The 114,762-nt window shown below is 65.2% G+C and carries 100 protein-coding genes, 2 tRNA genes and 4 pseudogenes; 46 read left to right on the top strand and 60 right to left on the bottom strand.

Features of this window, described 5'->3' with window-relative positions; translation table 11 throughout:
• Positions 1–126: 126 nt before the first annotated feature.
• The 20 genes and pseudogenes from QZM67_RS33220 to QZM67_RS33125 form a co-directional block, all read right to left on the bottom strand.
• Positions 127–351 (bottom strand): annotated as a pseudogene (locus tag QZM67_RS33220) (DUF3085 domain-containing protein); the annotation flags it as partial.
• 78 nt (positions 352–429) lie between these two features.
• A complete protein-coding gene (locus tag QZM67_RS33215; protein WP_034032936.1) occupies positions 430–1,233 on the bottom strand; it encodes a hypothetical protein in 804 nt (267 codons plus the stop codon).
• A gap of 282 nt (positions 1,234–1,515) precedes the next feature.
• Positions 1,516–1,794: a hypothetical protein gene (locus QZM67_RS33210; protein WP_034032937.1), complete on the bottom strand. Its 279-nt coding sequence runs from the start codon at positions 1,792–1,794 to the stop codon at positions 1,516–1,518.
• A gap of 97 nt (positions 1,795–1,891) precedes the next feature.
• Positions 1,892–2,629, bottom strand: a complete 738-nt coding sequence (locus tag QZM67_RS33205; RefSeq protein WP_034032938.1) for a hypothetical protein — start codon at positions 2,627–2,629, stop codon at positions 1,892–1,894.
• Positions 2,630–2,708: 79 nt separating this feature from the next.
• Positions 2,709–3,395, bottom strand: a complete 687-nt coding sequence (locus QZM67_RS33200) for a hypothetical protein (protein WP_034032939.1) — start codon at positions 3,393–3,395, stop codon at positions 2,709–2,711.
• Positions 3,396–3,541: 146 nt separating this feature from the next.
• Positions 3,542–3,934, bottom strand: a complete 393-nt coding sequence (locus QZM67_RS33195) for a hypothetical protein (protein ID WP_034032941.1) — start codon at positions 3,932–3,934, stop codon at positions 3,542–3,544.
• 21 nt (positions 3,935–3,955) lie between these two features.
• Positions 3,956–4,168, bottom strand: coding sequence for a hypothetical protein (locus tag QZM67_RS33190; protein ID WP_034032944.1), 213 nt, complete (start codon positions 4,166–4,168; stop codon positions 3,956–3,958).
• Between the two features lie 328 nt (positions 4,169–4,496).
• Positions 4,497–5,054 (bottom strand): hypothetical protein, encoded by a 558-nt coding sequence (locus tag QZM67_RS33185; RefSeq protein WP_034032945.1) that lies wholly within the window; start codon positions 5,052–5,054, stop codon positions 4,497–4,499.
• Positions 5,055–5,297: 243 nt separating this feature from the next.
• Positions 5,298–6,914 carry a DNA cytosine methyltransferase gene (locus tag QZM67_RS33180; protein WP_034032946.1) on the bottom strand — a complete coding sequence of 539 codons (1,617 nt, stop codon included), beginning with the start codon at positions 6,912–6,914 and terminating at the stop codon, positions 5,298–5,300.
• A 526-nt stretch (positions 6,915–7,440) separates the two neighbouring features.
• On the bottom strand, positions 7,441–9,453 hold the full coding sequence (locus QZM67_RS33175; RefSeq protein ID WP_034032947.1) for a DNA topoisomerase III: 2,013 nt from the start codon (positions 9,451–9,453) through the stop codon (positions 7,441–7,443).
• 273 nt (positions 9,454–9,726) lie between these two features.
• Entirely contained in the window at positions 9,727–10,179 is a 453-nt protein-coding gene (locus QZM67_RS33170) for a single-stranded DNA-binding protein (protein ID WP_058199404.1), read from the bottom strand.
• Between the two features lie 73 nt (positions 10,180–10,252).
• Positions 10,253–10,780 carry a DUF3158 family protein gene (locus QZM67_RS33165; protein ID WP_034030434.1) on the bottom strand — a complete coding sequence of 176 codons (528 nt, stop codon included), beginning with the start codon at positions 10,778–10,780 and terminating at the stop codon, positions 10,253–10,255.
• Positions 10,777–11,556, bottom strand: coding sequence for a PFL_4669 family integrating conjugative element protein (locus QZM67_RS33160; RefSeq protein WP_034030432.1), 780 nt, complete (start codon positions 11,554–11,556; stop codon positions 10,777–10,779). Before QZM67_RS33160 ends, QZM67_RS33165 begins: the two co-directional genes overlap by 4 nt.
• 448 nt (positions 11,557–12,004) lie before the next feature.
• On the bottom strand, positions 12,005–13,252 hold the full coding sequence (locus tag QZM67_RS33155) for an STY4528 family pathogenicity island replication protein (protein ID WP_034030430.1): 1,248 nt from the start codon (positions 13,250–13,252) through the stop codon (positions 12,005–12,007).
• A gap of 2 nt (positions 13,253–13,254) precedes the next feature.
• Positions 13,255–13,815: a DUF2857 domain-containing protein gene (locus tag QZM67_RS33150; protein WP_034030429.1), complete on the bottom strand. Its 561-nt coding sequence runs from the start codon at positions 13,813–13,815 to the stop codon at positions 13,255–13,257.
• A 15-nt stretch (positions 13,816–13,830) separates the two neighbouring features.
• A complete protein-coding gene (locus QZM67_RS33145) occupies positions 13,831–15,486 on the bottom strand; it encodes a ParB family protein (RefSeq protein WP_034030426.1) in 1,656 nt (551 codons plus the stop codon).
• Entirely contained in the window at positions 15,479–15,727 is a 249-nt protein-coding gene (locus QZM67_RS33140) for a hypothetical protein (RefSeq protein ID WP_034030424.1), read from the bottom strand. The genes QZM67_RS33145 and QZM67_RS33140 overlap by 8 nt, the downstream gene beginning before the upstream one ends.
• Positions 15,711–16,586 (bottom strand): ParA family protein, encoded by an 876-nt coding sequence (locus QZM67_RS33135; RefSeq protein ID WP_034030422.1) that lies wholly within the window; start codon positions 16,584–16,586, stop codon positions 15,711–15,713. The genes QZM67_RS33140 and QZM67_RS33135 overlap by 17 nt, the downstream gene beginning before the upstream one ends.
• Positions 16,587–16,628: 42 nt before the next feature.
• Positions 16,629–16,841, bottom strand: coding sequence for an AlpA family transcriptional regulator (locus QZM67_RS33130; protein WP_011347600.1), 213 nt, complete (start codon positions 16,839–16,841; stop codon positions 16,629–16,631).
• A 118-nt stretch (positions 16,842–16,959) separates the two neighbouring features.
• Positions 16,960–17,706: a hypothetical protein gene (locus tag QZM67_RS33125; RefSeq protein WP_034030533.1), complete on the bottom strand. Its 747-nt coding sequence runs from the start codon at positions 17,704–17,706 to the stop codon at positions 16,960–16,962.
• Between the two features lie 837 nt (positions 17,707–18,543).
• Here QZM67_RS33125 and QZM67_RS33120 point away from each other — a divergent pair.
• The 3 genes from QZM67_RS33120 (at position 18,544) to QZM67_RS33110 (ending at position 20,373) form a co-directional block, all read left to right on the top strand.
• Positions 18,544–18,619, top strand: a tRNA-Gly gene (locus QZM67_RS33120).
• A 100-nt stretch (positions 18,620–18,719) separates the two neighbouring features.
• Positions 18,720–18,793 (top strand) — tRNA-Cys (locus QZM67_RS33115).
• A gap of 329 nt (positions 18,794–19,122) precedes the next feature.
• Positions 19,123–20,373: a DUF1835 domain-containing protein gene (locus QZM67_RS33110; RefSeq protein ID WP_301809863.1), complete on the top strand. Its 1,251-nt coding sequence runs from the start codon at positions 19,123–19,125 to the stop codon at positions 20,371–20,373.
• Between the two features lie 346 nt (positions 20,374–20,719).
• On the opposite strand, the gene QZM67_RS33105 is transcribed toward QZM67_RS33110, so the two are convergent.
• Entirely contained in the window at positions 20,720–21,268 is a 549-nt protein-coding gene (locus QZM67_RS33105) for a GNAT family N-acetyltransferase (protein WP_301809860.1), read from the bottom strand.
• A 58-nt stretch (positions 21,269–21,326) separates the two neighbouring features.
• Positions 21,327–21,950: a helix-turn-helix domain-containing protein gene (locus tag QZM67_RS33100; protein WP_301809859.1), complete on the bottom strand. Its 624-nt coding sequence runs from the start codon at positions 21,948–21,950 to the stop codon at positions 21,327–21,329.
• Positions 21,951–22,098: 148 nt separating this feature from the next.
• On the opposite strand from QZM67_RS33100, the gene QZM67_RS33095 reads away from it, so the two are divergent.
• Entirely contained in the window at positions 22,099–22,335 is a 237-nt protein-coding gene (locus tag QZM67_RS33095; protein WP_043182015.1) for a ParD-like family protein, read from the top strand.
• Entirely contained in the window at positions 22,335–23,141 is an 807-nt protein-coding gene (gene map, locus QZM67_RS33090; RefSeq protein WP_301809856.1) for a type I methionyl aminopeptidase, read from the top strand. Before QZM67_RS33095 ends, map begins: the two co-directional genes overlap by 1 nt.
• 153 nt (positions 23,142–23,294) lie before the next feature.
• Here map and QZM67_RS33085 read toward each other — a convergent pair whose 3' ends face one another.
• Together QZM67_RS33085 and QZM67_RS33080 are read right to left on the bottom strand one after the other, a co-directional pair.
• Positions 23,295–23,798: a GAF domain-containing protein gene (locus QZM67_RS33085; protein WP_301809854.1), complete on the bottom strand. Its 504-nt coding sequence runs from the start codon at positions 23,796–23,798 to the stop codon at positions 23,295–23,297.
• 102 nt (positions 23,799–23,900) lie between these two features.
• Complete coding sequence (locus QZM67_RS33080) at positions 23,901–24,818, bottom strand: LysR family transcriptional regulator (protein ID WP_301809853.1); 918 nt, start codon at positions 24,816–24,818, stop codon at positions 23,901–23,903.
• Positions 24,819–24,927: 109 nt separating this feature from the next.
• On the opposite strand from QZM67_RS33080, the gene QZM67_RS33075 reads away from it, so the two are divergent.
• Positions 24,928–25,800, top strand: a complete 873-nt coding sequence (locus QZM67_RS33075; protein ID WP_043183104.1) for a pirin family protein — start codon at positions 24,928–24,930, stop codon at positions 25,798–25,800.
• Between the two features lie 130 nt (positions 25,801–25,930).
• The gene (locus QZM67_RS33070) at positions 25,931–26,422 is read left to right on the top strand and encodes a GNAT family N-acetyltransferase (RefSeq protein ID WP_301809850.1); all 492 of its coding nucleotides are present in this window, start codon (positions 25,931–25,933) and stop codon (positions 26,420–26,422) included.
• Positions 26,423–26,444: 22 nt separating this feature from the next.
• On the opposite strand, the gene QZM67_RS33065 is transcribed toward QZM67_RS33070, so the two are convergent.
• The 3 genes from QZM67_RS33065 to QZM67_RS33055 are packed head-to-tail and all read right to left on the bottom strand — an operon-like array spanning position 26,445 to position 28,419.
• Positions 26,445–27,314, bottom strand: a complete 870-nt coding sequence (locus QZM67_RS33065) for a cytochrome c oxidase assembly protein (protein WP_301809847.1) — start codon at positions 27,312–27,314, stop codon at positions 26,445–26,447.
• A 10-nt stretch (positions 27,315–27,324) separates the two neighbouring features.
• Complete coding sequence (locus QZM67_RS33060) at positions 27,325–27,771, bottom strand: copper chaperone PCu(A)C (RefSeq protein WP_011351435.1); 447 nt, start codon at positions 27,769–27,771, stop codon at positions 27,325–27,327.
• Positions 27,772–27,783: 12 nt separating this feature from the next.
• Positions 27,784–28,419, bottom strand: coding sequence for an SCO family protein (locus tag QZM67_RS33055; RefSeq protein WP_301809845.1), 636 nt, complete (start codon positions 28,417–28,419; stop codon positions 27,784–27,786).
• 598 nt (positions 28,420–29,017) lie between these two features.
• Here QZM67_RS33055 and otsB point away from each other — a divergent pair.
• Positions 29,018–29,770 (top strand): trehalose-phosphatase, encoded by a 753-nt coding sequence (otsB, locus tag QZM67_RS33050; protein WP_301809843.1) that lies wholly within the window; start codon positions 29,018–29,020, stop codon positions 29,768–29,770.
• Entirely contained in the window at positions 29,767–31,146 is a 1,380-nt protein-coding gene (gene otsA, locus QZM67_RS33045) for an alpha,alpha-trehalose-phosphate synthase (UDP-forming) (protein WP_301809841.1), read from the top strand. The genes otsB and otsA overlap by 4 nt, the downstream gene beginning before the upstream one ends.
• A 77-nt stretch (positions 31,147–31,223) precedes the next feature.
• On the opposite strand, the gene QZM67_RS33040 is transcribed toward otsA, so the two are convergent.
• A complete protein-coding gene (locus QZM67_RS33040) occupies positions 31,224–33,053 on the bottom strand; it encodes an ABC transporter ATP-binding protein (RefSeq protein WP_043182035.1) in 1,830 nt (609 codons plus the stop codon).
• A gap of 563 nt (positions 33,054–33,616) precedes the next feature.
• On the opposite strand from QZM67_RS33040, the gene QZM67_RS33035 reads away from it, so the two are divergent.
• The 3 genes from QZM67_RS33035 (at position 33,617) to QZM67_RS33025 (ending at position 36,229) form a co-directional block, all read left to right on the top strand.
• Entirely contained in the window at positions 33,617–34,681 is a 1,065-nt protein-coding gene (locus QZM67_RS33035; protein WP_043182037.1) for a glycosyltransferase family 4 protein, read from the top strand.
• A gap of 237 nt (positions 34,682–34,918) precedes the next feature.
• Complete coding sequence (locus QZM67_RS33030; protein ID WP_043182039.1) at positions 34,919–35,725, top strand: hypothetical protein; 807 nt, start codon at positions 34,919–34,921, stop codon at positions 35,723–35,725.
• Positions 35,726–35,764: 39 nt separating this feature from the next.
• On the top strand, positions 35,765–36,229 hold the full coding sequence (locus QZM67_RS33025; protein WP_301809837.1) for a DUF2214 family protein: 465 nt from the start codon (positions 35,765–35,767) through the stop codon (positions 36,227–36,229).
• 216 nt (positions 36,230–36,445) lie between these two features.
• Here the strand turns inward: QZM67_RS33025 and gudD are convergent, their stop codons facing one another.
• Positions 36,446–37,798, bottom strand: coding sequence for a glucarate dehydratase (gene gudD, locus QZM67_RS33020; protein ID WP_089450171.1), 1,353 nt, complete (start codon positions 37,796–37,798; stop codon positions 36,446–36,448).
• A gap of 358 nt (positions 37,799–38,156) precedes the next feature.
• Between gudD and QZM67_RS33015 the strand changes: the two genes are divergently transcribed.
• A complete protein-coding gene (locus tag QZM67_RS33015) occupies positions 38,157–38,918 on the top strand; it encodes a FadR/GntR family transcriptional regulator (protein WP_175025901.1) in 762 nt (253 codons plus the stop codon).
• Positions 38,919–39,056: 138 nt separating this feature from the next.
• Here the strand turns inward: QZM67_RS33015 and QZM67_RS33010 are convergent, their stop codons facing one another.
• The 3 genes from QZM67_RS33010 to pdxY form a co-directional block, all read right to left on the bottom strand.
• Positions 39,057–40,205, bottom strand: a complete 1,149-nt coding sequence (locus QZM67_RS33010; protein ID WP_301809833.1) for a branched-chain amino acid ABC transporter substrate-binding protein — start codon at positions 40,203–40,205, stop codon at positions 39,057–39,059.
• A 378-nt stretch (positions 40,206–40,583) separates the two neighbouring features.
• Positions 40,584–42,728: a phosphocholine-specific phospholipase C gene (locus tag QZM67_RS33005; RefSeq protein ID WP_205821076.1), complete on the bottom strand. Its 2,145-nt coding sequence runs from the start codon at positions 42,726–42,728 to the stop codon at positions 40,584–40,586.
• 286 nt (positions 42,729–43,014) lie between these two features.
• The gene (gene pdxY, locus QZM67_RS33000) at positions 43,015–43,875 is read right to left on the bottom strand and encodes a pyridoxal kinase PdxY (RefSeq protein ID WP_042977705.1); all 861 of its coding nucleotides are present in this window, start codon (positions 43,873–43,875) and stop codon (positions 43,015–43,017) included.
• 173 nt (positions 43,876–44,048) lie between these two features.
• Here pdxY and QZM67_RS32995 point away from each other — a divergent pair, with 173 nt between their 5' ends.
• Complete coding sequence (locus QZM67_RS32995) at positions 44,049–45,110, top strand: alpha/beta fold hydrolase (RefSeq protein ID WP_301809829.1); 1,062 nt, start codon at positions 44,049–44,051, stop codon at positions 45,108–45,110.
• A 21-nt stretch (positions 45,111–45,131) separates the two neighbouring features.
• On the opposite strand, the gene QZM67_RS32990 is transcribed toward QZM67_RS32995, so the two are convergent.
• The gene (locus QZM67_RS32990; protein ID WP_043182049.1) at positions 45,132–46,130 is read right to left on the bottom strand and encodes an LLM class flavin-dependent oxidoreductase; all 999 of its coding nucleotides are present in this window, start codon (positions 46,128–46,130) and stop codon (positions 45,132–45,134) included.
• Positions 46,131–46,769: 639 nt separating this feature from the next.
• Between QZM67_RS32990 and hpnI the strand changes: the two genes are divergently transcribed.
• The 16 genes from hpnI to QZM67_RS32910 all read left to right on the top strand — a co-directional run bounded on the left by hpnI (position 46,770) and on the right by QZM67_RS32910 (position 65,044).
• On the top strand, positions 46,770–47,945 hold the full coding sequence (gene hpnI / locus QZM67_RS32985) for a bacteriohopanetetrol glucosamine biosynthesis glycosyltransferase HpnI (RefSeq protein ID WP_301809826.1): 1,176 nt from the start codon (positions 46,770–46,772) through the stop codon (positions 47,943–47,945).
• Between the two features lie 158 nt (positions 47,946–48,103).
• Positions 48,104–49,525 carry a hopanoid biosynthesis associated radical SAM protein HpnJ gene (hpnJ, locus tag QZM67_RS32980; RefSeq protein ID WP_043182051.1) on the top strand — a complete coding sequence of 474 codons (1,422 nt, stop codon included), beginning with the start codon at positions 48,104–48,106 and terminating at the stop codon, positions 49,523–49,525.
• Between the two features lie 3 nt (positions 49,526–49,528).
• Positions 49,529–50,413, top strand: coding sequence for a hopanoid biosynthesis-associated protein HpnK (gene hpnK / locus QZM67_RS32975; protein WP_301809821.1), 885 nt, complete (start codon positions 49,529–49,531; stop codon positions 50,411–50,413).
• Positions 50,410–51,453: an HpnL family protein gene (locus QZM67_RS32970; RefSeq protein ID WP_301809818.1), complete on the top strand. Its 1,044-nt coding sequence runs from the start codon at positions 50,410–50,412 to the stop codon at positions 51,451–51,453. The genes hpnK and QZM67_RS32970 overlap by 4 nt, the downstream gene beginning before the upstream one ends.
• An 87-nt stretch (positions 51,454–51,540) precedes the next feature.
• Positions 51,541–52,098, top strand: a complete 558-nt coding sequence (locus tag QZM67_RS32965) for a lipoprotein (protein ID WP_043182057.1) — start codon at positions 51,541–51,543, stop codon at positions 52,096–52,098.
• 270 nt (positions 52,099–52,368) lie between these two features.
• A complete protein-coding gene (locus QZM67_RS32960; protein ID WP_043182060.1) occupies positions 52,369–53,058 on the top strand; it encodes an ABC transporter permease in 690 nt (229 codons plus the stop codon).
• Positions 53,055–53,768 carry an ABC transporter permease gene (locus QZM67_RS32955; RefSeq protein ID WP_043182061.1) on the top strand — a complete coding sequence of 238 codons (714 nt, stop codon included), beginning with the start codon at positions 53,055–53,057 and terminating at the stop codon, positions 53,766–53,768. The genes QZM67_RS32960 and QZM67_RS32955 overlap by 4 nt, the downstream gene beginning before the upstream one ends.
• Positions 53,769–53,788: 20 nt before the next feature.
• Complete coding sequence (locus tag QZM67_RS32950) at positions 53,789–54,589, top strand: ABC transporter ATP-binding protein (RefSeq protein ID WP_043182063.1); 801 nt, start codon at positions 53,789–53,791, stop codon at positions 54,587–54,589.
• A 22-nt stretch (positions 54,590–54,611) separates the two neighbouring features.
• On the top strand, positions 54,612–55,655 hold the full coding sequence (locus QZM67_RS32945) for a GlxA family transcriptional regulator (protein WP_205821073.1): 1,044 nt from the start codon (positions 54,612–54,614) through the stop codon (positions 55,653–55,655).
• Between the two features lie 1,030 nt (positions 55,656–56,685).
• Positions 56,686–57,918, top strand: a complete 1,233-nt coding sequence (locus tag QZM67_RS32940) for an aspartate aminotransferase family protein (protein ID WP_043182068.1) — start codon at positions 56,686–56,688, stop codon at positions 57,916–57,918.
• A gap of 30 nt (positions 57,919–57,948) precedes the next feature.
• Positions 57,949–59,001 carry an arginine/ornithine succinyltransferase subunit alpha gene (aruF, locus tag QZM67_RS32935; protein ID WP_301809815.1) on the top strand — a complete coding sequence of 351 codons (1,053 nt, stop codon included), beginning with the start codon at positions 57,949–57,951 and terminating at the stop codon, positions 58,999–59,001.
• On the top strand, positions 58,998–60,029 hold the full coding sequence (gene astA / locus QZM67_RS32930) for an arginine N-succinyltransferase (protein ID WP_043182073.1): 1,032 nt from the start codon (positions 58,998–59,000) through the stop codon (positions 60,027–60,029). Before aruF ends, astA begins: the two co-directional genes overlap by 4 nt.
• A 7-nt stretch (positions 60,030–60,036) precedes the next feature.
• Entirely contained in the window at positions 60,037–61,500 is a 1,464-nt protein-coding gene (gene astD / locus QZM67_RS32925) for a succinylglutamate-semialdehyde dehydrogenase (protein ID WP_301809813.1), read from the top strand.
• 14 nt (positions 61,501–61,514) lie between these two features.
• Positions 61,515–62,855, top strand: coding sequence for an N-succinylarginine dihydrolase (astB, locus tag QZM67_RS32920; RefSeq protein WP_089450180.1), 1,341 nt, complete (start codon positions 61,515–61,517; stop codon positions 62,853–62,855).
• A complete protein-coding gene (gene astE / locus QZM67_RS32915; RefSeq protein WP_175026430.1) occupies positions 62,839–63,894 on the top strand; it encodes a succinylglutamate desuccinylase in 1,056 nt (351 codons plus the stop codon). Before astB ends, astE begins: the two co-directional genes overlap by 17 nt.
• Positions 63,895–64,249: 355 nt before the next feature.
• Positions 64,250–65,044 (top strand): ABC transporter substrate-binding protein, encoded by a 795-nt coding sequence (locus QZM67_RS32910; RefSeq protein WP_043182082.1) that lies wholly within the window; start codon positions 64,250–64,252, stop codon positions 65,042–65,044.
• A gap of 95 nt (positions 65,045–65,139) precedes the next feature.
• On the opposite strand, the gene QZM67_RS32905 is transcribed toward QZM67_RS32910, so the two are convergent.
• Entirely contained in the window at positions 65,140–66,633 is a 1,494-nt protein-coding gene (locus QZM67_RS32905) for an HDOD domain-containing protein (RefSeq protein ID WP_043182084.1), read from the bottom strand.
• A gap of 27 nt (positions 66,634–66,660) precedes the next feature.
• The gene (gene cdpA, locus QZM67_RS32900; RefSeq protein WP_205821115.1) at positions 66,661–68,403 is read right to left on the bottom strand and encodes a bifunctional diguanylate cyclase/phosphodiesterase; all 1,743 of its coding nucleotides are present in this window, start codon (positions 68,401–68,403) and stop codon (positions 66,661–66,663) included.
• A 279-nt stretch (positions 68,404–68,682) separates the two neighbouring features.
• On the opposite strand from cdpA, the gene QZM67_RS32895 reads away from it, so the two are divergent.
• Complete coding sequence (locus QZM67_RS32895) at positions 68,683–69,234, top strand: peroxiredoxin (protein ID WP_301809812.1); 552 nt, start codon at positions 68,683–68,685, stop codon at positions 69,232–69,234.
• Between the two features lie 88 nt (positions 69,235–69,322).
• Here the strand turns inward: QZM67_RS32895 and QZM67_RS32890 are convergent, their stop codons facing one another.
• Positions 69,323–69,952, bottom strand: coding sequence for an NAD(P)H-binding protein (locus QZM67_RS32890; protein ID WP_301809811.1), 630 nt, complete (start codon positions 69,950–69,952; stop codon positions 69,323–69,325).
• Between the two features lie 251 nt (positions 69,953–70,203).
• Here QZM67_RS32890 and QZM67_RS32885 point away from each other — a divergent pair, with 251 nt between their 5' ends.
• A complete protein-coding gene (locus QZM67_RS32885; RefSeq protein WP_301809809.1) occupies positions 70,204–71,697 on the top strand; it encodes an NYN domain-containing protein in 1,494 nt (497 codons plus the stop codon).
• Positions 71,698–71,776: 79 nt separating this feature from the next.
• On the opposite strand, the gene QZM67_RS32880 is transcribed toward QZM67_RS32885, so the two are convergent.
• From QZM67_RS32880 to QZM67_RS32860, 5 genes are all read right to left on the bottom strand, one after another.
• Positions 71,777–72,160: a VOC family protein gene (locus tag QZM67_RS32880; protein ID WP_043182094.1), complete on the bottom strand. Its 384-nt coding sequence runs from the start codon at positions 72,158–72,160 to the stop codon at positions 71,777–71,779.
• A 111-nt stretch (positions 72,161–72,271) separates the two neighbouring features.
• Complete coding sequence (locus QZM67_RS32875) at positions 72,272–75,580, bottom strand: efflux RND transporter permease subunit (RefSeq protein WP_175026434.1); 3,309 nt, start codon at positions 75,578–75,580, stop codon at positions 72,272–72,274.
• Between the two features lie 3 nt (positions 75,581–75,583).
• A complete protein-coding gene (locus QZM67_RS32870) occupies positions 75,584–78,697 on the bottom strand; it encodes an MdtB/MuxB family multidrug efflux RND transporter permease subunit (protein ID WP_175026435.1) in 3,114 nt (1,037 codons plus the stop codon).
• Positions 78,698–78,712: 15 nt separating this feature from the next.
• Entirely contained in the window at positions 78,713–80,083 is a 1,371-nt protein-coding gene (locus tag QZM67_RS32865) for an MdtA/MuxA family multidrug efflux RND transporter periplasmic adaptor subunit (protein ID WP_301809805.1), read from the bottom strand.
• A gap of 253 nt (positions 80,084–80,336) precedes the next feature.
• On the bottom strand, positions 80,337–81,161 hold the full coding sequence (locus QZM67_RS32860) for an IclR family transcriptional regulator (RefSeq protein WP_175024396.1): 825 nt from the start codon (positions 81,159–81,161) through the stop codon (positions 80,337–80,339).
• A gap of 1,066 nt (positions 81,162–82,227) precedes the next feature.
• Between QZM67_RS32860 and QZM67_RS32855 the strand changes: the two genes are divergently transcribed.
• Positions 82,228–82,506 (top strand): HU family DNA-binding protein, encoded by a 279-nt coding sequence (locus QZM67_RS32855; RefSeq protein ID WP_301809802.1) that lies wholly within the window; start codon positions 82,228–82,230, stop codon positions 82,504–82,506.
• 303 nt (positions 82,507–82,809) lie between these two features.
• Complete coding sequence (locus tag QZM67_RS32850) at positions 82,810–83,238, top strand: hypothetical protein (RefSeq protein WP_301809800.1); 429 nt, start codon at positions 82,810–82,812, stop codon at positions 83,236–83,238.
• 491 nt (positions 83,239–83,729) lie between these two features.
• On the opposite strand, the gene QZM67_RS32845 is transcribed toward QZM67_RS32850, so the two are convergent.
• On the bottom strand, positions 83,730–84,269 hold the full coding sequence (locus QZM67_RS32845) for an aldehyde dehydrogenase family protein (RefSeq protein ID WP_301809798.1): 540 nt from the start codon (positions 84,267–84,269) through the stop codon (positions 83,730–83,732).
• A 43-nt stretch (positions 84,270–84,312) separates the two neighbouring features.
• On the opposite strand from QZM67_RS32845, the pseudogene QZM67_RS32840 reads away from it, so the two are divergent.
• Positions 84,313–84,951, top strand: a pseudogene (locus QZM67_RS32840) (class I adenylate-forming enzyme family protein); the annotation flags it as partial.
• Positions 84,952–85,033: 82 nt separating this feature from the next.
• On the opposite strand, the gene dmpG reads toward QZM67_RS32840, so the two are convergent.
• The 10 genes from dmpG to QZM67_RS32790 form a co-directional block, all read right to left on the bottom strand.
• Positions 85,034–86,092, bottom strand: coding sequence for a 4-hydroxy-2-oxovalerate aldolase (gene dmpG, locus QZM67_RS32835; protein WP_301809796.1), 1,059 nt, complete (start codon positions 86,090–86,092; stop codon positions 85,034–85,036).
• 10 nt (positions 86,093–86,102) lie between these two features.
• Positions 86,103–87,053 carry an acetaldehyde dehydrogenase (acetylating) gene (locus QZM67_RS32830; RefSeq protein WP_301809794.1) on the bottom strand — a complete coding sequence of 317 codons (951 nt, stop codon included), beginning with the start codon at positions 87,051–87,053 and terminating at the stop codon, positions 86,103–86,105.
• Between the two features lie 106 nt (positions 87,054–87,159).
• Positions 87,160–87,966: a toluene degradation hydratase TodJ gene (gene todJ, locus QZM67_RS32825; RefSeq protein WP_301809792.1), complete on the bottom strand. Its 807-nt coding sequence runs from the start codon at positions 87,964–87,966 to the stop codon at positions 87,160–87,162.
• A 118-nt stretch (positions 87,967–88,084) separates the two neighbouring features.
• A complete protein-coding gene (gene bphC / locus QZM67_RS32820; RefSeq protein ID WP_301809790.1) occupies positions 88,085–88,960 on the bottom strand; it encodes a biphenyl-2,3-diol 1,2-dioxygenase in 876 nt (291 codons plus the stop codon).
• Between the two features lie 15 nt (positions 88,961–88,975).
• Positions 88,976–89,803, bottom strand: a complete 828-nt coding sequence (gene bphB / locus QZM67_RS32815) for a cis-2,3-dihydrobiphenyl-2,3-diol dehydrogenase (protein WP_301809788.1) — start codon at positions 89,801–89,803, stop codon at positions 88,976–88,978.
• Positions 89,800–91,032, bottom strand: a complete 1,233-nt coding sequence (locus QZM67_RS32810; RefSeq protein ID WP_367620459.1) for an NAD(P)/FAD-dependent oxidoreductase — start codon at positions 91,030–91,032, stop codon at positions 89,800–89,802. The genes bphB and QZM67_RS32810 overlap by 4 nt, the downstream gene beginning before the upstream one ends.
• Positions 91,032–91,355, bottom strand: a complete 324-nt coding sequence (locus tag QZM67_RS32805) for a non-heme iron oxygenase ferredoxin subunit (RefSeq protein ID WP_301809785.1) — start codon at positions 91,353–91,355, stop codon at positions 91,032–91,034. Before QZM67_RS32805 ends, QZM67_RS32810 begins: the two co-directional genes overlap by 1 nt.
• A gap of 8 nt (positions 91,356–91,363) precedes the next feature.
• A complete protein-coding gene (locus QZM67_RS32800; protein ID WP_301809783.1) occupies positions 91,364–91,927 on the bottom strand; it encodes an aromatic-ring-hydroxylating dioxygenase subunit beta in 564 nt (187 codons plus the stop codon).
• Between the two features lie 109 nt (positions 91,928–92,036).
• Positions 92,037–93,389 carry an aromatic ring-hydroxylating dioxygenase subunit alpha gene (locus QZM67_RS32795; protein WP_301809780.1) on the bottom strand — a complete coding sequence of 451 codons (1,353 nt, stop codon included), beginning with the start codon at positions 93,387–93,389 and terminating at the stop codon, positions 92,037–92,039.
• An 85-nt stretch (positions 93,390–93,474) separates the two neighbouring features.
• Positions 93,475–94,305 (bottom strand): alpha/beta fold hydrolase, encoded by an 831-nt coding sequence (locus QZM67_RS32790; RefSeq protein ID WP_301809777.1) that lies wholly within the window; start codon positions 94,303–94,305, stop codon positions 93,475–93,477.
• A gap of 655 nt (positions 94,306–94,960) precedes the next feature.
• On the opposite strand from QZM67_RS32790, the gene QZM67_RS32785 reads away from it, so the two are divergent.
• Positions 94,961–96,736 carry a sigma-54-dependent Fis family transcriptional regulator gene (locus QZM67_RS32785; RefSeq protein ID WP_301809774.1) on the top strand — a complete coding sequence of 592 codons (1,776 nt, stop codon included), beginning with the start codon at positions 94,961–94,963 and terminating at the stop codon, positions 96,734–96,736.
• A 47-nt stretch (positions 96,737–96,783) separates the two neighbouring features.
• Here the strand turns inward: QZM67_RS32785 and QZM67_RS39995 are convergent, their stop codons facing one another.
• Both QZM67_RS39995 and QZM67_RS39990 read right to left on the bottom strand, forming a co-directional pair.
• A complete protein-coding gene (locus QZM67_RS39995; RefSeq protein WP_367620458.1) occupies positions 96,784–97,650 on the bottom strand; it encodes an OmpP1/FadL family transporter in 867 nt (288 codons plus the stop codon).
• A 6-nt stretch (positions 97,651–97,656) separates the two neighbouring features.
• Positions 97,657–98,304 carry a hypothetical protein gene (locus QZM67_RS39990; protein WP_367620457.1) on the bottom strand — a complete coding sequence of 216 codons (648 nt, stop codon included), beginning with the start codon at positions 98,302–98,304 and terminating at the stop codon, positions 97,657–97,659.
• A gap of 378 nt (positions 98,305–98,682) precedes the next feature.
• Here QZM67_RS39990 and QZM67_RS32775 point away from each other — a divergent pair, with 378 nt between their 5' ends.
• From QZM67_RS32775 to QZM67_RS32755, 5 genes and pseudogenes are all read left to right on the top strand, one after another.
• Entirely contained in the window at positions 98,683–99,402 is a 720-nt protein-coding gene (locus QZM67_RS32775) for a GntR family transcriptional regulator (RefSeq protein WP_301809771.1), read from the top strand.
• 197 nt (positions 99,403–99,599) lie between these two features.
• Complete coding sequence (locus tag QZM67_RS32770; protein WP_301809768.1) at positions 99,600–100,094, top strand: bacteriohemerythrin; 495 nt, start codon at positions 99,600–99,602, stop codon at positions 100,092–100,094.
• A gap of 75 nt (positions 100,095–100,169) precedes the next feature.
• Positions 100,170–100,328: pseudogene (locus QZM67_RS32765) on the top strand (diguanylate cyclase); the annotation flags it as partial.
• A gap of 371 nt (positions 100,329–100,699) precedes the next feature.
• The gene (locus QZM67_RS32760) at positions 100,700–101,752 is read left to right on the top strand and encodes an aromatic ring-hydroxylating dioxygenase subunit alpha (protein WP_301809765.1); all 1,053 of its coding nucleotides are present in this window, start codon (positions 100,700–100,702) and stop codon (positions 101,750–101,752) included.
• A 9-nt stretch (positions 101,753–101,761) separates the two neighbouring features.
• Positions 101,762–102,685 (top strand): annotated as a pseudogene (locus QZM67_RS32755) (alcohol dehydrogenase catalytic domain-containing protein); the annotation flags it as partial.
• A 102-nt stretch (positions 102,686–102,787) separates the two neighbouring features.
• Here QZM67_RS32755 and QZM67_RS32750 read toward each other — a convergent pair.
• The 3 genes from QZM67_RS32750 to QZM67_RS32740 all read right to left on the bottom strand — a co-directional run bounded on the left by QZM67_RS32750 (position 102,788) and on the right by QZM67_RS32740 (position 106,662).
• Positions 102,788–103,594: an IS5 family transposase gene (locus QZM67_RS32750; RefSeq protein ID WP_301809886.1), complete on the bottom strand. Its 807-nt coding sequence runs from the start codon at positions 103,592–103,594 to the stop codon at positions 102,788–102,790.
• A 120-nt stretch (positions 103,595–103,714) separates the two neighbouring features.
• On the bottom strand, positions 103,715–105,502 hold the full coding sequence (locus tag QZM67_RS32745; RefSeq protein WP_301809763.1) for a phage integrase family protein: 1,788 nt from the start codon (positions 105,500–105,502) through the stop codon (positions 103,715–103,717).
• Between the two features lie 266 nt (positions 105,503–105,768).
• Complete coding sequence (locus QZM67_RS32740) at positions 105,769–106,662, bottom strand: WYL domain-containing protein (protein WP_301809761.1); 894 nt, start codon at positions 106,660–106,662, stop codon at positions 105,769–105,771.
• A gap of 160 nt (positions 106,663–106,822) precedes the next feature.
• On the opposite strand from QZM67_RS32740, the gene QZM67_RS32735 reads away from it, so the two are divergent.
• The 5 genes from QZM67_RS32735 to QZM67_RS39985 are packed head-to-tail and all read left to right on the top strand — an operon-like array spanning position 106,823 to position 111,239.
• Positions 106,823–107,500, top strand: a complete 678-nt coding sequence (locus QZM67_RS32735) for a multiubiquitin domain-containing protein (protein WP_301809760.1) — start codon at positions 106,823–106,825, stop codon at positions 107,498–107,500.
• Positions 107,497–107,883, top strand: a complete 387-nt coding sequence (locus tag QZM67_RS32730) for an E2/UBC family protein (RefSeq protein WP_301809755.1) — start codon at positions 107,497–107,499, stop codon at positions 107,881–107,883. Before QZM67_RS32735 ends, QZM67_RS32730 begins: the two co-directional genes overlap by 4 nt.
• Complete coding sequence (locus QZM67_RS32725; RefSeq protein WP_301809753.1) at positions 107,880–109,202, top strand: ThiF family adenylyltransferase; 1,323 nt, start codon at positions 107,880–107,882, stop codon at positions 109,200–109,202. The genes QZM67_RS32730 and QZM67_RS32725 overlap by 4 nt, the downstream gene beginning before the upstream one ends.
• Complete coding sequence (locus QZM67_RS32720) at positions 109,199–110,719, top strand: hypothetical protein (protein WP_301809751.1); 1,521 nt, start codon at positions 109,199–109,201, stop codon at positions 110,717–110,719. The genes QZM67_RS32725 and QZM67_RS32720 overlap by 4 nt, the downstream gene beginning before the upstream one ends.
• Entirely contained in the window at positions 110,712–111,239 is a 528-nt protein-coding gene (locus tag QZM67_RS39985) for a DUF6527 family protein (protein ID WP_367620456.1), read from the top strand. The genes QZM67_RS32720 and QZM67_RS39985 overlap by 8 nt, the downstream gene beginning before the upstream one ends.
• A gap of 107 nt (positions 111,240–111,346) precedes the next feature.
• Here QZM67_RS39985 and QZM67_RS32715 read toward each other — a convergent pair whose 3' ends face one another.
• The 3 genes from QZM67_RS32715 to QZM67_RS32705 all read right to left on the bottom strand — a co-directional run bounded on the left by QZM67_RS32715 (position 111,347) and on the right by QZM67_RS32705 (position 114,585).
• Positions 111,347–111,553 (bottom strand): hypothetical protein, encoded by a 207-nt coding sequence (locus QZM67_RS32715; RefSeq protein ID WP_301809750.1) that lies wholly within the window; start codon positions 111,551–111,553, stop codon positions 111,347–111,349.
• A gap of 71 nt (positions 111,554–111,624) precedes the next feature.
• Positions 111,625–113,145 carry a hypothetical protein gene (locus tag QZM67_RS32710; protein WP_301809746.1) on the bottom strand — a complete coding sequence of 507 codons (1,521 nt, stop codon included), beginning with the start codon at positions 113,143–113,145 and terminating at the stop codon, positions 111,625–111,627.
• Between the two features lie 789 nt (positions 113,146–113,934).
• Positions 113,935–114,585, bottom strand: coding sequence for a hypothetical protein (locus QZM67_RS32705; protein WP_301809744.1), 651 nt, complete (start codon positions 114,583–114,585; stop codon positions 113,935–113,937).
• Positions 114,586–114,762: the final 177 nt, after the last annotated feature.

Below are 114,762 nucleotides of genomic sequence, written 5' to 3'. Positions count from 1 at the left end.
CGCCACACCAGAGCATTGACGAGCCATTCTGAAACGACAACGGGAGCTTCATCGCTCCCGTTTTACTTCGTCCCTCGAACATCATTTATGTTGCTCATTGCCCCATCGATTTACGTGCTCACGCTCACCCAGCTCGGCGCGCGCCAATTCCCACCAGTCGTCAAACGGGTCGGTATCCGGGTTGCAGCCGACGGCATAGGCCAGCAGCTTCACGCGGCCATCGGTACGGCGCTCTCCCTGCTCGGCGAGGAAGTACACGCCCTGGTCCTTGGCGAGGACGACGCGGCATTGGTTGGCAACGGCCTCGGCCAGCACGGGGCGCAGGTCGGAACCTTTGAATCGCAGTGACATGGTTGATCTCCTGAAGAAAAAGGCCCTCCACCCGAATGGATGGAAGGCCTATGGGGGCAAGTCGCCGGTAGGCTGCGATCAGCCGTAGCGCCGCTTGGTTGCCTTGGCGTCGATGACGCTCACGTCGATCAGGCGCCAGTGCCCGTCGTCGATAAGCCGCTCCAGCACTTCACCGAGCATGTCGAAATACACCTCGTCGTGCCGATCGACCAGTTCGCCGTCGCGGCGCAGTTCCACCGCGTAGGTGTCGCCGCCGCGGTCGTAGAGGATCGTCACCTGGCCCTCGAACTTCGCGGTCGAAACCATGAAGCTGATCGCCGGGGGTGTCTCGATGATCTTGGACGGCTTCGGATCGACCCAGGTGAAGTCGCGGGCACCCGCATCGACCAGCATGTGGGTGATGCGCCGGAACCCGTCGGGAGCCGGCATTTCCTCCAACTGCTGGATGAGCTGCCCCAGTTCCATGCACTGCGGCTCGGGGATGGGCAGCTTGGCAGGCGCGGAGCCGAGGATGTGCCTGGTGATGGTGTAGGGAACACCGTCCGCGGTCTTCTCGGTGATCACTTCCGGGGTGTCCGCGCGCAGGCCGTCGAAGCGGCGGCGGGCATACGGTTGGACATGCACCTTGGCGCCTTCGCTGGGAACGGTGGTCATCAGGTGGGGATCGAGCACCGCGAACTCGCTGGGCTTGAGCTTGACGACGATGGCGTCGTCGTTGGCCGCGACCACCTTGCCGTCGAAGGGCTTGGGATCGATGGCGAAGCCCAGCGTTGAGGACTGCGGCTGATCATCGAACACGCGGTACTTGAACGACCGCACGTTGCGGGGCACATGGCCTGCGACAAGCGAAGGCATCATGGATTTGATGAGGGAACGGTCCATGGGAATCTCCTTGAGGAAAAACAAGGGATTCCCCGCCCGCAAGGGAGAGGTCCCTTGTGGGTGGATGGACGCGGTGCGTCCGTGGGAAGAAACGACCAGCACGGCTTCCCGTGCTTGCAGCCTCGAAGGCCTCGGCTGCCTGGGCATGTGTCGGCAACGCCGACGAACATTGGGCAAGGATGGCCCTGGGCCGGGCTACCCGCTCACATGAAACGGCACTGCGCCGCACCCGGTTTCCTGCGCTGCGGACAAGAAAAAGCCCCTCGGAAGGGGCTTGGGGGGTCAGGCTTCGTACACGAAGTAGTGCTCGCGCTGACGCGGGAAGAAAACGTGCTTCCACGTGTCGCCGCTGGTGTTGCCACCGTCGAACACGACCATTTCGTAGTCGTCGATGTCGGTGTCAACCAGGTCGGCGCTGGCGATATGGCGCATGTGCAGCGTGCCACGCATGCGCTCGAATACCAGGATCTGGCCGATGGCGTCGTCCTGGCTCATGGCATTGACGCAGGCTCCGAGTTGGTGCTCGAAGTCGGGTACGCGCGAGATGAGATCGGGGAACATGAGGGTGCTCCTATGAAAATGGACCAGCCCGGCTCCTGGCGAGGAGTCGGGCCGGCTTGGGGGAGACAAAGAGGAAGGCCGGTGCGTGGCGAGGCTGCTAGGACTCGACCAGCGGCAGGCCCAGCAGCACGGGAGCGTCGGCGTCGAGGATCAGGATGCGAACATCGGCCTGGCCAGCCAGTTCAAGGATGTTCGCCAGGTCGTCCGGCATGCCTTTGTTGCGGTGCTCCTGCCGAAGCTGCTCTGCGCTGATGCCCTCGGCGTGCTCCAGGTTCTGGTCCGTCCAGGGCGTGGAGATCAGCTTGACGCCAATCGCCGGGCTGTACGGAACCCGGAACGCGATGAACAGAAAGGCCTCCGGCGTGGCGAGGTCAGCCAAGTTGGCGAGGTACTGGCCGGTTTCCTGGCTGATGTGTGCGGTGCTGATTTCCCAGCAACGGCTGTAATAGCCGGTCTCGAAACTCAGGCGCTGCACGACTTCCCGCGCGGCCTCGGCCGAATAGGCGTCGCCGACGTGAACGGGGCGGCCGTCGAAGTCGTCGCCATGGATGGCATAGACCACGCCACCGATCACGCCTTCGCTACTGACGCCTTCACCGGCATCGCATTCGGCCAGCACCTCGGCACTCACGGGTTCGGAGCCGTTACTGACCACCGCGAAATCGCTGGTGACGATGCAGGAGGATGAAACCAATGCCTCGTCGGAGAAGTGCTGCTGGCTCGCGTGGATGTTTCTCCAGACATGCGGGCTTCCGTCCTCGTAGCTGATGCACAGCGTGCGGACGATTTTCAGATTCCAGTAGCCACGGAGAAAGGGATTGGGTTTCTGGGACATGGGAACACTCCAGATTGAATAATGGAGCCAATTCCCGCCACCGGGAATTGGACCCGGTGGGTTGAAAGGGGAAAATGCGTCAGACGGCGCTGATCGTTGGCATCTGGGCCAGCCGTTCGGCGACGCGATGGCGCACAGTCAGGCGGAACTGTTCGTCGTTGATGCCTGCGAGCAGGTTGGCGACCTCCAGCGCGATCAACGCCGAGGCCTCTTCGATGTCGGCGGCCAGGATCGTCTTGCGCAGTTGGTCGCCGAGTTGGAGCGCCTGCGAGGACGTTCGGAAGACCTGGATCTCGCGGCTCAGGTAGCAGCCATCGCCGCCGAACTCGAACAACCTAGGCCTGCTGCAATACCAGCAGCCCTCGAACTGGATGGCGCTCAGGTGATGGCCGTCATCGAAGCAGGAGGAGATCAGAAGCAAGGCTTCCAGGTCGGCGCTGTCCTCGAACTTGTGGTGCTCGATCAGGTTCTCCAGCTCCCCGTCCTGCTCGGCACCGAAGTGCGCGGCCAGCCGTTCGAGCAGAGGCGGAATCGACAACTCTTCGTCGTCGGGCATGGGGATGCCGATTTGTGCGGCCAGGCCTTCCAGGCCGTCCAACACATCCGTCCAGCGCGGATCATTGGTCTCGGCGATTTGAGCGATGTAGGCCTGCCCGTTGCCGGGATGGTCTTCGTCCAGCGCGAAGGCGCCGAACAGCGCCTTGATGACGGGGGTGACACGCTCTAGCACGAGAACGCCCGTGCCTTCGTAGTAGTTGTTCGCCATGCTGGCTCCTTTCGAGAAGTGAGCGAAGCCAGTCCATGCGGACGATGGCATCCGCAGGGTGATGGAGAAGAAATTGAGGGACATGGCCTTGTGGGGGCATGTCCCTCTCGGGGGGAACGAAAAACAGCGGTGTGCCGGCGACCGGCTCACCAACCGCTGTAGTTCACGAGCAGGTCGGCGATGACCTTGCGGCGTTGCAGGTCGAGACCGTCGAAGTCCGACAGCCCGTGGAAGTGGCAGCGCTTGAGCATGGCACCGCCCTCACGCGCGTTGTAGAAGCTGACCATGGCGGACAGGAACATGCGTTCGCCGCTGCTCAGGACGCCGAGGGCGTCGTTGAGCTGCAGCATGTTGGGACGCAGATCCCACTTGCTCTTGGCCTGGTTCAGACCTTCACGGGTGCCGTCGCCGAACCACTCGGGGCCAGCAATCTCGACGCCGCGCTTCCATGCCTCGAAAAAGGCTTGGGGCGCGGCAGCGAAATGCTGTTCTTCCCGCATGATCTGATCGACGACTTCCCGCGGCAGTAGCTGGTTCATGACGTGATTCCTCCAGTTGGATCAGGGAATGGCGAGCTGGGACCAGCCGCCTCTTTCGAGGGCACGTTGACCCGCGGCATAGCTGCGGAAGTACTCGTGGGATTCCCGCGAAACGGGGCCTTCGGTGTCGCGCGTGCCGATGTAGTGGCCGGCGGCGCTTTGCAGGACTTCGAGCGGCAGGAACTTGCCGCAGTAGGTCAGGGCCAGTTGGCCGAAAGAGGCTTGCTGGGACATGGACGGGCTCCTTGGAAAAGCGGGGCCTCGTCCCTCACGGGATGGCAGCTCCCGCACGCGGTTGATAAAAAGCATCGACGTCACGCGGACGCGCGTCCGCAGACTTGATGCGATGCGGACTGGTGGGCAACGCGGGATAGACCCGCGGCAGCCTGGAACCCTGGCTGCTGGCATGTGCTGACGAATCAGCGAACATGCGGGCAGCTTCGTGCGCGGGCCGCGTCGTGTCAGTTGGAAAACGGCATTCGGCCCAGCCCCGATTGATGGGCGCCGGAAGAAAAAACCCCGCACGAGTGCGGGGCTGTCAGGAGGTTGTTTCGGCGCTGGGTCAGGCGGGCTTGTCGCCCAGGACATGCTGCTTCCACAGGTCGAATGCCTGCTCGGGCGGAAGCTCGGCGAGGATGACGATGGGCTGGGCCTGCCGGGTGCGCAGCGAAGCGAAGTACGCCTTGCGGTCGGCGATGGCCTTGAGCTTGATGCCCTTGATGAACAGCAGTTTGCCGTCCTTGATGAACAGCACCTTGTTGCCGATATCGCGGTTGAACGCGGCTCGCACTTTGCGTTCCGCGTGCGTGGCATCGGCCAGTTCATCGACCAGAAAGTCGAGCGTCATGTCGATGTAGTGAAGGTCTTCACCCTCCTGCCCGAGGTCGAGCGGCGCGGGGGGCAGGCCCTTGGCGAAGGCTTCAGCCTGCGCCAACAGCGCCGCCTTGCCGTTGAGCGCGTGGAGGAACGTCGAGCCGCCGTGGCCGTCGTTGCGGGCCTCGGCGATGGGAGTGCCGTCGAACACGACGGTGGCGGTGAAGCACAGCGTTTCCTCGCTGGCGAAGTCGGCCACCTTGAGGTTCTTCAGCGTGATGCGGTCTTGCTTGGTGATGTTGTCCATGGGAAGTCCTGAAATCGACCGGGTGGCGACATGCCCCTGACGGGACGTGGCGGCCATCCCGTGGGTTGGAGAAATGAGGCATCGATGCCCCGGTGGGCAGCGTTCGCCGGTGAGATGCCGAGGCGAACTGGCGGGTGGCGTGGGCGGAACCCACGGCAGCCTTGACACCCTAGCTGCTGGCTGCTGCCGAACCATCGGCAATGCAGGAGGGAGAATGGCGCGGCCCGCACGCTGCGTCGCCGATCAATCCGAAGCGGTCGATCCCGTCTTGTGCAGACACTGCACCAGGCGCTGGCCCAGCCATGCCATGCACGGGACGGCCATGGAGTTGCCGATTGCTTTGTAGCGTGGAGCATCCGCGGCGGGCTTGCCGCGGTACGGGATCAGCGTGTAGTCGTCTGGCATGCCTTGCAGCCGTTCGCACTCCACGGGCATCAATCGCCGCACCCGCCAGTGCGACCAATCGCCGGGGCCAGGGTCGTTCCAGTCGTAGTGGAAATGCGCCTCGAAGTCGGGAGCCAGCACATGGGGCTTGTCCGCGCCGCCGCCACTGGTGCGCAGTGCGGCCGCTACGCTGCCGCCCAGCTCGGCGACAAGGCCCTGCTCGCGGCCGCGCAGGGACACGCAGGCCACCATTGGTACACCGTAGCCCGGCTTGCCGCTGGACAGGACGGTGCAAGCCACCTGCCCATGGCCGGACTCGAAGCGCACTTCACCGCGGTTGTTCTGCGCGAAGGCGATGGCGGGCACGACGCCGGCGTTCGCATGGCTGGTGCGATGCCCGCCAGCGCGCAGCGTCGGCGTCAGGTCGAGGGTGGCATCGGCACCGCTGCCCTGGGCGGTGAAGGCGATGATCGGAACGCCCTTGCCGGTGCCGTCCTCGCTGCTGCCCTTGCCGTTGTTGGCGGTGTCGAGGGTGTGGGCGATGCTGCCGGCGACCGACTGCACCATGAACGTCTCGGTGCGGATGTCGTGCTTGGGGCCTGCGGCCATCAGGCATGCGGCCACATCGACGGGGCCGGTGCCGCCGCTGAACCCGAACGTCGTGGTGACCTTGCCGTAGGGCTGCTTCAGTCCTGCGAATCCTGCAAGTCCTGCGCATGCGCCTGCTGCTTCAGCACCCGGTCCAGCATCGTGGGCAGCTTCTTGCCACGGCGCGCGGCCCGCACAAGAATCCCCGAGCAGGCCTGCGCGCTCAAAAAGTACTTCTGCGGGATCGAGGTCATCTCCACCACTTGCCACAAGAAACACGCGCTTGCGGCGTTGGGCGACACCGAAATATTGAGCATCGAGCACGCGCCAGGCGATGCGGCGGTGGGGTCCAGACACACAACCAGCGTGCGCCCACCGATCCCCTGGCGGCTGGAGCGCACGGCTTTCTCCGGCCAGTGCCCCCAGGAAATGCCCGAAGGCATTGCTGCGGTCGTTGAGGACGCCGGGGACGTTTTCCCAGACGAGCGTGGCCGCCGGGCGGCGGTCTTGTTGGCGGGTTTGGTCGATGGCATTGGCAAGCTCCACATAGGCAAGGGAAAGGGCTCCGCGCGGATCATCCAGCCCGCGACGGCTACCTGCAACGCTGAACGACTGGCACGGCGTGCCGCCGACCAGGATGTCGGGCGCCGGCACGGTGCCGGCGCGCACCTGGCGGGCGATCGCGGTCATGTCGCCCAGGTTGGGCACGCGGGGGTAGCGGTGGGCGAGCACGGCGCTCGGGAACGGCTCGATCTCGGCGAACCACGCGGCTTCGAGGCCGAGGGGTTGCCAGGCGAGGCTCACGGCCTCGATGCCGCTGCACACGCTGCCGTACAGCAGTGGCGCGGCCTGGGGCGCACCGCGTGGGGTGCGAGGTTGCGGATTCATGTCGGGTCTCCTGTTCGTGTGGCACTGGACCGTGTGGCCGGGCCGGACGTTGATTGGCAGGAGAAAGGCGCCGAAGGCCTTGCGGCCTCCGGCTCGGGAGGACGGAACCACCCGTGGGCTGATTGGCAGGCCCGGTCGTCGCTAGAACCGTCTGCTGTCAGCAATCGCACCCGGCGCATGTCGTGGTTGGCGCCGGCATCTTCTGGCGCACATCCGCGCACAAAAGGAGCCCAGTTTTTCGCCGTTGGGCACGGCATCGAATACCGCTGACCACGAAGGGTCTCCGGGTGGCTCGCAGCCTGGCAAGCCATCGGGGGACCCTTCGCAGAGGCGGAAAAATGCAGATCAGCAGAACGCGCGGGAGGCGGTTCGCGGAGAAGCTACCTTCAGGTCCCGCGGCCGGGGACGGCCGGGCGGGACGCGCACACGGACAAGAGAAGGCGTTGCGCGCTGGGCGTCCCGCAGGGCGTGCGGGACATGGGCCACGCCGCCGATGGCGGGCACGGCTCTCGGGGAGCGGGGTCGGTCAGGAGCCCTTGCGGCCGCTGCTGCGCGGACGCGAGGCACCGCGCTTGGACGTGCCGGTTTCGACCTGCAGCGTGCCTTTGCAGTCGGGGTAGCGACTGCACGACCAGAAGGGGCCGGTCTTGCCGGTGCGCTGACGTGTCGGAGCGCCGCACTGCGGGCAAGCGGGTCCCTGGGGAACCTTGATGGACAGCGAGGTGCTGCCGTACTGCGCGATCAGTTGCGAAATCCATGCGGCCTGCTTGGCGATGAACACATCCAGGGTGAGCTGTCCGGCCTCGATCATGTCGAGCGCCTGCTCCCACACGGCGGTGGTTCCGGGGTCGGCAATCGCCGCGGGCACGGCGTCGATCAACGTGAATGCCGCGTCCGATGCACGGATGGAGCGTCCTTTCTTCACGATGTAGCCGCGGGCGATCAGCCCACTGATGATGTTGGCCCGTGTCGCCTCGGTGCCGATGCCGACCGTATCCTTGAGCTTCTGCTTCAGGCGCGGGTCCATCACCAGCTTGGCGACCCCCTTCATGGACTTGACCAGTTCGCCCTGCGTGTAGGGCTTGGGCGGCATCGTCTTGAGCGCCTTGATCTCCGCTTCGGCCACCCGGCACGCCATGCCCTCGCGCAGCGCGGGGAGCACCTGGCTGCGCGCCGTGGCTTCTCCATCCTCGTCCGCTTGCGGCTCGGCCAGCACCAGGCGCCAGCCCTTGACGACCACCTGCTTGCCGGTGGCCGCCAGCTTCTGTTGGCCGCAGGACAGCTCGGCGACAGTGCGGTCGAACTCATGGTGAGGGAGGAACTGTGCCAGGTAGTGCGCCCGGATGAGTCGGTACACGGCCAGCTCCTTCTCGCTCATCGCAGAGAGGTTTGCGGGTTCGAGCGTCGGGATGATGCCGTGGTGCGCCGTGACCTTGCCGTCGTTCCAGGCGCGTGAGCGCTGGGAGCGGTCGAGCCGGCCCACGGTGGGATGCAGCGAAGGGTCGGTTTTGAGCAAGCTGTCCAGGACCGTGGGCACCTCGGCGAACATGCTTTCGGGCAGGTAGCCCGAATCGGAGCGTGGGTACGTGGTGGCCTTGTGCGTCTCGTACAGGGCCTGGGCGATCTCCAAGGTCTCCTGCACGTCCAGCCCAAGCTGCTTGGAACAAACCTCCTGCAAGGTGCCCAGGTCAAATAGCAGCGGCGGGCCTTCGCGCACGCGCTCGGTCTCGACCGATACCACCTGGGCGCTGCCCGCAGCGCGGATCTGCTGCGCGGCCTGCTGCGCGACCGGCTGCTGCAGACAACGGCCGGCGTCGTCCGTGGAGCCATCGGGCGGAACCCACTGCGCGCTGAAAGCCTGACCGCCCGCGGACAAGGACACGTCGATAGCCCAGAACGGCACCGACTTGAACGCCGCGATCTCGCGGTCGCGATCCACGACGAGCTTGAGCGTCGGTGTCTGGACACGCCCGACCGACAGCACGCCGTCGTAGCCTGCCTGGCGGCCCAGCACGGTGAACAACCGGCTTAGGTTCATGCCCACGAGCCAGTCGGCGCGCGAGCGCGCCAGCGCCGAGTAGTACATCGGCAGCGTGTCGGACGACGGCCGCAGCTTGCCGAGCGCGGTGCGGATCGACGCATCGTTGAGCGCCGAAAGCCATAACCGCTCGATGGGGCCGCGGTAGCCGCACAGGTCAATGATCTCGCGGGCGATCAACTCGCCCTCGCGGTCGGCATCGGTGGCGATGACCAGATGGGTCGCCTTCGCCAGAAGCGCCTTGACGACCTTGAATTGCGTGGCGGTCTTCGGTTTGACCTCGACCCGCCATTGCTGGGGAATGATGGGCAACTGCTCCAGGGACCAGCGCTTGAGCGCCGCGTCATAGACCTCGGGCGCGGCCGCTTCTACGAGATGGCCGATGCACCAGGTGACGGTGACGCCGGAGCCGCTGAGACAGCCTTCACCGCGCTGTGTCGCGCCGAGAATCCGGCCAATGTCTTTGCCCTGGGAGGGCTTCTCGCACAAGAACAGCCGCATGTCCGTCCATCCGATTTCCGTGGTTCGTTGAGTTGCTGGAATCGAGGATGCCGAGCACCACCAGGGGCAGCAGCAAACAAGCCGCATGCGGTGGCGACCACTTTCACGGGATGGAATGGCTGGGACGAGAGTGGCGTGCGGCCGGGCGTGTACGGGCCGGGAGCCGCGATTTTCGGGAGCGCGTGGAAGTCGGTGGACGTTGATGGAGCTATCCCCTGGGGATAGCTCGCGAGGGCATCGGGGCGACGGACAACTGCCGCCGCCCCATGGCTGTCACTTCCTGCGCTTCGGCTCCTTCGGCGCGGTCGGTTCCTGGGCGACCTGGGAATTCGGCTGCGCGTCCTGCGCGGTCTCCTGCTGCCTGGGGCTGAGGATCACGGACTCGATGCGGAACGGCAGGATGCCGACGCTGCGGGCATTGATCTGCCAGGTTTCGCGCGGCTGATCGTCGTTGTCCGTCCAAGGTTCGCGCTCCATGCGACCGACGACCAGCACGCGCATGCCCTTCTGGTAGAGCTCCTTCCAGTGCGCTGCGTCGCGGTGCCAGATTTCCACCGGCGCCCAGAAGCCGCCGCGATCCTCGAAGTCGCCGCCCTTGGTGGGGACGGGGTTGTCGAAATACACGTTCAGCCGCAGCAAGCGCCGCGGCTCCTCGTTGCCGTTGGGGAACTCCCGGTACTCGGGGGGCGAGCCGATGTTGCCCTCGCCAGAAAAATGCGTGCTCATGTTGCAATCTCCTTGGTGGTTGAAATACCCGCACCTGGTCGGTGACGGGCGCGTGCTGGGTTGCCCGGCGCGATCACGGATCACGCAGCGCGGGTGGGGTGGACTTGAGCCGGCGCAGGTAGGCGTCTTCCGCCGCGGCGGCTTTGCTGGCGCACTCCTGGGCCTGCCTGCCCAAGGTGTGCAACAGGCTGACCTGCATGTTCAGCGTGATGCGCTGAAGCTCGATCGCGTGCAGGTCGGCGAGTAGGTTGACCGGCGTGCTGGTACTCGCCATCAGCTCCTGCCACAGGGCCACGCCCATGGCCGAGCGGTCATGCTTGCGCCAGCGCAGAAAGGTCGTGCCTGCGCCAGTGGTCTGCTGGGCCAGCTCGATGGGCAGCAGGTGGAAGGGATGCCCGATCGCCTGTGGCAGCACTTGTCGCTGCGCCAAGCCAATCAAGTTGTCGCGCATGGCGAAACACTGGCTGGCCCATGCCTCCAAGTCCCCTTTACCTTTAAAAGGCTTTAAAAGGCCTTTTAGAGAGCCTGCGTGTTCCAGCCTCATGAAGGCTGGGTGTTGCAGGGCGCGGATGTAGCGGGTGTCGCGGTTCGGGTCGCTCATGCCTGCTCGTCCTCGTCGGCCGTCACTTCGGGGTCCTCGGTTGCGGCGGCCTCGTCGCTGGGGGATGCGGTGGCGGCAGGACCGTCACCGCGCTGCTGCAAGCCACGGCGCGCGATGGGCGGCGCGAACTTCGAGCGGCGCGTGCCTTCGAGCACGTCCTGCGGCAGTTCGCCGAATTTCTCCAATGCCCCCCGGGCTGCGGCATTCTTTGCAGCGAAGTCGTCGCGTGTGCAACCCGAATAGCGGTACTGCTGGGCCAGGCTGAAAAGACTGCGCAGCGCATGCGCGCCTTCGTTGAGCCAGCGTTCGAGCGTCGAGCGATCGATCAGCGCAGTGTGGTGCGCGAGGATCAACTTGCGGGCGATGTCGTCGTAGTCGGCGAGCAGATACACGGCGGCAAAGCCGAGCTGCGCATTGACGAACAGCGGCAGCTTGACGGGTTGTACGTTGAGGTTCTCGCCCAGGGTCAGTGCCGGCGGCACGCTCGCCAGGGCCTGGTCCACCTGTTCGCGCAGCGATTGCAGCGTAGCCTTGGTCTGGTCGAGCTTGTCCTCGATGCGCAGCATCCAGAAGTCGCTGTACGGGTCGTCCTGCTCCGAGCCGCGCCGCATCTTGTTCATCTGGGCGATGTAGCCGTTCAGGCCGACAATGCCAGGTCGCCCCTCGGCGGCAGCGCGGCCGTGCCAGATGCGCGAGGCGTGGTGGGTGTGCAGCGTCAGCGACATCGCGCTGCGCAAGGAGCCGAGGTTCAGCTGCAGAGGTTCATTGGTTGCCATGGTGTCCGCTCGTTGTGGGAAAAGAGCGGCCAGCTTCGGCAGGAAGCGGAAGGCAGTCAGTCAACAAACCGAAACCCGCCCGTCCCCGGTTCACGGCGCGGCGGTCGAATGCGTCGCGAGCTATCCCCAGGGGATAGCGCCATGGAGCGCCAAGGAACGCTGCGCGCCTGGATCAGCGTGGACAGGGCCGAGCCCGCGGCAGGCGATCGAGGCATGGCTTGCAGCGGTTCGACGTCGTAGCTGTCAGTGGAACTATCCCCAGGGGATAGTTCCATGGAGCGCCAAGCAACGCTGCGCGCCCGGATCAAGCGCGGATAGGGCCGATCCCGCCGCAGGCGATCGGGGCTTGGCGTGCAGCGGTTCGACGTGTAGCCGTCAGTGGAACTATCCCCTGGGGATAGCTCTACTGGAAGCCACTGGCATCCACTTCACCGGCTTGCAAGCCCGCTCACTTGCTGGCGAGCAGGTTGCGCAGCCGCTCGATGTGCTGCCTGGCGACTTCTGGCGGCACCGGCTTGCTCTGTGGCTGGGATGGTGGCGGTGCTGGTGGTGGCCGCTCATTCGGCGGAGCGTGTGCCGATGGCGCGTCTTTCTTGGCCCAGGCGTTGAACTCGCCATGGATGGCCCGCTGGATGATGCCGAACAGATACCCCGCGGGATTGCGGATGCCGCGGCTGCTGCATCGAGTGGCCCATTCGTCCAGCACGGCCTGCCTCAGCGCGGCATCGACTTGCTGCAATGCCACCCGCGCACCTGTCTGCTGCTCTGCCTTCAGTTCCGCGAAGCGTTTGGGCCATTGCAGGTCACCCAGCGCGCGCGCCTGCGCGGTAGTACGTACTTCATTAATACGACTACTACGTACTGTACGGGCCTGCTTCGGATTCCGAAGAGAGGCGTCTGGCGCGGGTTTCGGCCCTGCTTCGGATTCCGAAGTGGGGTCATCGGGATTCCGAAGAAGGCTCGTCGGCCCTTCTTCGGAATCGTGAGCGGCATCCTCCTGTGGATAACTTTCGGTCGCCGTGATGCCTTGGCTGGCGAGGCGTTCGGCCAGGACCTGCAGCCGTGACGGCAGCGTGCGGCCGGAGAGCAGCGGGTCTTCCGCGATTTCCTTGAGTGTGTGCAGGCCGACCATCTGGACGGCCTTGGCCGAGTGGCCGAGGGACTGGCTGACCAGCGCCAGGTAGTCGGCGTCGAGCTGCATCGCTTCAAAGGGCGTCAGCGGCTCGTCATGCAGGACATAGAGGTTGCCGAGGATGCGGCCGGTCTTGGGGTCGCGCCGTCGCCGCACCAGGCTCAGCCATCGGGTGAGGCGCAGCAGCGTCAGGGCTCGCGCCACGGTTTCGTGTGAGGCTTGCCCGGCGCAGGGCATCGACGCCAGCCAGGGCCGAAGCTGTTCATACGTCGGGAACGCCGTCACGCCATCGTCGTTGAGCATCAGCCGGAAGACCTGCCAGGCGTTGCGCTCCAGCGGCGTCAGGCGACGGTCGAGGAAGAGCCGCCGCGGTACGGTCTCGTGCCGGTTGCCACTGAACAGGAAGGCATCGCCAGACGCCGGGCCTGTGGGCATCGCGACAGGCGTGGGGTGCGAGGGGGGCGGGTCGGTTTTGGGCTTGGGCGCAAGGTCGTTCAGCGCAGCGTCGAACAGGTCTGCGAGTGCTGTGAGGCCACGACGTGGTGCGGTGTCGTCCACGGCCATGGTCAACCTAATCCCTGATCGACCCAGCTCTTGATCGAGGCCCAGACCACCGAAAGAGGCAGCGACATGCTTTCTGCCAAGTCCATGGTGGCGTCGAGGATGGAGGTTTCGTCTTCGAGATCGACGTTCCTGCTGCTGGTCACGGCCTTCCATTGCCGCCACAGCTCCGTGTCCTGCTTCTCGTCCAACACGGGATGGCGGCCCTTGCGCTTGGGCAGGCCCAGGATTTCGCGGCGAAGCGCTACCTCCTGGTGGGTCAAACCATAGAACCGGCTGACCATCTCGGTGCTCGCACCCAGCCTGAGCATGCGATCGACCGTGGCGATTTCCTTCTCCACGTCCTGCGCCTGCTTGAGCAGTCGCCGAAGGACCTCGCGGTTGACCGTCACGGAGCACCAGGAGACGTTGGCGTTGGCCAGCACGCTGATCAGCGCGGGATGCTTGAGGGCGTCCAGTTCTTCCTCGCCAAACCCCATCAGCTTGCAGCGGCGCAGCTGCCCATTGCGCAGGTCATAGAGGGCCTGGGCGATGACGGCCTGGTTGAGTGGGTGTGGTGCGGACATGCTGGTCTCCCTCGGTCACGTTCCAGGGGCGGCAGCGCCGGCGTCCAGGTCGAGCAGACGGCGGGCCAGCCGCAGCAGCCGGAACAGCTTGACCAGTGCGGTGTCGCTCAGCCGCCGGGTTGCATGCCCTTGTCCATGCAGCAGTGCCGACAGGTCGATGACGAATTGCGCGTTATCCAGGCCGACATCGGCGGGCTGCTGACCGGCCAGACATGCCAGCAGCGCCAGAGCGGCACGGCCAAGCGGCCCTGGGTCCTGGGCGTAGGCACGGCAAGCGAAACCGATGCCGTCTGGACTGTCTTCGATGCACTCGTCCAGGCCGGCGTCACCCGCGATCTCGCGCGCGAACTGCGCGACGTGGATGCGCAGGCGCTCGGGCGTCTCCAGACTCGCGTCGATGTACCAGACATCAGAGATCGGATAGAGCCCGCCAGCTTGCACGGGGATTGACTGCAAGACGTTCGCCGAGAAGTCGGGCGGCAACGCATCGCCCAATTGGTCGGCGACCATGCGCTGGATGGACTGGAGCCGTTCGGTCGTCGGCGCCGGCGAGACGATGTGCTCCTGAAGCCGCTGATGATCGGTTGCCGGACTCGCCGTCCTCGCCTCGTTGGCATCTGTGTCGCTCTCTCGCGCTGAGGGGGCAGACGCGGGGCCTGCAGGCTGCGCTGCCGATACGGGCTCTGTGGTAGGCGGCGCGGTGTTGGCAGGTGGACGCGCGATAGCCCCAGGCTCCGGCAAGGCGAGCGGTGTCGAGGGTGGCGTCGGATCACTGACCAGAGCGCGCTGGCGGCTCTCGGATTCGGTCATGTCCAGCGCGAGCACGTCGTAATCGACGCCCAGCAGCTCGGCCATCTGGCCGATCAGCTCGTCCTGTACGCGCTGCGCGGAGAACTCATCGGCCTGCACATCAAACTGCGACAAGACTTCCTGGAAGAACTCGTCGAAGTCCTGGACCGGCGTGCGGCCCTTGGCGTAGCGCTCCCACGCGAACATGCAGGCCTTGCGCATGACCGACAGGCGTTCGACCTGGTGGCGGCCGAGGCCAGCATAGAGCACGGCGGGGATCGCGGGCAGGAGGTAGCGCACCGTGTCGTTCATGCGGCTGATGTGCGACTGCTGGACCGGGAAGCCATCGGCCGCAAGGCGGCGGGCCAGTTCGGATTGGCTCAAGGTGGTGCCGCTTTCCTGCTCGTAGAACTCGCGCGCCTTCTCGACACCGAGAGCGCGCTCGATGAACGTGAGGCCGCCGCGCAATTCGTTCTCGGCCAGATGGCCGGTCAGCATGACAACTTCGCCACGACTGGGCCACGGGCGGAACAGGCACGATATGCGGAAGAACCGCTCGTCCTTGGTCTCCGACCACAGCTCCCGCAGGATGGCCAACCGCGTGTTGCCGCCGTTGCGGATGATGTAGTGTTCCTCGCCAGGCCGTCGGGTGATGGCCGGTGCCGCGTCCAGCCCGCGCTCGCGGATGGACGCCTTGATGTCCTCGTAGGCCGGATTGCGCTTCTTGCGTGGGTCGTGGTCGTAGGGACGCAGTTGGTCGAGGGTCACGACCATGGGCGTGTCGGCGATCGGGTCGCTCAAGGCCGCCGCGGACGGACCGCTGCGCTCGAACCCCGCTGCGAGCAGTTTGCCGGCCATTTGCTGGGAGGTGATCTCAGCCATGGCAGCCTCCCTGCGCCTGGGATCGGGCCTCGCGCTCGGCGCGGCGGATTTGCGCGCGGGCGTTGAGGGCCGCTCGGTGGTCGCTGGCCGTCGAACTGGTGTAGATCGCGGCGCAGCCTGCCTTGGTGAATTTGAGGTGGCCGCCCGGCGTGCGCTTGACGTGCCAGCCCTCACCGACAGCGAATTCGATCAGGGCGCGCAGCCGCTTGTGGCCTCGGGCCAGTTCATGTGCGTTCGCCATGGGGCCTCCCGGTATCAAGAGGGAATGGCGGGCGGCCGGACACCGCGGCAAATCGGTGCTGCCATTGCGGGAACAGTTCGCCAGCGAGGTCGCGCATGGTGTGGAGCGCGGCGGGGGCGACTCTGCCCGGTGGCTGGCGGTACTCGACCCGATGCACCGGCAGGCCGCGTGTCGCGGCGCGCGGATAGGCCTCGATGGCCGGCACGTCGGTGGTCAGCACCCGGATGCCGGCATGATCTTGAAACAGGTCGCGCAGGGCCTGTTGGATCAGCCGAGCGTTCGCCGACACCGGGTGGACGCGGTTGATGAGCAGATGCAGCGCCGGTGGTTCGATGCCCAGGTGCCGGTACGGTGCTATGTCTTCGAGCAACTGCATGGTGCCGCGCCGCAACTCGCGGGCCGCGAGGATTTCCGGGGTCACGGGCGACAGCGCAACGTCGGAGGCGAGCACCGCCATCTCCAGCAGCACGGAGCGCGCGCCCTGGGTGTCGATCAGCACCAGGTCATAGAGCGGAGCCAGGATCGGCAGCAGGTGCCGCAGCCGCAGGCGCCCATCCGGCGCGTGCAGCAGCAAGGTGTTCAACTCGCCCCGGTGGTCGTTGGACAGCACCAGGTCCAGGCCCGTGATGATCGTGCGGGACACGAGCTGGCCGAGGTCACGCTCGTTGAAGGCCAGCAACTCGTAGATGCCGCCAGGCGCGCGGTGGCCCAGTTCGTAGTAGGACGACAAGGTGGGCTGCACGTCGAGATCGATCAGCAGCACGCGCAGCCCCGCATCGGCGACGAGCCCGCCCAGGTTCGCGGCCGTGGTGGTCTTGCCGACGCCACCTTTCGTTGAAATGATGGATACGACCTGCATGGCGTTCTCCGTGTGAGGATGGAAGGTCCGCGGGAGAACGGGTCAGGCCCGGTTGTTGACGCGCTCGGCGATCCACTGGTCGATTTCGATGGAATCCCAGCCGACGGCACGCACACCCAGGCGCAGCGCCTGCGGGAACTGGCGCTTCTTCATCAGGTTGTAGATGTGGGCACGTTTGAAGCCGGACTTCGCTTCGACTTCTTCCAGGCGCAGGATGCGGCGCTCGTTGGGCGGCAGTACAGGTGTTTGCGACATGGCGGTCACTCCTGAACGCTCAGTGGCGTTTGTTGGCGTGACCTCTATTCAATAGACACGGCTGCGGAAAGACATTGCAAATGCAATCTCCGCGATTGCACATACAAGCTGGAAATCCTCAGAGCGTGGCGCTATGCAGCCGGCGCCTGGCCGTGGCGAACTTGCCGTTCAATGTCCGCTCGGCGATACCCATGACGCCGTGGTGATGGGCGACCAGTGCGCTGACCACGGCCTCCTGCGTCTTGAAGCTGGAGTACGGCGTGCCCGATGGCGACTGGCCGAGCATCAACTCCAGCATGGCCCCGATGATGTTCAGGTAGGTGGCCTCGGCCCGATCGCTGATCGGGCACTGCGCGCAGGCGGGGATCACCGTGGATTGCTTGAGCAGCGCATTGTGTTTGTCCTGCAACTCGCGAAGTTGGCGTCTGGACTGCTCCAAGGCGGATTTCAGCGCCAACTGTTCGACCAGCATGGCTTGCCCGGTCTCCAGCGAGATGACCGGATGGGCGATGCGTTCGCTGCGCGAGAATAGAAAGCCTGGCCGGTGCTCGGGGTAGTGCTGGTGCATCCAACGCTTCAGATCGACGTGGCGAACGGTGAGATCAGGGGAGTCGATCAAAGCGGGATCATGTGTCGTGATGCCGTTCTCCCCGAACGGCAACTCCCCGTTAAGGATTCCATCGTAGATGCGGTCGGTGTACAGGCGAAGCTCGCTCCAACGGGGACAATCTAACGACTTCGGTAGGTTCCTTGGCGACGAGATCGAGGCCAGGACAAGATGTTTGAACCGCAGCAACCCGGCCCACCTGATGGAGGCTTCAATCGGGCGATAGAACACCTTGGTTAGAGGTGGTTTGTCGTACATGCTCCCATCTCCTTCTAGGAGAACTACATAGCGACTCCTTTGGTGCCAACCTCATGGTCGGCCTCTGCAGAAGCGAGATCCGAGATCCGCTTGTTCATGGTCTTAATTGCGTCTCTACGGTTCGCGTTGCTGGTAGCCGGCGCGTGTTCGATGTGCAAAAATCTATTGGTCAAGTGAAGGCCGAGCATCGGGAAGCAAGCCCGACAGTGACGCTCACGCTATCAGGGTCGTAAGAAGTTGCGGCCTCTGCAAAACCGCCTGGGTATGACCTGATATGCCAGCGGTCTCAAGGGATGCGAAGAGGGCGCAATCCCCATCCAACGTCCAGTCAGACGCAGCGAATCCGCTCCCGTCATTCTTATCCTGGCATCCTGATATACCCATAAAGAATCGCGCGCCTACCCATCATGGCTAGGGTGTGCGTTCCTTTGGCGCGGCCTGCTCCGGTGAGTGCCACAGTGCGCCGGTGCGTGTACTTCCACGGTGGCATCCGAACTGCGCCGAGATCGGCGACATCGGAAGGCTGCTAGCTGGTCGGCATCGCATTCGATGTGGAAGCAGAGAACTGGTGTGGCGAGTTCGAGGCCGTCCGTATGGCGATGTTGCCGAATGCGGCTCCGGTGCGGAGTGCACGTCTCTGGACGTCGTTGGATTTCTTTGGACGAACTTGTTGCCGGGGACGAAAAACAAGGCTACAATTGAGGTCTTCGCTAGCCACCTCAGCGAAGAAAGTGTTTGGGAAACAACGACTTAGCGTCCTAGTACACGTCTCGTCTCCCGCTCCAGATTTTATCTGGCAGCGTGTTGTACGGCGAAGCGCTGCAGATGCAGGACAATGCGGGAGTAGCTCAGTTGGTAGAGCGCAACCTTGCCAAGGTTGAGGTCGCGAGTTCGAGACTCGTCTCCCGCTCCAAGTAATGGGGAAGCCACGCTTCCCTTTTTATTTGATGGACTGATGGTCCTCGAATAAAAAATCTGTCGCTTGCCTCACGGCATCCGGACAGTCCGCTTTTGGCGCGATAGCAAAGCGGTTATGCAGCGGCCTGCAAAGCCGTTTAGGCCGGTTCGACTCCGGCTCGCGCCTCCAAGTAGAACGAGATAAAGCCCCGCTTCGGCGGGGCTTTTCTTTTTCTGCGTCACTTTCGTTCCACCCGGAAAGTCGCCGAGGCGGATCGCTTGCGCATGACGTTCGCCTTTTCTCCACGACGTAAAAATCAGTGATGTCCGGATGGACGCGGCGCGTGCAGTCGACTGGCCGCCGATGCGGTCAATTTTTTGGCGCGTGTGGTACAGTCGGCAGCGGCGTAACACCACGCCTCCATTCCGCGGAAAGGGTTCATACCCAGGTCGAGCATTTCACCGCATGTTCATGCGACTCCCAGCCGATAAGCGGATACGGCTGCCTCTGGAGATCGTATGCGTCAAGATCCTCGCGCCACGGCGCAAAACGGTCATATCGACCTCGTTCGGCAGCGCAAGCGTGCCAAGCAACTTCTCAAGCAACTCCAGGCGGGAACTCCAGTTACCGGACCGGGCGAGTACCTGCGCCGTGCGGCGTCCCCCGTGCTTGCCGATGCCCAATGGCTGATCGCTCGCGAACTGGGATTTGCCAGCTGGCCGAAACTCAAGTCGCATGTGGACGCCGTCGAGTTCGCCGCACGGCATCCGGAATTTGCCGCCAATGACACGGCAGATACCCAACATTGGCGTTGTGGAAACGACATCGCGCATAGTCTGGACGTAGCCGGATTTCGTGGGGAATTCCACATGTTCGCCGATCCGTACTGCATGGGCCCGGTTCCCAGGCTGGAGCCGGAGGCGTTCATCGACACGCGTTGCGAATTCATCAGCCAGTGTTTCGACATCCCGCTGCCGGCGGTTCGACAGCGCGCGGCGACCGAGTATGGCGCGTTGTCGAAGCTGTCGCGGGCCAGGCATGCCGTACTCTGGTGCGAAGCGGATGCGTACGATCAGCTCTTCCTGATCGCCGTTCTTGCAAACATGACGCGACGGCCGGAATCGTTGGAACTGGTCGAGATCGACAGCGTGCCGGGCGTCGATCGTTTCGTCGGCCTGGGGCAACTGGCGCCGCAGGTGCTCGCATGGCTTTGGCCTCGTCGGCGTGAGCTGACCGACGACGCGTTTTCGCTTGCACGCGAGGCCTGGGACGCCTATCGCGATGCGACTCCGCTTGCTTGGGCGGCGCTTTGCAAGGAGGCGAGTCCCAGCCTTCCGCTGCTGGCCCCGGCACTGAGGCGCCAGTTGCAGGAGTTGCCGTCGGCGCGTGATGGCCTCGGTCTGACGGAAAGACTTGCGCTGGAGATCGTTCGCGACGGTGACGGACTTGCCTGGTCGCAGGTGTTTGCCGAGTTGAACCTGCGTCGCGATCCGCTGCCGTTCCTGGGTGACGCGATGTTCTACGCGATGATGCGCCCGTTGGTCGAAGGCGCCTGTCCGCTGATCAAGGTGCACGACGAACTGCCCGAGCGAGAAAAGTGCATCGTTGGCCTGACCCCGGTTGGCGAGCAGGTGCTGCAAGGAAAGGCATATTGGCAGGATCACTGCGACGTGCCGCGCTGGGTGGGCGGCACGCAAATACTGCCGCGTAGCACCCATTGGGCCTTGGATGACAACTTCACACCTGTGCTGCGCCATCGTTTTGACTGAGCAGGGGCAATCGACTGATCGCGGTTCGCGATAGCCATGTCCGACCGGCTGCAATCACCTCATCGCGGATGCGGAAGTTTTTGTCCGGGTGAGCGCGAGTGGCGTTGATCGGGTTGCGTCGGTGCATATGTTCGGCGTCGCGAGCCATGAAGCGGTGTCGGCCTGCAACGCCTTGTGCGGGTGGGCGCTTCCAACTCGCGCTCGCGAAAAAAAGCCCCGCTTCGGCGGGGCTTTTTCGTCTCACGCGTCGGCCCTGACACGGGCAGGTTCGGAAGGACGTGCAATTCTCCTGAATGCTTGTTCCGCCATGGGGTGGGCCGATGCCGGAAGCGCGCGACGATGCCGCTCAACCATCCACCGGCTGTGCCGGCGTTTCGAGCGTCAACTGATAGAACGCCGCGTCGAGCCACCGGCCGAACTTGAATCCCGCCTGCGTGACCGTGCCCGAGTGCACGAATCCCAGCTTCGTATGCAGTGCGACGCTCCCCGCATTGGTTGCATCGATGCAGCCGACCACCACGTGCACCTGCGCTTCGCGCGCGCGCCGGACCACTTCGCGCAGCAGCACCTCGCCAAGCCCGCGACCGCGCTGGTCGCGATGCACGTACACGCTGTGTTCGACCGTGTACTTGAAGGCGGGAAACGCACGGAACGTGCCCCAGCTTGCGAAGCCAAGCAGCGTTCCCGACGCGTCGACCGCGCCGATGACCGGGAAGCCGCCCGCACGCTTCGCCGCGAACCACGCGGCCATTGCTTCCGGCGGACGCGGCTTGTAGTCGTACAGCGCGGTCGAGGTCGCGATCGCGTCGTTCAGGATCTCGAGGATGGCCGGCGCGTGCTCGGCCTCGCTGCAATCGATCAGGCGCACGTCGTCGCGCTGTTTCGGGGAATTCATAGAGGCTCCTGTGGGCAGTAATGGAGTCGCGCGCACGGCGGCTGCGACGACGCGTTCATCAGGGATTCCGCACGCCGGCGGCGGCAGACGCATCGCAGATCACGACGACATAGCGCGCGGCCTGCGACGACGGATTGCTGAAAATCAGCGGCTGGTCGAGCCGCATGGCCAGACAGTCGCCTTCGTGGAGTTCGTGAAGCGCGTCGCCGAACGTGACGTCGACGCGGCCGCTGACGACCCACACCTGCTGATGCAGCGCGCTTTCGCGCCCGCCACTGTCGTACGCGACGCGCGCACCGGGCGGGAAGTCCACCTCGACGAGCTGGATCGGTGACGGCCAGCCGGCCGGGGAGAGGTTGCGTCGCACATAGCCGGACGCCGGATCCCGCCATTCGGCCTGTTGCGCACGGCGTACCAGCGGTTGCGCGGGCGTGTCGTGCTGATCGCCGCCGAACAGCCCGGCCAGCGACACGCCGAGCCCGGCCGCGAGCTTGTCGAGCACGACAGCCGTCGGGCTGGCCGATGCGCGTTCGATGAGCGAGATCATCGAACGGCTGACGCCGGAGCGCGCGGCCAGCGCATCCAGCGTGTAGCCTCGCACGGTGCGCAGGTCGCGCACGCGCCGGGCGATGCGTTCGTTGATGCCGGTATCGTCGGCAACGGTGGTGGCTGATTCTTTCATGATGGATTTATTTTCTAGCAAACTGGAATTTGCTGTCAACGGGGTGGATGGTTGCCGGCCGACGTCTCGACGGAGTCCGAATGGCTTGCCCGGCAGTCGGGCTAGGCGTAATATACGATTCGACTACGTTTCGTTTAATTGGGGATATATGGGTATCATCAAGATTTCCGAGCACATGCACGAGCGGCTGCGCTCGACCAGCACGGCGCTGAGCCGCTCGATCAACGCGCAGGCCGAGCACTGGCTTCGCGTCGGGATGCTCTCGGAACTCAATCCGGCGCTGTCCTATGGCGACATCTGCCGGATGCTGATCGAGGCCGAGGCGCGGGGCGGCGAGGCGGGGCCGGCGGAACCGGTCGAGCACGGCATCGAGCAGGTGGCGTAATGGCGAAGCGAGAAATCCCGATCCGCGGCGCCGCGGAAATCGCCAAGTCGCGCGAAGCCGCGAAGCTCGCGTCGCAGGTGCTGGAGATGCTCACCGAGCACGTGAAGCCGGGCGTCACGACCGACGATCTCGACGTGCTGTGCCGAAACTACATCGTCGACGTGCTCGGCGCGATCCCGGCCAACATCGGCTATCACGGCTATCCGAAAACTGTGTGCGCGTCGGTCAACCACGTCGTGTGCCACGGCATCCCGTCGTCGCGGCCGCTGCGCGACGGCGACATCGTGAACCTCGACATCGCGGTGATCAGGGACGGCTGGTTCGGCGATACGAGCCGCATGTATTTCGTCGGCGAACCGAACGAGCTCGCGCGGCGGCTCGTTGCGACGACCTATGAGGCGATGCACGCGGGCATTCGCGCGGTGCGTCCGGGCGCAACGCTTGGCGACGTCGGCTACGCGATCCAGCAGGTCGCGCATCGCGAAGGATTCAGCGTGGTTCGCGAGTATTGCGGGCACGGCATCGGCGATGTCTATCACGACGAACCGCAGGTGCTTCACTACGGCCGCCCGGGCACCGGCGTACCGCTCCGGCCGGGGATGATCTTCACGATCGAGCCGATGCTCAACGCGGGCAAGCGCGACACGCGCATGCTGGCGGACGGCTGGACGGTCGTCACGAAGGACCATTCGCTGTCGGCGCAATGGGAGCACATGGTCGTCGTGACGGAAACGGGCTTCGAGGTGCTGACCGAGGACGCGAAGCCGCAGGCGTTCCCGGCGCTGTCCGGCACGCACGCCGCCTGACGCCGGCCGGGCGCCGCGAAGCGCGGTGCAGCGGCTCAGCGAAACGGGCCCCTTTGCGGGGCCCGTTTCGTTTTCGTTCGAGGTCGCGCGGCGCGATTCACGCGCGAACGCGGCGACCGGCTGCTCGGTGGAGGGGGGCGGCCTGGCCGCCGCTCAACCGCGCGCCTTTTGCCATGCGGATTCGACGAACACCCGGCACAGTGCTTCCATCCCCTGGCGGTCTTCATCGTCGAAGCGCGCGGCGACCGGGCTGTCGACGTCCCACACACCGATCAGCGTGCCGTCGCCGGCCACCAGCGGCACGACGATTTCCGATTCCGATGCGGCGTCGCATGCGATATGGCCGGGGAAGTCATTCACGTCGCGCACGACCTGCGTTTCGCGCGTCTGCGCGGCCGTGCCGCACACACCTTTGCCGAGTGCGATCCGCACGCAGGCGGGCTTGCCCTGGAACGGCCCGACCACGAGTTCCGTTCCGTCGAAGAAGTAGAAGCCGGCCCAGTTGAGACGGTCGAGCGAGTGGTAAACGAGTGCGGCGAAGTTGGCCGCGTTCGCGGTCAGGTCGCGTTCGGACTCGACGAGCGCGCGCGCCTGCTCGACGAGCGTCGCGTATTGATCGGCCTTGGAGGCGTGGGTGTCGTTGGACAGCGTGAACATGGCGGGAAGGCGGTCAGGGTTGTGGAATGCGCGATGCGCGTACCGCAGTCTACGGCACGCGCGTCCGGTTTGCAGCGCCTGGTCACGCGTGACGCGGCGCGCTCAATCGGGTTCGAGTTCGGCAAACCGTTCCGCCAGAAAGTCGAGCAGCGCGCGCACCGCGGGCAGCAACCCCCGGCGCGACGCGAACACCGCATGGACGATCTCGCGGCGTGGCGCCCAGTCAGGCAGCATGGTCGTCAGCTCGCCGCGCGCGACCTCATCGCGCACCATCATCGTCGGCAATTGCACGATGCCGACGCCCGCGACGGCCGCCGCGCGCAACGCGAGCATGCCGCCCGTCACGAAGCGCGGCTGGTGATGGATTTCCGCGTGAGCGCCGTCCGGCCCGCGCAGCCGCCACACGTGCGCGGACTGCGGGATGCCGTGATCGAGGCTGGGCAGCCGTGCGAGATCGGCGGGAACGGCCGGTGCACCATGCTCGCGCAGCAGCGCGGGGCTTGCGACGAGGCACTGGCCGCGCTCGGCCAGCACGCGCAGCGCGAGATCGCTGTCTTCGAGCGGCGGCGGGCGTACGCGGATCGCGACGTCGATCCCTTCGCCGACCACGTCGACGCGCCGGTTGGTCGCTTCCAGATGAATTTCGACGCGCGGGCACGCGATCATGAACGCGGCGATCATCGTGCCGACCAGCGAATCGAGCAGCACGATCGGGCAACTGACGCGCACGATGCCGCGCGGCTCCTCGTGCAGCAGCGCGATCGCCTCGTCGGCCGCATCGGCCTCGACGAGCATCGCGCGGCAATGTGCGTAGTAGGTCTGGCCGACGTCAGTGACCGTGAAGCGGCGCGTCGAGCGCTGGATCAGCCGCATCCCGAGCCGCGCCTCGAGCAGCGCGATGCGGCGGCTCAGCTTCGATTTCGGCATGTCCAGCGCCCGCCCGGCCGGTGCGAAGCCGCCGTGTTCGACGACCTGCACGAAGTAATAGAGATCGTTCAGATCCCGCGCTTTATCGTTCATGAAATGGAACGCTGAGTGCGATTTTGGCAGTCTACCGGATCGATCGTTCCACCACTATATTTCTACCCAGGATGCGAAACACGTGTTTCGCCGCAATTCGGAGAAGGCAATGAAGAAGATCCAGGGTGTGTACAGTGCGCCGCGCGGCCATTGGGTCGGCGACGGTTTCCCGGTGCGTTCGATGTTCAGCTACCAGTCTCACGGCGCGCACCTGAGCCCGTTCCTGCTGCTCGATTACGCCGGCCCGGCCACGTTCGAGCCGGGTTCGCCCTCGACGCCGCGCGGTGTCGGCCAGCACCCGCACCGCGGGTTCGAGACCGTGACGATCGTCTATGACGGCGAGGTCGCGCACCGCGACTCGACCGGCGCCGGCGGCGTGATCGGCCCGGGCGACGTGCAGTGGATGACGGCCGCGAGCGGGATCCTGCACGAGGAATTTCACTCGGAAGGGTTCACGAAGAGCGGCGGCCCGCTCGAAATGGTGCAGCTGTGGGTGAACCTGCCCGCCGCGGACAAGATGGGGGCGCCCGGCTACCAGACGCTGCTGAACGCCGACATCCCCGTGGTCGAGCTGCCGGACGGCGCGGGGCATGCGCGGATCATCGCGGGTGAACTCGACGGGCGGCGCGGCCCGGCCCGCACGCATACGCCGATCGACGTGTGGGACGTGCGGCTCGTGGGCGGCGGCCATGCGCGGTTCCCGGTCGCCGAAGGGCGCACGCTCGCGGTGGTCGTGCTGAGCGGTACCTTGCAGGTGAACGGCGAGACGGTTGCCCGCGAAGCGCAGTTCGTGCAACTCGGCCGCGACGGTAGCGACGTCGAGATCGAAGCGAACGGCGACGCGAAGCTGCTGATCCTGAGCGGCGAACCGATCGACGAACCCGTCGTCGGTTACGGGCCGTTCGTGATGAACTCGCAAGCGGAGATCCGCACCGCGATCGAGGATTTCAACAGCGGCCGTTTCGGCCAGATGCCGGCATGACGGACAGGCCCCGCGCAATGCGGGGCTTTTTTTCGCGCGCGCGCAGTCGGTCGCGCGGTGAGTGCGCTTCGAGTCATAATCGACGATTGCCGCGCGCCGGCCGGCGCGCCCGAATCAAAAAGAACCGACCATGAACGCATCTGCATCCGCCGCATCCCCAAGCGCCGCCGATCTCGACTGGTGCTGGAAATCCTTCGACGCACTGACGGCGCGCGAAGTCTATTCGATCCTCGAAGCACGCAGCGCGGTGTTCGTCGTCGAGCAGAACTGCGTGTATCGCGACATCGACGACGCGGACCAGGCCGCATGGCACCTGGCCGCCTTCGATCCGGCCGGTCGCCTGGCCGGCTATCTGCGTGTGCTGCTGCCCGATGCGCAGAACACCGACGTACGCATCGGTCGCGTGCTGACGACCGCCGCCTTTCGCGGCGCGGGCCTCGGCAACGGGCTGCTGGCGTGCGCGCTCGAACATATCCGCGCGCAGTGGCCGGATACGCCGGTGAGCCTGCATGCGCAGGCCCACTTGCAGCGTTTTTACGGGGCATTCGGCTTCACGCCGAGTTCGGACGTGCACGACGAGGACGGCATCCCGCACGTGTGGATGAGCAGCGCGCGCGCGTAATGCGCGATGCGCTGCGCAGCCGTCAGCGCGCGGCGTGCGCGACCGACGGCCGGTCCGTGCGCTGCGCGGCCCGTTCGCCGATCAGGCGGCCGCGGGCGGACAGCCGCAGCCAGTGCCGCAGCGCGATCAGCGCGCCGATCACGCTCATCATCGAGCCGGGAATCCACAGCAGCAGGCCGCCGATCTGCTGATCGCGCAGCGGGCTCAACCACGTGAACGCACGGCCGCAGATCGAATAGATCGGATACAGTTCGTGCGGCGTGAAAAAGATCAGCGCACCGAGCGCGATCTGCGGCGGGATCGCCGCGACGACGATCAGGATCCGGCGGCCCGGCGACAGCCGTGCGGGCGGCGCGGGACGCGGATCGACGACGAGCCACCAGAACAGCAGTCCGTCGATCACCATGCTCCAGTTCATCACGCGATAGAGACGCCAGTCGAGCATCGCGATGAAGTGGATCGGCGACAGCAGCCAGAAATAGATCAACCCGACGAACAGCACGACCGCGACGACGGGATGGAACACCACGTCGAGCGTCGCTCGCATGGGCGCCCATGCGAGCGCGGGGCGCACGAAACGCTGCCGCCAGCGAAACGGGATGCCCGCGCGAATCGCCGCGCCCGGATAGGACAGCGCGATGAAGAACGGCCCGAGGTGGTGCAGCACGAGGTGCTGCGCGCGGTGCAGGAAGAACTCGTGCTCGAAGAAATAGTCGAGCCGCGTATGCAGCGCGATGTAGAGCGCCGTCAGCCCGAACCAGAACGAGAACTGCCGCAGCGGCGACACCTTCGCCTTCTTCACGCCGCGCGCGAACAGCACGGCAGCGGTCAGCACCGCGATCACCACGGTGGGCGACGGTTCCCACGGATCGAGCCAGTACAGGACGTTCATCGCGCGCGCATCACTTTGCCTGGGCCGGCGACTTCACGGCGAACGGCGCATCGACCGTTTCGCCGTCGGAGAATTTCAGGCGCAGGTGCACGGTGTCGCCCGGCTTGATCGCGTGCTTCGGCTCCTCCAGCATGAAGTGGTAGCCGCCCGGTGCGATGTCGACCTTGCCGCGCGCGGGGATCGTCAGCTTGTCGACCATTTCCATCTTCTGCGTCGAGCCGTTCGAGACGGTCTGGTGCAGCATCGCCATGCCGTAGTCGGGGCTGTCGACGTCGACGAGATCGACGGGCTTGTCGCTCGTGTTCACGAGCGTCACGTAGCCGCCGGCCGGCAGCTTGTTCGGCAGCCAGCGTACCCATGCGTTCTGCGCGGTGATCGCGCCGGCGGCATACGCGTGGGCGCCTGCGCACAGCGCGGCGAGGAGGGCGAGCGTCTTGAGTGTCGTTTTCGTTTTCATGTCTGGAGGAATTCAGGTCGTGGAGGCGGTGTCGATGATCCGGCGCACATCGGCGGCGATGGCGTCGGGCGAGTCGCGGTCGGTCGCAAGCAGGCGCGCGCGGCCGCTCGCGTCGAAGATGTAGACGGCCGAGCTGTGCGTGACTTCGTAGCCGCCGGACGGATCGCGTTTTTCCATCTGATACGCGACGCGATAGCGCTTCGCGAGCGATTCGATCTGGCGGTCGGTGCCGGTCAGGCCGCGCGCATGCGCGGCGTCGAACGCGGCGACATACGATTGCATTGCCTGCGGCGTGTCGCGAGCAGGGTCGACCGATACGAACAGGATGCGCACGTCGTTTGCCTGCGGGCCGAGCTTCGCCAGCACTTCCATCAGCCGCGCCATCGTTTCGGGGCAGACATCGGGGCAGTGCGTGTAGCCGAAGTAGACGAGCGCAATCTGGCCGTGGAACGCATCGGCGTCGACGGGATGGCCGTCGCCGCCCGTCAGCGTGAACGACAGGTCGGGCAGGTGGCCGGTGACGTTGGTCAGGTTCCAGCGCGGCTCGTCGTGCGTGCACGCGGCGAGTGCCACGGCGGCGGCGAGGGCCGCAGCCGTGCGGATGAAGCGGGAGAAGCGCCGGTGCGGCGCAGTGCGGGCAGACGACATCTTAGGGACTGTTTCCATATGGAACGCGCATGCGTTGCCACGAGAACGGCCGCTCGCGAGGCGCGCGACGCTGCGAATACTGACGTATTCGCAAGGAGCGCAACGCGGCGAGCGGCCGTTCTCGTGGCAACCCCAAATTTAAAAAAATCATGTCACGGGAATGCCCGAAATCGCCCGTATGGCGGCGTCGCTCGTCACTTGTCCCCCAAGGGGACTTCCTTCGGGGCGTTTGGCAAGGCGCAAACGGCGCTCCTCGCTCCTTGCCCTCCGAGCGATTTCGGGCATTCGCATGTGCGTTCCATATGGAAACAGTCCCTAAGGCTCGATCGGACGAAATGGTGGCCGCCAGCCGGCGCGGCGCCATGCGTCGCGCGGCAGGCGGTTGCGACTGTAGCGCAATTCGCGCGCCCGCGTCCTTTCGAAACCCGTATGCTGCGGGCGAGCGGGGCAATATGTCGCAGTTGACGCGGGCGGCGGCGCGAGGCCGGCGATGCACTGGTTTCGCCCATCTCGATGCGCAGGCGCGGTAAGATGCGCACAATTCCATTCGCGCAGCGGCGGCCCGCGTTTGCCGGCCGGCCCTCAGACTATCGAATCGATGCAATCCGTTCCGGCTTCCCTGTCCCTGACCGATACCGCGTTCTTCTTCGACTTCGACGGCACGCTCGTCGAACTGGCGCCGACGCCCGACAGCATTCATGTTCCGCCGTCGCTGCTGACGATGCTCGACGAGCTGCGGCGTCGCTCGCACGGTGCGGTCGCGATCGTGTCCGGGCGCGGCATCGACAACCTCGACACGTTCCTGAAGATGCCCGGCCTGCCGATCGCCGGCCTGCACGGTGCGGAGCGCCGCGATGCGAACGGCGACACGCAGCGCATCGGCTTCAACGACGAACGCCTGCTGCGCATCGAGCGCGAGCTGGCGGCCGTCGTCGACCGTCATCCGGGCATGCTGCTCGAAATCAAGGGCGCGGCCGTCGCGCTGCACTACCGCAACGCGCCCGAGCGCGAGGCGGCGGCGCGCGCGGCCACCGAGCGCCTCGTCGCCGACTATGCCGATGCGTATGTCCTGCAGCCCGGCAAGATGGTGTTCGAGATCAAGCCGAAGGGCGTCGACAAGGGGCGCGCGCTCGCCGCGTTCCTCGGCGAGCCGCCGTTCGCGGGCCGCTTGCCGCTGTTCGCGGGCGACGACCTGACCGACGAGAAGGGCTTCGCGGTGGTCAACGCGCGCGGCGGGTTGTCGATCAAGGTCGGCGCGGGCGAGACGTCCGCCCGCATGCGGCTCGATTCGGTCGACGCGCTGCATGAGCAGATCGCGCGCTGGCTCGGTGCGGGGCAGCCGGACGCATGAGTCGCCTCATCATCGTTTCAAACCGCGTCGCGCCGATTTCGGAAGGCGAACCGGCGGCGGGCGGTCTCGCGATCGGTGTCTACGACGCGCTGAAGGAGACAGGCGGCATGTGGTTCGGCTGGAGTGGCGAAGTCGTCGCTGCCGGCGCGCCGCAGATTCATGTCGAGGAACACGGGCCGGTCACGTTTGCGACCATCGGCCTGTCGCGGCGCGATTACGACCAGTATTACCGCGGCTTCTCGAACGCGACGCTGTGGCCCGCGTTTCACTACCGCACCGACCTGATCCAGTACGACCGTCACGAGTTCGAGGGCTATAGCCGCGTGAACGTGTGGCTCGCCCAGCAGCTCGTGCCGCTGCTGCAGGACGACGACGTGATCTGGGTGCACGACTATCACCTGATCCCGTTCGCGCGCGCCCTGCGCGCGGCCGGCGTGAAGAACCGCATCGGCTTCTTCCTGCACATCCCGTTTCCCGCCGCGCAGGTGCTCGTCAACGTGCCGCCGCACCGGGAGCTCGTCGAGTCGCTGTGCGCGTTCGACCTGCTCGGCTTCCAGACCGACCCCGACCTGCGCGCGTTCTGCGACTACGTCGAATCCGAAGCCGACGGCGTGATCGAGCGCGACGGTCGCCTGGCGACGGTGCGCGCATTCGGCCGGACGCTGTGCGCGGCCGCCTATCCGATCGGCGTGCATCCGGACGAGATCGCGTCGCTCGCGAAGGCCGGCGAGCACGGCAAGGCGGTGCGCACGCTCGCGGCGTCGCTGCGCGGTCGCAAGCTGATCATGAGCGTCGACCGGCTCGATTACTCGAAGGGGCTCGTCGAGCGCTTCCGCGCGTTCGAGAAGCTGCTCGAGCACGAGCCGTCGCATCGCAACCGCGTGTCATTCCTGCAGATCGCGCCGTCGACCCGCGCGGAACTGCGCGCGTACCAGGACATCCGCCTGCAGCTCGAAGGGGAGTCGGGGCGCATCAACGGGCGCTTCGCCGAGCTCGACTGGGCACCGATCCTCTATATCCATCGCCAGTACGACCGCCAGCTGCTCGCGGCGCTGTACCGGCTCGCGCGGGTCGGCTACGTGACGCCGCTGCGCGACGGGATGAACCTCGTCGCGAAGGAGTATGTATCCGCACAGGATCCGGACGATCCGGGCGTGCTCGTGCTGTCGCGCTTCGCGGGCGCCGCGCGCGAGCTGACGGGGGCGCTGATCGTCAATCCGATCGATATCGACGGGATGGCCGATGCGTTGTCACAGGCGCTGACGATGCCGCTCGCCGAGCGGCGCGCGCGTTATACGGACATGATCGCACAGCTTCGCGAGAACAACGTGTCGGTGTGGCGCGACAACTTCCTGCGCGACCTGCAGCACGTGTAACCGGCGGGTCCCCGTGCAATGAAAAAAGCCGCAGTGCGCGAAGCACTGCGGCTTTTTTGTCGGCCATGGCCAGTGCGTCAGGCCACGCGTTCGCCGGGCGGCGTGCTGCCGTCGGGGGCGTGATGGCGGCCGTGCTGTTTCGCGAGCAGGTCGCGGTACAGGCCCGGGCGGTTGCGCAGCACGTCGGGCGGGCCATCGTCGATCACCTTGCCGTTGTTCATCACGATGATCCGGTCGAAGTTGCGCAGCGTCGACAGGCGGTGCGCGATTGCGATCACCGTGCGGCCGACCATCAGGCGGTCGAGCGCGCTCTGGATCGCTTCCTCGGAGGCGCTGTCGAGCGCGGACGTCGCTTCGTCGAGCAGCAGGATCGGGGCGTTCTTCAGGATCGCGCGCGCGATCGCGATGCGCTGGCGCTGGCCGCCCGACAGCTTGACGCCGCGGTCGCCGACGATCGTGTCATAGCCTTCCGGCATCGCTTCGATGAATTCCGCACAGCGCGCGTCCCGCGCGGCCGCGAGCACTTCGTCGCGGGTCGCCTCGGGGCGGCCGTACGCGATGTTGTCGTAGATCGTCCGGTGGAGCAGCGAGATGTCCTGCGGCACGAGCGCGATCGCGTGGCGCAGGCTGTCCTGCGTGATCGTCTTCACGTCCTGGCCGTCGACCTGCACGACGCCGTCCTGCGTGTCGTAGAAGCGCTGCAGCAGCGCGAGCACGGTCGACTTGCCGGCGCCCGACTTGCCGATCAGGCCGACGCGCTGGCCCGGCTCGATATGGAGGTCGAAGTGGTCGAGGATCGCGCGGCGGTGCGGATACGCGAACGTCACGCGTTCGAAGTCGACGCGGCCGCCCTTGGCCGACAGCGGCTGCGCATCGGAGCGGTCCGGCATCCCGTGCGGCTCGAGCAGCGTCTTGACGGCTTCCGACAGGCGCGCGACGTGCTGCGTGACGTCGACCAGCGCGACCGCGAGATCGCGCGTGCCGTGCAGGATCGTGAAGCCGAGCGAGCTGACGAGCACGATGTCGCCCGACGTCGCGCGGCCCTGGTCCCACAGCCACAGCGCCCAGCCGAGCAGGCCGGCAGACAGCATCGCGGTGATCACCGCGTGCAGCAGGCGCAGCTTTTCGAGATAGAGCAGGCTCTGCTGGCGCGCATCCATCTCGGCCTTGACCGTTGCGCCGAAGCGTTTCTGTTCGCGCAGCGTCATCCCGAACGCACGCACGAGGCCCATGTTGCCGATCACGTCGACGAGCTCGCCGTCGACCGCCGCGGCCTTCGCCGCGAACGCGTGGTGGCGGGCCGAGCCGCGCCCGGCGAGCTTGAACAGGATGACGGAAAGCACGGCCGAACAGCCGAGCAGGCCGGCGGCCATCAACGGATTGACGACGATGATCATCAGGATCGCGCCCATCACCGCGATGCACGGCGGCAGCACGTTCCACGCCATCGTGTTCTCCGACGTGTAGACCGCGTTCGACGTGGCCGTGATGCGGCTCGCGAGCGTACCCGGCTGTTTTTCGGAGTAGTAGGTCGGCGAATGGCCGATCAGGTACTGGAACAGGTCGCGCCGCAGGTCGCCGGTGACCGCGACGAACGTATGCGCGGCGACCCAGCCGCCGACGCGCCACAGCAGGTTGTCGGCCGCGATCAGCCCGACAAGCAGCGCGAATGCACTCCACAGCGGGCCGGGGTGATGACGCCCGGTTGCCAGCACGTCGATCAGGTGCTTGATCGCGTACTGCGAGCCGAGCGCGCAGCCGACGGCGGCCAGCACGCTGCAGAGCACGATGAGGTGGGCGACGGGATGAAGGCGAATGTAGCGGAACAGGAACGCGATCGGCCGGTGCGCGTAGCTCGACAGCTTCGCGTTGTGGGCGTTGCGCTGGGCAGGGGTGAGAGATTCCAAAATATGCGTGCGGTGATTCGGTGAGTGAGCGTGGCGGCTGGATCGCAGGCCGGCGTTCGCCCGGACTGAATAATCCGGCATTGTAAACAAGGCCGCGTGTCGCGCTGCGCGAATCTTGCCTTGGCCAGGGGCTCGCGATCGATTTTGAGATAAAATCCGGCATCCCGTCCTGCCTCATGTGCCGGAATCACGCTGCCGGCAGTCACGGGTGCAAGGAACGCCAAAAGGGCCTTCCACTCTAGAACGGACACCCAAGTCCGCGGGTTGCAAAGTGTTGCACCTTTGTAACAAAGTAAAGTGTTTGAAATGTTGTGCGCCGTATCAGGATTAACCCTAGATAATCGGCTCCGGGTTCGATTCCAGGTTTTTTACGAACCCCTGTCAACGGGTCTTCGTTTCAAACGTTCTATGCCTGTCGCGTCGCCGACGCTCCTTGAGCAGCGCGGGTTCGACGCCCCCGGCAGGCTGATTCGTCCGATCTTCGGACGAAATGCATCCAGCCCGGACCGCCGGCAGGTTGCCGACCCATACCTGGTTTTTAGCCGATTTTTTAGGAGTTACGCATGCGAATCGCCCAAATCGCTCCGTTGCACGAAGCGGTGCCCCCGAAACTGTACGGTGGTACCGAGCGAGTGGTGTCCTACCTCACCGAAGCACTCGTCGAGATGGGGCATGACGTCACGCTCTTCGCGAGCGGCGATTCGCAAACTTCCGCGAAGCTCGAAGCGTGCTGGCCGCAGGCGCTGCGCCTCGACCCGACGATCCGCGACGTGATGGCCCCGCACATGCTGCTCCTTGAGCAGGTGCGCCGCCGTGCGGAAGAGTTCGATGTCCTGCACTGCCACATCGACTATTACCCGTTCTCGCTGTTCTCGCGCCAGCCGGTCCCGCATCTGACGACGATGCACGGCCGTCTCGACCTGCCGGAACTGCAGCCGATCTTCAACGCGTTCAGCGACGTGCCGGTCGTGTCGATCTCCGACAACCAGCGCATCCCGCTGCAGCAGGCGAACTGGCTGTCGACCGTCTATCACGGCCTGCCGGAAAACCTGCTGACGCCGATCCCGAACGTGAAGCCGAGCTATCTCGCGTTCCTGGGCCGCATCTCGCCGGAGAAGCGCGTCGACACGGCGATCCGCATCGCCGAGCAGGCTGGCCTGCCGATCAAGATCGCCGCGAAGCTCGACAAGGCTGACCGCGCGTACTACGAAGAGAAGATCAAGCCGCTGTTCGCGCTGCCGCACGTCGAGTACATCGGCGAAATCAGTGAGTCCGAAAAGACCGAATTCCTGGGCAACGCGCATGCGCTGCTGTTCCCGATCGACTGGCCGGAGCCCTTCGGCCTGGTGATGATCGAGGCGATGGCCTGCGGTACGCCGGTGATTGCGTTCAAGCGCGGCTCGGTGCCGGAAGTGATCGACAACGGCGTGTCGGGCTTCGTCGTCGAAGACGAACTGTCGGCCGTCGCGGCACTCAAGCGCCTCGATACGCTGCCGCGCGAGAAGGTTCGCGCTGCGTTCGAAGCCCGCTTCTCGTCGAAGGTGATGGCGCAGAACTACGTGAAGGGCTACGAGGAACTGTTGCGCCAGAAGCGCCGCACGGTGCTGCGCGAAGTCAACGCAGGCTGATTGCGGGCCGCCGCCGCGCTGCGGCGCGCGGCTTGCCATCGACGCCCCGTCCGGGTTCCCGGCGGGGCGTTGTCACATCCGCGGCGCGGATCTGTTGTATTCTCGCCGCGCCCGACGCCGCGAACGGCCCCCGAAGCAGCCCGGCATGCCATCCGTCCGTCTGTCCAGACGGTAATGTCCCTATAATGGCCGTGCCGTGAAATCCGGCCCCGCACGAATATCCAGAGGAGAGCAGTCTTGGCGAGAACGAAATCCACGCGCGCAGCGCCGGCCCCCGGCGCCGGTGTGATCTTCGCGTTGCGTGCGATCGGTCTCGTGCTGCTCGCGCGCTGGCTGTTCTCGATGTCCCAGATGGGCTATCGCTCGTCGCTGTCGGCGATGGTGTCGTCGCCCTGGGCGTTCGTCTACCTCCTGCTGATCTTCCTGCTGCTCGCGCTGCCGGGCGCCGTCGCGCGCGCCGAACGGCCGTTTCATCCGCTGCCGCAGTGGCTGCGCCAGGCGCTGCGTGTGTTCGCGCTGATCGGTTTCCTGTTTGCCGTCTGGTCGATCGGCATGTTCGTCTGGATGGACGGCTGGCGCCTCGCGCTGCATGCGGTGACGGCAACCAATGGCTGGCTCGTCGCCGCACCGGCGCTTTATGCGGCGATCGTCTGGATCTGCCGCCCGCGGCCGCTGTGGCGGACCAACGTGGCCGCCCGCCGCTTCGCGGTCGGCCGTTATGCGATTTCGCTCGACGTGCTGACGCGTACCACGATCGTCTGGATGGAAAGCCGCAAGGTCGGCCAGTACGATGCGCGCGAACTGACGGTGCGCTGGCCCGGCCGGGCGGCGCCTCCCGCAGGCGAGGGTGCAACGGACGGGCAACCGGCCGTCGTGCCGCCGCGCCGCGGCAGCTTGTTCAATCGACCGAAAGTCGAACTGCTGTGGGATTCGCCGGCGGCCGTCGGCCATAACCGGCAGATCGTCATGCGCGCGCCGCTCGCGACCGAAGGCGACCGCGTCGCGGTGCTCGCGCTCGACGCCGCGCTCAAGCAGATCGTCTGACAAGTCCCGCGCACGGCGTGCGGGCGACAAGGAGGCGTGATGATCATCCGTTGGTTGCTGGCAGCCGTTCACCTGAGTGCGTTCGGCGTCGCGTTTGCCGCGATCGCGGGGCGCAACCGCGCGTTGCGCCGGCTCATCGCGTCGGCGCAGGCGGCCGACTTGCCCGGTGTATTCAAGGCCGATGCTGCGTGGGGACTGTCGGCGCTGGTGCTGATCGTGACGGGCCTGATGCGCGCGTTCGGCGGTTTCGAGAAAGGCACCGCGTACTACCTGCACGAACCCCTCTTTCACCTGAAGATGACCGCGCTCGTGCTGATCCTGCTGCTCGAGGTCGTGCCGATGCTCGGGTTGATCCGGTGGCGCGTCGCCGCGCGGCAGCAGCAGATGCCCGATCTCGGCCGTGCGCGCACCTATGTGCGGATCGGCCATTGGCAGGCGGTGCTCGTGATCGTCATCGTGTTCGCCGCGTCGGGGATGGCGCGGGGGATTGGGCTGGCCGGGTAGGTGCGGCCGGCTAGGCCTGGCCGGGTAGGTGCGGCCAGGCAGGTATGGCCTGGGCGAAGCCGACCAGGCCCGCCATCGCTACTGCCCCCCTCATCCGGATCCCGTTCGACGCGCGCAGCGTCTTCCTCCAGACACTTACCAGCCCGGCCGCAGGCCGCATCGCTTCTCTCGATTCCGACTCGACCGGGCGATCCTGCCGCCCGGTCCGTCCCGCGCTCAGCGCGCGAGGCAGGGGCGCTTGTTGTTGAAGGTCCACCCCGGAATCAGGTATTGCATCGCTGCCGCGTCGTCGCGGGCACCGAGCCCGTGCTGCTGGTACAGCTCGTGCGCGACCGCGACGGCATCCATGTCGATTTCGATGCCGAGCCCCGGCCGCTTCGGCACGTCCACCATCCCGTTCTCGATCTTCAGCGGTTCGCGCGTCAGCCGCTCGCCGTCCTGCCAGATCCAGTGCGTGTCGATCGCGGTGACCTGACCCGGCGCGGCGGCCGCGACATGCGTGAACATCGCGAGCGACACGTCGAAGTGGTTGTTCGAATGCGAGCCCCAGGTGAGGCCCCAGTCGCGGCACATCTGCGCGACACGCACCGAACCCTGCATCGTCCAGAAGTGCGGATCGGCGAGCGGGATGTCGACCGCCTGCAACTGCACCGCGTGACCCATCTGCCGCCAGTCGGTCGCAATCATGTTGGTGGCCGTCGGCAGCCCCGTCGCACGGCGGAATTCGGCCATCACCTCGCGGCCCGAATAGCCGTTCTCCGCGCCGCATGGATCTTCCGCATACGCGAGCACGTGATGCTGATCGCGGCACAGCCGCACGGCCTCGTCGAGCGACCACGCGCCGTTCGGGTCGAGCGTCACGCGCGCGTCGGGGAAGCGCTCGGCGAGCGCCGTCACCGCCTCGATCTCGCTCGCGCCTTCGAATACACCGCCCTTCAGCTTGAAGTCGTTGAAACCGTAGCGCGCATGCGCGGCCTCGGCGAGCCGCACGACCGCCTCGGGGGTCAGCGCGGCTTCGTCGCGCACGCGCGTCCAGTCGTCGGTCGCGCCGCGGCCGTCGCGATAGGGGAGCGCGGTCTTCGTGCGGTCGCCGATGTAGAACAGATAGCCGAGCATTTCGACGCGCTCGCGCTGCTGGCCTTCGCCGAGCAGCGCGGCGACCGGCACGCCGAGATGCTGGCCGAGCAGGTCGAGCAGCGCCGCTTCGAGCGCGGTGACCGCGTGGATCGTCGTGCGCAGGTCGAAGGTCTGCAGCCCGCGGCCGCTCGCATCGCGGTCGGCGAACGTGCGCCGCACGTCGTTGAGCACCGCGTGGTAATTGCCGACCGGCTGGCCGACGACGAGCGCACGCGCATCGTCGAGCGTGCGGCGGATGCTTTCGCCGCCGGGTACCTCGCCGACGCCGGTCCGGCCCGCGCTGTCCTTCAGGATCACGAGGTTGCGAGTGAAGAACGGGCCATGTGCACCGCTCAGGTTGAGCAGCATGCTGTCGTGGCCGGCGACCGGAATCGCTTGCAGGTCGACGATGCGCGGCGTGTCGTGGGAGGGCGAGGCAGTGACGGCGTTCATGGGCGGCGATGGCAAAAGGGTGGGCAATGCCGTGCGGCAAAAGCTTTGCCGCGCGCGGCGGGAGGTGCGATCATTCGACAACCGACGTGCGTGGCGTGCAAGGCCCGCAAGTCGACGCAACCCGGAACGGGGTGGGAGCGACAACCGAGCCAGTGCAGCGCAGAACGCGAACGCTGGCCGATCGTAAAGCATGGGACCGGGTGGCGCTGGAATGCGCGCTTGAGTCGACAGGAGATCCGTGCTTCGATCATCAGTCGTCGGATGACTTGTGACGCAGTATAATGAATCATCGGCTTTCGCTCAAACCCCGCGTAAACCCTCGGCTCACATTACGATCATTCAAAAAGGAACCGGCCTCATGTCCGTGCCTACGCTTCCCGCAGCGCCGCGCCGTCGCGCACGCAGCCTCGCACAAGATGTCGTCGACGCGCTGACCGCGCAGATCGAAAACGGCACGCTGCGTCCTGGCGACAAGCTGCCGACCGAAACCGAAGTCATGGCGGCGCAGGGCGTGAGCCGCACGGTCGTGCGCGAGGCGATCTCGCGGATGCAGGCAAGCGGCCTCGTCGAGACGCGCCACGGCATCGGCAGCTTCGTGCTGGAGCCGTCGCGCCGCCAGACGCTCGGCATCGACCCGGCGACGATCACGACGCTGCGCGACGTGCTCGCGGTGCTGGAGCTGCGCATCAGCCTCGAGAGCGAATGCGCGAGCCTCGCCGCGCAGCGCGCGAACGATACCGACCTCGCCGCGCTGCGGCGCGCGCTCGACGCGATCGCGACGGGGGCGGGCGGTGGCCGCGACACGGCGCAGCTCGATTTCCAGTTCCACCTGCAGATCGCGCAATCCACCGGCAACCGCTATTTCGTCGACATCATGACGCAGCTCGGCACGTCGATCATCCCGCGCACGCGCGTGAATTCGGCCCGCTTTGCCGGCGACGATCTCGAACGGTATGTCGGCCGGCTGAACCACGAGCACGAGGATATCTACGAGGCGATCGCGCGCCACGACCCGGAGGCGGCCCGCGCCGCGATGCGCACGCACCTCACCAACAGCCGCGAGCGGCTGCGCCGCGCGCACGAGGCGGCCGAAGCCGAGCGCGACCCGCAGGCCAGCTGACGCGCCGGGCGGTGCGGCTCACGTTGCCGCCGGCCCGGTCGAATTGCGTCAACATCAGTTGTCATACGAGATAGGATCTCGCTTCATCGATCGCCGGAGCCGGCCGGCGTTTCCGCCGCCGGCCGCCGGCACCGCCGATCAGCCTCCCTTCGTCGTGATCGTCTTCCACGCGCCGCTCTTCACCTGGTACAGCGTCGACATCCCGCTCTTCAGCGAGCCGTCGCTCGCGAACGAGATGCGGCCGGTGACGCCTTCGAAGTCGACCTTCTTCAGCGCCGGGCGATAGACCTTCGGGTCGGTCGAGCCGGCCGCCTGCATCGCCTTGATCGCCGCCCAGGCCGCGTCGTAGCCGAACTGCGCGTACGACAGCACGTCGACGCCGAAGCGCTTCTTGAAGCGTTGTTCGAAATCCTTCCCTTGCGGCAGCTCGTCGAGCGGCCGGCCGTATTCCCACGCCATCGCGCCTTCGGCGGCCGGGCCCGCGATCTTGATGAACTCGTTGTCCTTCACGCCGCCGCCGCCGACGAACTGCGCATTCAGCCCGAGCTGGCGCATCTGCTTGATGAAGTTCGCTGCGAGCGAATCGAGGCCGCCGAAGAAGATCAGATCGGGGTTCTTGCCCTTCAGGCTCGTGATCTGCGCGCGGAAGTCGACCGCCTGGTTGCTGGTGAACTCGCGGCCGATGATGTTCCCGCCGGCGGCCTTCACCGCCTTCTCGAACTCGTCGGCCTCGCCCTGGCCGAACGCGGTGCGGTCGTCGATGATCGCGATGCGCTTCGCCTTCGTCACGTCGACCGCGTACTTGCCCGCGTTGCCGGCGTTCTGGCCATCGGTCGCGATCACCATGAACATGTTCGCGAGCCCGCGCGCGGTGAGCGTCGGGTTGGTCGCGGCCGGATCGATCACCGGGATGCCGGCCTTGTCGTAGACGACCGAGGCCGGAATCGTCGTCCCCGAGTTGAAGTGGCCGACCACGACCGATACGTTCTGGTCGACGAGCGCCTGCGCGGCCTGCACGCCGATGCGCGGGTCGGCCTGGTCGTCCTGCACGACGAGGTTGAAGTGCGCGGGCTTGCCGGCGATCTGCACCTTCTGTGCGGCGGCATCGTCGAGCGCGAGCTGCACGCCGTTCTGCAGATCCTTGCCGTAGCCGGCGTTCACGCCCGTGAGCGGCGCGGCGAAACCGACCTTCACGTCGGTCGTATCGGCGGCCTGGGCGGCCTGTTGCGAGAGGAGGACAAGCGCGGATGCAATCGATACCGACAGCAGGGAATGACGGAATTTCATGTTGTTCCTCTTGTTCGACACCTGCGAGTGAGTACCGCACGCGCCCGGGCGGGCCGAACGTGTGCGACGGGCGGGCGGTTCAACCGCTTCTCGGAATCGGGCGGGGAGGTCGGCATCGTGATCCTCGGAAGCATCTCCCGTCAGGCTCCGCGAAGAGCCCCGATCGCCTCGATATATAGGTCGCCGATATGCCCGGGTCTTGGCAATTTGCCGCGCATTCGGTGCGGATTTGCGCATAGCTTCCGCGCGTGCCGGGGCAGCCGGTATCGGGAGTTTCCCGTCGCGAACGGAGCGGGCGGAGAGGAGGGGGAGCGGAGGAAGGGCGAGGGGCACGGAGGCGGCGCGGCCCGCCGGGGCCGCGCCGCGCACGGGACGCCGTCAGTCGGACAGTGCGTCCGATGCGGCTTCGGCATCGTCGTGCGATGCGTGCGTGCGGATCAGCGGATCGCTGGCGCTCGGGCGGCCCGTCTCGACGTGACCCGCGAAGCGGCGCAGGAAGCCGAGCAGCCGGCCGTCGCTGACGGTCAGGTCGTACCAGCCGTGGCTGCCGCGCAGATCCCAGTAGTCGTCGATCTGCTGGCCCGGCGCGAGGTCGAACGTGCGCGCGTGGCCGTGGCCATACGCGTTCGTGACCTTGAGCCGCACGGCCTTGTGGCCGCGGTTCATCAGGCGCAGCGTGATGTTGCCGTTCGCGACGTCGTAGCCGTAGATCACCTCGGGGTTCACGCTCGCGTTGCCGATGCCGGTCGCGAACGGGCCGCGGAAGTGGCAGTAGAAGCCGTTCGGGCCATACACGTCGAGGTCGTACAGGCCGAGCGACGCGGCGGCGCTCCAGGTGTCGGCGACGCGCTTGCCGGCTTCGACCGTGTACGCCCACGGGCCGTCGAGTCGGTTGCGCGACTGGACCTGGAACGCGGCGCCCGCCTGGCCGGTGTTCGCGAAGGTCAGCCGGAACGGGCCGTTGGGCGCGTCGATGCGGCCATGCACGAACAGCTCGTACGGCAGCGCGCGCGCCGGCCGCAGCCCGGCCTCCTGCTTCGGCAGCTTCTGCAGTACCGGCGGCACGGGGATGTAGTCGGGATGGCGCAGGCGGTCGGGCGGCGCGTAGCCGCTCGTGTCCGGCAGCGTCGGCCAGCCGGCGTCGGCCGTCGCGAAATCGAACGCGGCGGTCAGGTCGCCGCACACCGTGCGGCGCCACGGCGACACGTTGCCGGCCTTGACCGGATACTGCGCGCCGAAACGTGCCTCGATGAATTGCAGCAGCGACGTGTGATCGAAGGTCTGCGAGCAGACCCAGCCGCCCTTCGTCCACGGCGACACGACCAGCATCGGCACGCGCGGCCCGAGTCCGTACGGGCCGGCCATGTGCGATGCGTCGCCGGGGAACACCTCGTTGGTCGTCGCGACCGTCGACAGCCCGTTGTCGCGCGACTGCGGCGCGAACGGCGGCGGCACGTGGTCGAAGAAGCCGTCGTTTTCGTCGTAGGTGATGAACAGCGCGGTCTTGCTCCACACGTCCGGATTCGACACGAGCGCCTTCAGCACCTGCTCGATGTACCACGCGCCGTAGTTCGCGGGCCAGTTCGGATGCTCGGAATACGCTTCCGGCGCGCAGATCCACGACACCTGCGGCAGCGTGCCGTTCTTCACGTCCTGCTGCAGGATGTCGAACAGCGTGCCGCCGGCGCTGATGTTGGTGCCGGTGCGCGCCTTGTCGTACAGCGGCGTGCCGGGCAGCGCGGTGCGGTACTGGTTGAAGTAGAGCAGCGAGTTGTCGCCGTAGTTGCCGATGTACGGGTTCTGCGTCCAGCCCCACGAGCCGTTCGCGTCGAGCCCGGTGCCGACGTCCTGGTAGATCTTCCACGACACGCCGGCCTGTTCGAGCACTTCCGGATAGGTCGTCCAGGCGTAGCCCTTTTCCTCGTTGCCGAGCACCGGGCCGCCGCCCGTGCCGTCGTTGCCGACGTAGCCCGTCCACATGTAGTAGCGGTTCGGATCGGTCGAGCTCGGGATTGCGCAGTGGTACGCGTCGCAGATCGTGAACGCATCGGCGAGCTGGTAGTGGAACGGGATGTCGTCGCGCTTCAGGTACGCCATCGTCGTGGTGCCCTTGTTCGGCACCCACTGGTCGTAGCGGCCTTTGTTCCACGCAGCGTGCATGTCCTGCCAGCCGTGCGGCAGGTCCTGCAGGAACTGCAGGCCGAGCTTGTCCGCGCCCGGATGGAACGGCAGCAGTTCGGCCGGGCCGACCGGCTGGTGGAACACCGACTTGCCGTTCGCGAGGCGCAGCGGGCGCGGGTCACCGAAGCCGCGGACACCGCGCATCGTGCCGAAGTAGTGGTCGAACGAGCGGTTCTCCTGCATCAGGATCACGATGTGTTCGATATCGCGGAGGGTGCCGGTGCGGCGGTTCGCGGGAATCGCAAGCGCATCGCGAATCACGGGCGGAAACAGGTTCAGCGCGGCGGCGCCGGCGGTGCCGGCAGCGACGCGCAGGAAGTCACGACGGTTCGATCGAGTCATGGTCGTTATCGTGCGGTAAAGGAGGGAGCCGATTGGCGGGACCTGCTGGAAGGGCGCGCCCGGGTCGCAGGATGCGGCTGCGCCGGGTTGTGCCGCCGCGAGCATAGCGAGGAATCGGTGTCATTCATGTGAAGTCCGAAAACGTTTGCATCCGCACGGAAACGATATCGAAGCAGCGTCGGCGCGCCAGTCGCCAGCGGTCGTGGCGAGGCAGGGGCAGGGGCAGGGCGGGAAAGCGGCGCGACGCGGGACGCGCGCCGGTGAAGCGGAGGGCGATGCCGGCGCGTCAGGCGTCCGTCACCCACGCGCCGAACCATTCGCTCGGGCGCGCGATTTCGTCCTGCGCGGCGACGAGTTCGAGCTCGTAGCGGCGCGCATCGTAGGTGGCCTTCACGACCGCGTGCACGGCGGCGAGCGTGTGCTCGAACGCGGCGCGCACGGAGTCGCCGCGCAGCCGGCAGGCAACGAAGATCGCGCTGGTCAGGTCGCCGACACCGACCGGATGGCGCGGAAACGCGTACAGCGGGCGCTGGCCGATCCACGCTTCGGTTTCGGTGACGGCGAGCATGTTGAAACGGTCGGCCGGGCTGTTGCGGTCGTGCAGGTGCTTGACGAGGATGATCTGCGGGCCGCGGCGGATCAGCGCGCGGCAGGCTTCGACGGCTTCGGCGACGGTCTCGATGCGCCGCCCGGCGAGCTTCTGCAGTTCGGTGTGGTTCGGCGACATGCCGTCCGCGAGCGCCGGCATCTCCTGGACCATGAATTCCTCGACACCGGGCTCGGGCCGGATGCCGCCCGTCTGGCCCATCGCCGGATCGCAGAAGTACCACGCGTTCGGGTTCATCGCCTTCACCGAGCGGACGATCTCGACGGCCGCCCGCGCCTGCGGCGGCGAGCCGAGGAAGCCGGACAGCACGGCGTCGCAGCGCTTGAGCGCGCCGATCGCGGCGATGCCGTCGACGAGCTGCTCCATCTTGGCGGCATCGATCGCGCTGCCGGCCCAGTGGCCGTACTGCATGTGATTCGACAACTGGACGGTATTGAGCGGCCAGACGTTGACGCCGAGGCGCTGCATCGGGAACACGGCCGCACTGTTGCCGGCATGGCCGTAGATGACGTGCGACTGAATGCTGAGGACGTTTTTCATGGGAATCGCCTGCACGCGTTTCAGGGTCACGTCACACGATACCCGAGTTCGTCGCGCGCGCGGAAGTCGCACAGCCCCGGAGTGTTGCGCGCCGTCGTCAGCACGACCGCGTAGAATCGCGGGGCGCGAGGCGGCCCGGCTGCCCGCGTGCGTCTCCAATCACCGTGATCGCCATGCTTTCGATTCGCAAGATGTTGTTTGCCGCGCGCGCCACCGCGCTCGGTGCTGGCGTCGCCGCCGCGTGTGCCATGCCTGCTGCGGCGATGGCCGTATCGCCCGCCGGCAACGACGGGCCCGTGTACGGCCCGCGCCTGGAAGGGTTCACTTATCCGGCGCCCGTGCATCTGTACACGTTCGTGTCGCAGCGCGACACCCTCGAGATGGCCTACCTCGACGTCCAGCCGGCGCACCCGAACGGCCGCACCGTCGTGCTGCTGCACGGGAAGAACTTCTGCGCGGCGACCTGGGAGGACACGATCGGCGTGCTGAGCCACGCGGGCTATCGCGTGATCGCGCCGGACCAGATCGGCTTCTGCAAGTCGTCGAAGCCCGACCGCTACCAGTACAGCTTCCAGCAGCTGGCGCACAACACGCACGCGCTGCTCGAATCGTTGGGCGTGAAGTTGGCGACGATCGTCGGCCACTCGACGGGCGGGATGCTCGCGATGCGCTACGCGCTGATGTATCCGAAGGCGACCGACCAGCTCGTGCTCGTGAACCCGATCGGCCTCGAAGACTGGAAGGCGCTCGGCGTGCCGCCGCTGTCGGTCGACTACTGGTATGCGCGCGAGCAGAAGACCACGGCCGACGGTATCCGCCGCTACGAGCAGGGCACGTACTACGCGGGCAAGTGGTCGCCGTCGTACGAGCGCTGGGTGCAGATGCTGGCCGGGATGTACCGTGGCGCCGGTCGCGACGCGGTCGCATGGAACTCCGCGCTGATCTACGACATGATTTTCACGCAGCCGGTGGTCTACGAACTCGGCGCGATCCGCGTGCCGACGCTGCTGATGATCGGCGACAAGGACACGACCGCGATCGGCAAGGACGTCGCGCCGCCCGACGTGCATGCGAAGCTCGGCCACTATCCGGAACTCGCGAAACGCACGCAGGCCGCGATCCCCGGCGCGCAGCTCGTCGAATTCCCGGCGCTCGGGCACGCGCCGCAGATCCAGGACCCGGACGCGTTCCACAAGGCGCTGCTCGACGGGCTGGAGGCCGTGCACCCGCAGTGATGCGGGGCCGGCCGCGGGCCGTCAGCGCGTGTCGCTCGCGAGCTCGTCGCGGATCTGCGCGGTCAGTTCGAACGAGCGCAGCCGTGCGGCGTGATCGTAGATCTGGGCGGTGACGATCAGCTCGTCGGCGCCTGTCTGCGCGATGCGGTCGCGCAGCTTGTCGCGCACCGTGTCGCGCGAGCCCACTGCCGCGAACGACAGCGAATGCGCGACGGTCGCGAGTTCGAGCTCATTCGCCTCGAGCACGTCGACCGGCGGCGGCAGCTTGCCCGGCGTGCCGCGCCGCAGGTTGATGAACTGCTGCTGCAGCGACGTGAACAGGCGCCGCGCCTCGTCGTCGGTATCGGCGACAAACACGTTGACGCCGACCATCGCATGCGGCTTCGGCCACGCGGCCGACGGCCGGTACTGCGCGCGATAGATCTCGAGTGCGCGCATCAGGTAATCCGGCGCGAAGTGCGACGCGAACGCGAACGGCAGCCCGAGCATCGCGGCGAGCTGGGCGCTGAACAGGCTCGAGCCGAGCAGCCACACGGGCACGTCGAGCCCTGCACCGGGCACCGCGCGCACGCGCTGGCCGGGCACCGGCTCCGCGAAGTAGCGCTGCAGCTCGGCGACATCATCCGGAAACGAGTCGGCGCTGCCGATCAGGTCGCGGCGCAGTGCGCGCGACGTGGTCTGGTCGGTGCCGGGCGCGCGGCCGAGGCCGAGATCGATGCGCCCCGGATACAGCGACGCAAGCGTACCGAACTGCTCGGCGATCACGAGCGGCGCGTGGTTCGGCAGCATGATGCCGCCCGACCCGACCCGGATCGTCTGCGTGGCGCCCGCGACATGGCCGATGACGACGGCGGTCGCCGCGCTCGCGATGCCGGGCATGTTGTGATGCTCGGCGAGCCAGTAGCGCTGGTAACCCCAGCGTTCCGCATGCTGCGCGAGATCAACGGTGTTGCGGAAAGCCTGGGAGGCGTCGGCGCCGGCCGGAATGGGGGCGAGATCGAGTACGGAAAACGGAGTCATCGGTTGGCCTTCGAACGGGGGAGCAGGGTGATGCGCTTACGCAACAAATGCCAAGGATTTTGCCAAAGGGTTCCGGAACGTGCTGGGGGCGGCCCGATACCCATGCGCCTTTCAGGGATGCAGGGTCGAATTCGGCCATCGTTGCAAAAATCAATCTAATCACTGATTAATTACCAATCTTTACGGCGATTGGATGTGAATCCGCATCGACGTACAAATTTGCACGAAATGTTTGATTTTCAAGACTGCAATACGCTTGCAAACCGCTTACGCTAACGTGAACGCGGGTGCGCCGAAATGGTTCGTCGTCTGCACAGCTTTGCCAGAATTGCACCAGTGCGTTTCTCGTAGTGCCGAGCGCGGGGTGCCGCAGGCTGCTAAAATCCGGCGCCTGCCCATGTTGTGCCGAAGGTAGCCATACGAGTCTTCCCGCATCCCGTCCGGGCGTCGTGCGGAGATGCACCACGCGAAGCCGGGCATGGCCAGACCTGAAGGATGGGTCGAGCCTCCCTCATATACAGACGCTGCTGGAACAAGGAGTCGGGTCGTGCCCGCGTTCGTCGTTGTCGGAATACCGAATCACGTTCAATCACGCTCACGCGTTCTCCATGGCGTTCAGGTCGCCGGGAGGCGTCGCGCATGACGGCAACCGTAACGATGCTCGACTGGCTCCTGATCGTGTTTACGCTGGCCGCGGCCGGGTATGCGCTCGTTGCCGCGTTCGCGCCGCGGCCGCGCACGCCGCACACGGCCGTGCGCGACGGCTTCGAGCCGATCAGCGTGCTCAAGCCGCTGTGCGGCGCGGAGCCGCACCTGTACGAAAACCTCGCGACGTTCTGCGAGCAGCGCCATCCGCGTTATGAAGTGTTGTTCGGCGTCGCGTCGGCGGTCGATCCGGCCATCGCCGTGGTCGAACGGCTGCGTGCCGATTATCCCGAGTGCGACATCACGCTCGTGGTCGACGCGCGCGTGCACGGCAAGAACCTGAAGGTCAGCAACCTGATCAACCTCGCCGAACGCGCGAAGTACGGCCGCATCGTGATCGCGGACAGCGACATCGCGGTGAAGCCCGACTATCTGGAGCGCGTGACGGCGCCGCTCGCCGATGTGTCGGTCGGTGTCGTCACGTGCCTGTATCATGCGCGCAGCGTCGGCGGGTTCTGGACGCGGATCGGCGCGCAGTTCGTCGACGCATGGTTCGCGCCGTCGGTCCGGATCACGCACCTCGGCCGCTCGAGCCGCTTCGGCTTCGGCGCGACGCTCGCGCTGACGCGCGACACGCTCGACCGGATCGGCGGCTTTCCCGCGCTGAAGGACGAGCTGGCCGACGATTTCTGGCTGGCCGAGCTGCCGCGCCGCCTCGGGCGGCGCACCGTGCTGTCGGAAGTCGAGGTCGCGACCGACGTGATCGAGCCGTCGTTCGGGCCGCTGTGGCATCGCGAGACACGCTGGCTGCGCACGATCCGGTCGCTGAACCCGGCCGGTTTCGCGTTCCTGTTCATTACGTTCACCGTGCCGTGGCTCGCGATCGGCGCGGCGCTCGCGCTGCGCCTTGACGGAACCTTCGCCGGTTCGCTGGCAGGCGCGGCGGTTGTGGTGGGCGCGTTCGGGCGGCTCGTGCTGCACGCACGCGGCGAGGATGGCTGGCGCGCATTCTGGCGCGACCTGCCGCTCGTCGCGGTGCGCGACACGCTGCTCGCGCTCGAGTGGCTCGCGGCCGTGTTCGGCACGCACGTCGTGTGGCGCGGCGCGAGGATGACGGTTGTCGGCGGCGAACGCGCGACGGCGGTAGTGGAAGGCGTGGACGGCCGCTAGGGCCGTTCCGATCGAATCCGGCCCAAGGGCCGAGACGCGTTGCGCGGCGGGGCCGCGCGGCGCGACATGACAAAGAGGCGGGCGCCGGCAGGGCGGCCCGCGGTTTTTTTGACTGAATCGTTGTGACGAATCGAACTATGCAGGCTACCGGAGCACTCATGAAAACGCTGTTCTTGCAGGCCCCTTCGTATGACGGCTTCGACGGCGGAGCCGGCTCGCGCTATCAGGCGAAGCGCGAAATCCGTTCCTTCTGGTATCCGACGTGGCTCGCGCAGCCGGCCGCGCTCGTGCCGGGCAGCCGCGTCGTCGACGCGCCGGCCGACGGCCTGTCGGTCGAGGAAACGCTGAAGATTGCCAACGACTACGACCTCGTGATCATCCACACGAGCACGCCGTCGTTCCCGACCGACGCGATGTTCGCGCAGGATCTGAAGAAGATGAAGCCGTCGCTGCTGGTCGGCATGGTCGGCGCGAAGGTGATGGTCGATCCGCACAACTCGCTCACGGCGAGCGAGGCAATCGACTTCGTGTGCCGCGAGGAATTCGACTACACCTGCAAGGAAATCGCCGAAGGCAAGCCGTTCCCGCAGATCAAGGGCTTGAGCTGGCGCGCGAAGGACGGCTCGATCGAGCACAACGAAGCGCGTCCGATCCTCGAGAACATGGACGAACTGCCGTTCGTCGCGCCCGTCTACAAGCGCGACCTGAAGATCGACAACTACTTCATCGGCTACCTGAACTATCCGTACGTATCGATCTACACGGGCCGCGGCTGCAAGTCGCGCTGTACGTTCTGCCTGTGGCCGCAGACGGTCAGCGGCCATCGCTATCGCACCCGCTCGGTCGAGAACGTGCTCGCGGAAGCGAAGTGGATCCGCGACAACATGCCGGAAGTGAAGGAACTGATGTTCGACGACGACACCTTCACCGACGACCTGCCGCGCGCGGAAGCCATCGCCATCGGCCTGGGCAAGCTCGGCATGACGTGGTCGTGCAACGCGAAGGCGAACGTGCCGTACAAGTCGCTGAAGGTCATGAAGGAAAACGGCCTGCGCCTGCTGCTGGTCGGCTTCGAATCCGGCGACGACCAGATCCTCGTGAACATCAAGAAGGGCGTGCGCACCGATTTCGCGCGCCGCTTCAGCGCGGACTGCAAGAAGCTCGGCATCAAGATCCACGGTACCTTCATCCTCGGCCTGCCGGGCGAGACGCAGGAAACCATCAAGAAGACGATCGAGTACGCGAAGGAAATCAATCCGCACACGATCCAGGTGTCGCTCGCCGCGCCGTATCCGGGCACGACGCTCTACAAGCAGGCCGTCGAGAACGGCTGGATGGAAGAGAACAAGACCATCAACCTGGTCAGCAAGGAAGGCGTGCAGCTCGCTGCGATCGGCTATGCGCACCTGTCGCGCGACGAGATCTATCACCATCTCGAGCAGTTCTATCGCCAGTTCTACTTCCGCCCGTCGAAGATTTGGGAAATCGTCCGCGAGATGCTGACGAGCTGGGACATGATGAAGCGCCGTCTGCGCGAAGGTGTCGAGTTCTTCCGCTTCCTGCGCGCACACGAGGCCTGATTCGTGACGACGCAGCGGGCGGCGCGGGCGCTGATCTTCACCGCGGACGACTTCGGGCTGCACCCGCGCGTCAACGCGGCGGTCGAGCGCGCGCACCGCGACGGCGTGCTGAACGCCGCCAGCCTGATGGTCGGAGCGCCCGCGGCGCAGGATGCGATCGAACGCGCGCGACGGCTACCGTCGCTCGCGGTCGGCCTGCATCTGGTGCTCGCGGACGGGCCGGCCACGCTGCCCGCGCGTGAGATTCCCGCGCTCGTCGGCCCCGACGGGCGGTTCGGCGACGCGATGGCGAAGGACGGCTGTCGCTTCTTCTTCCTGCCGCACGTGCGTGCCCAACTGCGCCGCGAGATTCGCGCGCAGTTCGACGCGTTCGCGGCGAGCGGCCTGCCGCTCGATCACGTGAACGCGCACAAGCATTTCCACCTGCATCCGACCGTGCTGTCGATGATCATCGAGATCGGCCGCGACTACGGGCTGCGCGCGGTGCGGCTGCCTTACGAGACGAGCGCGCCCGCGCTGCTCAAGCCGTGGATTGCGCTCGTGCGCGCACGGCTCGACCGCGCGGGGCTCGCACACAACGACTACGTGGTCGGGATCGAGCATACGGGCGCGATGGACGAGGCCGTGCTGCTCGACGCGCTGGCCAAGCTGCCGCCGGGCGTTGGCGAGATCTATTGCCATCCGGCCGAGGCCGGCGACGGCCCGATCACGCCGACGATGTCCGGCTACCGTCCGGCGGACGAACTCGATGCGCTGCTGTCGCCGCGCGTCGCGGCCGCGCTGAAGGCGGCGGGCGTCGCGACCGGCGGCTTTGCCGACGTGTTCGGCCAGCCCGCGGCACGGCGCGGCGCGCCGGCGTCGCGCGCACCGGGGGCGCAGCCGTCATGACCAAGTGGATCAAATGGCTCGGCTGGCCGCTCGGTATCGGCATCCTGCTGGCGCTGGGGCTGCATGAAGGCATCGGCGACGTGTCGCAGATGCTCGCGCGCGCCGGTTATGCGCTGCTGTGGCTGGTGCCGTTCCATGCGCTGCCGCTGCTGCTCGACGCCTACGCGTGGCACCTGCTGCTCGACAAGCGCTCGTCGCTGCCGTTCCTGTGGTGGATCGCAACCGTGCGCGAAGCGGTGAACCGGCTGTTGCCCGTGGTCGGGATCGGCGGCGAGCTGGTCGGGATCCGGCTCGCGCGCTGGCAGGTGCCGGACGCGAGCCGCGTGACGGCGTCGGTGATCGTCGAGGTGCTCGTGACGATCGTCGTCCAGTATGCGTTCGCCGCGCTCGGCCTCGTGCTGCTGCTCGCGACGACGGACAACATGGGCGACGGCACGATCGGGCTCGCGCTGCTGCTCACGCTGCCGCTGCCGGTACTCGGCGTCGTGCTGATGCGCCGCGGCGGGATTTTCCATGCAATCGAGCGTTTCGCGGGCCGCCTGCTCGGCGATTCGCACCGGCTGCTGCAGGGCGTCGACGGCAAGCGGCTCGATGCCGACATCGATGGGCTGATGTCGCGTACGGGCCTGTTGTTCAGCGCATTCTTCTGGCAGCTGGCCGGCTACACGCTCGGCGCGCTCGAGATCTACTGGGCGCTCGCGCTGCTCGGCCATCCGGTGTCGATCGGCGGCGCGATCGCGATCGAGGCGATGACGCAGGCCGTGCGCCATGCGGCGTTCATGGTGCCGGGCGGCCTCGGCGTGCAGGAGGCGACCGTCGTGCTGCTCGCGCAGATGTTCGGCGTCGATCGCGAGACGGCGCTGTCGCTCGCGCTGGTCAAGCGTGGCCGCGAGGTGCTGTTCGGTTGCCTGGCGCTCGGTTCGTGGCAGCTTGCCGAGCTCGTGCGCACGCGGCGCCGCATCGGTGTGCCGCCGGCCGTGCCGCGTGCGCCGCACGCGACGAGCCGCGTGGCCGAAACTGAAACCGAAACGATGCATTGAACATGAGACGGGCTGCGGGCCCGTCTCGCGCTTTTGGCGTCGCGCGGGTATCCTTGCCGCGTGTTTTCTCGACGCGTATTTCTTCCGATGAATTTCCGTTTCCGGCTGCTTCCCGTGACGATGCTGGCCGCCGCGCTGGCGCTGACCGGCTGCGACGACAAGCAAGGCAACCTCGACGTGCAACGTATCAGGGACTTCTTCAACGCGATCAAGCCCGCGCCGCTGCTGCTGAAGGGGCTGAAGGTCGGCGAATCGACCGAAGCCGACGTGCGCGGCACGATGGGCAAGCCCGAGACCGAGCGTGACTTCACCGACGGCTCGAAGCGCCTCGAATACCCGCGCGGCCCGATGGGCAACCAGACGTGGTTCGTCGACCTCGATGCGAACGGCCGCTACACGGGCGCGACGCAGGTGCTGACCGCCGAGAATTTCGCGAAGGTGCGCCCGGGGATGAACGAGGACGAGGTGCGGCGCCTGCTCGGCAAGCCCGGCGACATCGCGCAGTATCCGCTCAAGCCCGAGACGGTCTGGAGCTGGCGCTGGCTCGAGGACGGCGTCAACACCGACGCATTCTTCAACGTGCATTTCGGCCCGGACGGGCTTGTCTATACGACTTCGCGCTCCGACATCCTGAAGGGACGGTAAGCGCAGCCGCCTTCGGCGCTATATCGAAAAAGCGACCGGAAAATTGCAAAAAGTCCGCTTCCCTGCCCGTTATCCGGTTGTCAGGGAGCGGCTTTTTTCCTTTTGAAACAGGGGTGTAGGCCTTGGTTGCAAATGGTGGGGCGGATTGTTGCGACGCAGCAATCCCATGCAAGGTGATTTGAGACAATCAATTTCGCTTGCGACTATCCGCGTCAGCCCGGCGCGGGACAGGCATACGCGTCGGCATCCATTCCAACTCTGGAGACGCGCGTGTTCCTTTACGGCTTTGGTCCTGTCCTCTGGGCCGGCACCGTGCAGACCATCGAGCTGTCGGTGCTGTCGCTCGCCACTGCGGTGGCGCTGGGGCTGATCGGCGCGGTGGCGAAGCTGTCGCACAACCGGGTGCTGCGAGCGATCGCGACCGGTTATACGACGCTGATCCGCTCGGTGCCCGATCTTGTCCTGATGCTGCTGTTGTTCTACAGCATCCAGATCTGGCTGAACCAGTTCACCGACTTCGTCGGCTGGGACCAGATCGACATCGACCCGTTCGTGGCCGGTGTGCTGACGCTTGGCTTCATCTATGGCGCGTACTTCACCGAGACGTTCCGCGGGGCGTTCCTGTCGGTGCCGCGCGGCCAGCTCGAAGCCGGTGCGGCTTACGGGATGAGCGGCGCGCGCGTGTTCGCCCGGATCATGTTTCCGCAGATGATGCGCTTCGCGCTGCCGGGCATCGGCAACAACTGGCAGGTGCTCGTGAAGGCCACCGCGCTGGTGTCGATCATCGGGCTTGCGGACGTCGTGAAGGCCGCGCAGGACGCCGGCAAGAGCACGTTCAACATGTTCTTCTTCATCCTCGTCGCGGCGCTGATCTATCTCGCGATCACGACCGTTTCCAACCTCGTGCTGATCCAGCTCGAGAAGCGTTATTCCATGGGCGTGCGGCACGCAGAACTATGATCGAGATCCTCCAGGAATTCGGCCAGGCGTTCCTTTACTGGGACGGCCAGCGCCTCTCCGGCCTCGCGGTAACGCTGTGGCTGCTCGTCGCGTCGATCTCGCTTGGCTTCGTGTGCGCGGTGCCGCTTGCGGTCGCGCGCGTGTCGAGGAACAAGTGGGTGTCGACGCCGGTGCGGTTCTACACGTACGTGTTCCGCGGCACGCCGCTCTACGTGCAGTTGCTGCTGCTGTACACCGGCATGTACAGCCTCGAGTTCGTGCGTTCGCACTCGCTGCTCGACGCGTTCTTCCGCAGCGGCTTCAACTGCGCGATCCTCGCGTTCGCGCTGAACACCTGCGCGTACACGACCGAGATCTTCGCGGGAGCGATCCGCGCGATTCCGCACGGCGAGGTCGAGGCTGCGCGCGCCTACGGGATGTCGCCGTTCACGATGTACCGCCGCGTGATCCTGCCGTCGGCGCTGCGCCGCGCGCTGCCGCTGTACAGCAACGAGGTGATCCTGATGCTGCACGCGACCACCGTCGCGTTCACGGCGACCGTGCCGGACATCTTGAAGGTTGCACGCGACGCGAATTCCGCGACCTACATGGCGTTCCAGTCGTTCGGAATCGCCGCGCTGATCTATCTTGCGGTATCGTTCGCACTCGTCGCGGCGTTTCGCCGCGCGGAGCGCCACTGGCTTGCGTATCTCGCGGCCGCCCGTCATTGAATCACTTCGAGGAGAGCCAGTTGGCCGAGATCACTCAAACGAGCGCTGCCGCTTCCACCAAGCTTGCCGCGGTCGACATTCACAAGCGCTACGGCGACAACGAAGTGCTCAAGGGCGTATCGCTGAACGCGAAGGCCGGTGACGTCATCAGCATCATCGGCGCGAGCGGCTCGGGCAAGAGCACGTTCCTGCGCTGCATCAATTTTCTCGAGCGGCCCAATGCGGGGCAGATCGTCGTCGACGGCGAGGCCGTACGCACGAAGGCCGACCGCGCCGGTGCGCTCGAAGTCGCCGATCACAAGCAGCTGCAGCGCATCCGCACGAAGCTCGCGATGGTGTTCCAGCACTTCAACCTGTGGGCGCACATGAACGTGCTCGAGAACGTGATGGAAGCCCCCGTGCACGTGCTCGGCATTTCGAAGAAGGAAGCCGAGGAGCGGGCGCGCGAGTATCTGGAGAAGGTCGGCTTGCCGCCGCGCGTCGAGAAGCAGTATCCGTCGCACCTGTCGGGCGGCCAGCAGCAGCGCGTGGCGATTGCGCGTGCGCTGGCGATGCATCCGGACGTGATGCTGTTCGACGAGCCGACGTCCGCGCTTGACCCGGAGCTGGTGGGCGAAGTGCTGAAGGTGATGCAGAAGCTGGCCGAGGAAGGCCGCACGATGATCGTCGTCACGCACGAGATGGGTTTCGCACGCAACGTATCGAACCACGTGATGTTCCTGCATCAGGGGCGGACCGAGGAAGAGGGCGATCCGAAGGAAGTGCTGGTGCGCCCGCAGAGCGAGCGGCTCAAGCAGTTCCTGTCGGGCAGTCTCAAGTAACGCGACAGGGCAGGTTTCAACCGTGGTACCGGTGTCTCGTCCCGCAGGCGCCACCCGCACGACGCAGGTGGCGATCGTTGCATTGCCGCCCGTGTCGATGTCGGGCGTGGGTCCGATCGTCGATGCGCTGAACCTCGCGAACGAGATCGACGGGCGGCTGCTGTATCGGTGGCAGGTGTGTTCGTGGGACGGGCGGCCCGTGCCGCTCGCCGGCGGCGCGCAGTGGCATGCCGATGCGGCGTTCAACGATGCGATCGCGTGCGACTGGGTCATCGTCGTGTCGGAGCGGTTTCAGCAGTTTGCCGACTATCGGTTGTTTCTCGCGAGTCTTGCGAGGGTGGGGCAGCGGACACCTATCGTCACTGGCATTCACCACGGCGTGTGGTGGCTCGCGATGGCCGGGCAGCTTTCCGGGTATCGCGTGAGCGTGAACTGGGAGACGTATCAGCAGTTCGCCGAACAGTTCGAGCGGTCGATCGTCACGCAGCAGATCTTCGAGATCGATCGGGATCGGGCCACCTGTGCCGGTGGGCAGGCTACGGTTGATTTCATGCTGGCCATGATTGGCCGGGAACATGGGCCCGATCTCGCCGAGAGGATCGCCGATGCGCTTGGGGCCGGGACTTTGCGCAGTGGCGAGGAACGGCAGCGGATTCCTTTTGTTACCGCGCCCGGTGAGCGACACCCTCAGTTGAACGATGCTTTGCTTTTGATGGAAGCCAATGTCGAAGATCCTTTGACGACCGATGAGATCGCCGAACTGGTTGGCGTTTCACGCCGGCAACTGGAGCGGCTCTTTCGACAGTATCTCGGGGCGATGCCCTCCAAGTATTACCTCAATCTTCGGTTGCTCAAGGCTCGGACTCAACTGCAGCGGACCAGCAAGTCGGTTGTGCAGGTTAGTCTCGCCTGTGGGTTTTCTTCTGCTGCGCATTTTTCTAATGCGTACCGCGAACGGTTTGGCGTGACGCCGCGGGAAGATCGGAGAGCCTGGCTCGAGAAGCAGACCGGCGGCGGCGGGGAGCCGCGTGGAGGCGCGCTGGTTGAGCGCGGGGCGAAGGATTGATTTCGTTTTTGGTGGTTCGCCTTTGTTTTTCGTGAAGCACCTGTGATCTTGTCGGTCTATTAGTGTCGCCCCTGCGCGGGGCGGCGGTTACTTTTCTTTGTCTTGCCAAAGAAAAGTAACCAAAAGAAAGGCGCTCGGACAACGCAAGACCTCCCGGTGCCGTAGTGTTCGGAGTGGATCGCACCTAAGTGTCCGCGCCAGTCACGAGCACGGAGTGGTTCGAGCAATGGTTCTGACACCACTCACCACCCAACAGAGCGGTATACCGCCCGCTAGCTCCATCCTCGCTACGCTCGGCTGAAAGGTACCTCACGTCGCATTGCATGCGCTCGCATGCTTCCGCCAGCGCACCAGGCGCTCTCTTTACTCACACCATTCGTACCTATCGGACTGCTTGCCATCAGCGAGTGCTTGATAACGTCGTGACTGCGTGACTGCGTGACTGCGTCCCTTTTTCTTTACGAATGAGGGCACGCCATGATTCGCAGAATTCGGGGTACTCGCCGGTGATGCCCGCGATTGCTGAAATTGATTGACCTCGAGCGTTACTGGAGGGGGTGTACCTGTCGGCCGAGCGAAGCGAGGGCGGAGCTGGCGGGTGGTATACCGCTCTGTTGGGTGGTGAGCGGTGTCAGAACCATTGCTCGAACCACTCTGCGTTCCTGACTGGCGCGGACACTTAGGCGCGATCCACTCTGCCGACCATGGCACCGGGAAGTCATGCGTTGTCCGAGCGCCTTTCTTTTGGTTACTTTTCTTTGGCAAGACAAAGAAAAGTAACCGCCGCCCCGCGCAGGGGCGACACTAATAGACCGACAAGATCACAGGTGCTTCACGCCAAACGCAGAAAGAACCACCAAAAAAGCCCCAAAATACCGACACCCAAACCCAGCCCCCCCCGCCGGGAAGGCAAAATAAAAGCGATCTATCCGCTTCCGATAGAACCCGTCGCAATTCCGCAAGACGCTTGCGTCACCCTTACCTAAACTTGATCCTGTTGAACCCTCTTACGAAACCGAAAGGAACGACCATGACGACCTCGACCGTGAACCGCCAGACATTCGATGAAGTGATGGTGCCGGTATTTTCCCCCGCGCCGTTCGTGCCGGATCGCGCAGAGGGCTCCCGCGTGTGGGACACGGCCGGCCGCGAGTACATCGATTTCGCGTGCGGTATCGCCGTGACGTCGCTCGGCCACGGCCACCCGGAACTGCTGAAGGTCCTGGACGAACAAAGCCGCAAACTCTGGCACATCGGCAACGGCTACACGAACGAGCCGGTGCTGCGCCTCGCGAAGCGCCTCGAATCGCTGACCTTCGCCGACCGCGCATTCTTCGCGAACTCGGGCGCGGAAGCGAACGAAGCCGCACTGAAGCTCGCCCGCCGCGTCGCGTTCGATCGCCACGGCGCCGATAAAGCCGAAATCATCTCGTTCGTGCAGTCGTTCCACGGCCGCACGTTCTTCACGGTCAGCGTCGGCGGCCAGCCGAAATACTCGGAAGGCTTCGGCCCCGTGCCGGCCGGCATCAAGCACCTGCCGTACAACGACATCGAAGCCGCCAAGGCCGCGATCGGCCCGCAAACCTGCGCGGTGATCGTCGAGCCCGTGCAAGGCGAAGGCGGCGTGATCCCGGCGGATCCGGCCTTCCTGAAGGCACTGCGCGAAGCGTGCGACGCACACGGCGCGCTGCTGATTTTCGACGAAGTGCAAACGGGCGTCGGCCGCACGGGCCAGTTCTACGCGTACATGGATACGGGCGTCACGCCGGACATCCTGACGACCGCGAAGGCGCTCGGCAACGGCTTCCCGATCGGCGCGATGCTGACGACGAACGAACTGGCCGCGCACTTCAAGGTCGGCGTGCACGGCACGACGTACGGCGGCAACCCGCTCGCCTCGGCGATTGCCGACAAGGTCGTCGAACTGATCGGCGACCCGGCACTGCTCGAAGGCGTGCGCGAACGCAGCGTGCGCCTGAAGGGCGCGCTCGAACGCATCAACGCGCGCTTCGGCATCTTCAAGGACGTGCGTGGCAAGGGCCTGCTGGTCGGCGCCGAACTCACCGCCGCATTCGACGGCCGCGCGAAGGACTTCGTCACCGCAGCAGCAGAGAACGGCCTGATCATGCTGATCGCCGGCCCGAACGTGCTGCGCTTCGTCCCGTCGCTGGTGATCCCGTTCGACCTGCTCGACGAAGGCATGAAGCGCTTCGAGAAGGCAGTCGAACAAGTGCTCGCCGCACAGGAAGCCACCGCGCGCTGATCGGCGCGCCCATCGCAGACAGGAACGACGATGCTATTTGTTCGCCCCGGCAAACTCACGGATCTCGATGCGCTCGCGCTCATGGCGCGCACCGCGCAGCCGGTCCTGCACTCGCTGCCGCACGACCGCGCGGCGCTCGAAGCGCGCGTGGCGCTCTCCGAGGATTCGTTTCGCGCGGACGTCGACTTCGCCGGCGAGGAGTTCTACCTCTTCGTGCTCGAGGATTCGACGACCGGCAAGCTGCTCGGCACGGCGAGCATCGTGGCCGCGGCCGGCTACTCGGAACCGTTCTACGCGTTCCGCAACGACGCACTGATCCACGCGTCGCGCGAGTTGCACGTGAACCGCAAGATCCACGCGCTCACGATGTCGCACGAGCTGACCGGCAAGAGCCGGCTGGCGGGCTTCTACGTCGATCCGTCGCTGCGCGGCGACGCGGCCGCGCACCTGATCTCGCGTGCGCGGATGATGTATATCGCCGCGAACCGCCGCCGCTTCACGCCGGAAGTGTTCACGCTGCTGCTCGGCGTGAGCGACGGCAACGGCGCATCGCCGTTCTGGGAAGCGGTGGGCCGCAAGTTCTTCGGCCGCGACTTCACCGACGTCGACATCGCGTCGGGCGGCCGCAGCCGCACCTTCATCGCGGAAGTGATGCCGGCCTATCCGCTCTACGTGCCGCTGCTGCCGGAAGCCGCGCAGCGCGTGCTCGGCGAGCCGAACGAATCGGCGCTGCTCGCGTACGACATCCATCTCGAGGAAGGCTTCGAGCCCGACCGCTTCGTCGACATCTTCGACGCGGGCCCGGTGCTGACCGCGCAGGTCGACCGCACCGCGTGCGTGAAGCATGGCGCCGAGCGCGTCGTGCGCGAAGCGGCGCACCAGCAGGGCGACGTCGCGTACATGGTGTCGACGGGCAGCGGCGAATCGTTCCGCTGCGTGCTGGCCGACCTGCCGGGCGATGCGGCCGATGCACCGCTCGCGAGCGACGTGCGCGCGGCGCTCGATGTGAAGGATGGCGATGTCGTGCGCTGCGTGCCGCTGCACCGCCGCGACGATGAAGATTTGAAGGGAGACGCAGCATGATCGTCGTTCGGGTCGTACAAACGGGCGACGTCGATTCGCTCGTGTCGCTCGCGAAGGAAACCGGGCCGGGCCTGACCACGTTCAAGCCCGACCGCGACGCGCTCGCCGCGCGCATCGAGCGCACGCGCCGCACGCTTGCGGGCGAGGCGGCGGCCGGCGAGGCCGGCTACTTCTTCGTGATGGAAGAATCGAAGACGGGCGACATCGCGGGCGTGTGCGGGATCGAGACGCAGGTCGGCCTCGAACAGCCGTTCTACAACTACCGCGTAAGCACGGTCGTGCACGCGAGCCAGGAACTCGGCGTGTGGACGCGGATGTCCGCGCTGAACATCTCGCACGACCTGACCGGCTATGCGGAAGTGTGCTCATTGTTCCTGAGCCCGCGCTATCGCACGGGCGGCGTGGGCGGCTTGCTGTCGCGCTCGCGCTTCATGTTCATCGCGCAGTTCCGCGAGCGCTTTCCGGAGCGCATCTGCGCGGAACTGCGCGGCCACTTCGACGACGACGGCACGTCGCCGTTCTGGCGCGCCGTCGGTTCGCACTTCTACCAGATCGATTTCAACGCGGCCGACTATCTCAGCTCGCACGGCCGCAAGTCGTTCCTCGCGGAACTGATGCCGCGCTACCCTGTGTACGTCGACCTGCTGCCGCAGGACGCACAGGATGCAGTCGGCCTCACGCACCGCGACACGCTGCCGGCCCGCAAGATGCTCGAGGCGGAAGGGCTGCGTTACCAGAACCACGTCGACATCTTCGACGCGGGCCCCGTGCTCGAATGCCACGTCAACGACCTGCGCACGGTGCGCGAGAGCGTCGTCGTGCCGGTCGCGATCGGCGTGCCCGATGCACGGGATGACGCGCCGAAGTCGCTCGTGTCGAACACGTCGCTCACCGATTTCCGCGTCGGCGTCGCGCCGGGCGTGGTCGCGAACGGTTCGTTCGTGCTGTCGGCCGCCGATGCCGTCGCGCTCGACGTGAAGGCCGGCGATCCGGTCCGCGTGCTGCCGCTCAAAGTCAAACAGGGATAAACGAATCATGACGGAACTCTTCATCGACGGCGCCTGGGTTGCAGGCTCGGGCCCCGTGTTCGCTTCGCGCAACCCGGGCACTGACGAGATCGCATGGCAGGGCGAGAGCGCATCGGCGGCCGACGTCGATCGCGCGGTCGCGAGCGCGCGCCGCGCATTCGCCGGCTGGTCGGCGCTCGACTTCGAATCGCGCTGCGCGATCGCCAAGCGTTTCGCCGCGTTGCTCAACGAGCGCAAGGAAGCGATCGCGACCGCGATCGGCCGCGAGACGGGCAAGCCGCTGTGGGAAGCGCGCACGGAAGTCGCGTCGATGGCCGCGAAGGTCGGCATCTCGATCCAGGCGTACCAGGAACGCACCGGCGAGAAGCGCCAGGACATGGCCGACGGCGTCGCGGTGCTGCGCCACCGCCCGCACGGCGTGGTCGCGGTATTCGGCCCGTACAACTTCCCCGGCCACTTGCCGAACGGCCATATCGTGCCCGCGCTGATCGCCGGCAATGCGGTCGTGTTCAAACCGTCGGAGCTCGCACCGGGCGTCGCGCGCGCGACGGTCGAAGTGTGGAAGGATGCCGGGCTGCCGGCCGGCGTGCTGAACCTCGTGCAGGGCGAGAAGGACACGGGCATTGCGCTCGCGAACCATCGGCAGATCGACGGGCTGTTCTTCACGGGCAGCTCCGATACGGGCACGCTGCTGCACAAGCAGTTCGGCGGCCGTCCGGAAATCGTGCTCGCGCTCGAGATGGGCGGCAACAACCCGCTCTTGATCGGTGAAGTCGAAGATATCGACGCGGCCGTCCATCACACGATCCAGTCGGCGTTCCTGTCGGCCGGCCAGCGCTGCACGTGCGCGCGTCGCATCTTCGTGCCGCAGGGCGCGTTCGGCGACCGCTTCCTCGCGCGCTTCGCCGACGTGACGTCGAAAATCACGGCCGACGTGTTCGACGCCGATCCGCAGCCGTTCATGGGCGCGGTGATCTCGGCGCGCGCGGCGGCGAAACTGGTCGACGCGCAGTCGCGCCTGGTCGAGCAGGGCGCGAAGCCGATCATCGCGATGACGCAGCGCGATCCGCGCCTCGGCTTCGTGAACGCGGCGATCGTCGACGTGACGGGCGTCGCGAACCTGCCCGACGAAGAGCATTTCGGCCCGCTCGCGCAGATCGTGCGCTACGCGACGTTCGACGAAGCGATCGAACGCGCGAACGACACGGCGTTCGGCCTGTCCGCCGGCCTGCTCGCCGACGACGCGAAGGTGTGGGAACACTTCCGCCGCACGATCCGCGCCGGGATCGTCAACTGGAACCGGCCGACCAACGGCGCATCGTCCGCTGCGCCGTTCGGCGGCACCGGCCGCTCGGGCAACCATCGTCCGAGCGCGTACTACGCGGCCGACTATTGCGCGTATCCGATGGCGTCGGTGGAGAGCACGCAACTGACCTTGCCCGCGAGCCTGTCGCCGGGCCTGCATTTCTGATCGAGGGAACGACGATGAACGCACAAGAAGCCAATTTCGACGGGCTCGTCGGCCCGACCCACAACTACGCCGGGCTGTCGTTCGGCAACGTGGCGTCGCTCAACAACGAAAAGTCGGCCGCGAATCCGAAGGCCGCCGCGAAGCAGGGGCTGCGCAAGATGAAGCAGCTCGCGGATCTCGGTTTCGCACAGGGTGTGCTGCCGCCGCAGGAGCGGCCGTCGCTGCGCCTGTTGCGCGAGCTTGGCTTCTCCGGCAAGGACGCGGACGTGATCGCGAAGGCTGCGAAGCAGGCGCCCGAACTGCTCGCCGCGGCGAGCTCGGCGTCGGCGATGTGGACCGCGAACGCGGCCACCGTCAGCCCGTCGGCCGACACGAGCGATGGCCGCGTGCACTTCACGCCGGCGAACCTGTGCAGCAAGCTGCATCGCGCGATCGAACACGACGCGACGCGCCGCACGCTGTCGACGCTGTTCGCCGATCCCGCGCATTTCGCGGTGCATGAAGCGCTGACCGGCACGCCGGCACTCGGCGACGAAGGCGCGGCGAACCACACGCGCTTCTGCGCCGAATACGGCAAGCCGGGCATCGAGTTCTTCGTGTACGGCCGCGCGGAATACCGCCGCGGCCCCGAGCCGAAGCGCTTCCCGGCACGCCAGACCTTCGAGGCGAGCCGCGCGGTCGCGCATCGCCACGGGCTCGCCGAGGAGGCGACGGTCTATGCGCAGCAGGATCCGGACGTGATCGACGCGGGCGTGTTCCACAACGACGTGATTTCGGTCGGCAACCGCGACACGCTGTTCACGCACGAGCGCGCGTTCGTCAACAAGCAGGCGATCTACGACACGCTGACCGCTGCGCTCGACGCACGCGGCGCGCGCCTGAACGTGATCGAGGTGCCCGAGGCGGCCGTGAGCGTGAACGACGCGGTGACGTCGTACCTGTTCAACAGCCAGCTGCTGTCGCGCGCGGACGGTTCGCAGGTGCTCGTCGTGCCGCAGGAATGTCGCGAGAACGGGAACGTCGCGGCCTATCTCGACGAACTCGCGGCCGGCAACGGCCCGATTCACGACGTGCTCGTGTTCGACCTGCGCGAAAGCATGAAGAACGGCGGCGGCCCTGCCTGCCTGCGCCTGCGCGTCGTGCTGAACGAAGCGGAACGCGCGGCCGTCACGTCGAACGTGTGGATCAACGACACGCTGTTCGCGTCGCTCGACACATGGATCGACCGGCACTATCGCGATCGCCTCGCACCGGACGATCTCGCCGATCCGGCGCTGCTCGACGAATCGCGCACGGCGCTCGACGAGCTCACGCAGATCCTGCGTGTCGGTTCGCTGTATGACTTCCAGCGTTGATTCCCGCATGGCCGCCGCGCTGCTCGACGACTTCCTCGCGTTCACGCTGACCGGTCGCGCGCCGTCCGTAACGGACGGCACCTGCGCCGCCGGCGCCGTGCGCTGGCAATGGCTCGGCGACGGGCTGCTCGCGCTCGAACCGGCCGCGGCCGAGGCTGCGGGCGCGGCGCGCCCGAGCGTGCTCGTGTCGGCCGGCGTGCACGGCGACGAGACGGCGCCGATCGAGCTGCTGTCGATGCTCGTGCGTGATCTCGCGTCGGGCGCGCTGCCGCTCGCGTGCCGGCTGCTCGTCGTGCTCGGCAACGTGCCGGCGATGCGTGCCGGCGAACGCTATCTCGACGACGACCTGAACCGCCTGTTCAGCGGCCGTCACGCGCAGGTGCCCGCCAGCCGCGAAGCGCCGCGCGCCGCGCAGCTCGAGGCGGCGGCTTCGTCGTTCTTCGCGGCCGCGCCGGCCGGCGCCGCGCGCTGGCACATCGACATGCACACGGCGATCCGCGCATCGGTGTTCGAGCAGTTCGCCTTGCTGCCGCACACGGGCATGCCGCCGACGCGCACGATGTTCGAATGGCTCGGCGACGCGCGCATCGCGGCCGTGCTGCTGCATACCGCGAAGGGCAACACGTATTCGCATTTCACGGCGGAGCATTGCGGCGCGCTCGCGTGCACGCTGGAACTCGGCAAGGTGCGCCCGTTCGGCCAGAACGACCTGACGCGTTTCGCGCCGGCCGACCGCGCGGTGCGCAAGCTCGTGTCGGGTGCGAGGGGCGATGCCGACGCGACGCTGCCGCGCGTCTTCACGGTGATCGACCAGATCACGAAGCAGAGTGACGCGCTGGAACTGTTCGTCGCGGCCGACGTCGCGAACTTCACCGCGTTTGCACGCGGCACGGTGCTCGCGCAGGACGGCGACTACCGCTACACGGTGAAGCACGACGAGGAGCGCATCGTGTTCCCGAATCCGACGGTGAAGCCGGGTTTGCGCGCGGGCCTGCTCGTCGTCGACACGACGCACGACACGCTCGCCGCGCTCGTCTGACGGTGACCGATTGCGCGCGGCCGCGGCGACCTGCGGCCCGCGCTTCACCTGGCAACGATTCCATTTTTGAGATGAGGTCAGTGCGCCGCGCAGATGGCCCGCGCGGCGCGCTTGCGTATTTGCGACATCGTCTTGCAAGTTCGATGGGCAGCTCGGTTGACGTCGGCGCACGCAGTGCAGCATCACGTGCCGGCGGCTGCTTTGCCATATCGGGCCGCGCGGATTGGTACAATCGCGGCCTTGCGGCTGTTGCGCCGCATCACGGCGCGGTGGCAGCGTTGCCGCGGTCATCCGACCCTGCAATGATGCATGCGCCCGTAGTTCCGGAACATTCGAGTATCGAGGAGAACACCTGATGAAGTTGGATTGGCGTAAAGTGGCCGCGCATGCGGTGGTGGCGGCATCGGCCGTGGCGGCAGGCAGCGCGATGGCAGCGGATCTGAAAGAGATCCGTTTCGGCGTCGAAGCCTCGTACGCGCCGTTCGAATACAAGACGCCCGACGGCAAGCTGACCGGCTTCGACATCGACATCGGCAACGCGGTGTGCGCGAAGCTGAAGACGAAGTGCGTGTGGGTCGAGAACGACTTCGACGGCCTGATCCCGGCACTGCAGGCGCGCAAGTTCGACGCGATCAACTCGGACATGACGATCACCGACCAGCGCAAGCACGCGATCGCGTTCACCGATGCGATCTACACGATCCCGAACCAGCTGATCGCGAAGCAGGGCAGCGGCCTGCTGCCGACCCCGCAATCGCTGAAGGGCAAGCGTGTCGGCGTGCTGCAGGGCACGATCCAGGAAGCGTACGCGAAGAAGAAGTGGGCGCCGGCAGGCGTTGAAGTCGTGCCGTACCAGACGCAGGATCTGGCCTACGCCGACCTGAAGTCGGGCCGTCTCGACGCGACGTTCCAGGACGCGGAAGCCGGTTCGAAGGGCTTCCTGACGAAGCCGCAAGGCCAGGGCTTCGCGTTCGCGGGCGGTACCGTGAGCGACGCCGAGATCCTCGGCTCGGGCGTCGGCTTCGGCCTGCGCAAGAACGACGCGGCGCTGAAGACCGCGCTCGATCAGGCGCTGAAGGAACTGAAGGCCGACGGCACGATCGACAATCTCGCGAAGAAGTACTTCAGCGTACCCGTGACGCTCAAGTAAGCGTAGCGTTCGATCGCACGATGCAAGCAAACCGGCCGCTGATGCGGCCGGTTTGTTTTTGGGGGCGGGAAAGGACGAGAGAAGCGGCGGCCACGTCAGGCCGGAAAGAACCGTCCCAGTTCGCGCGCGAGCTCGTTGAGCACGGCCATCTCCTGCTGCGTGATCTTGCGCGCGGGCTGCGCGCCGGCCCAGTCGCCGTACAGCAGCGCGACGGTCGTCGTGCCGACGCGCACCGGCAGCAGCACGAACGCGCGCGTGTCGTCGAATGCGTCGAGATACCACGCGGGCAAGCGCTTGAGCATCTTCGGCTCCTGCGCCTGCTCGATGAAGATACCGACCGAGTTCGAGATCGCGAGATGAAACACGTCCGGCTCGAAGCGCTCGTCGAAACGCAGCCGGTCGAGCGTCGTATCGACGCCGGGGCCGAAGCCGAGGCGCGCGGCGAACATGCCGTCGTCGTGGCGCACGAACATCACGGTGCGCGTGAACGCGAGGCCGGCCAGCAGGCTCTCCGATGCGAGCGCGAGCACGGGGGTGAGCACGTGCTCGGACGGCAGCGCGCGCAGGTCCGCGAGGCCGGCTTCGAGGCACGCCTCGGGCTCGGCCTGAGCACGTGCGATCGCATCGGCGTTCGCACGCAGCTCGACGATCTCGCGCATCACGGTGTCGCTCGCTTCCTCGCGCGAGAGCCGCTCGGCGATCTCGACGAGTGCGTCGGATTCCATGTCGAGTTCCGCGCCGTAGTGCTGCGCGAGCGCCGCGATGCGCGCGTCGCGCTGCGGGCTCGCGGGTATCACGAGCGCGCTCGCGACGTCGGTCGAGCAGCGGCTGATCGCGCGCAGCCAGCGGACGCGGTCGGCCGGGCCGTCATCTGTTGCATGGTCCGCATCGTCGTCGTCGTTGCCGAACGCATCGACGTGAACCAGGTGCTCATGGTCGGCCATTCCCGCGCGGATCACGTCGGGCAATCGCCAGCGCGCGGCCGCCTCGAGCCCGATCTCGTCGAAGCCGACGCCGAGCACATCGACGCAGGCAGCCGTTTCGTCGCCGTTCAGCTCGGCCGCGCGGCGACGGATCCGGTCCCACTCGCTGTCGAGATAGCAGACCACGAGCAGCTTGCCGACCTGGCGCATCAGCGTGCAGACGACGGCTTCCTCGCCCCCGCGCAGCTCGGCGCGCTCGGTTAGCTTGCGTGCAACGCAGCCGGACAGCAGCGCGCGGTTCAGTTCGAGCTTCGCGTCGATGCGCCGCGGCGTGCTGTGGTGGAAATGGTCGACGAGCTTGAGCCCGACGACCAGATGGCCGACGGCGTCCATGCCGAGCACCATCAGTGCGCGGGTCACGGTCGTGATGTTGCCGCCGAACGCCATGTACATCGCGGAGTTCGCGAGCCGCAGCACTTTCTGCGTGAGCGCGAAGTCCGACAGCACGACGCGCACGAGCGCGGTGAAGTCGAGGTCGTCGTTCTTCATCGCGGCCATCGTCGCGCGCAGCGATTCCGACAGCAGCGGGAAATCGCCCCGTTCGTTCATCCGGGCCCACAGCTTGTCGAGCAAGGCGGTGCGGGGCAGGTGTTCGGTGATTGACATACGGATCTGTCCGGTTCGCCGCGCGCGTCAGGCGGCGGCGTGCAGGTGCAGCTGCTGCGCCTCGAAGCGCCGCGCGAGCTCCTCGGAAGGCAGCGCCTGGCAGACGAGCCAGCCCTGGATATGGTTGCAGCCCATCTCCGTCAGCAATTCGCGCTGCGCCTCGGTCTCGACGCCTTCCGCGACGAGCTCGAGATCGAGCGTCTGCGCGAGGCCGACCACGGCCGACACGATCGCGCGGTCGTTGCGCGAGGTCAGCAGGTTCTCGACGAAACTGCGGTCGATCTTCAGCTTCGCGAGCGGGAAGCGCTGCAGATACGCGAGACTCGAATAGCCGGTGCCGAAATCGTCGATCGCGAAGCGGATGCCGAGATCGGTGAGTTCCTCGAGCAGCCCCTTCGCATGCGCGGGATCGTGCATCAGCAGGCTTTCGGTGATTTCGAGCACGATGCGGCGCGGGTCGATACCCGTCAGCGCGATCGCCTCGCGCACGCTCTGCGTGAAGCGCGGGTCGCGGAACTGCTGCGGCGACACGTTGACCGCCACGTACTGCAGCGCGAGCCCCTGGCGATCCCAGGCGACGAGCTGCATGCACGCGGCCTTGAGCACCCAGTTGCCGAGATAGTTGATCAGGCCGATCGACTCGGCGAGCGGAATGAAGGTCGCCGGCGGCACGAGCCCGTGCACCGGATGACGCCAGCGGATCAGCGCCTCGACGCCGACCACCGCGCCCGACTGGCTGCGCGTGATCGGCTGGAAATGGAGCGAAAACTCGCCGTTGCGCACGCCGTCGTACAGGTCGGCTTCGAGCTTCAGCCGTTCGGCATCCGCCGGATCGTCGACGGGCGCGTGGAAAGCGAGCGCGTTGCCGCCCGACGCCTTTGCCTGCGCGAGCGCGTGGTCGGCGCGGCGCAGCAGCGGGCTGTGGTGCTGCGCGCGATGGGGCACGGCGCGCTCGTCGGGGTAGAGCGCGATGCCGATGCTCGCGGACAGGTGCACGGTCTGCCCCTGGTACACGTAGGGCTCGCGCACCGCGGCCTGCAGCCGGCGCGCGAGCGCATCGGCGGCATTGCTTGCCTGCGTGCGGTCCGGCGCGCCGAGCACGACCGCGAACTTGTCGCTCGCTACGCGCGCGAGCCGTTCGTTCGGCGTGACGATTGCCTTCAGCCGCTGCGCGGTCTCGCGCAGCAGCATGTCGCCCGCGTCGTAGCCGAGGGCGCGGTTGATCCGCTGGTAGTCGTCGAGGTCGAGCAGCAGCAGCGCCGCGCAGGTGCCGTCCGCGTCGGCGGCCTGCTGCGCGCGCATCAGCGCGGGCACGAGCGCGGACAGGTTGTCGAGCCCCGTCATCGGGTCGTGATGCATTTCGTAGGTCAGGCGCGCCTCGAGCGCGCGCCACGACGACACGTCGAACGCCGCGATCGCGAACCCGTCGACTCCGTGGTGGCGGCTCTTGAACGCGCGAATCTCGACGTCCAGCGGGTAGGTGAGCGACTTGACGATGCACATCGTCGCCTTCTCGACCTGGCCGGAACGCGCGGCGCGTGCAAGCAGGCCTTCGAGCGCCGCGGTATCCTGTTCAGCGATCAGGTCGCGCAGCGTCAGCGTGTGCAGGTAGTCGCGGTGGTAGCCGATGAAGCGCAGGCTCGCGTCGGATACGTACAGAAAGCGCAGCTCTCGGTCGACGTGGGCGAGGAAATCCACCGTGCCGACCGTCTGTTCCAGCCAGTTGCGCACGGAGTCGTCGCGGCGCGGCGCGCCGGCGCGCGCGGGCATCAGCGCGCCGCCCGACCAGGCGAAGCGGCGCAGCGTATGCAAGGCGCTGCGCCAGGAGCCCTTGCGTGACGTCTGTTTCCTGTTGGCTTCCATGTTTCTCGCTGACGTGAAGGGCTGGAACCGGTTGTCCGGAAGGAATAACGGCAGGCGATACGGAATCTTTAACGGACCGGCCGCGGATGGCGCTGCCGCTGGACCGGATCGGCCACGCGGGTGTTCGACAGGCGAACGCCGGCGTGGCCTACATTGAGGCTGACTTTATAAGAAATGAGGACGCAGATGAAGCGAAAACTGTTGCTGGGCGCCGCCGTGGCGGCGCTGGTGGCCGGCCATGCACTGATGGCGCAGGCGGAACTGAAGCCGGGCGCCGCAGCGCCCGATTTCACGACGCAGGCGTCGCTGGGCGGCAAGACTTACACGTACTCGCTCGCGGACACGCTCAAGCAGGGGCCGGTCGTGCTGTATTTCTACCCGGCCGCGTTCACGAAGGGCTGCACGATCGAGGCGCACGCGTTTGCGGACGCGGTCGACCGTTACAAGGCTTACGGTGCGACGGTGATCGGCGTATCGGCTGACAAGATCGATACGCTGACGAAGTTTTCGGTGAGCGAGTGCCGGAGCAAGTTCCCGGTCGCGGCCGATCCGGACGCGAAGATCATCCGCGAATACGACGCGAAGCTGCCGGCGATCGACAAGGCGAACCGCGTGTCCTACGTGATTTCGCCGGAAGGGAAGATTCTCTACGAATACACGAGCATGTCGCCCGACAAGCACGTCGAGAACACGCTCGCCGCCGTGAAGGCGTGGGCCGACGCGCATCCGAAGCAGTAAACGGGCGCCCCGCGTGTCAACGCGGCCCGTCGTGCGGGCCGCCGGTACGGATCGACGCAGGCGCCGCGTGGCGGCACGTGCGAGGCGGTTATGCGCGCAATGCCTGCTCGATCGGCACGCTGCCGCCGACGAAGCCGACGATCTTGCGCGAAATCCCGAGCTTGATCGCCTCGATCGCGGCCCAGGCCACATCCTGGCGCGACACGGGCGGGGCGGCGTCGAACCACGCGTCGGTCAGCGCGATCTTGCCGACGCCCGGATCGTCCGTGAGCGGGCCGGGGCGCAGGATCGCGTAGTCGACACCCGACGCGATCACGCGATCGTCGCCTTCGCGCTTCATCTGCGAATAGTGGTGCAGCGCGTCCGGGCCGAGTTCGGGCCGGTACGCGGACAGTGAACTGACCACCACGAGCTTCTGCGCGTTGTAGGCGAGCGCATATTCGGCCGCGCGGGCGACCGCGTCGCGGTCGACCTGTTCCTCTTCGGCCGCGCCTTCCGATTCGGCCGAGCCGGCCGCGTAGATCACGTGCGTGATGCCCTGGAAGGCATGCGAGAAATCGTTCGTCAGATCGGCCTCGACCACCCGCGCGCCCTCCAGCGCATAGCCGTGCCGGCGCACGAGCGCCGTGACCTCGAACTCCGGCTGCTTGAGCAGCAGATCCGCGCAGGCCTGGCCCGTTCGGCCGGTCGCGCCAATCAGCAGTACCTTCGTCGTCATGAAACCGCTCCTTGGTCGATGCGTCATCCTTCCAGATAGGGACGGACGACCGATATCTCAAGTGTAATGTCGATTTGCCGCCGTGGCGGGTGTGTATTAAGGGGCATACCGGCTGCGGGCGGCAGGACAGACCTTCCGGCCGTCATTCATTCACACCGATGCGGGAATGACGCGCCGACCGGCTATCATGTGCGCGATGCATTTTTCGCCGCTACGTCATACAACGCATCGGCCCACCGGTTGGAGTACACATGGCATTACCCCTGGACAACGTCAGCATGGCCGTGTTCTGCGACTTCGAGAACGTCGCGCTCGGCGTGCGCGACGCGAAGTACGAGAAGTTCGACATCAAGCCCGTGCTGGAGCGCCTGCTGCTGAAGGGCAGTATCGTCGTGAAGAAGGCCTATTGCGACTGGGATCGCTACAAGGGCTTCAAGGCGTCGATGCACGAAGCGAGCTTCGAGCTGATCGAGATTCCGCACGTGCGCCAGTCGGGCAAGAATTCGGCCGACATCCGGCTCGTCGTGGACGCGCTCGACCTCTGCTACACGAAGTCGCACGTCGATACGTTCGTGATCATCAGCGGCGACTCGGATTTTTCGCCGCTGGTGTCGAAGCTGCGCGAGAACGCGAAGAAAGTGATCGGCGTCGGCGTGAAGAAATCGACGTCGGACCTGCTGGTCGCGAACTGCGACGAATTCATCTTCTACGACGACCTGGTGCGCGAGCAGCAGCGTGCGCTCGCGAAGCGCGAACAGCAGCAGCGGGCGGGCAACGGCGGCGCGAAGCGGCCGGACGAGCCGTCGCGCAAGCACGACATGGACGCGCGCAAGGCCGAGGCGATCGCGCTGGCGGTCGAGACGTTCGACGCGCTGGCGTCGGAGCGCGACGACGTCGGCAAGATCTGGGCGTCGGTGCTCAAGAGCGCGATCAAGCGTCGCAAGCCGGATTTCAACGAGTCGTACTACGGATTCCGCGCGTTCGGCAACCTGCTCGACGAGGCGCAGGCGCGCGGCCTGCTCGAAGTGGGGCGCGACGACAAGTCGGGCGCGTTCGTGTCGCGGGCACGCCAGTCGGCGGCCGCGGAGCACGTCACGGCGGGCGGTGAAGGCGGCGGGCACGGCGGCGCGCACCACGGTCACGGTACGCGTGCGGCCGAGCCGGCGCGGGCCGGGCGCAATGCGCAACGTCGCGGGCAGCGGGCGGAAGCGGTCGTGCACGAAAACGTGCAGGTCGAAGCAGACGAGGCGGAAGTGGCCGAGGTTGCCGAGGTGGCACCGATGATGCCGCCGGCGGAAACGGCCGAAGCGGCCGACACGCATGGCGAGGCAAAGGATGGCCGCAAGCGCGCGCGCAAGACACCGGCGAAGAAGGCCGGCGCGAAGAAGGGCGCCGCCGCGAAGAGCGCTGGCCGTCACGCGGCCGGGAAGACCGAAGACACCGTCCACGACGCGGCGAAGCACGGCGGCGACAAGCACGCGCACGGCAAGCATGCCGACGACGCGCAGCGCGACGCGGAGCAGGGCGACGAGCGGCATGTCACGGTGACGCATGCCGGGCCGGCGGCAGGCGATGCCGGTGGCGGGATTGCCGCCGCCCAGCCGTCGCACGACGCGGCGCCGGTCGAAGCGAATGCCGATGCGGCCGCGGAAGCGCCGGCCGCTGCCAAGCCGAAGAAGCCGGCCCGCAAGGCGGCACCGCGCGCGCGTCGTCCGCGCAAGACGGCGGCGGACGCTGCCGAGTAACGTCGGTCGGCCGGATGCCGTCCCGAGCGGGGCGGCATCCGCGCCACGATACTGGCTGGTGCAACGCCGGCCCGTCGAACTAGCCGTTCAGCGCATAAGGCTGCGTCATCACTTCGAGGAAGTGGCCGTCCGGATCGTCGAAATACACGCCGCGGCCGCCGTTGTGGCGGTAGATGTCATCGGGTTGCCGTTTCGCCGGATCGGCCCAGTGCGGCAGCCCGCGCTCGCGAATGCGCGCGAGCACGCGATCGAAGCCGGCTTCGTCGAGCAGGAACGCGTAATGCTGCGACCTGATTTCCCCCTTCTGTTCGTAAAAATCGAGCGACACGCCGTTGCCGAGCGGGACGACCAGCATCGCGCCGAACGGCGTCGGCGGCGGCAGTTCCAGAAGCTCGGTGAGGAAGCGGCTCGACGCGCGCTTGTCGCGGCACCAGACGATCGTATGGTTGAGCTGGACGTTCATGGCGGATTCCCGGCAAAGGGCATCGCGGTGGGCATGGACTCACGATAGCCGATCGCCGCCGCGGTTCAAGCGCAAAAAAACGGCCGCTCAAAGTCGGGCGGCCGTTTTCCGTTACTCGCCGGCGACTGCCGGCCCGCCGGAATTCCCGCGGCGGTTGCGCCGCTTCTCGGCCCACACGCGGAACCGGTCCATGTACAGGTAGACGACCGGCGTCGTATAGAGCGTCAGCACCTGCGACACGATCAGGCCGCCGGCGATCGCGATCCCGAGCGGCGCACGCAGCTCGGCGCCGTCGCCGCTGCCGAAGGCGAGCGGCAGCGCGCCGAGCAGCGCGGCCATCGTCGTCATCATGATCGGGCGGAAGCGCAGCAGGCACGCCTCGTGGATCGCGTCGAACGACGACTTGTGGTTGTTGCGCGTCTGGTCGATCGCGAAGTCGACCATCATGATCGCGTTCTTCTTCACGATACCGATCAGCAGGATCACGCCGATCAGCGCGATGATGCTGAACTCGGTCTTGAACAGCAGCAGCGCAAGCAGCGCGCCGACGCCGGCCGACGGCAGCGTCGACAGGATCGTGATCGGGTGGATGTAGCTCTCGTACAGGATTCCGAGCACGATGTAGACGGCCAGCAGCGCCGCGAGGATCAGGATCGGCTGGTCGTTCATCGACTGCTGGAACGCCTGCGCGGTGCCCTGGAAGCTGCCGACGATGGTCGGCGGGACGCCGACCTGCGCCATCGTCTGATAGATCACCTGCGTCGCCTGCGACAGCGACACGCCGGGCGGCAGGTTGAACGAGATCGTCGTCGCGACGAACAGCCCCTGGTGGTTGACCGACAGCGGCGTCGTGCTCGGCCCGAACGTCGCGATTGCCGACAGCGGGATCATCGTCGACTTCGATGTCGACACCGACGCACCCGACGACGCGCTCGACTTGCCGCTCGCGGCGATCGAGTTGAGCGCCTGGTTGCGCGCGGAATCGGACGCGATCGCCGCGGCGCTCTGCGTGGCCGTACCGGCGCTCGACGTGCCGGCGGAGGTCGCGACATAGGTGCCGGCGGCCGCGTTGGTGGTCTGCGAGCCGTTCGCGCTGCCGCCCGACGTGCTGACCCACACCTGGTTCAGCATCTCGGGGCTCTGCCAGTATTTCGGCGCGACTTCCATCACCACGTGATACTGGTTCAGCGGGTTGTAGATCGTCGAGACCTGGCGCTGGCCGAACGCGTCGTACAGCGTATTGTCGATCTGCGCGGGCTTGATGCCGAACCGCGCGGCGGTTGCGCGGTCGATCGTCACCATTGCTTCCATGCCGCCTTGCTGCTGGTCCGAGTTCACATCGGTCAGCTCGGAGCGCTTCTGCAGCGCTTCGGTCAGGATCGGCCCCCACTTGTACAGGTCGGCGCTCGAATCGCCGAGCAGCGTGAACTGGTACTGCGCGTTGCTCTGCCGGCCGCCCACACGAATGTCCTGCGCGGCCTGCAGGAACGTGCTCGCGCCGGCGACGTCCGACAGCGGGCTGCGCAGTTGCTGGATCACCTGGTCGGCCGACAGCTTGCGCTCGGTACGATCCTTCAGCGTGACGAACATGAAGCCCGAGTTGGTCTGCGTGCCGCCGGTGAAGCCCGCGACGCTCTTCACGTTCGGGTTGCTCTGCACGATGCGCATCATCTCGGAGAATTTCAGCTTCATCGCCTGGAACGACGTCGACTGGTCGGCGCGAATGCCGCCGATCATCAGCCCGGTGTCCTGCTGCGGGAAGAAGCCCTTCGGCACGACGATGTACAGGTAGACGTTCAGCCCGATCGTCGCGAACAGGGTCAGCAGGATCAACAGCGGCCGGCGCAGCGCCCACGACAGCGAGCGCTCGTAGCCGCGCTGCATGCGGCTGAAACAGTGTTCCAGGAATCGCGCGAAGCGGCCTTCGCTCTGCGGGTCGTGCGACTCGGGCAGCAGGCGCGCGCACATCATCGGCGTGACCGTGAGCGACACCGCGAGCGACACGGCGATCGCGAGCGACAGCGTCAGCGCGAATTCGCGGAACAGGCGCCCGACGATGCCGCCCATCAGCAGGATCGGCAGGAACACCGCGACGAGCGAAATGCTCATCGACAGCACCGTGAAGCCGACCTCGCGCGCGCCGTCGAACGCGGCCTGCATGCGCGACTTGCCGTTCTCGATGTGCCGCGAGATGTTTTCGAGCACGACGATCGCATCGTCGACGACGAAGCCGGTCGCGACGATCAGTGCCATCAGCGACAGGTTGTCGATCGAGAAGCCGAGCAGGTACATCGCGCCGAACGTGCCGATGATCGAGATCGGCACCGCGACGCTCGGGATCAGCGTCGCGCGCCAGTTGCGCAGGAACAGGAACACGACCATCACGACGAGGCTGACCGCGATCAGCAGCGTGTGCTCGGTATCCCTCAGCGACGCGCGGATGGTGGTCGAGCGGTCGAGCACCGGCGTGACCGTGATGTCGGCCGGCAGCGACGCGGTGAGCTGCGGCAGTGCCGCGCGCACGCGGTCGATCGTATCGATGATGTTCGCGCCGGGCGAGCGGTAGAGGATCACGAGCACCGCGCGCTTGCCGTTCGACAGGCCGAGGTTGCGGAGATCCTCGACCGAATCGACGACGTCGGACAGATCGGACAACCGCACGGCCGAGCCGTTGCGATAGGCGACGACGAGGTCGCGGTATTGCGACGCCTGGGAGGCCTGGTCGTTCGTATAGAGCTGGTAGTGCTGCGGGCCGAACTCGATCGCGCCCTTCGGCGCGTTGGCGTTCGCGGACGCGAGCGCCGCGCGTACGTCTTCGAGGCCGATCCCGTAATGGAACAGCGCTTGCGGCTCGAGCTCGACGCGCACCGCCGGGTTCGCGGAGCCGCTCACCGTGACCTGGCCGATCCCGTCGATCTGCGACAGCGACTGCTGCAGCACCGTCGACGCGGAGTCGTACAGCTTCGCGGGCGACGAGGTCTCCGACGTCAGAGACACGATCATGATCGGCGAGTCGGCCGGGTTGACCTTGCGGTAGGTCGGGTTGCTCTTCAGCGCGGCGGGCAGGTCGGCGCGCGCCGCGTTGATCGCGGCCTGCACGTCGCGTGCGGCGCCGTCGATGTCGCGGTTCAGGCCGAACTGCAGGATGATCCGCGCGTTGCCGACCGTGCTCGTCGACGTCATTTCGGAAACGTCGGCGATCGAGCCGAGATGCCGTTCGAGCGGGCTCGTCACGCTGGTCGCGACGGTCTCGGGGCTCGCGCCGGGCAGCGACGCCTGCACCGAGATCGTCGGGAAGTCGACCTGCGGCAGCGGCGACACCGGCAGCTTGATGAACGCGAACAGGCCCGCGAGCGCGACGCCGATCGCGAGCAGCGTCGTCGCGACGGGGCGGGTGATGAAAGGGCGCGACAGGTTCATCGCTTACGCATCCGTACGCGAGCCGGCTTGCGGGCCGTGGCGTTCGAACCAGCCGCGCACGCGGCGCGCGAGCGAGTCGAAGCCGAGATAGATCACGGGCGTCGTGAACAGCGTCAGCACCTGCGACACGATCAGGCCGCCGGCGATCGCGATCCCGAGCGGCTGGCGCAGCTCGGAGCCGGCACCGGAGCCGACGATCAGCGGCACCGCGCCGAGCAGTGCGGCGAGCGTCGTCATCAGGATCGGCCGGAAGCGCAGCAGGCATGCCTGGTAGATCGCCTCGCGCGGCGGCTTGCCTTCGACGCGCTCGGCCTCGAGCGCGAAGTCGATCATCATGATCGCGTTCTTCTTCACGATACCGATCAAGAGCACGATGCCGATGATCCCGATGATGTCGAGGTCGTGCCCGGTGATCATCAGCGCGAGCAGCGCGCCGACGCCGGCCGACGGCAGCGTCGACAGGATCGTGATCGGGTGGATGTAGCTCTCGTACAGCACGCCGAGCACGATGTACATCGTGATGACGGCCGCGAGGATCAGGAACAGCTGGTTCGACAGCGACGCCTGGAACGCGAGCGCCGCGCCCTGGAAGCGCGTCTGGAACGACGCGGGCAGGTTGATGTCCTTCTCGGCCGCGTCGATCGCCTTGACCGCCTCGCCGAGCGACGCGCCGGCCGCGAGGTTGAACGAGATGGTGGTCGACGGGAACTGCGACAGGTGCGCGACCAGCAGCGGCGACGGCCGTTCGTGGAACGACGCGATCGACGACAGCGGCACCTGGCCGCCGCCCGCCGACGGCAGGTAGATGTCGTTCAGCGATTGCGCGTAGTGCTGCTCCTTCGGCTCGGATTCGAGAATCACGCGGTACTGGTTCGACTGCGTGAAGATCGTCGACACGATGCGCTGGCCGAACGCGTCGTACAGCGCGTTGTCGACGGTCGCCGGCGTGATGCCGAAGCGCGCGGCGCTCGGACGGTCGATCTCGATGTAGACGGACTGGCCGTTGCTCTGCAGGTCGGTCGCGACGTCGGCGAGCGACGGCTCCTGCTGCAGTCGAGCAACGAGCTTCGGCACCCAGGTCGCGAATTCTTCCGAGTTCGGGCTCGTCAGCATGAACTGGTACTGCGTCGGGCTGACGGTCGAGTCGATCGTCAGATCCTGCACCGACTGCATGAACAGCGAGATGCCGGTGATGTTCGCGACGCGGTGCTGCAGGTCGCGGATGATCTGCGCGGCCGTCTCGGAGCGTTCGTCGCGTGCCTTCAGGTTGATCAGCATCCGGCCGCTGTTCAGCGTGATGTTGCTGCCGTCGACGCCGATGAACGACGTGAGGCTCTCGACGTTCGGATCCTTCAGGATCTCGGCCGCGAGTGCCTGTTGGCGTTCGGCCATCGCGCCATACGAGATCGACTGCGGCGCCTGCGTGATCGCCTGGATCACGCCGGTGTCCTGCGCGGGGAAGAAGCCCTTCGGCACGTAGACGTACAGCAGGCCCGTCAGCGCGAGCGTCAGCAGCGCGACGACGAGCGTCGAGCGCTGGCGGTTCAGCACCCATTCGAGCGCAACCGCGTAGCGCGCGATCACCCAGTCGATCGCCTGGTGCACGCGCGCCTCGAAGCGATGGCTCTCGGGCGGCGGCGAATGACGCAGCAGCTTCGCGCACATCATCGGCACGAGCGTGAGCGACACGATCGCCGAGATCACGATCGTCACCGCGAGCGTGATCGCGAATTCATGGAACAGGCGGCCGACTACGTCGCCCATGAACAGCAGCGGGATCAGCACCGCGATCAGCGACACCGTCAGCGAGATGATCGTGAAACCGATCTGCTTCGAGCCCTTCAGCGCGGCCTCGAGCCCCGAATCGCCTTCCTCGACGTAGCGCGCGATGTTCTCGATCATCACGATCGCGTCGTCGACGACGAAGCCGGTCGCGATGGTGAGCGCCATCAATGACAGGTTGTTCAGCGAGAAGCCGGCCATGTACATCACTGCGAGCGTGCCGATCAGCGACAGCGGCACCGACAGGCTCGGGATGATGGTCGCGTAGACGTTCGCGAGGAACAGGTACATCACGAGCACGACCAGCCCGACCGCGAGCAGCAGCTCGAACTGCACGTCGCGCACGGCGGCGCGGATCATCGTCGTGCGGTCGGTGACGATCTGCACGTCGAGCGCGGCCGGCAGCGTTTCCTGCAGCTTCGGCAACTGCGCCTTGATCGCGTCGACCGTCTGGATCACGTTCGCGCCCGGCTGGCGCTGCACGTTCAGGATGATCGCGGGCTCCTTGTTCACCCACGCGCCGAGCTTGGTGTTTTCCGAGCCGGCGACGACCGTCGCGACGTCGGTGAGCATCACCGGGCGGCCGTTCTTGTATGCGACGACCGCGCTGTTGTACTGGTCGGCGCTCGTGAGCTGGTCGTTCGCGTTGATCGTGTACGCGCGCGACGGGCCGTCGAAGTTGCCCTTCGGCGTGTTGACGTTCAGGTTCGAGATCGTCGTGCGCAGGTCGTCGAGGTTCATCCCGTACTGCGCGAGCGCGGTCGGGTTCGCCTGGATCCGCACGGCCGGGCGGTTGCCGCCCGACAGGCTGACGAGGCCGACGCCCGCGATCTGCGAGATCTTCATCGCGAGACGCGTGTCGGCGAGATCCTGCACCTGCGTGAGCGGCAGCGTCTTCGACGTGACGGCAAGCGTGAGCACCGGCGCATCGGCCGGGTTGACCTTCGCGTAGATCGGCGGGGCAGGGAGGTCGGACGGCAGCAGGTTGCCGGCCGCGTTGATCGCGGCCTGCACTTCCTGCTCGGCGATGTCGAGCGGCAGGTCGAGCGAGAACTGCAGCGTGATGACGGACGAGCCGGCCGAGCTCTGCGACGACATCTGGTTCAGCGACGGCATCTGCCCGAACTGCCGTTCGAGCGGCGCGGTGACCGACGAGGTCATCACCTCCGGGCTCGCGCCCGGGTAGAAGGTCTGGACCTGGATCGTCGGATAGTCGACTTCCGGCAGCGCGGCGAGCGGCAGGAAACGCAGCGCGACGAGACCGGCCAGCATGATCGCCGCCATCAGGAGGGCGGTGCCGACCGGCCGGAGAATGAAGAGGCGGGATGGATTCATCGAGCGGCCCGCGCGTTACTGGGCCGCGGGGGCCGCAGCCTGCGACGCGCCGTGCTTGTTGCCGCCGTGATGGCCGCCGGTGCCCGATGCACCCGACGCCGCACCGGCGCCACGCGCGCCCGACGCGCCTTTCGGCTTGTCGGCCGGGATCGAGATCTTTGCGCCTTCGCGCAGGCGATCGGAGCCGTCGGTCACCACGCGCTCGCCGATCGCGACGCCGCTGACGATGCTCGTGCGTTCGCCGTCGACCGGGCCGGTCGCGACCTTGCGCACCGTCACCGTGTTGTCGGGTTTCACGACGTAGACGAACTGGCCGATCGAGCCGGTCAGCACCGCCGAGGTCGGCACGATCGTCGCGTTGCGCATCACGTCGACGAGCAGGCGCGTGTTCACGAACTGATTCGGGAACAGCATGCCTTCCTTGTTATCGAAGTTTGCGCGCAGCTTGACGGTGCCGGTGCTCGTGTCGATCTGGTTGTCGAGCGTCGCGAGCGAGCCGGTTTCGAGTGGCACCGTGTTGTTGCGGTTGTATGCGGTGACCGACAGCTTCTGGCCCGCGTTCACCTGCTTGAGGATCTGCGGCAGGTTGTCTTCCGATGTGGTGAAGATCACGCTCATCGGCTGCAGCTGCGTGATCACGACGAGGCCGTTGGTATCGCCCGGCGTCACGTAGTTGCCGGGGTCGACCTGGCGCAGGCCGACGCGGCCCGACACCGGCGCGGTGATGCGCGCATACGTGAGGTTCAGCTTCGCGGAATCGATCGCGGCCTGGTCGGTCTTCACCGCGCCTTCGTACTGCTTGACGAGTGAAGCCTGCGTATCGACGGTCTGCGACGCGATCGAGTCCTGCGACAGCAGCGTCTGGTAGCGCTTCAGGTCGAGGCGGGCCGTCGCGAGCAGCGCCGAGTCGCGCGCGTGCGTGCCTTCGGCGTTCTCGAGCGACACCTGGTACGGGCGCGGGTCGATCTGCGCGAGCACGTCCCCCTTCTTGACGATCTGGCCTTCCCGGAACGAGACCGACTGCAGGTAGCCCGACAGTTGAGTCTTGACCGTCACGTTCGCGAGCGGCGTGACGGTGCCGAGCGCGGACAGCACGATCGGCATTTCGCCTTGCGTCGCGCTCGCGACCTGCACGGGCTGCGGAATGTTTGCCATCGCGGCGGGGCCGCCACGGCCGCGGTGGCCGCCGGCACCCCCGGCGGCGCTTGCGCCCGCGCCGCTCGCGCCAGTGCCGGCCGCCGGCGTGCGGTTCCACGGGTGCCACCACAGCAGGCCGCCGATGACGACGACCGTGAGCGCGCCGGCCATCAGCGTGCGGCGCGGGCGCCGCGCGGCGGGGGACGCGGGGTCTTTCGAAGGAGGCGTGGGCTTTTGTTCGTTATCCATCGTGATCTGTCAGGAAGACGGCGCGGCGTGCCGGAAATCGGACTGCTGGGCTGCGCGTGGGCGAGCGGTGCCGGGAGGGGGCGCCCGGCTCGGTCCGGGGCCCCGCCGGCCTGCGCGGGAAAAGAGCGGTGCGCACCGCGAATGCGGCGCGACGATGGGCATGATCCTACGTCCCGTCCCCGTTACAGTCCAGTGCTCTATCTTTCAACGGGTTACGGTCGTTACAGAACGCGACAGGACGATGACGAAACGATTACACGCTGATGCGCCGGGCCGGTGCGCCGCCGATTTCGCGGGTGATTTTCGCGATGCATTCGTGCAGTGCCGGCACCACGTGTTCGTGCAGCCATTCGGGCGGGCACTGGTGCGACGCGCCACCGCAGTTCACCGAATAGCGCTGGCCCGACGGGCCAACGAAACCGGCCGCGACGGCATTGAGGCCCTCGCGCCATTCGCCGATCGCGATCGCGTGGCCGTCGCGCATCGCGTCGTCCAGCGCGGGGTTCAGGCGCGCGGACACATGCGGCCAGTCGTCGCCTGCCGTGGTGCGCAGCGACTCGAGCAGCAGGCGGCGCTCGTCGTCCTCGAGTGCGGCGAGATAGGCACGGCCGACCGCGGTGCGCGCGATGTCCATCCGCGAGCCGATCTCGAGGCGCGTGACGAGCACGGCCGAGCGCGGCCGGATCACGTCGATCGCGACCATGTCGAGCCGGTCGCGCACCGCGAGGTGCACGGACAGCGACGTGCGTTCGGCCAGCTCGATCATGAACGGCCGCGACCGCGCGCGGATGTCGAAGTTGCGCAGAAAGCCGTGGCTCAGTTCGAGCACCGACGCGGTGAGCACGAAGCGCTCGCTGTCGGGCAACTGGAACAGGAAGCCGGCGCTGACGAGTGTCGCGGTGATGCGCGACACGGTAGGCTTCGGGATGCCGGTCAGTTCAGTCAGCTCGCGGTTGCTGACGGGCGCGTCGGCCGCCGCGATGCGACGCAGCACGGCGAGGCCGCGGGCGAGGGCGGTGATCTCGTCGGGCGAGGATTCACGGTCCCGCGACGCGGGAGAGGTTACAGTTGTCGACACGAGGGATTCTCTCTATTTCCGAAACTCGATTTCAATTTTGTTGGTATTGTAGGACTATTGTCAAAAGATGCATGTTCTGCGGCTGAACCGGTCATTGGATGAGATTTTACGGGTTCACCCTTGGTTTATTAGGAAAACGCTCAAATGTGCGTTGCCAGAAAGTGCATGAACCGGTGCAAATACCGCTTGACTTGTCGGGCGGAAACGGAAAGAATGTCTCACGTTTTCGAAACATCGTTTCAAGAGTTTAACCGGCAACGATGTTTCGCGCAGTCTCTCAGGTTCTAGCACGGCCCTCGGAATGGCTAGAACTTTTTTAGCGCCACGGTCTCCGTGGCGCTTTTTTTTGCCCGTTATCGGGGCACAACAAAGTCTGCAGCAACAAGATAGAGCGGTTTCAGAGACACCAAAGTATGCAGCATCGCGAAAAAGTGTTGTTCGATGCACCATTTTAAGCGTGTTTGGCTATTATATTTTGCTTGTTGATAGCCTGGTGTCGGATGGAAATGCTTCCGGAGTTTCGGCCTGCGACGTAGGCGTGACGTCTCGGAATAGCGGATATGAACCAAGTCTTCGGCAAACAGGGTGCAACGTCCGGCAATCGGCCACTCCGGCGAGCCGATCAGGCATCCCTTCGATCACTCCATTGCAGCATTGCGATCGGCCCGCGGGTTACCCGCCGATGTGTATCCACGTATATCCCAACCGCGGTTGCGAGCAGTTCCCTTGCTTACCTAGTCGTAGCGCGGGAGCGCGCGACACATAAAGCGTAACCCTGCTAATACGAGTCATCACGGTCAAAAGTGCCTGCGAACCGACGAAGATGTCGTGCTGCACGACTGTTCTCTCGAGAAATTCCACCGCTGCGGGTGCCTATGGGGGCAGGTGCGGTGGCCACCGGGTACCGATGGTCGTTCCCTCGGTCCGCGCTGGTAGCTGCGCCCGTTGCCACGAGTGGAAGAGTGCAGGTTCCGGCGGGTACTGGCTGCATTGCGCGCCTGCGGTTTGCGTGTTGACCGTTGGATGCGGTAGGGTGCGACTTTGACTTTATGAGCCGGACAAGTCCATGAACAAACAGGAACTCATCGACGCAGTCGCCGCGGGCGCGGGCGTCAGCAAAGGCGACGCGAGTAAAACCGTCCAGGCGGTGTTGGATGCGATCACGGACGCGGTGAGCCGCGACGAAGCGGTGCAGCTCGTCGGTTTTGGGGCGTTTTCGCGGGGGCAGCGCTCGGCGCGTACCGGTCGCAATCCGGCGACGGGCGAGGAGATCGCCATTGCCGCGGCAAATACTGTGAAGTTCGCGGCCGGCAAGGCGTTTAAGGACGCGGTGAACGGATCGTGACATCGTGCGAGTTGCGCCTGGCCGCCTATGCGGGGCCGCCCCCCGTGAGAACGGCCGGCGGCGTCGCGTTCGCGCGGGTGCACGCGTGTGACTTGATTTGCCGGTCGACCGAATTGTCCAGACAGTGTTTGTACAATCCACGTCTGGCCCCAAGTTCGCGAAAAACGTGGATCGCGTCTCAGTCCAGCAATAGCGACTCGACCGCTGTTCGTGAGTTCGTGCACGCGGCACGGAGCTTCGCCGACGCGTGACGTCGGCGATATCCGCTGGACCACCCGTTCTGTTGTTTGGATCGTCTAAAGCATGCGAAAACACTTCTCCTTGCGCCGCCGACCGCTGACAAAGGTGCAATTGCTCCCGCTTCCCGCCGACCAGGTCCGCCGCTTGTCGCTCAAGCACCATCTCGCGTTTGCAGCGCTATGTAGCGGATGCGGTGACGTTGAGTCGATCGCCACGCTGTCCAATATGCTCGCACTCGCGTTCCACTTACGGGCGGACGGCGAAGCCGAACTATATCGCTGCGCGGATTCCGCACTCGCTCAGTGCATTGCTCGGGTAGAACGCGGGGACGCGTGGACCTTGACGGACGCTGAGCGGGCTGCACTCGAACCGTTGCTTCTTGTCCATGATGAGCAACTTGCTGCAGTGCCTGTCCATCGCTACCTTGAAGTGCTGGAGCAGGTGCAGTATGTCGGCACGCCGGCCTTTGCCTTGCCGATCGAATCCGACTGATACTCGAGCGTTCTGCCTGCGGTGGCAAATGCACCGAGCGTCTGATACGCAGGGATGAACCTGCAAGGCGGCACAGCCAACACGAGGTCCGTGTGTGGACGTCGAATTCGACAGTTTCTACGTAGAACTTTAGGAAGCGGCTTAGGAACTGGGTAGTTGTGCAGTGAAAGTGCACCACGGTGCTCCTCGCCGAAGTGGTTCATTCCATGGCGGGATCCGGCAGAACGGAGGGGAACATAGTAAGGGCTATGTTGCCCTTCATTTCGGGAGATGCGCCGCACGATAGTGATTGATCGACAAACCGTAAGCGGGGCCTGGCAGAATGATGGGCAGTCGGTTTGATTCCATGGGCTCCTCGCCTCCGCCAAAAAATGGCGAGAGGGCGCTGAGCCACCTCCAGTCCGCAACAGGGAGCATCTTCTTCAAATAGCTCCGTCGTTGCTGTTCAACTGTCCCAACGACGGGTTCACGACGGCTCGATTCGGTACTGGTCAGATGAGCTTCATCGTGACGTTCTTCAACTGCATGTAGTCGTGCAACGCGGCCATGCCTTTCTCGCGCCCGATTCCGCTTTTCTTGTAGCCGCCCATCGGCGCCTCGACGGCGCGATCGTGGTAGGTGTTGACATACACGGTGCCCGCTTCCAGTTGCGCCGCGACGCGATGGGCGCGGCTGACATCCTGCGTCCAGATTCCCGACGCCAGACCGTATTCCGTATCGTTTGCGATCCGGATCGCATCTTCCTCGGTATCGAACGGAATGAGCACGCCAACCGGCCCGAAGATCTCTTCCCGAACGATTCTCATGTCGGCAGTCACGGCGGTGAAGATCGTCGGCTTGATGTAGAGGCCGTCGTCGAGCCCCGCGCCGGTCGCTTGCGCTCCGCCGGCAATGCAAACGGCGCCTTCCTGTTTCGCGCCGGCGAAGAAATCGAGGATCTTGTCGAACTGCGTGCGATTGGCGATCCGACCGAGCGTCGGGAACGCGTTGTCGCGCCCGACGGGAAACGCCGACGCAGCTTCGGCGATCATCGCGCTGAATGTGTCGAAAATGCTACGCTGAACGAGCACACGCGTGACCGAATGTGCGCCGGTGATCTCCGTGCTGCCGGCTGACGCGCACAAGCCTGGCCCTGGCGGCGGCAGCAAGACGCGGTCGGCCGGGGTGCCGATCGCGCAGGTCGAGGTGCGCGTCGTCGATGGCGCAGGGCAGGACGTCGCGCGCGGCACGGTGGGCGAGCTCATCGCCAGAGGGCCGACGGTCATGCAGGGCTACTGGAACAAGCCACGGGAAACCGCGGACGCGTTGCGTGACGGCTGGATGCATACCGGTGACGGCGCATATCAGGACGAGGACGGCCATCTCTACGTGGTCGACCGCGTCAAGGACATGATCGTGACCGGTGGTGAGAACGTGTATTCGGCGGAGGTCGAGAACGCCATTGCGACGATGCCCCAGGTTCTGCAGGCGGCCGTTATCGCGATTCCGGACGAACTGTTCGGGGAGCGGGTCCATGCGGTGATCGTGCCGCGCGCCGATGCTGTGCTGACCGAGGAAGCGGTGATCCAGCATTGCCGGAATCTGATCGCGGGTTACAAGGTGCCGCGCAGCGTCGAGTTCCGGGATGCGTTGCCAACCTCGGCGGCAGGCAAGCTGCTCAAGCACGCGTTACGCAGGCCATTCTGGCAAGGTCGGGAGCGTGCCGTGAACTGAACGATGCAGGACCCGACGCGGACGAGCAGCGGTACGGTGTGACGTCGAACCCGGCCGTACCGACGCCGCGCCTGGGTTCCGGTCAGCTCGCCTCGCTCGAGACGGGCTCGGGATGGATCCGCTCGTGCTCCTGCCGCTTGAGCAGGTCGAGCGCCACGTCGACGATCATGTCCTCCTGACCGCCGACCATCCGGCGACGCCCGAGTTCGACGAGAATGTCCACCGTCTTGAGTCCGTACTTCCTTGCCGCTAGCTCGCTATGACGCAGGAAGCTGCTGTAGACACCCGCGTAGCCGAGCGCCAGCGTCTCGCGATCCACCCGCACCGGGCGGTCCTGCAACGGGCGAACGAGATCGTCGGCCGCGTCCATCAGCTTGTACAGATCGGTGCCGTGGTTCCATTCCATGCGTTCGGCCGCGGCAATGAATACCTCCAGCGGGGCGTTGCCGGCGCCGGCACCCATGCCGGCCAGGCTCGCATCCACGCGATCGCAGCCGTTTTCCACGGCGACGATGCTGTTGGCGACCCCCAGGCTCAAATTGTGGTGGGCGTGCATCCCGGTTTCTGTCTCGGGCTTGAGCACATCCTTGAACGCGAGAAAGCGTTCGCGCACGTCGTTCATGCTCAGCGCGCCACCGGAGTCGACCACGTAGCAGACGGTGGCGCCATAGCTTTCCATCAGCTTGGCCTGCTGCGCGAGATTCTGCGGCGTGGTCATGTGGCTCATCATCAGGAAGCCCACGGCCTCCATGCCGAGGTGGCGCGCGTACTCGATGTGCTGCTGCGAGATGTCGGCCTCGGTGCAGTGCGTGGCTACGCGCACCACGCGCGCGCCGGCCTCGTAGGCGGCCTTGAGGTCGTGCACGGTGCCGATACCGGGCAACAGCAGCGTGGCGATTTTCGCGTGCTTGACCACGCTGGCCACCGCTTCGATCCACTCCACGTCAGTGTGTGCGCCGAAGCCGTAGTTAAAGCTCCCCCCCTGCAACCCGTCACCGTGAGCGACCTCGATGGAATCGACTTTGGCCTCGTCCAGTGCGCGGGCGATCTGCATCGCCTGCTCGACCGTGTATTGATGGCGGACGGCGTGGCTGCCGTCGCGCAGCGTCACGTCGGAGATGTAGAGTTTCTTTTGAGTCATGGCAGTCTCCTCAAGCGACCAGCGGGGAGAGCATGCGCTCGGCCATTTTCTCGGCCGTGCGCAGTGCTGCACTGGTCATGATGTCCAGGTTGCCGGCGTAGGCCGGCAGGTAGTGGGCCGCACCCTCGACTTCCACGAAGATCGACGTCTTCAGTCCGCTCATGCGGTCGCCGACGCCCGGAATGCGGATCGGCCGGTCGGCCTCGATGCGATCGAACTGCACGCGCTGCTTCAGGCGATAGCCGGGCACGTAGGCCTGCACCGCTTCGGCCATGCGCTGCACCGAGTCCTCGATCTCGCCGATGTCGGCGAAGTCGCTCAGCGTATAGACCGTATCGCGCATCATCAGCGGCGGTTCGGCCGGGTTCAGCACGATGATGGCCTTGCCCTTGGCCGCGCCGCCGACTGCCTCGATGGCCTTGGAGGTGGTCTCGGTGAATTCGTCGATATTGGCCCGCGTGCCGGGGCCGGCACTTTTACTGGAGATGCTGGCCACGATTTCGCCGTAGTGCACCTTCGCCACGCGCGACACGGCAGCCACCATCGGGATGGTGGCCTGGCCGCCGCAGGTCACCATGTTCACGTTCGTGGCGTTCAGGTGATCGTCGCCGTTGACTACCGGAACGCAGTACGGGCCGATCGCGGCCGGTGTCAGGTCGATCACGCGCAGGCCGGGCTTGCGCTCGCGCAGTAGCGCGTCGTTCTTCACGTGTGCTCCGGCGCTGGTCGCGTCGAACACGATGTCGATGTCGTCGAACACCGGCAGGCGCGCGAGGCCCTCGGCGCCCTCGTGGGTGATGGCCACGCCCATGCGCTTCGCACGCGCGAGACCGTCGGAAGCAGGGTCGATGCCGACCATCGCGCCCATTTCGATGTGCCGGCCGTGCCTGAGGATCTTGATCATCAGGTCGGTGCCGATATTGCCGCTGCCGATGATGGCAGCCTTGAGTTTGCGGGTCATGTAAGGCTCCTTGAATCAGTAGGCCATCGCGTCCGGTCGCATGACCGGCTGCCGTGCACGCGAGGCCAGAATGGTTGCGGCAGTGAACCGGATCGTTTGCGCGGGCTCACGCCGTGGCGAACGCGGCGGTCACCGATCCGAGTCCGGCTATCCGCACGTCGAATACGTCGCCGCCGGCCACGGGCACCATCGGCCCCAATGCACCGGAAAGCACCGTGTCGCCGGCGCGCAGCGGACGCCCCGCCCGGGCCATGACCTTGGCGAGCCAGAGCGTTGCGTTCAGCGGCGATCCCAGGCAGGCGGCGCCCACGCCGGACGACACCGGCGCGCCTTGGCGTTCCATCACCATGCCCGCCTGGCGCGAGTCGAAATCGCCCAGCCGTTTCGGTGTCGAGCCCAGCACGTACAGGCCCGACGACGCGTTGTCGGAAATGGTGTCCGCGATCCGGATATCCCAGTTGGCGATCCGCGAACCCACGATCTCGATGGCCGGAACGGCAAACTCGATGGCGCGGAACAGATCGGCCACGGTCAATTGATCGCCGTCGAGGTCGTGCCCGAGGACGAAGGCGATCTCGGCTTCGACCTTGGGCTGGAGCACGTCCTTGAGCGAGATTTCCTCGCCTTCGGTACGCGCCATGTCGGCGAACAACATGCCGTAGTCCGGCTGGCCCACGCCGAGCTGCTTCTGTACGGGGACCGAGGTCAGCCCGATCTTGCGTCCGACCAGGCGCCGTCCAGCGGCCAACGCTCGCCGCGTATTGATCTCCTGAACCGCATACGCCGTGTCCAGATTCGTCTCGCCGATCAACTCGCGCACGGGCGCCACGGCCACCCCGGTCCGGGCGGCTTCGTAGAGCAGGTCGGCGATTTCTTCCACGGCACCGGTCGCCGCGGTATCCAGTTTGTTCATGCTGATATTTCTCCTCGATTGATGCCTGCTGCAATTTCCGCGCGTGGTGTCCCGGCCGTCCGGATCGGACGGCGCTGCGCGTGCAGTGGGAGCCGGCCCGGCGCGCCGGGCCGGCAGGTCAGGCCGGTGCCTGAAACTTGTGTCCCCAGATGCTGATGCGGTCGTAGCGCACGACCGACCAGTGACGGGTCACCTCTCGCGCGCCCCAGCCGTATTCGACCGCGAACCCCGAAGGCGTGGCGCCGTAGAATGAGACCATGTGATCGTTCGTATGTCGGCCGAGCGTCATGACGACCGCGCGATCGGCTTCGAACCGGTCGTACGCGAGGCCCACGTCATCCATGCTGTCGGTTTGCAGCATGAAGTGATGGAGCCTCTTCGTGCCGGGCAGCTTGGCGAACGCGAAGCTGTGGTGACGGCCGTTGCAGTAGAGGAAGTAGAGGGTTACCTGCATTCCTTCGCCCAGCTTCCAGTCGATCACGTCGGCAAGCTGGAAGCCGAGTGCGTTGGTATAGAAGGCGAGCGCTGCGTCCGCATCCGCGACGTTCAGCACGTAGTGACCGATACCCTGGTCGCCGGTCTGGAATCCGGACACGCCGGTGGGCGACGCGAAGGGCCGTTCGAACAGCTCGGTACCGCCGTAATAGACCTCGATGCGATTGCCGAACGGATCGTTACACGAAATCAGCCCAAGAACGCCCCGCTTGGCGGTCAGTTCCGCGCCCTCGACCTTGACGGCCACGCCGTGGGCCTCGAGGCTTTGCCTGACCTCCTGCAGACCCTGTTCGCTTTCGACCTCGTAGCCGGAATACAGGTAGTCGTCCGCCGGCCCGTGGCTGACCGACAGCCGCCACGCGCGCGAGTCGATTCGAAACGTCGCTTCCGTCTCGTCGGCGGCGGCTTCCATCAGCCCCAGCTTCGTGGTGGCGAAGGCGCGCCAGGCGCGCACATCCGCGACTTCGAAGCCAATGTAGCCCAGTCTCTTGATGCTCATGACGCTTCTCCCGTCTCAACCGAAGTGCTTGTCGAGGCATGCGCCCAGACTGGCGTCGAACAAGCCTCGCACGCCCATGCCGCCGTCGCAGTTCAGCACGCTGCCGGTGAGCGGGACGATGTCGCCGCGCGTCGCGAAGAACACGTAGGCGCCGGCGTATTCTTCCGCCGTGGCGGCCTGCCCGGTCGGCAGGACGGATTTCAGCATGTCGTCCAGCGGGAAGGTCGAAATGCTCTTGTCCTGCAAGTCCAGGGTCTTGAGCCCGCGCAGATCGCTCCCGAGGATCCCACCGGGGGCGATGCCGTTGACCCGGATCCGCGGCCCCCATTCGTGCGCGAGCTGCTTGATCAGGCCGATCACGGCATGTTTGCCGGCGGTATACAGCACGCCGCCGCCGCCGGGGTAGAAGCCGGCATTCGACACGGTAAAGATCGCGCTGCCCTTGCTCCGATAGAGCGCCGGCAGTGCGGCTTTCGCGGCCAGGATGTAGCCCTTGACGTTGACCGCGAACATTTCCTCGAATGCTTCGGAGATGAGGTCGTCGGGAATGTCGACCAGCTGGGTCAGGTAGTCCCAGACGCCGGCGTTGCCGACCAGGCAGTCGAGCTTGCCAAACGTCTCGACGCAACGGGCCACCGCTTCACGATGGCTGTCGAGCGACCGCACGTCGCCTTCCACACCGACGATCGCATCGCCGTGGCGTTTGCGGAGTTCCTCCAGGCCTGCCGCGGACTTGTCCAGTACCGCGACCCGGGCGCCTTCGGCGACGTAGCGATCCACGATCGCTCGTCCCAGACCGGCGCCGCCACCCGTCACCAGCGCTACTTCACCATTGAGTTTCATGTCGTGTCTCCTGACTGCATGCGCGCAAGATCGCGCATGCTGATTGAAATGTCTGCCAGTCGTGCCGGATCGAGTGCCGCGCGCGCTTCGACCAGGCGTGTCGCCATCGCGAAGTCGCGCGGCGCATCGACCGCGACGACGGCCTGGATCCTTCCGTCCCGCAGCCGGAACAGAAGGGCCGCGCCGCTGCCGAGCGTGCCGCGCAAGACGAACTCGCCGGGCCCTTCGATATCGCCCGCCATCTGCATCCGATGTCCGGCGATCTCGGTCCACGACACCGGCACCTGCGGTGCCGCTACCGTCTTTCCGACAATGGCCGCCGCGACCGCGGCCGCCTGGCGCTGCGCGTTCATGTAGGTTTCGAGCGAACGCCGGCCGCCATCGCGCAGTGGCCAGCTCGCCACGTCGCCGACCGCGAATACGCCGTCGACAAGCGTCGCGCCGCAGTGATCGACGATGACGCCGCGATCGCAAGCGAGTCCCGCCACGCGCGCGAGCTGATCCGCGGGCTCCGCGCCGATGCAGACGAGGGCGCTGTCAGCCGCGAACCGGCGTCCGTCGCCGGCCAGCACCTGTTCGAGCCGGCCGTCACCGGCAAAGCCCGCGACACCCGTGTTCAGTTCGACCTGAACGCCCAGTTCCGTCAGCCGGCCGCGCAGCCAGGCGCCGATACGCCGCCCCAGTACGCGCACCAGCAATTCGTCGGCGCCTTCGAGGATCGTGACCGACAGGCCCAGCTTGCGTGCCGTCGTCGCGACTTCGCAACCGATCAACCCGCCGCCCGCAATCAGCAACCGGGTTGAGGGTGTCCAGTGCTCGCGCAGCGCCTGAACGTCGTCGTAGGTGCGCAGCGTCACGACGCCGGTCAGCTCGCTGCCGGGCAATGCGAGCGTTCGTGCGCGGCTGCCCGTCGCGATGACGATGGCGTCTGCGCACAGCGTGGTGCCATTGTCCAGGCTGATCGTCCGTGTCGCCGCATCGAGGGCGGTGACGTTCGGGCCGGTAAGCATGTCGATGTGCGCCTCGCTGAACCAGTCGGCCTCCACCAGGTGGGGCGGCCGCTCGAGGCTTCCGTCAAGCACCGCCTTGGACAACGACGGTCGGTCATAGGGCAGATGCGGCTCGCTGCCGATCAGCGAGATCCGCCCTTCGAAGCCCTCGGCACGCAGGGCCTGCGCGGTCGTGAGGCCGGCCACGCCATTGCCGATGATCGCGACATGCGTAGTCATCATTTCACCTCGCCTGCTTCCAGATCGACGTGCACCTCGCCGCCTTCCACCTTGAGCGGAAATACCTTGAGGGGCTTGCACGCAGGCAGCGCCTTCACCTGCCCGGTGCGCACGCAGAATTTGCCGAAATGCAGCGTGCATTCGACGACGTCACCATCCAGATAGCCATCCGACAACGCCCAGTTCCCGTGCGTGCACATGTCCTGCACGGCGAAGAACTCTCCCTCGACGTTGCACACCATGACCGGCTCCGGTCCGCCCTCGAAGCGCTGCATCTCTCCTGGCGGCAGGTCGACCTGCCGCAATATGTAGGTCCAGGCCATCGCGTCACCTAGAAGAAGAAACTGAGGTTGTTCGCCAGGATCGTGCTCTGGTCGATCAGGATGGTTCGATTCACGATCTCGAACCCGGCTTCGCTCGCGTTGCGGCGCAAGGTATCGCGCCGCTCGCCGGCGAAGATGTCGAGTTGCCGCTCCAGCCGGTTGCGATACACGATGAACGCGCTTGAGATCTCGTACTCGCCGTCGACGTCTCCATCGACGATCATCACGTTGCTCACCAGATGCCGTGTGCGCGATGCGGGGTTCTCCGACCAGCTCACGTCGGACGTGATCTTCCGCAGCCGGCCCTTCATCATCGTCGCGTCGTCGTCGAAGTGCGCGTACTCGCGGTTGCTCGAGTATTCGAGGCGTGCGTCGCGCATGATCCGGGTCGTGCGAATCGGCATGAAGTAGTGAATGTCTTCGGAGAGCAGTGCGAACCATTCCTCGAAGCGGCGATCGTTGAGAAGCTTTGCCTCCCAGTAGTAGAACTGCTCGATTTCGTGTTGCAGCTCCGGCGCGACCGGCGCGGGCTTGCGGAGAAAGACTTCGGCTCTTTTGACTGAGTCAAGCATGGTCGTTCCTTTGGATATCGAATTGTTAAGGGGCGCCGTATTCCACCCGGATCGAAGTCGAATACGGCTTCTGCCCGGCGCCGTTGCGTGGCGCGACGTATCGTTGGCTTCAGCGCGTGGCGTTCAGTGCATCCCAGTCGGACGAGGTCATCATCCGGCGCCACTGGGCATAGAGCCCGCGGGCCGCTTCCTCGCTGTAGACGTTGGTGCTGATGCGCCCCGGGTAGACTGGATCGTTGTCGATGGTCTGGTTCATGCTCATCTCGGCGTTGAACGGACGGCTGCGCGCCATGTGACCTTTGAGGATCTGCTGAATCTCGACCCAGTTTTCACCGTCGTCCTGCTCGAACACGCCGCCGGCAGAGAAGGTGCGCAGTGTCTGGCGACGGAACTCTTCCTTGATGTCGTCGGGTGCATCGGCGTCGACCACCGTAAAGGCCCATACCTCCACCTCGTTCGGCCCGCGCGGATGCCAGGTCCGGACCGTGTTGATGCCCGGCAGGAACGAGCACGTTGGGAAGACGGTCATGTGCTCGACCATCAGGTGCGAGCCGCGCTCGACGCTGCCCAGGCGCTCGGCCGCCTTTTCCGATGCGGGACCTTCGGTCCAGTAACTGGTGACCTTCGGCCCCATGATGGCCAGCATGAGGGCAGGGTCGCCGATGTAGAAGCCGCTTCCGTGGCCACCCCACGGCGCACGGTATTGCCGGCCGACGGTCGGCGGCGCAAGATCGGCCATTTCGAGGCCTTCCGGGAGGCCGGCCAGGATGCCCGACAGGTGCGAGGTCGTGCCGGCGTGGTACATGTCGCTGCAGAACTGTTCCGCGGCGAACTTCCAGTTGCAGGGAATGACCCACTTCTGCACGCCCGGGATCGCTTCGGTGCCGGCCTCGGTGCGGTCAAGCATGTGATCCATGTAGAACTTCGCCTCGCCCAGATACGTGTCGAGGTCCACGGCGTTCTCGTCCCAGTTCGCGAAGATCAGGCCTTTGTAGGTTGCCACCCGGGCCTTCAGCGGGCTCCATTCCTTCTTGTCCAGATGCGGGAAGGATTCGGCCTCGTACGGCACGTTGATGAGGTTGCCGCCCATGTCGTAGGCCCAGCCGTGGTAGCTGCAGGTGAACGCTTTCGCGTTGCCGGCATCGGAGCGGCAGATGCGCATGCCGCGGTGGCGGCACTGGTTCAGGAACACGGCGATGCTGCCGTCTTTCTGTCGCACGACGAGGACGGGATCCTCGCCCATGTAGCTCGTGAAGTAGTCGCCCGGCTTCCTGATCTGGGTATCGTGCCCGAGCAGCAGCCAGGACCGGGCGAACACACGCTCCAGCTCGAGCTGGTACAGGTCTTCATCGGTATAGATGCGCGGGTCGATACGTCCGGCACCTTCATCGAAGAGCGCCTGAATATCGTCGGTGCTCCAGCTCTTGTGCGGCTTGATAGGGGATGCGTCGGTATGGTTCATTGTCTCCTCACGTTTCGAAAGTGATGGATGGTGGGAAATCGCCGATGACACGTTTTCGGAATTCACGGCTACTTCAGTTTTCAGATCAATCCTCCGGGGTAAGGAATTCGTCGACCAGGCGGACGAATCCCTGGTTTTGCTCGATCTGCACCCAGTGGCCGCATTGACCAAAGACATGCAGCTGGGAGCGTTCGATCAGCTGATTCAGGCGCAGTGATGTTTCGAGCGGGATCACGCGATCGTCGCGGCCATGGAGAATCAGCGTTTCGTGTCCGATGGCCCGGATGTCCTGTTCGGGGCTGGCCATTGCATCCACCCAGCGCTGCCGCGGAGCTGGGAACATGGACGCGAACGCCTCCTGGAAACCCGGCCTGATGCTCGCGCGGTAACGCAGCTCGGCCAGTTCATCGGAAATAAGGCTCCGGTCGTACGCGAAGTAGTCCATGACCTTGCGCATGTTCGGCACCGACGGCTCATAACCCCAGACCGCGTTCAGTCCGTCGGTGAGCGTGAAACTCACGCCGACCGATCCCATCAGCACGAGCCTGTGGACTCGCTGCGGATACCGGATCGCGAACGCCAGCGACAGCGCGCCGCCGAACGAATTCCCGACGAGGTCGACCCGCTCGAGTTCCAGCGCATCGAGAATGCCGACCAGGTGTTCGACCCAGCTATTGAGCCCGTAGCGAATCCCTTGCGGTCGCTGCGTGAAGCCGAACCCCACCATGTCCGGTGCAATGACGCGGCGGCGGCGGGACAACTCGGGCATGACCGTCCGCCAGTTCGCCCATGCGGTCACTCCGGGGCCTGAGCCGTGCACGAGCAGGACGGGCTTGCCCGTGCCGGTGTCGTGAAGATTTGTGTCGATCCCGCCGGCTTGCACCATGCGACCGACTTCCGGGTTGGCATTCGTCATGTCTACAGAACTCCGGTGTGGAACGTGCCGGCAGCCGGCCCGAGGTTGCGTGCCGCCTTCGATCGCCGCGATGGGGTTGTGGATGTCACGGGTATCTCCTGTTCGTGGTTCGGTGGATTCGCGCTCGCCACTGCATGCGACGCGGTGACAGCCCATCTATTGCAGAAGGCGTGCCAGCGATACGACGAACCGGCAAAAATCTCGATATTTTCAGGGAAAACCCCAACAGAAGTGTTGCCGTGGACGACGGCGGAACGGTTTTGTTCAGATACACGGGGGCAGAGTGCTGCGGCTTGTGCGGGGGATTTGATGATTTGATCGCGCTAATCCGGCGCACGTCTTTTATCAAATGATCGATTGCCCCAGGGAATATGCGCATCGGTGCGTCCGCTTGCCATATTCTCGAGATTGTCCCTATCATTCGAAGGGGCGGGTTGCCGCGAGGAGACACAGCGTGCATCTCGTCCAGAATTCGAATTCGACTGTATGAGCGGACTTTTACTGATCGCCATATCCGGAAGCCGGACATAAGCTCTTTCAACTAAATTTAGAATGGCCCGTGCGGGCCGGTGGGCGGCGGTCGCGGCTCGGTTCGCGCGACGGGCGGCGGCGCTTCCGCAGTTCCGCCGCCGCGCCGGCCGCGACCAAGGAAACCATGGCGAACAGGCATCCACGAAAGCACACGCCGGATTCACCGGCTCAAGCTCATTCCGAACGACATGCCAAGCGTGCGACTCCCGACGGGATCCGCGTGCCGGCGATTCACGACCTCGCCAAGCGTCTGCGCTTCGCGCCACAGCAGGGCCGAATCTGGCTGGACGACCAGCGCATGATGCTGATGCATGTCAGCTCGCTTGGCGCGTTGCGCCAGGAACTGATCGAGAGCCTCGACAAGGAGACAGCGCGCGGGCTGCTCACCCGCATCGGTTACCAGGCCGGCACGCACGATGCGGCGATGGCGCGCAAGGTTCGCGCGGGCCCGAACACCTATGACGACTTCCTGGCCGGCCCGCAACTCGTGTCGCTCGAAGGCATGGTGCATTGCGAGCCGGTGGCGCTAGATATCGACGTCGAGCACGGCCGCTACTTCGGCGATTTCTATCTCGTGGACAGCTCCGAGGCGGAGGCGCATATCGCGGGCTACGGGATCGGCAACGAGCCGGTGTGCTGGATGTTGATTGGCTACGCGTGCGGCTATACCAGCGCGTTCATGGGGCGCCCGATCCTGTGGCGGGAAATCGAATGCTGCGGGATGGGCCATGCGAAATGCCGTGTGATCGGCAAGCCGGTGGAAGAATGGGGCGACGCCCAGGACGACCTACGCTTCCTGCGGATCGGTGATTTCGTGAAATGGGCGCCAAAGCCCGAGGCGCCTCTACCAGTCACGAGCCGCATCGCGGCGCAGCTCGCCGATGCGCCGGAGAACAGCTTCGGCGTGGTCGGCGTCTCCGCCGGCTTCAACACGGTTTGCCATATGGTGAACAAGGTGGCACCCACCAATGCCACCGTGCTGTTCCTGGGCGAGAGCGGCGTCGGCAAGGAGGTCTTCGCCAACAACCTGCATCGCCTCAGCAAGCGTGCGAACGGGCCGTACGTCGCAGTGAACTGCGCGTCGATTCCGGAACATCTGATGGAATCCGAACTGTTTGGCGTCGAGCGCGGCGGATTTACCGGCGCGAGCCAGTCTCGTGCCGGACGCTTTGAGCGGGCCGATGGCGGCACGCTCTTTCTCGATGAGATCGGCACGCTGAGCTTCACCGCACAGGGCAAGTTGCTGCGCGCGCTGCAGCAGGGCGAGGTGGAGCGCGTGGGCGACACGCGTACGCGGCAGGTGGACGTCAGGGTGGTTGCCGCCACCAACGTGAACCTGCGCGATGCGGTCAAGGCCGGGCAATTCCGCGAGGATCTGTTCTTTCGCCTGAATGTCTTTCCGATCCAGATCCCGCCGCTGCGCGAGCGCCGCGACGACATCCCGCTGATGATGAACTGGTTCCTGCAGCGGATGGCGCGCAAGCACGACAAACCTATCACCGGCTTTCGCGAGCGCGCGGTCGATGCGATGTTTGCGTACGACTGGCCCGGTAACGTGCGAGAGCTCGAGAACATGATCGAACGCGCGGTCATTCTGGCCGAGGAGGGCGGCGCGCTCGACCTCTGCCATCTGTTCACCAGCGGCGAAGAGGTCGATACTACCGCGCTGATGCTGAAGCGCAGCGGCAGCATCGGGCGCGTCAGTGAACCGGCAGACGGGAAATTGCCGTCGTCCGTCGGCGGGCGGCCAGGACTGGCGGACACGGAGGTCGCCATGTTGCGCGCTGCCGTGACGGAGGCTGATGGGAACCTGTCGCGCGCTGCCCGGGTGCTCGGCATCAGTCGCCCGACGCTGGTGTACCGGCTGCGCAAGTACGGTATTGAACCGGAAGCGGGCTGACGGTGGTCAGACTCCCCCCCGGCATGAAATTCCCGGGGGCTGGTCGGCTAGAAGCGCTTGCTGTATGCGATGACCGCGTTGATCTGCGAATGCCGGACCGACAACGGTGCCGCCGTATTGGGTTGACTGGCGTTCTTTACGGTCTTCGGCAATCCCACCGACAGCGCAACGTCGATCGCATTGTCCTTGCCGAATGTGTAGGTGGCGCCGCCCGACACGGTGGTCGTCGGAATGGCCGGCACGACCGCCAGCAGCGTGCCGTTCGGCGCGGCCTCCTGCGCGTAGTGGAATCCGCCGCGCACCGTCCACGCGGAATTGAAGCGGTACGCGATGCCAACGCCGAACACGTTGATGTCACGGTAGTTCTGCGGAAGCGATAGTTCGAGATTCCCGCCCGCACGCACGAAGCTCACATTGATGTCGCGCATCGTGCTCGACCAGAACACGCGCTGGTACTCCGCCGAGACGGTCAGTTGCTCGTTGAATCGGTGGCTGATGCCGACGGTGAACTGCGCAGGCATCTGGAAATTCCGTACCCTGACTTCGCCGCTCAGCGGTATGTTGCCTGCGACGGCGCTGACGGCCGTCAACGTTGCCTGGCCGCGAAGGTCGCCAACCCGCGTCTTCGCGTTGTAGGCCAGCCCGATCCGCGTATCGGGCGTTACGTCGTAGGTCAGTCCCAGTTTTCCGCCGATACCCCACGCATCGGCGCCGCCACCGATGGGTGCGCTGCGCGAGAAACCCACGTAGCCGCCCGACAGGCCCGGCACCGACAGCAACGTGGGCACCAGCGAGCCGGATACGCGGTGCTGGCTGGCGAGTGTGCCGATCTGAGTGACGTCGAGCAGCATGCCGAGATTGAGCGACGTCCAGACCGCATCGAGCGAGGCGCCGACCGTCAGTTTGTCCGTCACGCGGTACTAGAACGCGAACGGAATGCGTAATACCAATAGACGGGAATACTGGTCGAGTCCGGTGTCGATGCCGTTGGAGGTGCGCGACAGAAAGCTGCTGCCGCCGTATTGCGTGCCGAGGCCGCCCTCCGCAAAGACGCCGGTGCCGACCGCGTAGTTTCCGTGCCGGTAGACGAATGCGGCCTCCGGTGCGAAGTACGGCCCGTTGTTGTTGCCGCGATTGCCGGATCGGGCCGTCTCACCGGTTGCCGTGTTGGTCGCCTTGATGTCGGTGGTCACCACGTCGAACCCGAGATACAGGTGTTTCCCGTCGGGCATCAGGCCGAGCGTTGCGGGATTCGCCATCATCGCGGCGGGGCCGATGTCGAAGGACGCGCTCGTCCCGCCCATCGCGCGGGAAACCGGGCCGTAGCCTTCCAGGTTGAACACGTCCGTTGCTGCTGCCGGTGTTGCGCACGCCGCAGCGCATAGCGCCACGGTTGTGCCAACGTAGTTGCCTTTCACGAATGTCTCCTTGTCTTTTTCGGGATTAGCGAAGCGGCGGCGCCACCGGAGCAGCAGAGGAGCGCGCGTGTTCGCAACAGGTGCGTTGCAGAAGCCATACCAGCTCTGCACGCTGATCGCAAAAATCTCGATATTTACAGGGAAAACCATGAGGATTCTCGCGTGCGCACTGGGTTTCGCTAACCCCGGTCGGCTGTTTATGGCGCACGCGACAGCGGGCTTTGACGATATGGTTTATGCGTGAGGATGCGCGAACTGCATCAAATGATCGAAGTGGTGGGCAGGGGCTCGCTGGTGCTTGCCTGATCCTGGGTGATCGAGCAGAATATCGAGATTGAGAGAGCCGACCGAGGCCAAGGGGCGTACCGCGCGCATTCGCGATGGCGACACGGCGTGGGTTCGCAGGGCAGCCGGTATCCCGCTGTTGTCGCCGAGCGCGATGGCTGCGAGGCGTCAGGCGCGGCATCCGGTCCGAAGTGCCGGAAGCGGCCCGTTATTTCAATCGCCGAACGACAAAGGCAGCGAAGCATGACACCGACCAAACGCGTCGACGCCCGCGTGGCAGATGATTCTCTGCCCCCGGCGCCCGCACCGCGCACGTTGAGCGAGCGCGCGTATCTGCACTTGCGGCAGGATATCGTTGAAGGTCGAATCGGTCCGGGCGAGCGCCTGCGCGTCGAACATCTCAAGGACCGCTATGAAGTCGGCGCCGGCACTCTGCGGGAGGCGATGGCGCTGCTGGTGTTCGATGCGCTCGTCACGGTTGAGGGCCAGCGGGGATACCGCGTCACCGCGATTTCACTGGCCGACTTGCAGGACCTGACCGATACGCGCGTGCGGCTCGAAACCGAAGCGCTTCGCCTGTCCATTCGCTGCGGCGATGCACAATGGGAAGCGCGGTTGCGTGCGGCGTTCGATAGCCTCAGCGTCGCAGAGGCCCGCAACCCTGCGGCAGACGCCGCCGGTTGGGAACAGGCGAACAGGCGCTTTCACGAAGCGCTGATCGCGGCGCACCACTCGCCGTGGAGCCAGCATCTGCTGACGCTCCTTTACCGCCACGGAGAACGCTATCGCCATGTCGCCATTCGCGTCGGGGCAAACCGATCCGCGTCCCGGAACGTGCATGAAGAACATGCATTGATTTTCGAGGCTGCCGTAGCGCGTCGGGAAGCCCGCGCTGCACTCGCGCTGGAGGCGCATATTCGTCTCACCTACGAATTGCTGTCGAGCGCGCAAATTGAAATGTGAGCCTCGGCCGCTGCGCGGGGTTCATGCGCGCTCGCGGTCTCTCCCATCATGCTTTACAGCCTGATATTCTTTTCGGGTCATGCCGCCGGCAAGAAGCCGGACGACGGGGGCGGCAAGACATACACACGACATGAGATGGGAAGCCCGCGCCGTTGCACTCGACGGCGCGACGCCCGATACCGCAGGAGTGATTCAACATGACGGACCGAACTTCGACGCGGACGCGCCCGACAAGGGACGTTCACGCTCCGGTGCAGGCCGACGACAATAGTCTCGTATGGTCGGACGCGCGCCTGTTGGGCTTCACGCAGATGGACGACGTGCACAAGGAGTTCTATAAGGTCGCGCTGCAACTGGTGATCTGCACCGACGCGACCGCCGCGTCCGCAATCGAGGAATTCGAAAAGCATGCGATCAGCCATTTCGACCAGGAGGACGAATGGATGCGCTCGACGAACTTTCCTCCGCGCGATTGCCACATCGAGGAACATGCCGCCGTCCTGAAATCGGTTGGCGAGGTCAAGGCCGCGGTCGGGGAGGGGCGGGCCGGCGCCGAACTGGTTCGCGATATCGGCATGCATCTTTTTGAGTGGTTTCCGGGGCACGCGGACTACTTGGACTCCGCGCTCGCGGCATGGATGACGAAGCAGGCAATGGGTGGAAAGCCGATCGTGCTCAAACGGAAGACTTGATTGCGTGACGGCACCGGGGCGCACGGGTTTCCTATGAATAAAACAGTACCCGCATTTGCCCCTGGTACTTGTGACTCTGATTTCTCACCGTTATTCGTCGACGTTGACCGCTTCAAGGTCCGCGACGATACCTACAGCCGCCAGGAGGGGGATAACGCGCTGGCTGCGGTCACTCGCCGGATCGGCGAGAAAATCCGTCGTCCGTTCGATACTGCGGCTCGTTATGGCGGGGAATGAGCCTCATTCTGACGTTTCTTCAACTACGGTAGTCGTGCAACGCGACTATGCCCTTCTCGTGCCCGTCGAATCCTGCGCCTGTCGCTTGCGTTCCGCCGGCAATTCGAACGGGCGTGCACGCGAGTGGGATCGATCGGGGCGCAGTCCGCTCGGGTTTCGCCAGATATTGTTCCCACGCGGTGTGCATCGGGCCCTCAGAGCCGCAGGGAGAGGGTAATCACCGAGAGTGACTGATGGGTTTGTCCCCCGCGCGGGTAGCAGACGTCCGTTATTTCGACAGATACAGTGGGTTGACATGAAGACACGTGTGCCCGGTGTCGCGGTAGCCCCCACCGCGTTGGAGCACCACCAGAAACAGGAGACAACCTATGTATCTGAGAAACGCCTGGTACGTTGCCGGATGGGATAGCGAATTCAAGCAGGGCGCGCTCACTGCACGAAAGCTGTTGGGCGACGACATCGTGTTCTACCGCCTTGAGAGCGGCATGCTTACCGCGCTCGAGAATCGTTGCTGCCATCGTGCAGCGCCTTTATCGAAGGGTGAGCAGGAGGGCGATGCCCTCCGATGCATGTACCATGGCCTGCTATTCGATTGTCACGGCCGCTGCATAGAGGTGCCGGGCCAGGAGCGTCTGTCGGACAAACTGCGGGTTCGAGCGTATCCCGTAGAGGTACGTGACAACCTGGTGTGGATCTGGATGGGGGATCCCGCCGCAGCGAAACCGGAAGACATCCAGCGTTTGCATTGGACCAGCAAGGAAGGCTGGTCAATCAAAGAAGGGCTTTATCTGCACTATTCCTCAAGTGCTCAACTCATTGCCGACAACCTGCTCGATTTCTCGCATCTGGGCTTCGTTCACGGGAAGTCCATCGGTACACGCAGGCAAGGAAGTGTCCGTCCCGAGACGCAATTTTCTGAAGAATCAGTGTCGGTGCGCTTCACGACCTTGAATAGCGGTGCACCGACCTTTGCGCGAGAACTTGGCCAACTGCCAGAGATCGTTGATCGCTTCAACTATTACGTCTGGCACATAAGAGGCAACCTCTTTGTGCAAGATTCCGTGATTGCGCCCGTTGGCGAGGGTTACGGAAGCAGCGGACCTTCGACGATCAAAGTGCATACGTTTATCGCACTGACACCCGAGACGGAAAACACCGCTCACTACTTCTGGTCGACTGCTCACAACAATTTCGCGTCCAAGGTTTCGGACTTGACGGGGCAACTGGCTGCCCAGGTCGAGTCTGCCTTCGATGAAGACAGGCAAATCATCGAAGCACAGCAAAAGGTGCTCACGGATGCACCCGACTCGCCCATGATTGCAATTGCCGCAGACGGCACGCTCCTTAAAGTGCGACGCATGCTCGACGCCATGATTGCGAACGAGCAGGGCGGAACTCTCCCTGCTTCATCGGCACTCTGAGAGCAGAGCATGCAAAGCTACGACATTACCGAATGGGGAAAGCCACTCCAGCTCGTCGTTCGGGATACGCCCATCCCCCTTGGCAACCAGGTTCGCGTGAAGATCGAGGCATGTGGTGTCTGTCACAGCGATCTTCACATTCAACATGGCGCGCTCGATCTGGGAAACGGTCAACGCGTTTCGTTTGAAAGTGTTGGCGTGAAACTGCCCTTCACGATGGGGCACGAAATTGTAGGTGTGGTCGACGCCGTTGGCGAAGAAGCAGATATAGCTGTAGGTACGCGCTGCGTTGTCTATCCGTGGCACAGTTGCGGTGAATGCTTCAACTGCCGCGCGGGACGCGAAGTCGACTGCGAGAATGGCCGCGCGCTAGGCACGCGCAAGCCCGGCGGCTATTCGGACTACGTGATGGTGCCGCACCAGCGATACCTGCTGGACTACGGGAGCCTCAATCCCTGGGTCGCTGCGACATGTGCGTGCTCTGGTCTGACTGCTTATAGCGCGCTGCTCAAGCTTCCACCATTGCTCGCCGAGGACACGCTGGTTTTGATTGGCGCCGGCGGGCTTGGTTTGGCTGCAATTGCTCTGGCGAGGGCGCTGACAAGCGCTCGAATCGCCGTGGCGGACATCGACGACACAAAACTGAACGAAGCGAAGCAGGCAGGCGCCGACATGGTGCTGAATACGCGAGAGCCTGACGCCATTGCCGCACTGCGCGGATCGACTTCCAACGGCATCCGGGCCGTCGTCGATTTCGTCGGCAGTGGTGCGACCGTGGATATGGCCATTAAAGCGGTGTCTCGTGGTGGGACGGTCGTCGTGGTCGGCTTGTTCGGCGGAGCACTGAGCCTTTCCACGGCTTTGCTGCCGATGCGTAACATCACGCTTAGAGGTTCATATGTTGGCTCCCTGGAGGAAATGACCTCCTTGCTGCAACTGATGCAAAGGAGTGAGCAAAGGGATCTCTCCGTGCAGATTCACCCGCGACCCATGTCCGAGATTAACGACGCCTTGAACGACTTGTCTAAGAGGGTGTTAGGCACTTTTGCTAAGGGTTGCAAAGTGAACCAGCATAAGCACGGAGAATACGACGAAGTGCAAGCCGGCCAGAGTTTCGGGCAATCGCTCATAGTCTCTTGCCAGTCGGCGGAAGCGGTTGAGCCAGCCGAAGCTGCGCTCGACCACCCAGCGGCGCGGCAACAGCACGAAGCCTTTTTTCGCCTCTGGCAACTTGATGACCTGAAGTTCGATCCCCTCGTCAAGTGCTGCCTGTGCGGGCTCTTCGCCGGTATATCCCTGATCCGCGAACGCCACCTTGACTGTCTGGCCCGTGGCCTGCTGAACCTGACGCGCCAGTTCACCAACCTGTGCGCGTTCCTGCTCGTTGGCTGGCGTCACATGCACCGCGAGAAGCTGCCCCAACGTGTCCACCGCCATATGTACCTTGCTGCCTTTCTTGCGTTTGTATCCGTCGTACCCTGCGCGTGCGCCGCTTTCGCACGTCGACTGCAGCGTACGGCCATCGAGGATGACCGCACTGGGTTGACCACGGCGGTCCTGGGCGACCCGGATGATCGAACGCAAATCGCTCACCATGGCCTCGAAGCAGCCCGCCTGAATCCAGCGTTGCGTCTGCTGGTAGACCAGTTCCCAGGGGGGGAAGTCATTGGGCAACAAACGCCACGGCGCGCCCGCGCGTACGATCCAGCGCAGCGCGTTGAACATCTCGCGCAGTTCGTAACGGCGCTGCGGTGCGTCTTTGGTCATCAAGGTCAGATACGGAGCGGCGAAGTACCACTCTTCATCCGACACATCCGTTGGGTACGGTCTGCGATTTTTCATTCCGCCAGGGTACCAGGTTTCGCGGAAAGTGCCTAACACCCTCTAACGTAGACCGAGCCCAGCACTGTCTCTTGTGCCGGGGCTGTTTTGCCGTCACCCTGTTCCGGACGACCCGTACGGCTACCGGGCCGGGCGGGGATGGTTCTGGCGATGCGATCGGCACGGCGGATGCCGGAAGGCTGCGCCGACTTGGCGCGCGCGTTTCGCCTCTTCCCCATGGAGATAGGTCGACGTGGTTGCCACCGACGCGTGGCGCAAATTGTCACGCACGACGACCAGTTCCACGCCGGCGTCCAGCGCGTGCGTGGCGTGCGTATGACGCAGCCAGTGGGGGCTGGCGCGCCGCAGCTTCTCGGCGAGCGCCGGATGGCGCGCGGCCACGCGCTGCGCCGCTTCACGGAAAAACTCACCCAACACCTGCCGCAACCGCGGCGCACTGATGCCGGTGCCGGCACGGTTTGTTGAACGATGCTCGCCACTGAGGGCGGCCACCAACGGCATGGCCGGCTGCCAGCGGGTGCGCCTGACCGGCAGGCCCCGCGCCTTCAGCGTGCGCCGCAAGGCATCGCGCGCAAGCGGCGGTAGCGCCACGCGCCCGGGCTTCGCCCCTTTGCCGGTCACCTCCAGCCACAACATGCCCCGGGCATCGGCCGTGATGTCGCCCAGCGTCGCGGCCACCAGTTCCTGCGCACGCAATCCGGTCGCGTAGCCGAAATCCAGCACGAATCGCAGCCGCTCTGCCGCCGGTGCGGTCCAGCCGGTCCGCTCGAGCGGGTCGGCGGCGGCCCGCACGATCTTCCACTCGCGGCCGGTCAACGCCCGCCCGGTATCGAACGGCGCACGCGTTGCGCCACCACGCACCGTCACGCCCGCAAACGGATTGAGCACGACGTAGTGCTGGCTCACCAGCCACCCGAAGAGCGCGCGCAGGACCGCCAGCGCATAGGCCGCTGACCGTGCCGTCAGGTGTCCCGCGAACGGGCGCCAGGCGGGCGTGGCGCGTGGGCGCGGCGGTCCGGTCCAGCGCGCGGCGGGCGTTGGATGCCGCAGGAAAGCACGATAGGCGATCGCATCGTCGGTGGTGAGCGACGAGAGGGGGGCGCGCCGTTCCACGATCGCCCAAAGCAGCAGCCGCTCGGCCTCGCGCCGATAGGCACGCACAGTGTGCGCCGACTCATGCAGCGCCAGCCACGCTTCGATCGCCTGGTAGTCATTGGTTGCGGCGAGGCCGCACGTGTCGTGCGGGGCACGGAAGCGCCCCTGCGAGCCATCGAGCGCGGCGGGCAGGGATACAAGGGACCACAGCGGGACTAACCGGCTGTCCGAGGCCTCATGGGGAATCAGCGTGGCGGCGCGCTGGAGCAACTCGGGATGGGCTGCGAGGAACGCTTCGATGCTTTGCGCGCCCTGGCGCCCCAGTCCCGCAATTTTCTGCCACCAGCGCTTGCGGTGGGCCCGGTGCACCAGCAGCGCGGCGAGCGAGTTGATGCGCGCGGCGGCGAGCGCGCGTGCGATGCGTGGCGGCAGCCACCGGTTCACCGGGTCGGCCGGCTGCGGCACGGGGATCGGGGTGGCGCGCAGCGCATCGAGTGCGACGACGACCTGCGCCGCATGGCGGATGCGGTCCGCGGCCGGGTGCGTGAACAGCGAAATCAGGTCATCGCGCTGGCGGGCCGTCGCGCACGCGACGAGCTGGCGGCGGATGCGACCCAGGATCCCGCGCGACGACTGGCCGTTGGCCTGGCGGTCCGGCAGATAGCGCGTGACTGCGGCACGGGCGGTGAGGCCTTCATGCCAGGCGCGCAGCGCCGCCAGCGCGGCCAGGCTGGGGAGGTCGGGCGGGGCAGCGGGCGGCCCGGCGGACGGTCCGTTCCCCGTCCGCGCGCGCGGGACGGGAGCGGTTCTCATGGGAACAGTTTAGGTCGCGTGCAGACTGCATGCGATAAGAGTATTTATCGCAAGCAGCTCGATGGCGCATCCACCGCAGGACGCGTCGCTCAGTCGTATCGGTCTTGGCATGGTGCTTTAACCAGTCTTGGTGCGCGCCTTCGGTAGATTGAGTGCCATCCAGGTACCCAATTAGGTCGTCAGTGCTTACCGATGGCTAGTCGGTGTGGTCGACGAGCGCGAAGCGCGCGAGTTTGGAACCGAAGAGGCGAGCTTATTCGATGCCGCTATGCACCGACTGAAGCTTTCGCCTTTTCATATTCTTCAAAATTTGCAATGACAACTGGCGTTTGTTTAGGGTCATCAGTCAACGTGATTGGTCCTCGTAGCGCAAATTCGTTTCGCATTCGTTTGTCGAAGTAATAGAGCATCGCCATGCGTACCTGCAGAACCACGCGCCCGTTGAACATTCCGTAGTCGAGCTCGATTGCTTTCTGCTCCCACTCAGTCAGACGAGGGTTCGGCACGAGTTCAACAGCAAAGTTTGTGTGCCACAACTTGTCGTCGGCGGCGTCCGCGCCTGGGGCCTGCTCGTCACGCGCATCACGGCATCGAGACAGCAGGAAATCCTTGAACCGATTGTCGCGGTGGCAAAACGCTCGCATGTGCCACCTGAATCCGTCAGATGCAAATGCGTGCGGCGTAATGCGACGCCAGACGGCGGTCGGGCCAGCGCTGCTGAGCGACTGATATTCGATCTCGAGAGATTGATTCGTCCGGATCGCTTTCAGCACGGCCCGCAGCAAAGGTGCGTCAACGCGTCGAGACGGTATGGGTAACGAGGCCGTGACCGGGGCATCACCTAACCACGTTTCCTCCTTGTCTACGGTGTTCGCCGTCAATGCACCCAACTGCGCGAGATAGCGTTCGGCGTCTGGCTTTATGAAGGCGCAATGAAAGCTTTCGGTGGCGAGGTAGCGCTTGGATCTGAGGTCGTAACGTAGGTTTTCGGGGGCGGCTTTTTGGTACGCGGTCAGATCATTCGACGCCTGCTGAGCCGACACACCGAAGTGGTCGACGATATGAGACCTATTTATCGAACCCTGCCAGTACGCCGTAAAGTCAATAAATTCAAGGCGTTGTTCGATTCCCCAGCGCTTCTTGGGAGATGCTTCGCTCATGCCATTCCTCGATACGTAAAGAAACTTGATCCATCGTGTTTATTTGCTGTATCATGAAATTGTACCTGTCGAAGTCCGCTGTAGGGTAAAACCTGTGCTGGCAGCATGGGTGGTACGGGGTAGACGGGGGCGTAGCCATTCCATATCCGAGGTGACCAACATGGCTGAAGCAAATCAAGATTTTAAGTATCTGATTAATGGGAAATCGGCGACCGTCAATGACCCGACGCCGACCAGCGCGCAGATTTTGGCGGACGCCGGGTATGAGCCGGCTGACGACTACCTGCTGATCCAGCGGACCAAGTTCGGGTCGCGCGTGGTGGCATCGGACGACGTTCTGAATGTCGGCGACGGGCACGCCGAATTTTTCGCGTTCGAAGGCGGCGAAGCGTTCGAATTCACGGTGAACGAGCATTCGGTCTTTTGGGGCGAACAAACGATTCGCGTCGACCAGATCCGCTCTCTCGCCAACGTGTCGGAAGACAATGACTTGGTGTGGATTCGCGACGAAGCCGGCAATGAAGTGCTGAAGTCGAGCGATGTCTTTCAGCTGGGCAAGCAAGGTATCGAACACCTGCGCACGCACAAGCGCCCGCCGCCATCGCTCTATATCTTCTTTGTCGACGGCGTCGAGTACAAGACCGAACACGAACGTCTGACCGGGGCTCAGATCACCGCGATGATTCCGGGTTGGGATCCGACGAATTCGCTTGTGCTCGAGGGCGAGGGTTCTGAGCCGGATGAGGTGATTCACCCGGCAACCGTGGTTGAGTTCAAAGGGCGTGCAACCCCGGCGCACTTTGCCATCGTCCCCCCCGCAACATTTGGTGACGCATGAAGAGCGTCGACGAACAATTCGCCGACCTGCAAAGGGCGTACCCCGCGGCAACGCTCACGTCGGTGGGCGGGGGCATGTTCCTGGTGCGAATTCCGCAGGTGCCTTTGCCCGACGGCTGGTCGCAGGTTTGCACAGAAGTGCGATTCATCGTTCCGAATGGCTACCCGTATGCGCCACCGGACTGCTTCTGGGCCGACAGCTCGCTGCGCCTGAAGAACGGTGCGATGCCGCAGAACGCGAACATCGGGCAAACGATGCCGGGCCAACCGGACGCGAACACATTGTGGTTTTCGTGGCACGTCAATCAGTCATGGAACGCGTCGAAGTGCTCGCTGACGACGTACGTGAACGTTATCCTCAATCGCTTTAAGGCGGTGCAATGAGCGAACTCGTCATCAGTGCACCGACACTTCATTATCTCAATGAGTCTCTGGGCGCTGCTGTCGAGCGCGGAGCGGTCCTCTATCTGACGCGTGACTTCGACGGGGACCGCTACCTGGTTAGAGAGGTCGAACTCGCTCAGCCCGAGGACTGTTTGCACGCCTCGGCTAGCGAGATCACCTTTGCGCCGCAATTCCTCACGCGCGTGACGAGGCGTGCACGTGAGAGGGGATTTTCGCTCGCGCTTTTGCATACTCATCCGTCAGGCTACAACGATTTTTCCCCCGTCGATGACGAGACCGAAGCCGGTCTACAGGGGTTCATGTGCGATCGTAACCCAGCGCATGAGTGCTTTTCAGTTGTGCTTTGCGACGGCCACGTTATCGCACGGACGTTTGGCGCAGCCGACCGCGTCAATGTCCGCATCGTCGGCGCGGAGGTGCTGCTCCCTGGCCGTGCGGGTGAAATTCAGCAGGACGAACGCTATGACCGCCAGATGCGAGCATTCGGCGAGGAAGGCCAGGCGATTCTCAGTTCTATGACAGTCGCAATTGTCGGCCTCGGCGGGACCGGGTCAGTTGCCGCGCAGCAACTGGCGCATCTTGGCGTGGGCTCCTTCGTGCTCGTCGATTCTGACGTGGTCGAGAAAACCAATCTGAATCGCGTGGTTGGAACCATGGAGCAGTCGGTGGGCCGCAAAAAGGTCGATGTGGCGGCGCAGATGATAGAACACATCAATCCCAAAGCGTGCGTCAGCTCTTATATCGGCTCAGTTATCTCCAGCGAGGCGTCGGGGCTGCTGCGAAAAACCGACTGCATCTTCATTTGTACCGATTCCCATTCGAGCCGGGCATTTGTTTCCGAGTTTTCCTATCAATACCTGGTGCCTGCCATTGACATTGGTGTTGGCATCAACGCACACGACGGCAAGATCCGGGCGATGACTGGGCGCACGCAAATGCTCGCGCCCGGGTTGCCTTGCCTCGTGTGCAGCAACGCACTCGACTCGCGACGTATCCGCGAAGAGCTGATGACGGATGCACAGCGCGCCGCTGATCCGTATTTCAACGAGGGTGGCGTGAAACAGCCCGCGGTTATATCACTGAACAGCGCGATCGTGTCATTGGCCGTGACGATGCTTCTCGGCGCATTCACTGCAGTTCCCGCGCGCGCGCGGTGGCAGTCATACGACGCGGTAACCGGCACCGTCCGACTGCTGAGGACCTCACCGCAACTGGATTGTGGCGTCTGCGGCCCAGATGGTGTTGTTGGTGCGGGCGACTCGCGTCGTCTGACCTTTCTTCCTTCGGAGGACCAGTGAGCGCTGCAACCAACCTCATCTGGTATGGCGTTGCGCCACTGCCTGGCACGCGGGAAAAGCTCGAAATCCGCGGCCTCCAGATTATGGAGAACCCACCGCACGAGTCTGTTAAAGACCCGTTGCTTGGCACGACATCTGTCGTCGTCGTCAACCAGCTGTCAACAGATTCGAACGAAATTGCGGCGCTCTGCAAGCTGATTCCGAGGTTCATCGATCACGGCATCCGCATTGTGTTCCTGGCGGAGGACCGGACGGAAAGACTGCGGATTCGCGAACAGACTCTCATGCAGGTGAGCCCCGTTTATCCGTGGGACAGAGAGGTTCGCTTCGCGCCCAACCTCAAAGGGATACATTTTGACCATATCGTTCGGTTCGAACGTGGACCGAAGTGGACGGGCTGCCACATTAAGGAGATCGGCCCGGAGGAAAAACTGACGGAGGAAGAGCGGCGCCTTGTCGACCGGGCGTTCCCAAAGGCGCAGGAAATACACTTGCGCAAGATCGCTCCAGGTTTCTCCGGTTCGAAGGTGTTCATGGCGTACGAGAAGCGCCTCGAAGCCGAGAGCTCGGTTGCCCACTGGACGCAGCCTCGACTTGTGAAAATCAACAAGCGCGAACTGCTGGGCAAAGAGGTTCGCGCAATGGAGGTGGTCTCTCCGTTTGTCCCGTTTGAATTGCGACCAAACCTTGAAAGATTCGTCGAAGGGTTCCACAAGGCCGTGTATGTTGCCGATTTCGTGGACAAGTCAGAGTCCCTGCTTGACGCGGCGCGCGCTGGGCGCGCCGAGGCTGCTATTTCGAACCTCTTCAACCGGACGCTGCATCGATGGCGGGATCGGGCAAGACAGACCATCATGCCAGATGAGCCGCTCGTCACTGCTGCAGAGCGGTTGAAGATGATCTCCCCTCAAGAGATTCAGCATGAGTATCTTGACTCGGAACCCATCCAACGAGAGCAGATCGACCCGTTGGCGTTGTGGCAGTCTTTAAAGAATATTAAATTTCCGCATCGTGTCGCGACAATACATGGCGACCTGCATGGCGATAACGTGCGGGTACGAGGAGATGACGCAATCCTGATTGACCTCGGTGCCGTCAAGGGAGATACCGAAGTGGGAATGGGCGCACCGCTCTGCTTTGACGTCGCGATGCTCGAAGTTGCCCTCGTCTTTACTTATCGAGGTTCCGAGGACGGACCAGATGTCTTTGATCAGTCAGAATGGAAGAATGAAATAGCTCCGTACTACACTCTAGACGCGATATTGAGCAGCTGCGCCCACGCAGAACTCGAGCCGAAACCGGACTCATGGCTTTTTGGGTGTCTCCAGCGTATCAGGGCATTCGGTATTTACGAGCAGAGCGATAGTTTCGAGTATCCGATTGCACTGGTTGTGGCGATGTGGCGTTGGTGCAAATTTCAGGCGGCATCCAATGCAGACAGGGGCCGTCGTGTCGTCGCGTTGGAACTCGGCGCGAAGCTTATCGAAGAAATTATAAGGAAGAGGCATTGTGACTAAGGCACTACGAGTTCGCGACCGTGGGACCGTCACGCACCGGCATGCGGCAGACGCGTTACTGGAAAGGCCGGGAGATTTCGTGCTTGTGGACCGGGGCGTGCCTCGTTCATTGGTACTAGCATGCCCCGATGGTTGTGGCGAAACGCTCACGATCAATCTTGATCCGCGTACAGACAAAGCATGGCGCCACTACCGAAAGCGCAATCAGCTGTCAGTGTTTCCGTCGGTTTGGCGCGACACGGGTTGCAAGAGCCACTTCGTCATCTGGCATCACACTATCCTTTGGTGCGACGGCTCAGACGATGGCGAAGAGGTTGTTGTCGAAGACGAGATCGAATTGCGCCGGCGTGTGCTACCCGTGTGTACGGATGATTGGCAGCACTTCACAACACTAGCCGAGGCATTGGAAGAAGTGCCATGGGATGTGAATCGTGCTTGCATCCAGCTCGCACGAAGAGGTTTTCTCGAGGAAGGGCAACGGAAACAGCGTGGCTTTTTCCGGCTTACCGCGAAGGAGTGAAGCTTAGGTCGTCCCGGCGCACGTCGCGCGGGCGAGATAGCCCCACCGGCACACAAGGTTGGAACGGAACGGTGATGTCGGTGGTCGGTGCGCCTTGCGGCACCGCGCTATCCAGTCTGCAGATGTGTGCGATGACCGTTGCGACGTGATGGGACAGGTTGAACGAATGCTTCCGGGTCCTCCGAGTACGGCGGCACAAACGGCTCTTCCTCGTTCTCGATCTTGGTCTGGCGCTCGACGAAGGGCGCCGACGACCGGGCGTAAAGCTGCAGGATGAAATCCAGTCGTTGGTTCAGAAACCAGGCCACGTCCATGGCGGTCTCCCGATTGCATGTGTTCGAAACGTTGCGCCCGGCGCCATGCACGACACCGGGCGCGCATGCGCTTACGCGGTCTGGCACGAGCGCTGGGCCTTATGTTCGGTCAGGAAGATCTCGATCCCATGGCTGCGCGGGAACGCCTCTTTCACGGCCTCGTGCGTGACCGCGCCGGCGTCAAGCAGGCGGGTCAACTCGTCCTCCCAACGCACTAGGCGGTGGCCGGTCAGGAACTCGTCGACGTCCGTGGACCGCTTGATCGCCCCGACGTCGTGCCCGCTGGCGATGTAGAGGTCGGCGACCGAGGCGGTGCCGCTGCTCGTCGGGATGTCGACGGTGGCCGCGATCGCGATGATGCGGGTCAGTAGGCTTTCCTCTTCCTTCGCACTGCCGTAACGGGCGGAGGCCATGAATACCTGCGACAGGTCGCTGCCGTAGGCTCCGCTGATGAGCAACATGTCCTTGCTGGCCTCAAGCAGCCGGTCCGAATGGGTGTAGCTCGGGGTGTAGACGACTCGGCGATACCCTTGGGCGTAGGCGCTCTCGATCGACGGCAGGTACGGCAACGCCCGGATGGCTTCAGGCACGTTCCAGTCCTTCGGCGGGGTGGAGCGGTGCCGGGGCATGACACGGACAGCGGGGCCGGCGTGCTCGGTCAGGGCGAGCGATGCCGCCACCAGATGGATCGCGGCGTGGTCCTCGATGGCGCCCGAGCCGAACAGCACAAGGCCGCTCGTCTTGCCCGCTAGGGCGTCGCGCAGCGGACCAACCACCGAGGCCGGGAACGCGTCCGTCGTGGCGACGGTGGGCACCAGCTCGATACGTGGCCATGGCCGGGCGAACGGCGTGACCGCTTCGAGTTCTCCTGCGTCGGTGACGACGCCGATCAGTGCGGTGTCGTGGTCCGTGTGGTTGTGGCGTGACGTCACGATCAACTGGACGTCCTCGTTGATGTTGTCCGGCGTCGGGGTGTCGAGAAGCACCGCGATGCGATGCCCGGAGTTCAGGGCATGGTTGCAGGCCATTTCGAGGCGCTCGCCCGCGTCGTTCCACGACTGCTGGTCGAGCTTTAGCGGCCCGACGACCAGCAGCGTGCCACTGGGCACCCGATCGAGGCCCGACGACCACAACCCGTAGTCGCCCAGGTCGATGCTACCGGACCATCCGTTGCCGGCGCGTTCGGCATAAACCAGCGCGCCGTCGGTCGCGTCCTCGTACGCTTCCAGCAGGGCGTCGATCGCGTCCGAGGAGGTCGTGACGTAGACGCCTGGGACGGGGCCCGTCGGCCAGATCTGTGGGGCACTGCGGGCGACGACTGCACCGGGCGGCGATAGGGCGACGAGCAACTCCTGCGGCGACAAGTCGACCGCGAAGCGCTTCTTCAGGCGGAACGCCAGGCGGCCGGTCGAGGTGGTGTCCAGCTCGGCCGCGGCGACGCGCTCGGGGAACGCCATCACCTCGGGCCAGTTACGAAGCCCGGGCAGCGCTGCGATCAGATCGAGCGCCTGGCCATGGCCGAGGGAGGGGTGAGCGGGCTGCAAAAGGCCGCGGACGAGCCCGGCCAGCAGCTTCAACTGCTGCGTATCCATTGCTTTCTCCTGGGCGGCAAATCCGGTGCACGCTTTGCGGACCGCCCATCGAAAACAAGGACTATGGAATGGGGTAGGTGCGGTGAGACATCGTCTTCGTCATGCCCCGAAGGGCGCGTGCGGCAGGCGACGACAGCCTGTCACCACTATATCAGGAATACAGGATTGTTCGGCACAAGGTCAGATAGTCCTCGTACACCCGTGCAAACTGCGCTGCGAGCTTGTCGGGTTCCTCGCATCTTTCGTCCATGTCGGTGCCATCATCAATGGTGACCAAGAGATTGATCTTTTAGTACACCGCTAAATTTATCTTGGCGGAGCGAGGATTTTACATTGATTTGCGATGTCAATTTACATTGACTTACTATATGACCCCTATTTTAAGTCCATGATATCGCATACGAAATCTATCGCAGAACTTTTGGCTACGACAGCATCTCCGGGCCAAATTTGGGTTCGTCGCGCAATTCCGCAGACGTTTGTACGCGGCCCGGCGAACGTGATGCTAAGCGATTGCGGGCCTTATTCGACTCAAGTCGTGAGGCGATTACCGACCCGATTCGACTCGCGATCTGGGATGGAATCGTGGGCGACCTCGGTGGGTTCATGGCGGCGTTTCAATGGGAGCGGGAGATGGTCGCGCAGCTTGTCGGCCGATCAATCGGTTATCCGAACCCTAGGGCTGACGTATTCGCGTCAAGGGGCAGATCAGGAGGAGAAAGGGGGCGATTGGACTGACCGACATGATCGTTCAGGCCCTCAACAACCGATTTTCGTTTATTTGACGCGTTAGGCAATGTGCGTGCCCTGCATCTGCTTGGCTGCGTTAATCAGGGTTTCGCGTCGATCGAGTGCATCCATCGGGGCAACTGGCTGACCTTCACGGTCCCCGGTGCCCGAGATCCATCCATTCCGGAAATGGAACCAGGCAGCGATTTTCCACGGGTCGGCGACGGGGCCGAGTGCTTCCAGAATTTCCTTGATGATCGGCAGCGGCTGGCATGTTGCGTCGAATTGGTAGTCGGCAAAGTATTCCTTGCCGCCGATGGACACGCTGAAAATGCGACCGCGGCGCCTCCAGTCGCTGGCCGGCTGCGCCTTGTTAGCGGGGGACTTGGTCTGGAGCGTATTGATCTGCTCTGCGGTGAGCCAGTCGCCTCGCGCAAAGACCGCGCGCATGGTCTCCTGACGCCGAATGCGTTCCTCGATCAGGGGTGCGGCCGGCGCCGACAGTCCGGTGATCGCGGCGGCAAGATCGTCCGCCCGCTGGATAACCACTTCCTCGAAAGGTGTTGTCGTCAGCACGGCTGCCACCAGATCCTCCAAGCCTCGTTTCAGAGACGAAACGATCGCTGGATCGGTTCCGGCCGGCAGGCTTAGGCTGAGCACAAAATCCGCAGTTGGGATATCGGTGGTCTTGGGGTCTTGGACTTGAATCATGGTTGCCTCATTTGATTACTTGCAGCCCCTGGTATTTCGGGGTTGGGGTCTGAGCTTCCCCTGAAATTTCGCCTTCCATCGAGTCATGTATAAACTCGACGGAAAGGAAGGTGATCAGGGATGTTCAAGGTACCGAAACAATCGTACACGGCGGAATTCAAGGTGGCAGCCGTCCAG

Origin of the sequence: Burkholderia sp. AU45251, assembly GCF_030482905.1 — a bacterium.
Taxonomy (GTDB): Bacteria; Pseudomonadota; Gammaproteobacteria; order Burkholderiales; family Burkholderiaceae; genus Burkholderia; species Burkholderia aenigmatica.
Note: the sequence above shows the minus strand (reverse complement) of the source record. Positions and strands in the feature narration are given on the sequence as shown.

Coding starts and splice junctions, on each gene's coding strand:
- QZM67_RS32790 (WP_301809777.1), bottom strand. CDS start 94,305: ATGACGAATGCCAACCCGGAAGTCGGTCGCATGGTGCAAGCCGGCGGG.
- todJ (WP_301809792.1), bottom strand. CDS start 87,966: ATGAACAAACTGGATACCGCGGCGACCGGTGCCGTGGAAGAAATCGCC.
- QZM67_RS32705 (WP_301809744.1), bottom strand. CDS start 114,585: ATGATTCAAGTCCAAGACCCCAAGACCACCGATATCCCAACTGCGGAT.
- QZM67_RS32890 (WP_301809811.1), bottom strand. CDS start 69,952: ATGACGACGAAGGTACTGCTGATTGGCGCGACCGGCCGAACGGGCCAG.
- dmpG (WP_301809796.1), bottom strand. CDS start 86,092: ATGACTCAAAAGAAACTCTACATCTCCGACGTGACGCTGCGCGACGGC.
- QZM67_RS32955 (WP_043182061.1), top strand. CDS start 53,055: ATGATCGAGATCCTCCAGGAATTCGGCCAGGCGTTCCTTTACTGGGAC.
- QZM67_RS32745 (WP_301809763.1), bottom strand. CDS start 105,502: ATGAGAACCGCTCCCGTCCCGCGCGCGCGGACGGGGAACGGACCGTCC.
- QZM67_RS32805 (WP_301809785.1), bottom strand. CDS start 91,355: ATGGCCTGGACCTACATATTGCGGCAGGTCGACCTGCCGCCAGGAGAG.
- QZM67_RS33210 (WP_034032937.1), bottom strand. CDS start 1,794: ATGTTCCCCGATCTCATCTCGCGCGTACCCGACTTCGAGCACCAACTC.
- QZM67_RS33105 (WP_301809860.1), bottom strand. CDS start 21,268: ATGAATTCCCCGAAACAGCGCGACGACGTGCGCCTGATCGATTGCAGC.
- QZM67_RS32775 (WP_301809771.1), top strand. CDS start 98,683: ATGACACCGACCAAACGCGTCGACGCCCGCGTGGCAGATGATTCTCTG.
- QZM67_RS33080 (WP_301809853.1), bottom strand. CDS start 24,818: ATGAACGATAAAGCGCGGGATCTGAACGATCTCTATTACTTCGTGCAG.
- QZM67_RS33070 (WP_301809850.1), top strand. CDS start 25,931: ATGAACGCATCTGCATCCGCCGCATCCCCAAGCGCCGCCGATCTCGAC.
- aruF (WP_301809815.1), top strand. CDS start 57,949: ATGCTATTTGTTCGCCCCGGCAAACTCACGGATCTCGATGCGCTCGCG.
- bphC (WP_301809790.1), bottom strand. CDS start 88,960: ATGAGCATCAAGAGACTGGGCTACATTGGCTTCGAAGTCGCGGATGTG.
- QZM67_RS32730 (WP_301809755.1), top strand. CDS start 107,497: ATGAAGAGCGTCGACGAACAATTCGCCGACCTGCAAAGGGCGTACCCC.
- QZM67_RS33005 (WP_205821076.1), bottom strand. CDS start 42,728: ATGACTCGATCGAACCGTCGTGACTTCCTGCGCGTCGCTGCCGGCACC.
- QZM67_RS33215 (WP_034032936.1), bottom strand. CDS start 1,233: ATGGACCGTTCCCTCATCAAATCCATGATGCCTTCGCTTGTCGCAGGC.
- QZM67_RS32880 (WP_043182094.1), bottom strand. CDS start 72,160: ATGAACGTCCAGCTCAACCATACGATCGTCTGGTGCCGCGACAAGCGC.
- cdpA (WP_205821115.1), bottom strand. CDS start 68,403: ATGCCCGCGCGCGCCGGCGCGCCGCGCCGCGACGACTCCGTGCGCAAC.
- QZM67_RS33075 (WP_043183104.1), top strand. CDS start 24,928: ATGAAGAAGATCCAGGGTGTGTACAGTGCGCCGCGCGGCCATTGGGTC.
- QZM67_RS32855 (WP_301809802.1), top strand. CDS start 82,228: ATGAACAAACAGGAACTCATCGACGCAGTCGCCGCGGGCGCGGGCGTC.
- QZM67_RS32970 (WP_301809818.1), top strand. CDS start 50,410: ATGACCAAGTGGATCAAATGGCTCGGCTGGCCGCTCGGTATCGGCATC.
- pdxY (WP_042977705.1), bottom strand. CDS start 43,875: ATGAAAAACGTCCTCAGCATTCAGTCGCACGTCATCTACGGCCATGCC.
- QZM67_RS33185 (WP_034032945.1), bottom strand. CDS start 5,054: ATGGACAACATCACCAAGCAAGACCGCATCACGCTGAAGAACCTCAAG.
- QZM67_RS33145 (WP_034030426.1), bottom strand. CDS start 15,486: ATGGCTGAGATCACCTCCCAGCAAATGGCCGGCAAACTGCTCGCAGCG.
- QZM67_RS33140 (WP_034030424.1), bottom strand. CDS start 15,727: ATGGCGAACGCACATGAACTGGCCCGAGGCCACAAGCGGCTGCGCGCC.
- QZM67_RS33165 (WP_034030434.1), bottom strand. CDS start 10,780: ATGAGCGACCCGAACCGCGACACCCGCTACATCCGCGCCCTGCAACAC.
- QZM67_RS33205 (WP_034032938.1), bottom strand. CDS start 2,629: ATGTCCCAGAAACCCAATCCCTTTCTCCGTGGCTACTGGAATCTGAAA.
- QZM67_RS33200 (WP_034032939.1), bottom strand. CDS start 3,395: ATGGCGAACAACTACTACGAAGGCACGGGCGTTCTCGTGCTAGAGCGT.
- QZM67_RS32990 (WP_043182049.1), bottom strand. CDS start 46,130: ATGACTCCGTTTTCCGTACTCGATCTCGCCCCCATTCCGGCCGGCGCC.
- QZM67_RS33095 (WP_043182015.1), top strand. CDS start 22,099: ATGGGTATCATCAAGATTTCCGAGCACATGCACGAGCGGCTGCGCTCG.
- QZM67_RS33190 (WP_034032944.1), bottom strand. CDS start 4,168: ATGTCCCAGCAAGCCTCTTTCGGCCAACTGGCCCTGACCTACTGCGGC.
- QZM67_RS32905 (WP_043182084.1), bottom strand. CDS start 66,633: ATGTCAATCACCGAACACCTGCCCCGCACCGCCTTGCTCGACAAGCTG.
- QZM67_RS32760 (WP_301809765.1), top strand. CDS start 100,700: ATGTATCTGAGAAACGCCTGGTACGTTGCCGGATGGGATAGCGAATTC.
- QZM67_RS33150 (WP_034030429.1), bottom strand. CDS start 13,815: ATGTCCGCACCACACCCACTCAACCAGGCCGTCATCGCCCAGGCCCTC.
- QZM67_RS33055 (WP_301809845.1), bottom strand. CDS start 28,419: ATGTCGTCTGCCCGCACTGCGCCGCACCGGCGCTTCTCCCGCTTCATC.
- astA (WP_043182073.1), top strand. CDS start 58,998: ATGATCGTCGTTCGGGTCGTACAAACGGGCGACGTCGATTCGCTCGTG.
- QZM67_RS32910 (WP_043182082.1), top strand. CDS start 64,250: ATGAAGTTGGATTGGCGTAAAGTGGCCGCGCATGCGGTGGTGGCGGCA.
- QZM67_RS33195 (WP_034032941.1), bottom strand. CDS start 3,934: ATGAACCAGCTACTGCCGCGGGAAGTCGTCGATCAGATCATGCGGGAA.
- QZM67_RS32940 (WP_043182068.1), top strand. CDS start 56,686: ATGACGACCTCGACCGTGAACCGCCAGACATTCGATGAAGTGATGGTG.
- hpnJ (WP_043182051.1), top strand. CDS start 48,104: ATGAAAACGCTGTTCTTGCAGGCCCCTTCGTATGACGGCTTCGACGGC.
- QZM67_RS39990 (WP_367620457.1), bottom strand. CDS start 98,304: ATGGTTTTCCCTGTAAATATCGAGATTTTTGCGATCAGCGTGCAGAGC.
- QZM67_RS32870 (WP_175026435.1), bottom strand. CDS start 78,697: ATGAATCCATCCCGCCTCTTCATTCTCCGGCCGGTCGGCACCGCCCTC.
- astE (WP_175026430.1), top strand. CDS start 62,839: ATGACTTCCAGCGTTGATTCCCGCATGGCCGCCGCGCTGCTCGACGAC.
- QZM67_RS32740 (WP_301809761.1), bottom strand. CDS start 106,662: ATGAGCGAAGCATCTCCCAAGAAGCGCTGGGGAATCGAACAACGCCTT.
- bphB (WP_301809788.1), bottom strand. CDS start 89,803: ATGAAACTCAATGGTGAAGTAGCGCTGGTGACGGGTGGCGGCGCCGGT.
- QZM67_RS33035 (WP_043182037.1), top strand. CDS start 33,617: ATGCGAATCGCCCAAATCGCTCCGTTGCACGAAGCGGTGCCCCCGAAA.
- QZM67_RS33010 (WP_301809833.1), bottom strand. CDS start 40,205: ATGAAATTCCGTCATTCCCTGCTGTCGGTATCGATTGCATCCGCGCTT.
- QZM67_RS33065 (WP_301809847.1), bottom strand. CDS start 27,314: ATGAACGTCCTGTACTGGCTCGATCCGTGGGAACCGTCGCCCACCGTG.
- QZM67_RS32875 (WP_175026434.1), bottom strand. CDS start 75,580: ATGAACCTGTCGCGCCCTTTCATCACCCGCCCCGTCGCGACGACGCTG.
- QZM67_RS32770 (WP_301809768.1), top strand. CDS start 99,600: ATGACGGACCGAACTTCGACGCGGACGCGCCCGACAAGGGACGTTCAC.
- QZM67_RS33060 (WP_011351435.1), bottom strand. CDS start 27,771: ATGAAAACGAAAACGACACTCAAGACGCTCGCCCTCCTCGCCGCGCTG.
- QZM67_RS33155 (WP_034030430.1), bottom strand. CDS start 13,252: ATGGCCGTGGACGACACCGCACCACGTCGTGGCCTCACAGCACTCGCA.
- QZM67_RS33135 (WP_034030422.1), bottom strand. CDS start 16,586: ATGCAGGTCGTATCCATCATTTCAACGAAAGGTGGCGTCGGCAAGACC.
- QZM67_RS32810 (WP_367620459.1), bottom strand. CDS start 91,032: ATGACTACGCATGTCGCGATCATCGGCAATGGCGTGGCCGGCCTCACG.
- QZM67_RS33025 (WP_301809837.1), top strand. CDS start 35,765: ATGATCATCCGTTGGTTGCTGGCAGCCGTTCACCTGAGTGCGTTCGGC.
- otsA (WP_301809841.1), top strand. CDS start 29,767: ATGAGTCGCCTCATCATCGTTTCAAACCGCGTCGCGCCGATTTCGGAA.
- QZM67_RS32830 (WP_301809794.1), bottom strand. CDS start 87,053: ATGACCCGCAAACTCAAGGCTGCCATCATCGGCAGCGGCAATATCGGC.
- QZM67_RS32725 (WP_301809753.1), top strand. CDS start 107,880: ATGAGCGAACTCGTCATCAGTGCACCGACACTTCATTATCTCAATGAG.
- hpnI (WP_301809826.1), top strand. CDS start 46,770: ATGACGGCAACCGTAACGATGCTCGACTGGCTCCTGATCGTGTTTACG.
- QZM67_RS33125 (WP_034030533.1), bottom strand. CDS start 17,706: ATGTACGACAAACCACCTCTAACCAAGGTGTTCTATCGCCCGATTGAA.
- QZM67_RS32845 (WP_301809798.1), bottom strand. CDS start 84,269: ATGATCGCCGAAGCTGCGTCGGCGTTTCCCGTCGGGCGCGACAACGCG.
- QZM67_RS33180 (WP_034032946.1), bottom strand. CDS start 6,914: ATGAATCCGCAACCTCGCACCCCACGCGGTGCGCCCCAGGCCGCGCCA.
- QZM67_RS32965 (WP_043182057.1), top strand. CDS start 51,541: ATGAATTTCCGTTTCCGGCTGCTTCCCGTGACGATGCTGGCCGCCGCG.
- QZM67_RS32710 (WP_301809746.1), bottom strand. CDS start 113,145: ATGGATACGCAGCAGTTGAAGCTGCTGGCCGGGCTCGTCCGCGGCCTT.
- gudD (WP_089450171.1), bottom strand. CDS start 37,798: ATGAACGCCGTCACTGCCTCGCCCTCCCACGACACGCCGCGCATCGTC.
- QZM67_RS33160 (WP_034030432.1), bottom strand. CDS start 11,556: ATGGCAACCAATGAACCTCTGCAGCTGAACCTCGGCTCCTTGCGCAGC.
- QZM67_RS33085 (WP_301809854.1), bottom strand. CDS start 23,798: ATGTTCACGCTGTCCAACGACACCCACGCCTCCAAGGCCGATCAATAC.
- astB (WP_089450180.1), top strand. CDS start 61,515: ATGAACGCACAAGAAGCCAATTTCGACGGGCTCGTCGGCCCGACCCAC.
- QZM67_RS33170 (WP_058199404.1), bottom strand. CDS start 10,179: ATGAGCACGCATTTTTCTGGCGAGGGCAACATCGGCTCGCCCCCCGAG.
- QZM67_RS32885 (WP_301809809.1), top strand. CDS start 70,204: ATGGCATTACCCCTGGACAACGTCAGCATGGCCGTGTTCTGCGACTTC.
- QZM67_RS32715 (WP_301809750.1), bottom strand. CDS start 111,553: ATGGACGTGGCCTGGTTTCTGAACCAACGACTGGATTTCATCCTGCAG.
- otsB (WP_301809843.1), top strand. CDS start 29,018: ATGCAATCCGTTCCGGCTTCCCTGTCCCTGACCGATACCGCGTTCTTC.
- QZM67_RS32800 (WP_301809783.1), bottom strand. CDS start 91,927: ATGCTTGACTCAGTCAAAAGAGCCGAAGTCTTTCTCCGCAAGCCCGCG.
- QZM67_RS33015 (WP_175025901.1), top strand. CDS start 38,157: ATGTCCGTGCCTACGCTTCCCGCAGCGCCGCGCCGTCGCGCACGCAGC.
- QZM67_RS32995 (WP_301809829.1), top strand. CDS start 44,049: ATGCTTTCGATTCGCAAGATGTTGTTTGCCGCGCGCGCCACCGCGCTC.
- QZM67_RS32785 (WP_301809774.1), top strand. CDS start 94,961: ATGGCGAACAGGCATCCACGAAAGCACACGCCGGATTCACCGGCTCAA.
- QZM67_RS33175 (WP_034032947.1), bottom strand. CDS start 9,453: ATGCGGCTGTTCTTGTGCGAGAAGCCCTCCCAGGGCAAAGACATTGGC.
- QZM67_RS32750 (WP_301809886.1), bottom strand. CDS start 103,594: ATGAAAAATCGCAGACCGTACCCAACGGATGTGTCGGATGAAGAGTGG.
- QZM67_RS33100 (WP_301809859.1), bottom strand. CDS start 21,950: ATGAAAGAATCAGCCACCACCGTTGCCGACGATACCGGCATCAACGAA.
- QZM67_RS32735 (WP_301809760.1), top strand. CDS start 106,823: ATGGCTGAAGCAAATCAAGATTTTAAGTATCTGATTAATGGGAAATCG.
- QZM67_RS33110 (WP_301809863.1), top strand. CDS start 19,123: ATGCGTCAAGATCCTCGCGCCACGGCGCAAAACGGTCATATCGACCTC.
- QZM67_RS32865 (WP_301809805.1), bottom strand. CDS start 80,083: ATGGATAACGAACAAAAGCCCACGCCTCCTTCGAAAGACCCCGCGTCC.
- QZM67_RS32795 (WP_301809780.1), bottom strand. CDS start 93,389: ATGAACCATACCGACGCATCCCCTATCAAGCCGCACAAGAGCTGGAGC.
- QZM67_RS32895 (WP_301809812.1), top strand. CDS start 68,683: ATGAAGCGAAAACTGTTGCTGGGCGCCGCCGTGGCGGCGCTGGTGGCC.
- astD (WP_301809813.1), top strand. CDS start 60,037: ATGACGGAACTCTTCATCGACGGCGCCTGGGTTGCAGGCTCGGGCCCC.
- QZM67_RS33130 (WP_011347600.1), bottom strand. CDS start 16,841: ATGTCGCAAACACCTGTACTGCCGCCCAACGAGCGCCGCATCCTGCGC.
- QZM67_RS32850 (WP_301809800.1), top strand. CDS start 82,810: ATGCGAAAACACTTCTCCTTGCGCCGCCGACCGCTGACAAAGGTGCAA.
- map (WP_301809856.1), top strand. CDS start 22,335: ATGGCGAAGCGAGAAATCCCGATCCGCGGCGCCGCGGAAATCGCCAAG.